At 70.5% G+C, this 115343-nt stretch carries 104 protein-coding genes, 1 tRNA gene, 3 rRNA genes, 3 pseudogenes and 1 riboswitch (2 of these 112 only partly in view); of the genes and pseudogenes, 26 read left to right on the top strand and 85 right to left on the bottom strand.

Annotated features, from left to right (window positions below):
* On the top strand, positions 1-855 hold the 3' portion of the coding sequence (locus tag MUB56_RS15600; protein WP_280637290.1) for an HAD-IC family P-type ATPase. It extends 627 nt beyond the left edge of the window; 855 of the gene's 1482 nt are visible here — the last part of the coding sequence; its start codon lies beyond the left edge, outside the window; its stop codon occupies positions 853-855.
* Positions 848-1348, top strand: a complete 501-nt coding sequence (locus MUB56_RS15595; protein ID WP_244927930.1) for a GNAT family N-acetyltransferase — start codon at positions 848-850, stop codon at positions 1346-1348. The genes MUB56_RS15600 and MUB56_RS15595 overlap by 8 nt, the downstream gene beginning before the upstream one ends.
* Positions 1349-1429: 81 nt before the next feature.
* Here the strand turns inward: MUB56_RS15595 and MUB56_RS15590 are convergent, their stop codons facing one another.
* On the bottom strand, positions 1430-1849 hold the full coding sequence (locus MUB56_RS15590) for a transcriptional repressor (RefSeq protein WP_348536691.1): 420 nt from the start codon (positions 1847-1849) through the stop codon (positions 1430-1432).
* Positions 1850-2089: 240 nt separating this feature from the next.
* Here MUB56_RS15590 and MUB56_RS15585 point away from each other — a divergent pair, with 240 nt between their 5' ends.
* The 4 genes from MUB56_RS15585 to MUB56_RS15570 all read left to right on the top strand — a co-directional run bounded on the left by MUB56_RS15585 (position 2090) and on the right by MUB56_RS15570 (position 5364).
* Positions 2090-2335 carry a type B 50S ribosomal protein L31 gene (locus MUB56_RS15585; RefSeq protein WP_244932421.1) on the top strand — a complete coding sequence of 82 codons (246 nt, stop codon included), beginning with the start codon at positions 2090-2092 and terminating at the stop codon, positions 2333-2335.
* Positions 2332-3402: a GTP-binding protein gene (locus tag MUB56_RS15580; protein WP_244927929.1), complete on the top strand. Its 1071-nt coding sequence runs from the start codon at positions 2332-2334 to the stop codon at positions 3400-3402. The genes MUB56_RS15585 and MUB56_RS15580 overlap by 4 nt, the downstream gene beginning before the upstream one ends.
* A 214-nt stretch (positions 3403-3616) precedes the next feature.
* Positions 3617-4663: a permease gene (locus MUB56_RS15575; protein WP_244927928.1), complete on the top strand. Its 1047-nt coding sequence runs from the start codon at positions 3617-3619 to the stop codon at positions 4661-4663.
* A complete protein-coding gene (locus MUB56_RS15570; RefSeq protein WP_244927927.1) occupies positions 4660-5364 on the top strand; it encodes a TIGR03943 family protein in 705 nt (234 codons plus the stop codon). Before MUB56_RS15575 ends, MUB56_RS15570 begins: the two co-directional genes overlap by 4 nt.
* A 263-nt stretch (positions 5365-5627) precedes the next feature.
* Here the strand turns inward: MUB56_RS15570 and MUB56_RS15565 are convergent.
* The 3 genes and pseudogenes from MUB56_RS15565 to MUB56_RS15555 form a co-directional block, all read right to left on the bottom strand.
* Positions 5628-6428: pseudogene (locus tag MUB56_RS15565) on the bottom strand (ISL3 family transposase); the annotation flags it as partial.
* 116 nt (positions 6429-6544) lie between these two features.
* Entirely contained in the window at positions 6545-7999 is a 1455-nt protein-coding gene (gene ltrA / locus MUB56_RS15560; RefSeq protein ID WP_244927926.1) for a group II intron reverse transcriptase/maturase, read from the bottom strand.
* 625 nt (positions 8000-8624) lie between these two features.
* Positions 8625-9167: pseudogene (locus tag MUB56_RS15555) on the bottom strand (ISL3 family transposase); the annotation flags it as partial.
* A gap of 235 nt (positions 9168-9402) precedes the next feature.
* Between MUB56_RS15555 and MUB56_RS15550 the strand changes: the two are divergent.
* Positions 9403-9630 (top strand): annotated as a pseudogene (locus MUB56_RS15550) (integrase core domain-containing protein); the annotation flags it as partial.
* A 423-nt stretch (positions 9631-10053) separates the two neighbouring features.
* Here the strand turns inward: MUB56_RS15550 and MUB56_RS15545 are convergent.
* Positions 10054-10701: a nucleotidyl transferase AbiEii/AbiGii toxin family protein gene (locus tag MUB56_RS15545; RefSeq protein ID WP_244927925.1), complete on the bottom strand. Its 648-nt coding sequence runs from the start codon at positions 10699-10701 to the stop codon at positions 10054-10056.
* Entirely contained in the window at positions 10701-11222 is a 522-nt protein-coding gene (locus tag MUB56_RS15540; RefSeq protein WP_244927924.1) for a helix-turn-helix domain-containing protein, read from the bottom strand. The genes MUB56_RS15545 and MUB56_RS15540 overlap by 1 nt, the downstream gene beginning before the upstream one ends.
* Before the next feature lie 318 nt (positions 11223-11540).
* On the opposite strand from MUB56_RS15540, the gene MUB56_RS15535 reads away from it, so the two are divergent.
* Positions 11541-15746: a DUF4365 domain-containing protein gene (locus tag MUB56_RS15535; RefSeq protein ID WP_244927923.1), complete on the top strand. Its 4206-nt coding sequence runs from the start codon at positions 11541-11543 to the stop codon at positions 15744-15746.
* A gap of 147 nt (positions 15747-15893) precedes the next feature.
* Here MUB56_RS15535 and MUB56_RS15530 read toward each other — a convergent pair whose 3' ends face one another.
* The 4 genes from MUB56_RS15530 to MUB56_RS15515 all read right to left on the bottom strand — a co-directional run bounded on the left by MUB56_RS15530 (position 15894) and on the right by MUB56_RS15515 (position 19843).
* Positions 15894-17837 carry a hypothetical protein gene (locus tag MUB56_RS15530; protein WP_244927922.1) on the bottom strand — a complete coding sequence of 648 codons (1944 nt, stop codon included), beginning with the start codon at positions 17835-17837 and terminating at the stop codon, positions 15894-15896.
* Positions 17834-18412: a hypothetical protein gene (locus MUB56_RS15525; RefSeq protein ID WP_244927921.1), complete on the bottom strand. Its 579-nt coding sequence runs from the start codon at positions 18410-18412 to the stop codon at positions 17834-17836. The genes MUB56_RS15530 and MUB56_RS15525 overlap by 4 nt, the downstream gene beginning before the upstream one ends.
* The gene (locus MUB56_RS15520; protein WP_244927920.1) at positions 18409-19470 is read right to left on the bottom strand and encodes a dsDNA nuclease domain-containing protein; all 1062 of its coding nucleotides are present in this window, start codon (positions 19468-19470) and stop codon (positions 18409-18411) included. Before MUB56_RS15520 ends, MUB56_RS15525 begins: the two co-directional genes overlap by 4 nt.
* A gap of 184 nt (positions 19471-19654) precedes the next feature.
* The gene (locus tag MUB56_RS15515) at positions 19655-19843 is read right to left on the bottom strand and encodes a hypothetical protein (protein WP_244927919.1); all 189 of its coding nucleotides are present in this window, start codon (positions 19841-19843) and stop codon (positions 19655-19657) included.
* A gap of 916 nt (positions 19844-20759) precedes the next feature.
* On the opposite strand from MUB56_RS15515, the gene MUB56_RS15510 reads away from it, so the two are divergent.
* A complete protein-coding gene (locus MUB56_RS15510; protein ID WP_244927918.1) occupies positions 20760-21338 on the top strand; it encodes a hypothetical protein in 579 nt (192 codons plus the stop codon).
* Positions 21339-21525: 187 nt separating this feature from the next.
* Here MUB56_RS15510 and MUB56_RS15505 read toward each other — a convergent pair whose 3' ends face one another.
* Both MUB56_RS15505 and MUB56_RS15500 read right to left on the bottom strand, forming a co-directional pair.
* On the bottom strand, positions 21526-21882 hold the full coding sequence (locus MUB56_RS15505) for a VOC family protein (RefSeq protein WP_244927917.1): 357 nt from the start codon (positions 21880-21882) through the stop codon (positions 21526-21528).
* A gap of 15 nt (positions 21883-21897) precedes the next feature.
* Complete coding sequence (locus tag MUB56_RS15500; RefSeq protein WP_244927916.1) at positions 21898-22941, bottom strand: aldo/keto reductase; 1044 nt, start codon at positions 22939-22941, stop codon at positions 21898-21900.
* 70 nt (positions 22942-23011) lie between these two features.
* Between MUB56_RS15500 and MUB56_RS15495 the strand changes: the two genes are divergently transcribed.
* Entirely contained in the window at positions 23012-23542 is a 531-nt protein-coding gene (locus MUB56_RS15495) for a TetR family transcriptional regulator (RefSeq protein ID WP_244927915.1), read from the top strand.
* Between the two features lie 234 nt (positions 23543-23776).
* Here the strand turns inward: MUB56_RS15495 and MUB56_RS15490 are convergent, their stop codons facing one another.
* From MUB56_RS15490 to MUB56_RS15385, 22 genes are all read right to left on the bottom strand, one after another.
* Positions 23777-24172 carry a hypothetical protein gene (locus MUB56_RS15490; RefSeq protein WP_244927914.1) on the bottom strand — a complete coding sequence of 132 codons (396 nt, stop codon included), beginning with the start codon at positions 24170-24172 and terminating at the stop codon, positions 23777-23779.
* A 469-nt stretch (positions 24173-24641) separates the two neighbouring features.
* On the bottom strand, positions 24642-25823 hold the full coding sequence (locus tag MUB56_RS15485) for a site-specific integrase (protein ID WP_244927913.1): 1182 nt from the start codon (positions 25821-25823) through the stop codon (positions 24642-24644).
* 6 nt (positions 25824-25829) lie between these two features.
* Positions 25830-26051 carry a helix-turn-helix domain-containing protein gene (locus MUB56_RS15480; protein ID WP_244927912.1) on the bottom strand — a complete coding sequence of 74 codons (222 nt, stop codon included), beginning with the start codon at positions 26049-26051 and terminating at the stop codon, positions 25830-25832.
* A gap of 218 nt (positions 26052-26269) precedes the next feature.
* Positions 26270-26343 (bottom strand) — tRNA-Pro (locus MUB56_RS15475).
* Between the two features lie 91 nt (positions 26344-26434).
* Positions 26435-26977 (bottom strand): DinB family protein, encoded by a 543-nt coding sequence (locus MUB56_RS15470; RefSeq protein WP_244927911.1) that lies wholly within the window; start codon positions 26975-26977, stop codon positions 26435-26437.
* 48 nt (positions 26978-27025) lie between these two features.
* On the bottom strand, positions 27026-28399 hold the full coding sequence (gene der / locus MUB56_RS15465; protein WP_244927910.1) for a ribosome biogenesis GTPase Der: 1374 nt from the start codon (positions 28397-28399) through the stop codon (positions 27026-27028).
* Positions 28396-29148, bottom strand: coding sequence for a lysophospholipid acyltransferase family protein (locus MUB56_RS15460; protein ID WP_244927909.1), 753 nt, complete (start codon positions 29146-29148; stop codon positions 28396-28398). Before MUB56_RS15460 ends, der begins: the two co-directional genes overlap by 4 nt.
* A complete protein-coding gene (gene cmk, locus MUB56_RS15455; protein WP_244927908.1) occupies positions 29145-29837 on the bottom strand; it encodes a (d)CMP kinase in 693 nt (230 codons plus the stop codon). Before cmk ends, MUB56_RS15460 begins: the two co-directional genes overlap by 4 nt.
* A gap of 11 nt (positions 29838-29848) precedes the next feature.
* Positions 29849-30910, bottom strand: coding sequence for a prephenate dehydrogenase (locus tag MUB56_RS15450; RefSeq protein WP_244927907.1), 1062 nt, complete (start codon positions 30908-30910; stop codon positions 29849-29851).
* Complete coding sequence (gene aroH, locus MUB56_RS15445) at positions 30903-31295, bottom strand: chorismate mutase (protein WP_244927906.1); 393 nt, start codon at positions 31293-31295, stop codon at positions 30903-30905. Before aroH ends, MUB56_RS15450 begins: the two co-directional genes overlap by 8 nt.
* 51 nt (positions 31296-31346) lie before the next feature.
* The gene (locus MUB56_RS15440) at positions 31347-31739 is read right to left on the bottom strand and encodes a VOC family protein (RefSeq protein ID WP_244927905.1); all 393 of its coding nucleotides are present in this window, start codon (positions 31737-31739) and stop codon (positions 31347-31349) included.
* A 4-nt stretch (positions 31740-31743) separates the two neighbouring features.
* Positions 31744-32547 (bottom strand): AraC family transcriptional regulator, encoded by an 804-nt coding sequence (locus MUB56_RS15435; protein ID WP_244927904.1) that lies wholly within the window; start codon positions 32545-32547, stop codon positions 31744-31746.
* A gap of 130 nt (positions 32548-32677) precedes the next feature.
* Positions 32678-33433 (bottom strand): pseudouridine synthase, encoded by a 756-nt coding sequence (locus tag MUB56_RS15430; RefSeq protein ID WP_244927903.1) that lies wholly within the window; start codon positions 33431-33433, stop codon positions 32678-32680.
* The gene (gene scpB / locus MUB56_RS15425; RefSeq protein ID WP_244927902.1) at positions 33430-34104 is read right to left on the bottom strand and encodes an SMC-Scp complex subunit ScpB; all 675 of its coding nucleotides are present in this window, start codon (positions 34102-34104) and stop codon (positions 33430-33432) included. Before scpB ends, MUB56_RS15430 begins: the two co-directional genes overlap by 4 nt.
* Positions 34101-34952 (bottom strand): segregation/condensation protein A, encoded by an 852-nt coding sequence (locus MUB56_RS15420; protein WP_244927901.1) that lies wholly within the window; start codon positions 34950-34952, stop codon positions 34101-34103. Before MUB56_RS15420 ends, scpB begins: the two co-directional genes overlap by 4 nt.
* Entirely contained in the window at positions 34949-35284 is a 336-nt protein-coding gene (locus MUB56_RS15415; protein ID WP_244927900.1) for a hypothetical protein, read from the bottom strand. Before MUB56_RS15415 ends, MUB56_RS15420 begins: the two co-directional genes overlap by 4 nt.
* On the bottom strand, positions 35269-36084 hold the full coding sequence (locus MUB56_RS15410) for a ParA family protein (protein WP_244932420.1): 816 nt from the start codon (positions 36082-36084) through the stop codon (positions 35269-35271). The genes MUB56_RS15415 and MUB56_RS15410 overlap by 16 nt, the downstream gene beginning before the upstream one ends.
* Positions 36085-36516: 432 nt before the next feature.
* Positions 36517-36804, bottom strand: coding sequence for a GNAT family N-acetyltransferase (locus MUB56_RS15405; protein WP_244927899.1), 288 nt, complete (start codon positions 36802-36804; stop codon positions 36517-36519).
* Between the two features lie 47 nt (positions 36805-36851).
* Complete coding sequence (locus tag MUB56_RS15400; protein WP_244927898.1) at positions 36852-39440, bottom strand: DEAD/DEAH box helicase; 2589 nt, start codon at positions 39438-39440, stop codon at positions 36852-36854.
* Positions 39441-39634: 194 nt separating this feature from the next.
* Positions 39635-40561 carry a site-specific tyrosine recombinase XerD gene (gene xerD / locus MUB56_RS15395; protein WP_244927897.1) on the bottom strand — a complete coding sequence of 309 codons (927 nt, stop codon included), beginning with the start codon at positions 40559-40561 and terminating at the stop codon, positions 39635-39637.
* A 13-nt stretch (positions 40562-40574) separates the two neighbouring features.
* Positions 40575-41702: an alanine dehydrogenase gene (ald, locus tag MUB56_RS15390; protein WP_244927896.1), complete on the bottom strand. Its 1128-nt coding sequence runs from the start codon at positions 41700-41702 to the stop codon at positions 40575-40577.
* Positions 41699-42325 carry an NUDIX hydrolase gene (locus MUB56_RS15385; protein ID WP_244927895.1) on the bottom strand — a complete coding sequence of 209 codons (627 nt, stop codon included), beginning with the start codon at positions 42323-42325 and terminating at the stop codon, positions 41699-41701. Before MUB56_RS15385 ends, ald begins: the two co-directional genes overlap by 4 nt.
* 24 nt (positions 42326-42349) lie before the next feature.
* On the opposite strand from MUB56_RS15385, the gene pepN reads away from it, so the two are divergent.
* Positions 42350-44785, top strand: a complete 2436-nt coding sequence (gene pepN, locus MUB56_RS15380) for an aminopeptidase N (RefSeq protein WP_244927894.1) — start codon at positions 42350-42352, stop codon at positions 44783-44785.
* Positions 44786-44792: 7 nt separating this feature from the next.
* On the opposite strand, the gene MUB56_RS15375 is transcribed toward pepN, so the two are convergent.
* The 8 genes from MUB56_RS15375 to MUB56_RS15340 form a co-directional block, all read right to left on the bottom strand.
* A complete protein-coding gene (locus MUB56_RS15375; protein WP_244927893.1) occupies positions 44793-46532 on the bottom strand; it encodes a CTP synthase in 1740 nt (579 codons plus the stop codon).
* A gap of 53 nt (positions 46533-46585) precedes the next feature.
* A complete protein-coding gene (locus MUB56_RS15370) occupies positions 46586-47473 on the bottom strand; it encodes a copper transporter (protein ID WP_244927892.1) in 888 nt (295 codons plus the stop codon).
* 11 nt (positions 47474-47484) lie between these two features.
* A complete protein-coding gene (gene steA, locus MUB56_RS15365) occupies positions 47485-48645 on the bottom strand; it encodes a putative cytokinetic ring protein SteA (protein ID WP_244927891.1) in 1161 nt (386 codons plus the stop codon).
* A gap of 93 nt (positions 48646-48738) precedes the next feature.
* Positions 48739-50493, bottom strand: a complete 1755-nt coding sequence (recN, locus tag MUB56_RS15360; RefSeq protein WP_244927890.1) for a DNA repair protein RecN — start codon at positions 50491-50493, stop codon at positions 48739-48741.
* Positions 50486-51439, bottom strand: coding sequence for an NAD kinase (locus MUB56_RS15355; protein WP_244927889.1), 954 nt, complete (start codon positions 51437-51439; stop codon positions 50486-50488). Before MUB56_RS15355 ends, recN begins: the two co-directional genes overlap by 8 nt.
* Positions 51436-52275 (bottom strand): TlyA family RNA methyltransferase, encoded by an 840-nt coding sequence (locus tag MUB56_RS15350; RefSeq protein ID WP_244927888.1) that lies wholly within the window; start codon positions 52273-52275, stop codon positions 51436-51438. Before MUB56_RS15350 ends, MUB56_RS15355 begins: the two co-directional genes overlap by 4 nt.
* 13 nt (positions 52276-52288) lie before the next feature.
* Complete coding sequence (locus MUB56_RS15345) at positions 52289-52492, bottom strand: hypothetical protein (RefSeq protein WP_244927887.1); 204 nt, start codon at positions 52490-52492, stop codon at positions 52289-52291.
* A gap of 10 nt (positions 52493-52502) precedes the next feature.
* Complete coding sequence (locus MUB56_RS15340; protein WP_244927886.1) at positions 52503-53522, bottom strand: HAD-IIA family hydrolase; 1020 nt, start codon at positions 53520-53522, stop codon at positions 52503-52505.
* Positions 53523-53569: 47 nt separating this feature from the next.
* Between MUB56_RS15340 and MUB56_RS15335 the strand changes: the two genes are divergently transcribed.
* Positions 53570-54694 carry a DUF1015 family protein gene (locus tag MUB56_RS15335; protein WP_244927885.1) on the top strand — a complete coding sequence of 375 codons (1125 nt, stop codon included), beginning with the start codon at positions 53570-53572 and terminating at the stop codon, positions 54692-54694.
* On the opposite strand, the gene MUB56_RS15330 is transcribed toward MUB56_RS15335, so the two are convergent.
* The 15 genes from MUB56_RS15330 to argC all read right to left on the bottom strand — a co-directional run bounded on the left by MUB56_RS15330 (position 54669) and on the right by argC (position 71195).
* Positions 54669-55022 carry a single-stranded DNA-binding protein gene (locus MUB56_RS15330; RefSeq protein ID WP_244927884.1) on the bottom strand — a complete coding sequence of 118 codons (354 nt, stop codon included), beginning with the start codon at positions 55020-55022 and terminating at the stop codon, positions 54669-54671. The two genes, MUB56_RS15335 and MUB56_RS15330, sit on opposite strands and share 26 nt — an antisense overlap.
* A 186-nt stretch (positions 55023-55208) precedes the next feature.
* A 5S ribosomal RNA gene (gene rrf / locus MUB56_RS15325) occupies positions 55209-55325 on the bottom strand.
* A gap of 142 nt (positions 55326-55467) precedes the next feature.
* Positions 55468-58587, bottom strand: a 23S ribosomal RNA gene (locus tag MUB56_RS15320).
* Between the two features lie 413 nt (positions 58588-59000).
* Positions 59001-60524, bottom strand: a 16S ribosomal RNA gene (locus MUB56_RS15315).
* The 16S, 23S and 5S rRNA genes sit together here, the layout of an rRNA operon.
* A 443-nt stretch (positions 60525-60967) precedes the next feature.
* Positions 60968-61552 (bottom strand): DNA-3-methyladenine glycosylase, encoded by a 585-nt coding sequence (locus MUB56_RS15310; RefSeq protein WP_244927883.1) that lies wholly within the window; start codon positions 61550-61552, stop codon positions 60968-60970.
* Entirely contained in the window at positions 61536-62972 is a 1437-nt protein-coding gene (argH, locus tag MUB56_RS15305; protein ID WP_244927882.1) for an argininosuccinate lyase, read from the bottom strand. The genes MUB56_RS15310 and argH overlap by 17 nt, the downstream gene beginning before the upstream one ends.
* Positions 62969-63439 (bottom strand): NUDIX domain-containing protein, encoded by a 471-nt coding sequence (locus MUB56_RS15300; protein WP_244927881.1) that lies wholly within the window; start codon positions 63437-63439, stop codon positions 62969-62971. The genes argH and MUB56_RS15300 overlap by 4 nt, the downstream gene beginning before the upstream one ends.
* Positions 63439-64872 (bottom strand): argininosuccinate synthase, encoded by a 1434-nt coding sequence (argG, locus tag MUB56_RS15295; RefSeq protein ID WP_244927880.1) that lies wholly within the window; start codon positions 64870-64872, stop codon positions 63439-63441. The genes MUB56_RS15300 and argG overlap by 1 nt, the downstream gene beginning before the upstream one ends.
* Positions 64869-65423: an arginine repressor gene (locus MUB56_RS15290; RefSeq protein ID WP_244927879.1), complete on the bottom strand. Its 555-nt coding sequence runs from the start codon at positions 65421-65423 to the stop codon at positions 64869-64871. Before MUB56_RS15290 ends, argG begins: the two co-directional genes overlap by 4 nt.
* Complete coding sequence (argF, locus tag MUB56_RS15285; protein WP_244927878.1) at positions 65420-66370, bottom strand: ornithine carbamoyltransferase; 951 nt, start codon at positions 66368-66370, stop codon at positions 65420-65422. Before argF ends, MUB56_RS15290 begins: the two co-directional genes overlap by 4 nt.
* On the bottom strand, positions 66370-67563 hold the full coding sequence (locus MUB56_RS15280) for an acetylornithine transaminase (protein ID WP_280637289.1): 1194 nt from the start codon (positions 67561-67563) through the stop codon (positions 66370-66372). The genes argF and MUB56_RS15280 overlap by 1 nt, the downstream gene beginning before the upstream one ends.
* Positions 67560-68498 (bottom strand): acetylglutamate kinase, encoded by a 939-nt coding sequence (gene argB, locus MUB56_RS15275; protein ID WP_244927877.1) that lies wholly within the window; start codon positions 68496-68498, stop codon positions 67560-67562. Before argB ends, MUB56_RS15280 begins: the two co-directional genes overlap by 4 nt.
* Entirely contained in the window at positions 68495-69646 is a 1152-nt protein-coding gene (gene argJ, locus MUB56_RS15270) for a bifunctional glutamate N-acetyltransferase/amino-acid acetyltransferase ArgJ (RefSeq protein WP_244927876.1), read from the bottom strand. The genes argB and argJ overlap by 4 nt, the downstream gene beginning before the upstream one ends.
* On the bottom strand, positions 69643-70161 hold the full coding sequence (locus MUB56_RS15265) for an ACT domain-containing protein (RefSeq protein WP_244927875.1): 519 nt from the start codon (positions 70159-70161) through the stop codon (positions 69643-69645). The genes argJ and MUB56_RS15265 overlap by 4 nt, the downstream gene beginning before the upstream one ends.
* Complete coding sequence (gene argC / locus MUB56_RS15260; protein ID WP_244927874.1) at positions 70158-71195, bottom strand: N-acetyl-gamma-glutamyl-phosphate reductase; 1038 nt, start codon at positions 71193-71195, stop codon at positions 70158-70160. Before argC ends, MUB56_RS15265 begins: the two co-directional genes overlap by 4 nt.
* 84 nt (positions 71196-71279) lie before the next feature.
* Between argC and MUB56_RS15255 the strand changes: the two genes are divergently transcribed.
* Positions 71280-72071 (top strand): maleylpyruvate isomerase family mycothiol-dependent enzyme, encoded by a 792-nt coding sequence (locus MUB56_RS15255; protein ID WP_244927873.1) that lies wholly within the window; start codon positions 71280-71282, stop codon positions 72069-72071.
* 36 nt (positions 72072-72107) lie between these two features.
* Here the strand turns inward: MUB56_RS15255 and MUB56_RS15250 are convergent, their stop codons facing one another.
* The gene (locus tag MUB56_RS15250; RefSeq protein WP_244927872.1) at positions 72108-74201 is read right to left on the bottom strand and encodes an acyltransferase family protein; all 2094 of its coding nucleotides are present in this window, start codon (positions 74199-74201) and stop codon (positions 72108-72110) included.
* A gap of 129 nt (positions 74202-74330) precedes the next feature.
* Here MUB56_RS15250 and MUB56_RS15245 point away from each other — a divergent pair, with 129 nt between their 5' ends.
* From MUB56_RS15245 to MUB56_RS15235, 3 genes are all read left to right on the top strand, one after another.
* A complete protein-coding gene (locus tag MUB56_RS15245; protein ID WP_244927871.1) occupies positions 74331-75698 on the top strand; it encodes a hypothetical protein in 1368 nt (455 codons plus the stop codon).
* Positions 75699-75769: 71 nt separating this feature from the next.
* Complete coding sequence (locus MUB56_RS15240; protein ID WP_244927870.1) at positions 75770-76747, top strand: ATP-binding cassette domain-containing protein; 978 nt, start codon at positions 75770-75772, stop codon at positions 76745-76747.
* Positions 76744-77577 (top strand): ABC transporter permease, encoded by an 834-nt coding sequence (locus MUB56_RS15235; protein ID WP_244927869.1) that lies wholly within the window; start codon positions 76744-76746, stop codon positions 77575-77577. The genes MUB56_RS15240 and MUB56_RS15235 overlap by 4 nt, the downstream gene beginning before the upstream one ends.
* Positions 77578-77580: 3 nt before the next feature.
* Here the strand turns inward: MUB56_RS15235 and MUB56_RS15230 are convergent, their stop codons facing one another.
* Genes MUB56_RS15230 through pheS form a run of 3 tightly spaced genes read right to left on the bottom strand, consistent with a single transcriptional unit; the run spans position 77581 to position 84284 of the window.
* Entirely contained in the window at positions 77581-80688 is a 3108-nt protein-coding gene (locus MUB56_RS15230) for a BTAD domain-containing putative transcriptional regulator (RefSeq protein WP_244927868.1), read from the bottom strand.
* A gap of 3 nt (positions 80689-80691) precedes the next feature.
* Positions 80692-83175, bottom strand: coding sequence for a phenylalanine--tRNA ligase subunit beta (gene pheT / locus MUB56_RS15225; protein ID WP_244927867.1), 2484 nt, complete (start codon positions 83173-83175; stop codon positions 80692-80694).
* A gap of 2 nt (positions 83176-83177) precedes the next feature.
* On the bottom strand, positions 83178-84284 hold the full coding sequence (pheS, locus tag MUB56_RS15220) for a phenylalanine--tRNA ligase subunit alpha (RefSeq protein ID WP_244927866.1): 1107 nt from the start codon (positions 84282-84284) through the stop codon (positions 83178-83180).
* A 31-nt stretch (positions 84285-84315) separates the two neighbouring features.
* Between pheS and MUB56_RS15215 the strand changes: the two genes are divergently transcribed.
* Positions 84316-85197, top strand: coding sequence for a DUF817 domain-containing protein (locus tag MUB56_RS15215; protein WP_244927865.1), 882 nt, complete (start codon positions 84316-84318; stop codon positions 85195-85197).
* On the opposite strand, the gene MUB56_RS15210 is transcribed toward MUB56_RS15215, so the two are convergent.
* The 6 genes from MUB56_RS15210 to MUB56_RS15185 form a co-directional block, all read right to left on the bottom strand.
* A complete protein-coding gene (locus MUB56_RS15210) occupies positions 85160-86218 on the bottom strand; it encodes an ATP-binding protein (RefSeq protein WP_244927864.1) in 1059 nt (352 codons plus the stop codon). The two genes, MUB56_RS15215 and MUB56_RS15210, sit on opposite strands and share 38 nt — an antisense overlap.
* Before the next feature lie 26 nt (positions 86219-86244).
* Positions 86245-87039 carry an RNA methyltransferase gene (locus tag MUB56_RS15205; RefSeq protein WP_244932418.1) on the bottom strand — a complete coding sequence of 265 codons (795 nt, stop codon included), beginning with the start codon at positions 87037-87039 and terminating at the stop codon, positions 86245-86247.
* A complete protein-coding gene (rplT, locus tag MUB56_RS15200) occupies positions 87036-87422 on the bottom strand; it encodes a 50S ribosomal protein L20 (protein WP_244927863.1) in 387 nt (128 codons plus the stop codon). The genes MUB56_RS15205 and rplT overlap by 4 nt, the downstream gene beginning before the upstream one ends.
* Before the next feature lie 96 nt (positions 87423-87518).
* Positions 87519-87713, bottom strand: a complete 195-nt coding sequence (rpmI, locus tag MUB56_RS15195; protein WP_056862815.1) for a 50S ribosomal protein L35 — start codon at positions 87711-87713, stop codon at positions 87519-87521.
* A 73-nt stretch (positions 87714-87786) separates the two neighbouring features.
* On the bottom strand, positions 87787-88452 hold the full coding sequence (gene infC / locus MUB56_RS15190) for a translation initiation factor IF-3 (RefSeq protein ID WP_348536729.1): 666 nt from the start codon (positions 88450-88452) through the stop codon (positions 87787-87789).
* Positions 88453-88803: 351 nt separating this feature from the next.
* A complete protein-coding gene (locus MUB56_RS15185; protein ID WP_244927862.1) occupies positions 88804-89328 on the bottom strand; it encodes an SseB family protein in 525 nt (174 codons plus the stop codon).
* Between the two features lie 68 nt (positions 89329-89396).
* Between MUB56_RS15185 and MUB56_RS15180 the strand changes: the two genes are divergently transcribed.
* The 4 genes from MUB56_RS15180 to MUB56_RS15165 all read left to right on the top strand — a co-directional run bounded on the left by MUB56_RS15180 (position 89397) and on the right by MUB56_RS15165 (position 92601).
* Entirely contained in the window at positions 89397-89828 is a 432-nt protein-coding gene (locus tag MUB56_RS15180; protein WP_244927861.1) for a hypothetical protein, read from the top strand.
* Entirely contained in the window at positions 89828-91048 is a 1221-nt protein-coding gene (locus MUB56_RS15175; protein WP_244927860.1) for an amino acid deaminase/aldolase, read from the top strand. The genes MUB56_RS15180 and MUB56_RS15175 overlap by 1 nt, the downstream gene beginning before the upstream one ends.
* Positions 91026-91565 carry a 4-amino-4-deoxy-L-arabinose transferase gene (locus tag MUB56_RS15170; RefSeq protein ID WP_244927859.1) on the top strand — a complete coding sequence of 180 codons (540 nt, stop codon included), beginning with the start codon at positions 91026-91028 and terminating at the stop codon, positions 91563-91565. Before MUB56_RS15175 ends, MUB56_RS15170 begins: the two co-directional genes overlap by 23 nt.
* 109 nt (positions 91566-91674) lie before the next feature.
* The gene (locus MUB56_RS15165; protein ID WP_244927858.1) at positions 91675-92601 is read left to right on the top strand and encodes an aldose 1-epimerase family protein; all 927 of its coding nucleotides are present in this window, start codon (positions 91675-91677) and stop codon (positions 92599-92601) included.
* 72 nt (positions 92602-92673) lie between these two features.
* Here MUB56_RS15165 and MUB56_RS15160 read toward each other — a convergent pair whose 3' ends face one another.
* The 3 genes from MUB56_RS15160 to MUB56_RS15150 are packed head-to-tail and all read right to left on the bottom strand — an operon-like array spanning position 92674 to position 94262.
* Entirely contained in the window at positions 92674-93144 is a 471-nt protein-coding gene (locus tag MUB56_RS15160) for a PH domain-containing protein (RefSeq protein WP_244927857.1), read from the bottom strand.
* A complete protein-coding gene (hisG, locus tag MUB56_RS15155) occupies positions 93128-93976 on the bottom strand; it encodes an ATP phosphoribosyltransferase (RefSeq protein WP_244927856.1) in 849 nt (282 codons plus the stop codon). Before hisG ends, MUB56_RS15160 begins: the two co-directional genes overlap by 17 nt.
* A 22-nt stretch (positions 93977-93998) precedes the next feature.
* Positions 93999-94262, bottom strand: coding sequence for a phosphoribosyl-ATP diphosphatase (locus tag MUB56_RS15150; RefSeq protein ID WP_244927855.1), 264 nt, complete (start codon positions 94260-94262; stop codon positions 93999-94001).
* Positions 94263-94416: 154 nt separating this feature from the next.
* On the opposite strand from MUB56_RS15150, the gene MUB56_RS15145 reads away from it, so the two are divergent.
* The 4 genes from MUB56_RS15145 to MUB56_RS15130 are packed head-to-tail and all read left to right on the top strand — an operon-like array spanning position 94417 to position 98673.
* Positions 94417-97212 carry an ATP-binding protein gene (locus MUB56_RS15145; RefSeq protein WP_244927854.1) on the top strand — a complete coding sequence of 932 codons (2796 nt, stop codon included), beginning with the start codon at positions 94417-94419 and terminating at the stop codon, positions 97210-97212.
* Positions 97209-97712, top strand: coding sequence for a pyruvoyl-dependent arginine decarboxylase (locus MUB56_RS15140; protein WP_244927853.1), 504 nt, complete (start codon positions 97209-97211; stop codon positions 97710-97712). Before MUB56_RS15145 ends, MUB56_RS15140 begins: the two co-directional genes overlap by 4 nt.
* On the top strand, positions 97697-98299 hold the full coding sequence (locus MUB56_RS15135) for a hypothetical protein (protein ID WP_244927852.1): 603 nt from the start codon (positions 97697-97699) through the stop codon (positions 98297-98299). Before MUB56_RS15140 ends, MUB56_RS15135 begins: the two co-directional genes overlap by 16 nt.
* Positions 98296-98673 carry a response regulator gene (locus MUB56_RS15130; RefSeq protein ID WP_244927851.1) on the top strand — a complete coding sequence of 126 codons (378 nt, stop codon included), beginning with the start codon at positions 98296-98298 and terminating at the stop codon, positions 98671-98673. Before MUB56_RS15135 ends, MUB56_RS15130 begins: the two co-directional genes overlap by 4 nt.
* A 7-nt stretch (positions 98674-98680) precedes the next feature.
* Here the strand turns inward: MUB56_RS15130 and ribH are convergent, their stop codons facing one another.
* The 8 genes from ribH to ligD all read right to left on the bottom strand — a co-directional run bounded on the left by ribH (position 98681) and on the right by ligD (position 107064).
* Positions 98681-99169: a 6,7-dimethyl-8-ribityllumazine synthase gene (gene ribH, locus MUB56_RS15125; protein WP_244927850.1), complete on the bottom strand. Its 489-nt coding sequence runs from the start codon at positions 99167-99169 to the stop codon at positions 98681-98683.
* Entirely contained in the window at positions 99166-100428 is a 1263-nt protein-coding gene (locus MUB56_RS15120) for a bifunctional 3,4-dihydroxy-2-butanone-4-phosphate synthase/GTP cyclohydrolase II (protein ID WP_244927849.1), read from the bottom strand. The genes ribH and MUB56_RS15120 overlap by 4 nt, the downstream gene beginning before the upstream one ends.
* Positions 100425-101054: a riboflavin synthase gene (locus MUB56_RS15115; RefSeq protein WP_244927848.1), complete on the bottom strand. Its 630-nt coding sequence runs from the start codon at positions 101052-101054 to the stop codon at positions 100425-100427. The genes MUB56_RS15120 and MUB56_RS15115 overlap by 4 nt, the downstream gene beginning before the upstream one ends.
* Position 101055: 1 nt before the next feature.
* On the bottom strand, positions 101056-102111 hold the full coding sequence (gene ribD, locus MUB56_RS15110) for a bifunctional diaminohydroxyphosphoribosylaminopyrimidine deaminase/5-amino-6-(5-phosphoribosylamino)uracil reductase RibD (protein WP_244927847.1): 1056 nt from the start codon (positions 102109-102111) through the stop codon (positions 101056-101058).
* 90 nt (positions 102112-102201) lie between these two features.
* Positions 102202-102359: riboswitch (FMN riboswitch) on the bottom strand.
* 166 nt (positions 102360-102525) lie between these two features.
* The gene (gene rpe / locus MUB56_RS15105) at positions 102526-103188 is read right to left on the bottom strand and encodes a ribulose-phosphate 3-epimerase (protein ID WP_244927846.1); all 663 of its coding nucleotides are present in this window, start codon (positions 103186-103188) and stop codon (positions 102526-102528) included.
* A gap of 97 nt (positions 103189-103285) precedes the next feature.
* On the bottom strand, positions 103286-105559 hold the full coding sequence (gene katG / locus MUB56_RS15100) for a catalase/peroxidase HPI (protein ID WP_244927845.1): 2274 nt from the start codon (positions 105557-105559) through the stop codon (positions 103286-103288).
* Between the two features lie 49 nt (positions 105560-105608).
* Entirely contained in the window at positions 105609-106049 is a 441-nt protein-coding gene (locus MUB56_RS15095; RefSeq protein WP_244927844.1) for a Fur family transcriptional regulator, read from the bottom strand.
* Positions 106050-106086: 37 nt separating this feature from the next.
* Positions 106087-107064 carry a non-homologous end-joining DNA ligase gene (gene ligD, locus MUB56_RS15090; RefSeq protein ID WP_244927843.1) on the bottom strand — a complete coding sequence of 326 codons (978 nt, stop codon included), beginning with the start codon at positions 107062-107064 and terminating at the stop codon, positions 106087-106089.
* A 39-nt stretch (positions 107065-107103) separates the two neighbouring features.
* Here ligD and MUB56_RS15085 point away from each other — a divergent pair, with 39 nt between their 5' ends.
* Positions 107104-107820, top strand: coding sequence for an AAA family ATPase (locus tag MUB56_RS15085; protein WP_244927842.1), 717 nt, complete (start codon positions 107104-107106; stop codon positions 107818-107820).
* Positions 107821-107969: 149 nt separating this feature from the next.
* On the opposite strand, the gene MUB56_RS15080 is transcribed toward MUB56_RS15085, so the two are convergent.
* From MUB56_RS15080 to coaBC, 7 genes are all read right to left on the bottom strand, one after another.
* Complete coding sequence (locus MUB56_RS15080) at positions 107970-109367, bottom strand: transcription antitermination factor NusB (RefSeq protein ID WP_244927841.1); 1398 nt, start codon at positions 109365-109367, stop codon at positions 107970-107972.
* A complete protein-coding gene (locus MUB56_RS15075; RefSeq protein ID WP_244927840.1) occupies positions 109360-109764 on the bottom strand; it encodes an MmcQ/YjbR family DNA-binding protein in 405 nt (134 codons plus the stop codon). Before MUB56_RS15075 ends, MUB56_RS15080 begins: the two co-directional genes overlap by 8 nt.
* Entirely contained in the window at positions 109757-110695 is a 939-nt protein-coding gene (gene fmt, locus MUB56_RS15070; RefSeq protein WP_244927839.1) for a methionyl-tRNA formyltransferase, read from the bottom strand. The genes MUB56_RS15075 and fmt overlap by 8 nt, the downstream gene beginning before the upstream one ends.
* A 13-nt stretch (positions 110696-110708) precedes the next feature.
* Positions 110709-111254 carry a peptide deformylase gene (gene def, locus MUB56_RS15065; protein WP_244927838.1) on the bottom strand — a complete coding sequence of 182 codons (546 nt, stop codon included), beginning with the start codon at positions 111252-111254 and terminating at the stop codon, positions 110709-110711.
* 77 nt (positions 111255-111331) lie between these two features.
* On the bottom strand, positions 111332-113371 hold the full coding sequence (locus MUB56_RS15060) for a primosomal protein N' (RefSeq protein WP_244927837.1): 2040 nt from the start codon (positions 113369-113371) through the stop codon (positions 111332-111334).
* Between the two features lie 135 nt (positions 113372-113506).
* A complete protein-coding gene (metK, locus tag MUB56_RS15055; protein ID WP_244927836.1) occupies positions 113507-114697 on the bottom strand; it encodes a methionine adenosyltransferase in 1191 nt (396 codons plus the stop codon).
* Between the two features lie 96 nt (positions 114698-114793).
* Positions 114794-115343 carry the final stretch of a bifunctional phosphopantothenoylcysteine decarboxylase/phosphopantothenate--cysteine ligase CoaBC gene (gene coaBC, locus MUB56_RS15050; protein WP_244927835.1) on the bottom strand. 683 nt of this gene lie beyond the right edge of the window, so only the last 550 of its 1233 coding nucleotides appear in the window; its start codon lies off the right edge, out of view; its stop codon occupies positions 114794-114796.

Raw genomic sequence — 115343 nt, 5'->3', positions numbered from 1 at the left:
CCCGTCGTGACCAACGTCGTCTCGTTCTCCGACGACTGGACACCGGAGCAGGTCCTGACCTACGCCGCCAGCTCCGAGATCCACTCCCGGCACCCCCTCGCCCAGGCCGTGATCCGGTCAACCGAGGACCGACATATCGCGATCCCCGCGCACGAGGAGTGCGAGGTACTCCTCGGCCTGGGCATGCGCACCTTCACCGACGGCCGGGTGCTCCTGCTCGGCAACCTCGACCTACTCGACCAGGAGAAGGTCTCCGTCCCCGACGACGCCACCGCCCGGGTCACCCGCCTCCAGCGCGATACCGAGACTCCCCTACTGCTCGCGGTCGACGGGACCCTGACCGGCCTGATCAGCCTCCGCGACACCGTCCGACCCGAATCTCGCGCGGTCGTCGCGGCTCTCCGCGCCGACGGTGTGCGACGAGTCGTCATGCTCACCGGCGACCACCCCCACGTGGCCCGGGCGGTCGCCGACGAGCTCGGGATCGACGAGTGGCACGCCCAGGTGCTGCCCGAGGGCAAGCAGGACGTCGTCCGGACCCTGCAGGCCGAGGGGCACGTGGTCGCCATGGTCGGCGACGACCTGTGTCGTCTCCTCGACCTGTCCCGCGAAGCGGTCCGCGTCATCCGCCAGAACTACGGCATGTCCATAGCGGTGAACGCGATCGGCCTCGGGGTCGGCGCCACCGGCGCACTCTCCCCCGTCGTCGCCGCACTGCTCCACAACGCCTCCTCCATCGCGGTCGTCGGCAACAGCGCGCGCATCACCCGCTACCGCGTCGAGCAGGACCCGCCCCCCGGCATGGTTCCGGCGGGGCAAGTCAGACCCGAGGACGGCGCAAGCACCGGTGGGTGACGTCGTCGTACGATCCGCGGTCGCCGACGACGTCGTGGCCCTCAGTGCGATCCGGCGCCACTACACGCTGCGCACCCACGCGGTCTTCTCGACCGAGCCCCTCACCGACGCCGAGGTCGCCGTCTGGGTCCGATCGTTCGACGAGAACTCGCCGCACCAGCTCGTGGTCGCCGAGGAAGCGGGCGTGGTCACGGGGTACGCCTCCACCACGCGTTACCGCCCGTCGCCCGCGTTCGACAGATCCTGCGAGCTCTCCATCTACCTCTCGCCCGAGCGTCTGGGTTCGGGCACCGGCACCAGGCTCTACGCGGGACTCCTCCCCCGGGCCGTCGAGCACGGAGCCCGGACGTTCCTCGCGGGCGTCGCCCTTCCCAACGAGGCCTCGGTCGCCTTCCACCTGCGCCAGGGGTTCAGGGAGGTCGGCACCTTCCGGGACTACGCCGAGAAGCGGGGAACGCTCATCAGCTCCACCTGGTTCCAACGCACGTTCTGAGCGATGGCGTTCACTCAGCGCGCGTTCGAGGCGGACTTCCTGCTCGGTCGGAGATGACCGGCCCAGCGGACCCGGAGCCGGCTATGACCGGCCCGTCTGACAGTCGGAGCAGGTGCCGAACAGCTCCACGGTGTGGCTGACCTCGGTGTATCCGTGCTTGTCGGCGACCGAGGCCGCCCAACGCTCCACGGTCGGCCCGGTCACCTCGACCGTCCGACCGCACTGTCGGCACACGAGGTGATGGTGGTGCTGGCGGCTGCAGACCCGGTAGACCGCCTCGCCCGCGTCACCCTTGACCAGGTCGACGTCGCCTGCGTCGACGAGGGACTGCAGCGAGCGGTAGACGGTCGCGAGACCGACCATCTCGCCCTGCTGACGCAGTGACGCGTGGATGTCCTGGGCACTGCGGAAGCTGTCCGAGGCCTCCAACTCCGCCATCAACGCCCGGCGCTGCCGGGTGCTGCGAGGCGGGGCAGCGGCGTCGGTGGGGCGTCGGGTCACCAGACGATCGTACCGGTCGACCAGATCGACTTGGGTGGTCGGCCGAGGAGGCGTACGGCCGCTGCCCGCTCCGGGTTGTCGGAGCAACCGAACAGGCGGGCGTCCTCGTCGGCACAGCGGACGGCGTGCGAGGTGGCGACCGCAGCCGGGCTCTCGGCCGGTCATCTGAGGCTTGTGACAGGAAATCTCCATCTGCGCTATGATGAGAACGATTCTCATTCCCGCATGAAAGGACCTTCGATGCGTCAGGGCATCCACCCCAGCTACGAACCGGTGGTCTTCCGCGACCGCTCGACGGGCGAGCTGCTGCTCACCCGATCAACGCGCACCAGCGACCGGAGGGTCGAACTGGCCGGGACGACGTACCCGGTCGTCGACGTCGACGTCTCCAGCTCAAGCCACCCGTTCTGGACCGGTCGAACCCGTACTCTCGACAACGAGGGCCGAGTCGAGCGCTTCGAGCGTCGCTACGGACGCGACTCGTGAGGACCCCCGTGGTGCTGCTCACCGGCGTGGACGCGGAGGCGCTTGCGATGGCGATGGTCGGACTCCAGTTCGACCTCCCCGGCGCGGTCGCCGTCCGACACCGCATCGACGTCGAGCGCGGCGTGCTGCGCCGCGTCGTCAGCGATGTGACAGGGGTCGTCGAGGAGGCCGAGCGGGACCTGGAGCACGCCTGCGTCAGCTGCGCGCTGCGCGAGGACGTGCTGCCCACACTGGAGCGGGTGGCCCGGTCCGGACGCTGGACCACGATCATCAGCCATCTCCCGGTCGGAGCCCAGGCCGACCAGGTCTGCGCCGTCCTGGCCCAGGACACCCGGCTCGCCCGACACCTGCGGGTCTCTGCTGTCATTTCCGTCGTCGACGGTGGCCGAGTCCTCGACGACCTCCTGGGCGAGGATCTGCTCGCCGAGCGCGGTGCCCACGCGGCCCACGACGACCGTCGAGGCGTCGCCGAGGTGGCCTGCGCGATGGTGGAGCTTGCCGACGTCACCGTGACGGTCGGGGCCGCCGACGAGACGTCGGTCGCGCTGCTGCGCTCGCTCGCCCGTCCGGGAAGCGTCGTCGTGGCCGGCACCGAGCACCTGGACAGCTCGACACTCGCCGGTCAGCTGCACCACCACGCGTCGACCCTGACCTGGACCCACCCTGCCTTCGAGCAGGCCCTGCCGAGGGTGACCGACGAGGGCGTCTGGCGCCTCGACCTGCGCTCACCGCACCCCTTGCACCCCGCACGACTCCTCGATGGCCTCGAGCAGCTCGGAGGTGGTCGCCACCGGTCCCGCGGCAGCTTCTGGCTCCCCACCCGTCCCGGCCGGCTGCTCGTGTGGGACGGGGCGGGTGGCCAGCTCAGCGTCGGCGACGCCGACCACTGGGGCGCGCGCACGCCTCGCACGCGGATCGTGATCGTCGGCGTCGGCGCACCTCCGCCTGGGCTGCGCGAGGCGTTCGAGTCCTTCGTGCTTGAGCCCGACGAGGCCTCCGGGACACCCTGGCGGGTCAGCCACGACGGCTTCGAGCCCTGGCTGGGCGAGATCCGCGGGGTCGCCTGACATGGCCCGCGCCCCTTCCTCCCACGTCGCGTAGCAACACCTCCGACCGCCGGTCCCCCGCGACGGCGAGGACCCGGACCTGGTCACCGTCGCCCCCGGACAGCAGCACTACCGCAGCACCCAGGTCCCAGGTCGTGCGACGGCACGGGCGCACCTTCGTCCGGACGCGAAACCCCGCGTGCCGGCCGGCCAGCCGACACGTCGACGCCACGCTGTGCAGATCCCCGCGCGCGCACCAGAGGAGAGTGATAATCAGTCCCATGACGTCCCGGACACCAGGAGCACGATGAGCACGTCGATCGCAGACCGTCCTCGTTCCTCCGTAGGTCAATCGCAATTGGTGGCCGGGGGCATCTTGGCCATCCTGCTCGGACAGCGGTGGATCGTTCCGCTGTTGGATGCGGAGTCGATCAGCACGTGGAGCACGATCTTCGTCGCGATCGTCATCCAGTCCACCCCCTTCCTCCTAGGCGGGGTGCTGCTCTCGGCGGTCATCTCCAGCCTGCTCTCGGAGCGCGCGCTGAGCCGACTCGTTCCGAGCAACCCGGTGCTCGGTGTGCCGGCCGCCGGCCTGGCGGGCATGGGTCTGCCCGGATGCGAGTGCGCCGCCGTGCCGATCGCCGACAGCCTGATGCGCCGGGGAGTGGTCCCGGCCGTCGCGTTGACGTTCCTGCTCGCCGCCCCGGCGGTGAACCCCGCGGTGCTGGTGTCGACCGCGGTCGCCTTCCCCGGGCAGCCCGCCATGGTCATCGCTCGCTTCGTCGCCTCGCTCGCCACCGCCGTCCTGGTCGGGTGGTGGTGCCTCTCGCGGGGTGACCGGCTGAAGATCCGCAACCGAGTCCGTGCGGATACCGGGCACTCCGGGCGCGAGCGGTTCGTGGCCACGGTCCGCCATGACTTCCTGCACGCCGGAGGCTTCCTGGTTCTCGGCGCGATGCTCGCCGCCGCGGTCAACACCTTCGTGCCCCGTTCGATCGTCGACACGGTGGCCGGTCAGGCCGTGCTGGGGGTGCTGAGCCTCGCGCTCTTCGCCTTCGTCGTCGCACTCTGCTCGGAGTCCGATGCGTTCGTGGCTGCCAGCTTCACCGCCTTCTCCGATACCGCCAAACTGGTCTTCCTCGTCGTCGGGCCGGCGATGGACATCAAGCTGGCGGCGATGGAGTCCGGGCAGTTCGGCGCCGCCTTCGCCAGCCGGTTCATCCCGGTGGTCGTCGTCACGGCCGTGCTGTCGGCAGTGGTGACCGGCTGGTGGCTGCTGTGAGGACCACGACGCAAGGGCTGGTGCTGGCGTTCCTGGGTGTCGTGCTCATCCGACTTGCAGCCGGCGGCAACTACCTCAGCTTCGTCACGTCATGGATGCAGTGGCCCATCATCATCAGCGGCGTTCTGCTGATCATCGTGGGCGCCGGACCAGCTCTCGGCTTCCCCGAGCCCAGGCACGAGGCTCACGGCACGACCGAGGAGAGGACCGAGCACGGCGTCCCGGCCGTGACCTGGCTGCTCCTGCTCCCCGGCCTGATCGTCTTCACGGTGAGCCCGCCCGCACTGGGCGCCTACCTCGCCGAGCGCCGTGTCGACGACACGCCGGCCGCATCACCGACATCGACCTTCTCGGCTCTCCCGGCCGGAGATCCGGTCGAGTTGGAGCTTGAGGAGTTCATCTGGCGCGCGCAGGTCGATGACGGCATCACTCTGGTCGGACGATCGGTACGAGTATCCGGATTCGTCACCCACGACAAGGACGACAACTGGTACGTCACCCGCATGTCGATCGGCTGCTGCGCCGCGGATGCCGTCGTCATCCGCGTCCGCGTCGACAATCCCGTATCCCCCAAGCGGGACTCCTGGGTGCAGGTGACTGGCACGTGGGCCGACGGTAGCGGAACGGACCGACGCGAAGTCCCACACATCCTCGCCAGCGACGTCGTTGCCGTCAGCGCACCGCGGCAGACCTACCAGTGAAGAGCAGCCGCCGGACGCCCCTCACTCACTAGTGGCGCGGATCTGAAGGTGTTAAGCGGTTGGCAGTCGCGAGGATCTGGTTTGCGGTCTTGGTCCAGTGAATCGCCCCGGGGCGATTCACAGGCTCTCGCGCGCTGGCCACCGCGAAGCCAACGCAGCCCTATATCGCGCCGTGATCGTACGGATGAGATTCCACCAGCCGACCATCGACTACGTCGCTCGACGCACAGCCGAGGGCCTGTCCAAACGCGACATCATCCGGCTCATCCGAATGCAGGGTGTAGTCGTGGCCTGAACCCTCCGGTCTCGAGCAGGCTCCTAGCGATGTAGTTGGTGAGGTTGCGGAACCCGAGCGCGGAGCCGCGGAGGTGTTCGAGTCGTCCATTGATCGCCTCCGTCGGACCGTTGCTGGTGCCGGGTCGGTCGAAGTAGGCCAGCACGTCATCAGCACGCTTCTTCAGCGTCCGCCCGAGCGTGACGACCTCGACCAGGGCCGCGGGGACTGCACGGCAGACTGAATCGATCAGCGCGCTCATCAGCTCTCGGCCACGGCGACGGTCCTCGTGGCGGTAGGCAGCGATCATCCGCTGGTAGATGCCCCAGGTCGCTTCAACCTCGACGTGCTCATCGACAGCGAACAGCGCCCGTAGGCGGCTGGTCTGCTTCTCAGTGAGCAGCTCGGCGCCGGTGTGCAGGGTCCGCCGGGCGGAGTAGAGCGGGTCGCCCTTCATGCCGCGGTGGCCGTGGATCGTCTGTTGGACCCGGCGTCGGCACCTGTCGAGTGCGTCGCCGGCCAGGCGCACAACGTGGAAAGGGTCCATCACTGCGACCGCGTCCGGGAGTTCCTCGGTGGTGGCGGTCTTGAAGCCGCTGAACCCGTCCATCGCGACGACCTCGACCCCCTCACGCCAGGCGTCGCTGCGGGCGGCGAGCCAGGTCTTGAATGCCTGCTTCGAGCGCCCCTCGACCATGTCCAGCAGCCGCGCCGGCCCGGTGCCATCGCGGATCGGGGTGAGGTCGATGATCACGGTCACGTACTTCTCACCCCTCCTGGTGTGGCGCCAGTTGGGTCGGCCCGGGGCGCGGTGCCCGGATTGCTCCGGGTCCGTTTTCCCGGGCCGCCCGCCGAACCCGGCGTGCGATTCTCACCGCACCGGGCTCTCCACGAGGTGGCTGCTGTTCAGGCGGCTACACCTGTCGGTGTCCACGGCGTCGGGATCCGGTAGCCGCGGTAGCGGTACCGGACCACGGGGACGCTGGCAGCGCCCTTGAACCTGACGCCGTCGACGGCGAGCCTCCAGGTCCCGGGCAGGCAGAACCTGCGCCGGAGTTCTGGCCACCCGATCCGGTGCTTCTTCCGCAGCCACGCCGTGATCCGCTCCCACGCGTAGGAGTCGATCCCAGCAAAGACGGCCTTGGACACACCGTGTCGGAAGTAGTTGGCCCACCCCCGCAGCACCCGGCCGAGGTACTCGATGAGATACCCGGGCTCGCGGTGCAGGGTCGATCTGTAGGTCATCGCCTTCACCCGCCCCTTGACCGAGGCGATCGCCTTGGCCGAGGGCTTGGTGTACACGAACCACTTGTTACTGCCCCGTCTCCGCATCCGTCGGATGTGGAAGCCGAGGAAGTCGAACCCGTGGTCGATGTGGACCACACGGGTCTTCTCCGGTGCCAGCCGCAACCCCATCGGGGCGATCACGTCTGCCACCTCCTCGCGCAACTGCTCGGCGTGCTCGCGTTCACCGGTCACGACGATGACGAAGTCATCGGCGTACCGGATCAGGCGGTAGTTCGCCTCACCGCGCCTGCGACGCCGCTGTCGGTGGACCACGGTCGCCATCTGCTGGTTCCACTTCGCCATGAAGTGCTCATCCAGCGCCGACAACGCGATGTTCGCCAACAGCGGGGACAAGATCCCGCCCTGCGGGGTGCCGGTGTGCGTTGCCTCGCGGGTGCCGATGGTGGTCATCACCCCGGCTTTGAGGAACGCCTTGACCAGCCCCAGCACGCGCTTGTCGCCGATCCTGTGCCGGACCCGGTCCATCAACGCGACGTGGTCGATCATGTCGAAACACGCCTCGATGTCGGCCTCCAGCACCCACTTGTACGACTTGGTCGTGAAGTGGTGGATCTCAGCGACCGCGTCCTGCGCGCGCCGGTTCGGCCGGAACCCGTACGAGCACGGCTCGAAGTCCGCCTCGAAGATGGGCTCCAGCACCAGTTTCAACGCGGCCTGGACGACCCGATCGGTCACGGTCGGGATGCCCAGGCTGCGCAGCTTGCCGCTGGCCTTCGGGATCATCACCTGCCGCACTTCGACCGGGCAGAAAGTCCGCGCCTTCAACTGCTCGCGGACCTCTCCCAAGAACGCCTCCACCCCGTACCGGTGGCGGATCTGGGCCACTGTGGCCCGGTCCACCCCGGGCGTCCGCGACCCCTTGTTCCCGGCGACGCGTTGCCACGCCACCATCAAGAACGCCGGGTCATAGACCAGGTTGTACAGATCATCAAACCGGCGGCCAGAGCCCTTGTCGGACTCCCCGACCGCCCAGCAGTGCAACTTGGTCTGCATCCTCCGTACCGCCCACCACGCCTGATCTTCATCAGGCCAGCAGACGGCGCCGGTGTTCACCGACGCGTCTTCAGACATCACAGTCCCTCCTTGCTCATCAGTTGCTTCCTCTCGCTGCCGCCCTTCCCCATGTGACCGGCTCTCCCGGCCTCGGAGTACTACGACGGCTCCGCCCCACCCACGCCCTTCGGTAGGCAACGCACCTATCCCGCTGGGCCCCAGGGCCCCTCGGGAACGGAAGCGGGCGGTTCCCACGTTCGCTGTTGTTCGGTCGACGGGCGAGGTGCCCGGCTTTACCCCTGCGGCGTCGTCGTGGCTACGCCGTAGACCTTCACCACGACCTGCCAGGCCCGACACATACCACCGTCCTGGACAGTTCCCCGGCCCGACCAGATGCCTGGCTGACACCCACGCCGACCGGTTACGCACCGCTCACCAGCCCACATCCACCGGATTAGAGCTGGGCGACGATCAAGAGGCTTCACGACACCGGTTCCTCGCGTACACCTTCCCGTCTCGCTCACCAGGCACGGCCCGTCCGGCAGTACCGAACCGCCCTGACTTTGTCGCGGCTGCTCCCACCCTCACCGGCGTTCCCCGGGTCAGGCTGCCGCCAGCTTCACCCAGCCGCTACGACGACCAAGCGATGTAGGTCTCTCACCTCCATCCGAAACAACAGCGCCTCGTGGCGCACGACGTGCTCGTCGACGCCAACGACCGCTACGCCGTCGAACCGTGCCGGGTCCTCGATCAGGACCCGTCTGCCCTCGGCCAGGACGGCGTCGTTCGCGGTGTCCCATGCGACCCCGAGGCCCTCGGCGACCCGGGCGACGGTGAGGTGGCCGACCACGATCGCCTCGAGCGCCCACCGCAGCCCACGACGCGACAGCTTCGACCGCGGCTCGGCAGCCCGGGAGGTGTCTTGGCGCCACACGTGCCCGCAGCCGGTGCATCGGTAGCGGCGGATCGTGACCAGCAGCGTCGTGGGTCGCCAGCCGAGCGGCTCGTGCGCAAGCTGCCTGGTCACGGTGTCGCGTGGGCTGCCCTCAGACCCGCATCGGCGGCACCAGCCATCGGCGCTGTCGTCGGGTTCCACGACTCGACAAGCGAGCACCGCCCGCTCTGGTTCGAGGCGTTGGCCGGTGACCACGAGGCCGAGTTCGTCGAGTCGGCAGAACGTGGTCAGGTCGGGGGAGGCGAAGCCCGCCCGGACGGTAGCGTCGGGCATGTCGAGGTCTTCCGGATGGTGAGCGTGAGAACTTCCATCCTCGGGAGACCTCGACGTCTATCCCAGGACCGCCACGCCAGCGCTCGCTACACCCTCATCTGGGAAGAGCCCATCATCCGCTGCCTCAAGCGCTACCTCGCCCGGGAGGTCTACCAAGCAGTCATGACCGATCACCGCGCCCGGCAAGCCGTACCGACATCAGCCAGCCAGGGAACTCTTGACCTATAGGGGCGTCAACGCTCTGATGGAGACGATCAACGGCCTCTACAAGGCCGAGTGCATCCGCACGACCGTGTTCCACGACGGGCCGTACAAGACCATCGCCGACGTCGAGTACGCCACCGCCGGCTGGGTCGATTGGTACAACAACCGGCGCCTGCACTCGACGCTGGGAAACGTTCCACCCGTCGAGTACGAGCACGACTACTACGCTGCCCTCAACCGAGAGCCGCACCCCGTATAGGACCGGCAGAGAACCTGGGGCGCTTCAGTTGGCTGTTCATGCTCCCTAGGTGGGGAGCAGGCGCCGAACCGACCGAGTTGGTCGTGAGCGACCCGCCGGAACCGGTGCCAGCCGCACGAGGATCTCGTCGGTGCCGCGCAGGAGGCGGCAAAGTGGAGGGTTTTCGGAGGGTGGATCAAGTCTCTCACGCTTTCAGGCCCGGAAATCCGCGGATTTCCGGGCCTGAATCGTCGGGCTGACAGGATTTGAACCTGCGACCCCTTGGAGGAATTTTGGGGGTTCTCAGCGACTACCGACAAGCACGGTGAAGGACGGATCTTCCTTATTTAGAGCGGGTCTGACGTTCACCCGCTCTGCGAGTGTATCCGACCGGATCCGAGAAATCACGATCGTTTGTGGACACTAAATGGACGCGTTCTGGAGCTACGGCTGCCGCTGGCGGAGCTCGTTGGCCCACTCGGCGAAGAACGTCCTCGCGAGCGGCCGCCGGTGTTGGTCGAGCGGGATCTCGTCGTCGTCGAACCTGTCGAGCGTGCCGATCATCTGGGCGAGCACCTCCAGGTCGAACCCGGCATCCAGGGTCTGCGCTTCCTCGATGAGTGCCTGCGTGCCGAAGCGGTCGGCCAGGACGTAGACATCGGCGAAGTCGCGCGCCTCGGCGCGGCCGAAGAGCGCCAGCAGCTTGCGCCCCGCCAGTTCGAGTGGCGCCATCGTGGGTCCGAGCACCGTCATTGTCGGTCGTTCGTGGGGTGGCGAGTCCACGGCCAGGTCCACCAACGTCTCCTCCCCCGCCCGGGAGACGACCAGCCGACAGAACGTCGGCGCCTCCTGGACGACGAGCACCTCGTGGCTCTGCTCCCCCAGCGCGGCTTGCAGTGCCCGCGAAGCAGCCGAGACCGATGTCGTCGGTGCCGCGGCGAACAAGTCGATGTCCTCGGTCGGCCGCGCGATCAGTTCCGAGGCCACGAGAGCGGCGCCGCCCGCCACGAGGAAGCCGGCTGCCTCGTCGAGCCCGAAGAAAATCTCCGCCACCGCGACCTGCAGCTCCGACAGCCCTCCTGAGCGCTCCATCAGGCCACCCGCGGCTCGGACGCCCCGGTGACCACGCCCTGCCAGGCTGAGCGGATCGCCTGCGGGAGCACGAGCTCGTCCCACAGGTCCACCAGCAACACTCCATCGATGTACGACGCAACGTCGTCCGGTCCACCCTCGCGCAGCACGATCTCGTACACCCGCGCCCGCTGCCGACGATCGCGCAGGTCGAACCGGCGACCGCGATCAGACCAGTTCAGGTGCAGCGGCAGCTCGACGACCGCGAGCGCACGGTCCACCGGCAACCTCGGCAACACCGTCGGCACGAGGATCGGACGTCCGCGGTCCACCGCCACCTCACGAAACTCGACCCGAGGTGTGATGGTCAGGTCGAAGCCCGCAGCTGCCACGATCCGCGCCGCCGTCTGCAGCGTCGGCGACTTACGCCCGTGCTCGTACGCCGACAACGTCGGACGCGACGTCCCGGCGGCCGCCGCTAGCGCGGCCTGCGACAAGCCCGCAACCCCACGGGCCTGCTGGAGAATCGTCGCGGCATCCATCCCACCAAGGTATTCGATCAGATACTTACCGGCCAACCCGCCGCTCCACCGCTCCCTCTGCAGCGACGTGGTACCTCAATCTGCGTCGAACCGCCCAGAGTGATGCGCCTCGAACAAACGACGCACCTCAGCGCGGACAGACCGAGTCATCTCGCCTGGCGCGGGCGAAGAGGCGTTTCGCCCGTGGGATCGCTGCACGGACGGTCCGCGGCAACCGGGGACTCACGGCCTGGGAGCCAGGTGGGGCGCGATGCGCGGACCGTAGGCTTCAGGAGTCCTGGAGTGCGTGGGGTCGTAGAGAAAGACTAGGGGCGCTGGGTGAGCGAGAAGAAGAACCGTCGAGCCGTCAACATCATTGAGCGGTTGGCGCTGCAGCTCAACTGGTTCTTTCGCCCCCAAGACATCAGCGACTTCGGTGTCGACGCGCTCGTCGAGAAGTTCAGCACGACCCAGGGCCGCGGAGACAACGAGACCGAGGACGCGTCCGGGCGACTGCTCGCCTTGCAGATCAAGGGTGGGTCGTCCTACTTCAAGAAGCAGACGCCCAATGGGTGGTGGTTCCAGTTCGGGAGTAAGAAGCATCGGTACTGGCTGAACCATGCACTACCGGTGATCGTCGTGCTGGTCGACCTCGACACAGAGACTGCCTACTGGCAGGAGGTGTCGCCTCGCACGGTGAAGGCTGCGGGCAAGGGATTCAAGGTCGAGGTTCCGCGCACGCAGCAGGTGAGCGACGCCGACCCGGCGTGGAGCGAACTTGCGAGCGGTCTGGAGCGAGCCGCCGAGAACCGATTCGACTACTCGCTGTCGGTGTTGCCGCCCGGTGTGAGGAGACTGCTCGAGGCACGCCCGACAATGGAGCACGCAGACGCCGCGTTGCTTGCGATGCACCTGGCCCAGGGGCGCTTGAACGCGCACGGCACCGTCACGTCCCTCCGTGCCGCAAATCCGGCATGGCTTAAGAGGGCTGGGGAGTGGGGATGGTCGGCGATCGGGAACTTCGCCAGCTCTCATGAACTGGAGCACGAGGCCGGCCTCGCCTACGTCAACGCAGCGGAAATGAGCGAGCCGGGTCGCCGCGGCGCGAAGCTGGCAGCAGCTGCAACTCACCTGCGCCGTTTCGAACCCGACCGGGCTCGCGAGTTGATGACGCAAGCCGATGAAGAAGTAGCGCTGGGGTTGTCGGCCGCGAACCTGACTCCCACCTCGGAAGCCATGATCCGAGCAGCAGCGCGCACGATCCTTACCGAGCCCAACCGGCGTCGGTCGCCTTCCAAGACTGTGGGCCCACTCGAGGTCAGACCGTCGGCCGTGCCGTGGTCCAGCCGTGACGAGCAGTGGAGCCTCGATCCGCTCCTGGCTTCCGGGGGCCCGGACGTCGACTCTTCCTCCGCGGCTCAGCGAGTGCTCGCGCTGCACGCCGAGGCCCTCGACAACTGCGACGTGGCCATACGTCACGCACAGGCCGCGGTGCGGCTGGACCCGCAGTCGTCGTCGGCGAAGCTGCTCGCTGCCCGCATGTACCTGAACCGGTCCACCGAGCCGAGCGGCCTGACCTCCGACATCCGCAACGCAGTCGAGCTGTATGAGTCGGCGATCTCGGACCGGCTCCGCTGGTCGGGTCCTACCCGAGCTGCCCGCTCAGAGCTCGCCCAGGCGTTTATGGCCGCCGGTCGTCTCGAAGAGGTCATCAGGCTCACGCTGCCTGTCCCTTTCGGCACGGCGGACGAGGCTGAGCTCGACCCTGTGTGCGTCCGGATGGGCGTGCGAGCGGCTGCGGTACGCGGCCGACGCGACATCGTTGACGAAGCCTCCCGGTTCTTGGGCGACACGCCCGCAGATCAACTTCTGAAGGTGGCTCTCGGCGAACTTGAACTGCAGCAGTCGGACGTCAACGCTCTGCGCGTACGCGTCTTGGACGAGGCCATGGCCGGCAAGCAGTGGGAGGAGGCGCTGAGCGCAGCCCTGACATTGCTGCGCGACGGAGTCGACGTCCAGGACAGGCTCGACCAGCTGACAAGGGAGGGGATCGTGGACGAGGTCGTGGCCGACCTCGGTAAGGCTTTGTGGATCGCGCATAGCGATTTGGATGCGGCCATCCCGCGCCTTCGCGAGCTCGCAAAGATCTGGAACCCCGCCGGCTCCAACTTTTTGCTGGCCCTGAAAGCAGCCGAACGGTTCAGCGAAGCAGCATCGGCTGCCCAGCAGCTTCATCAGCTATCGGGTTCTGAGCAGTACCTGCTCGAACGAGCAGATGCCCTCGTCGACTTGTGCTTGAGCCTTGAGCGAGCGAACAAGAACAACGAGCCCGTCGAGCCCGACGAGCAGTCAGAAGGCGAAGTCGAGGACCGCGGAGCTGACCCCGATACCGGCGACGGCTTCGCCGTCGCGGCTGTGACCGATGACAGCGACAGGGAGTCCGACAATGCCTTTGAGGATGCCGTGGCCGAGGCAACCGAGGCGTGTCGCGATGCTCTCGCAGTGACTTGGCTTCACCCCCACGACCGCGGCCGCCTGCTGACATTCCTTGGCAGCCGCGCCGCAAGCGCGGGTGACTGGGTTGGTGCCGAGCGGCACACAGCCGCAGTCCTCGACCTTTTCGAGGTCCCGGGCGATGGCAACGTGTGGCGCAACGTCTCCTGCCTCATCAACGTCGGCCGGCTGCGAGATGCCGTTCGGGTCATCGCGGACTACCGACCGAAGGTGCGCTCGCTCGAAGACGCCGGTCTGTGGCTGCACGCTCACTCGACGTCGGGGTGGAGCCATCCGGTAGCTGTGGAGGCGTGGACGATGGCCGAGGAGCTGGAGGACCCGAAGTTGTGGGCGGCCGTCTCCGCCCACATCGTGACCAACACCAGAGGCACGGGCGTCGACTCGACGACTGCAGCCGACGACAGTGAGGGCACCGAGCCGGATCAGGACACGAAACAGGATGCGGCGAGCGATCCGGTCGATCGAGACCGCGCAGCCGCCCATAACGTCCCACAACCGGAGAGCGCAGACTTAGAAGGAGAAGACGCAGAAGAAGACGCTCAACTGGCGCGTCGCCGAGAGCTCGCGCAAGAGCTGGTGCCCGGCGAACTGCATCGTCGCGCATTCGAGATGCTCGCTCGGGTCGCTGACGAGCATCCCGAGGCGACCGGCATACAAGTCATTCGTGGGGACTCAACGGATGACGCTGTGCAGGCTCTGGTGGAGCAGCTACAGCGACACGCGGAGTTCGACGCAGCGGTGGAGGATCTGGCACGCCGTGCGCTCGTAGGACAGATGCCGATCGGCATGCTGGCTGGAATCCTGGGACGAAGCTACGCGGCCCTGATCATCCAGCGGGGCCTTGGTGTGCTCCCGGCGGCGTCGCCTGACGACACCGAGCACTACACCGAGGTCGAGACCGCCGCTGCGGCCTTCGACCGGACGGTGGTGGTGGACTCGGCCGCAGTAGTCACCCTTGCGGGGCTTGTGGACCGAACGGCCCTGACGGGGCGCTTCGCTTCGCTGGCCGCAACGCCGGCCACGATGCACGACCTGAACGGCTCCTACTTCGACATCCGGGGGTTGGCGGGTAGCCCGGGCAGCATCCGCTGGGACTCCGTGCGTCGCAACGTCGCGACGGCCGAACTCGGGGAGGCCGAGTACGTCCGGATCTTTCAACGGGCCGAGCAGGTCCAAGTGCTTGCAGATCGTCTCAGCGTCATTTCGGTGCCGCAGCCGAGGTTGCTGCTGTCGCAACTGGCTCGCGACGAACGCGCGTCCGTGTGGGTCGATGCCATCGAATCGGCTCATCACCACGACGTAGCGCTCTACTCCGACGACTTGAGCCTTCGGCGCCTGGCCCGTTCACTCGGAGTGCCGGCGTTCGGCACGCCAGCACTCATCGACGCCATCAGGGATACCGCACTCGCGTCAGTGCCGGCCGCAGATGACGATCGCCTCGGTGCGGTGCTGGAGCAGCACGCACAGGGCAACCTGGGGCTTGTGCGCGATCACCTTGTCGACGTCGTTGTCACTGAAGAGGAGCTCATCGAGCTCGCAGAACAAGAGGACTGGGGCGCGGGTGCTGCGTCGAGCGTCATCTCCCGTCCCAAGTGGTGGGTTGAGAACCCTCAAGGCATCAGGACCGTTTACCAGGTCCTCAACCAAGCTGCAACGATAGAGTCTGGAAATGCGGCTGCTTGGCAGTGGGCGGCCATGCACGGCGTGGCCAGCGCAACGGAGCCTCACACGGCCGCAAGGCTGCTGGCACTGCTCGCGTTCTATGGGTTCAGCCAAGAACCCACCGACGAAGAGAGGGCACTCGGGTTGCTTCGCGCGCGCGACGTGGCAAGCATCGTCGGGGTTCCGGATCCCACCAGCGTCATCGCCGACGTTGTCACCGAAGAACTCGAAGACTTGGATCTAGCCGCGCCTGTCAGCGCGCTCGTGGACCGAGTGATCGCGCTCGCGGACAGCATCTCCTCTCCATCCCGCGAACCGTCGGACCCCGACGGCGCTCCAGAACCAGGCGGTGACGCAGGTTTGGAATGACACCTTAGACGCAGCGTCGAACCGCCCACTATGACGCGCTAATAGGACCGCGAAGCTGGGGAGATCGGCGAGGTGGCAGCGCCGGCACCTCGGCGCGCTTGTTGGTCGGGGCCGGTATTCCATACCCCCCTCGAGCGCCTGAGACCCTCAACCGCGCGGCGAGGGATCAGCGGCATAGATGCGCGGCATGCGCACCACGCTATGCGGGGCCGTGATCGATTCACTGTGGCCGACTTGCGTGACGATTACCTGGGCGCCAAGCCTGACCGCCTCGTTCCCGATGCGACTAATGGCGTCGGCGACGATTGCGGGACCCAGTCCATGCTGATGGGGGTTGTCGAGGATCACCAAGCCCGGCACGCAGAATGACGGATCATTGGCCCCGCTCAATCTCACGAGGCCGTAGCTGTACGCGAGGAAGAAAAGTACCTTGGCCTCAGCTCCCAAACTCTCATCCCACGGCCTGGTGCCAACATAAAAAGTGAGGTCGTCTGCAGCGATCGTCACTTGCTGCCCGATCCACCCGCGGCCGTTAAACGCAACAAGAAATTCATTCATCCGATCCGCAAGCGCGCTGCAGTTTCGCTGAGCATCCGACCGTGCCGTCGTTTCCTGTGTTGCCAACTCCTCGAGCCGAGTTACCTCAGCGAGCGCGTCGTCCACAGCATTCGATGCGTTCTCCTCACGCAGAAGAATTGCCTCAAGGGCTGGTAGCGCCGCGAGCTGCTGCTGAAGGCGTCCGATCTGGCTCGACGTGTCTTGCAGTGGGCCGACGAACGGTGCGAGAAGCACAAACCGCTCGTCGTGCAGCTCGGCCGCAAGGTCTTCCCGCAGCGCTTTGGCCTCTCGCTCGGCGGCGCGCGCCTGCTCTAGGTCGACCGCGGTGCGCTCGATTGCGTGGCTGAGGTCCTCAATCTCCGTCTCGAGGGCGCGGATCTCACGGGCGGCGCGGCGTTGCCGACGATCATCGGTCACTGGCTGGTGGCACAAATAACAGTCATCAGAAGCGTGCTGGTGCCGGGTGTCGATCTTCTGTTCGCAGGCGGGGCACAACCGCACGGGTAGGTCACCGAATACATCGACCGAGTCCGAGAGCCGCTGTAGGCGCTCTATTTCACCCCGAGCAGAGCGGAGAGAGACTCCGAATTCCTCGAGGAGTACGGCGAGCTGGGATGTTCGGGAGGTCGTCTGATCGACTTGCTGTGAAGCCGCGGCGAGGCGCGCCGGAAGTTCGCGATCCAAGCCCGGCGCACCGTCGCCATCCACGGCTCGTCGGGCGAGCTCGCTGATGCCGTCGCGCTGACCCTCCGTCTGCCTAAGGGTCGCAGCGAGTTGGTCCCGTACGCGATCGATGGATGCCGCATTCAGAATCGGCGGTAGCCCTAGCTGCTTGCTGAGGTCCGCCACCACGGTGTGAGTGGACTCCGCCACGTTGCGATGGACCGCGTGCGCCGCCGCGAGTGCACGTTGTGCCTCGCCGAGCTCGAACTCGGCAGTCTCGTATCGGTTAGGCGCAAAGCCCAGAAACAAGCTGATGACCGCGCTCCGAAGGTACTGCCGCTCCTTCGTCGCGAACTCCGTCCACGAGTCTTCGCGCCGGTACATGTGACGTAACGGCGAGCGAAAGGTCAGGGGTACCTTCTGGGTTGCCGTCAAAGGGTTCCTCCCGAGCGGGACCTCAAGAAGCGGCCACCCGAGTTTGCCCATCAGCCAAGGACTTAGGTCGCTCGCGTCAATGGGAAAATGGTCATCAATAGTCACCTTCGACTTGAGACCCTGCGCGAACTCGCGAGCGAGACGGTGCTTGTCGCCGTTGATGGCGATGGTGATCGCTACCGCCGAGTACTTCTCCTCGATGGCTGACCCCAAAGCAGCTGCTGGGCTCTTTTCCTGCCCGAGGCAATAGTCGATGACCCTTAGGGTCGTTGTCTTCGAACTGTTCGGTTCTCCAGCGATAACCGTCATAGGCGTCTTTGAGAAGTCGTAGGACTCAACGACCCCTGTGTTTTCGATGAGTTCGACCTCAAGGATGCGCAGTCCGCGGTCAAGGCGCAGCGGGGCCAGAACAGCCGGATGCTGAGGGTCGGTCATGTTCGGATTTCCGTCCAGTAGGGCAGGTCGCCAACCTCGTTCGGGAACAGGGCGTAGACGAGGTCCTTCAGTTCAGTGCCTGTCATCGTGCTCAGGTCGGGGGCCATGGCCGCGCAGCGGTCGAGCAGCGGCTGGAAAGACGCTCGGCCGCTGAGATCGTCCGCTGCCCGACGACCTGCGGCTGTCAACTGGACTCTTTCCGGCTTCGCCGTAGTGATTGTGATCAGCTTCCTTGCGAGCAGGAATGCGAGGAACTGTCGGTACCTGGGGTCCCAAGGTCCGTAGCGGTACCGAATCATCGGCGCCTCAATCTCCGCGCCGGATGCCGTCCACTCCGTAGTACTGGCACCGACGTCACGCAGGTGGTCGAGGGCTCGCTCGAGAAAAGCCGGGTAGCGCAGCAGGAAGTCGAGTTTGGCCAGCTTCGTTCGCCCGTCGATGCCGGGCTTTGCCCCGGTTCCACACCCGCGCAGCAGCACCAGGAGCCGCGCGGCGTGGAAGTCCATGCTGTCGTCCGGATCCCACGGCTCGTGAAGCGGCGGTACGACGTCGAGGCCGATGCCCGCTGACATCACGCGTACCGATTCTGACAGCGGTAGGTCACGTCAGAGAGCGTTGCCATTCTGTCGGCGCTGGTCCCTAACGTGCCGTTAATGTCAGTGTCGAGGGCATCGACTACGGCGCTGTACGCTGCTGGCCCTGGCTGGACCTTCCCGGCGCGACGATGGGCTGCGACGCGCTGGCAGATCGCGAACACCTCGCGGTTCAGTTCCTTGTATCGGACCTTCTCTGCCCCGACCGCCGATCGGATCATTCGCCTGAGTGACTCCAATTCCTGGAACGAACGCCTTATCTCCTCGTCATCAAGGCCCGCCGCATCCAGTTTTTCTGCCAGCGGGACGAGCGGCAGGGTGCCGTTGGCAGCCTCTCCGGTCGCCTCTGTCACGACGTCCGCGAACATGTGCCAGAACTCGTCTGCCGTCCAGGAACGAGCAACGCGTCGGCGCGCTTCACGCGCGACCTTGCTCAGGAGCAGCTCAGCGATCTTGGCGAGTTCATCGAGGAGTGGCTTCTGGCCGATCTGCTTAGTGACAGGGTCCTCCAGACGACCGATGATGTCCTTCTCGAGGTCATCCGCAGTACGCGGAAGGACCTGCACTTCGAGGCGGTCGACAAGGAAGTCGATGTCTGGCGCCCAGTCGGGCAAGTGCATGGCGATGAGCTTGGTTGCTACGTCTTGGCGAGACTTTTCATCGGCTGGTGCCGTCCCGCACGGTCCCTCGTGCTTGAACCCCCAAAGGGTCTGAGTGGGCGGTTCGTTCAGCACGACGCAGAAGGTGACCTCGCCTATTGGCTCGTCTTTACCGCTGAATAGTCGTCCCAGAATGCTGGTCTCGACCTTGCCCTTAACTTCGGGTCGGCATACGCGTGCGGCGCTGTGTGCCTCGGCGTTCTCGCGTGTCTTCACCTGGCGATAGATGATGCGGTCGTGTTGCGTGCAGACGATGTCGTCTTCGGCTTCGAAACCAACCGAGGTGTAGAGGGTCCCGAGGTTCAGGCACTCCATGAGCGTGACCGCGTCCTGATACGCGAATCCCCGCCGGCTACGCCTGCCGCCGTCCTCGATACTCACCTTGCCCCCGTCTCAACGCATCAGCGAACACATCTCACACCATGTGCGGCATGTCTTTCTGCGTTTCACCGGGATCGGGTCAATCGCCCTGAGGTTGGGGTAGGCCATCGCGGTAGCCGCATGCTGCTCCGGTGTCGTACCGGCCCCGGTGTTCAGGAATGGTGCACCGCCATCTCGACGACCTTCACCGGTTCCAGGCCGGGCGGCGAAGGTCTGCGTCTTCACCACCGTCGCCTCGATCAGCCTGCACGCCGACGAGACCCTCGCCGACGACCGCGAGGCGAGCACCGAGCCGCGGGTCGGCGTCTTCCACCAGGCCCGATTCTCGGGCATCGCCGCCCTGCAGGTGACCGGTCCCGCCCACCGCGATCACCAGGTCTCGCCGTGGCACATCGCGTACGCCGAGGGCACGGTCGAGGAGCAGGTCGGCAAGGTGATGGTGGAGCGGATCACCGCGGCCTCCGACACGGTCGGAAGCGATACCACCGGCCTCGCCCAGCTCCTCGGGGCCGACTGGCTGCCGCCCACGACCCTGACCGAGGACGGCGCCCGACCGGATCGACGTAGCGTGCCCGCATGGTCTCGTTCATCAGGTCGGTCACCTTCGACTGCCGGGAGCCGCTCCGTGTGGCCGAGTTCTAGGCCGCAGCCCTGGGGACGAACGTCGACGAGGACAGCATCCCGACCGCGCCTGGGTGGAGGCTGCTGGTTGGGGTGGCCCCTCACATTGGTTCGTGCGCGTGCCCGAGGGCAATGCGGCGAAGAACCGTCAGCACTTCGACCTGCGTCTCGAGCCACGCCCAGGAGGTACGACGACTCGTCTCGCTCGGAGCAGACCTGACCCGCGACGACGGCGACCTCTCCGTCATGACCCGATCCTGATGGCAACATGTCAAAAGTACATGTGAAGAAGCCCGACCGAATTGTCATCGCCGATCCAGAGGAGTACGACTCATAGGAGGGCTCAGAACATTGGCCGCGTAAGTCGCGAGCCCCGCGCTCGCCTGCGCGAGTACGTCTAAGGCGCTAAAAAGTGCGTTCTGCGACGTACCGAGCACGTGCTGTGTAGGTTCCCTGGGACACACACGAAGCACCCACGCCAAGGTTCGGGTGCTTCTCGGACACGGGGAATGCACATGAGTAATACAACGCCGCCAGGCTGGTACCCGGATTCTCAGAATCCCGGTCAGCAGCGTTACTGGGATGGGGCGCAGTGGACAGAACACACCGCGCCGACCGCCCCAGCCGGACCGTCTCCTGCCACACCCCTCGGCGCGACCGCAAGTCCTGTGGGGTCCACCGAGAAGAAGAACTGGTTCCTGCGCCACAAGATTCTGACCGGTGTGCTTGCCTTCGTTTTGATCATCATGATCGCGAGTGCCGCTGGCAGTGGCGGCGACGACGGCGACGTCGACACTGCATCCGACGACTCCACGCCGTCAGCGGAGTCGGAGCCCACCAAGGAGCCGGAGCCCACCAAGGCGGAGCCCACCAAGGAGCCGGAGCCCACCAAGGCGGAGCCCACCAAGGAGCCGGAAGCGGAGAAGGTCATCAAAGTCACCGCCGCCAAGATTCTCCAGGAGTTCGAAGATAACGAGGCGGCGGCCGATCTCAAGTACGGCGACCACCAGTTGCTCGAGGTCACAGGCTTCGTAAGCAAGGTCGACACCGAACTCCTCCACGACGACCGGTACGTCATCCAAGTCTCCGGGCCGGACTACGAGTACGCGTTCACGACCATCAACTGCGACGGCCAGTCGGCAGAGGACGTGGCCAAGCTCAAGGTCGGCCAGAAGGTCACAGTCGGCGGCGACTTTCAGGACGGTGGCGACCTAGGCATCGAACTCGGCGGCTGCCACGTTGTCTAGCCCGCAGCGCGTGTAGCCTCCAGCGGGACCGTTGCACGGAAAAGTGACAAGCCAACCTTCAGCAATCTCGCTGGCCTCTCACTGACCACGACCCGAAGCGGGTGTGCGTCCTTCCCCCGCCTGTCGGCGCGGGGTCGAAGAGCACTCTTCTGCGGCCGATGACCCTCCCGGCTACCCGGATCTCGGGCTAAGCCCGCAGGCAGAACGGGTGGCCGGCTGGATCGCGGAGGACCCGGGACCGGTCCGGGCTCGGCTGCTCGATCTCCTTGGTCGCGCCGAGCCGTAGCGCTTCCTCCTCAGCGTCGTCGAGGCTCGCGACGGCGAGATCGAGGTGGAGCTGCTGCGATCGTTCGGCGGACGGCCAGGTGGGCGGCCGGTAGTCCTCGACGCGGACGGCGCCCAGGTAGAACGAGTCGACCCTGAGGGCGCAGAAGTCGGGTGTCTCGACCACGACCTCGCCGCCCAGGAGGGAGGCCCAGAAGGCGGCCAGGACGGCGGGGTCGGAGCACTCGAGGTTGATCGAGGCGATGCGGGCGACGGGCATGGTTCTCCTGGTGTCTCAGATGGCGAGGGCGTGGGTGTCGAGCAGGCTGCGGTCGCCGTCGAAGCCGTGGCTGAGGGCGGCCGCGACGTCCTCGTGCGGGGTGCCGAGGCGGACCGCGCTGACCTGGTCGAGGCGCTGGTAGTGCTCCTCGCCGAGCTCGAGGTCGAGGGCCCGGAGGTAGGTCTCGAGGTGCGCCGGGGTCCGGGGGCCGACGATCGGGATCATCGAGGTGGACGTCAGGGAGGCGCGGCGGCGCAGCCAGGCCAGGGATACCTGGACCGGGCTGGTCCCGAGGTCGTCGGCGACGGCCAGTACGGCGTCGAGCACCAGGGTCCGCTGGGCGTCGCCCTCAAGGCCGGGGCCGCGGGCGCTGAGCCGGCCCGGCTCGCCGTGGCGGTACTTGCCGGTCAGCAGCCCGCCTGCGAGCGGTGAGTAGAGAACGGCCCCCAGGCCGTGGGCCTGGGCCATCGGCAGCAGCTCCCGTTCGGCGGACCGCTCGGCCAGGCTGTATTCGGTCTGGATGCCGATCAGCGGTGCGAGGCCGCGCAGGTCGGCCCGGGTGGCGGCGCTCGCCACGCGCCAGGCCGGGAAGTTCGACAGTCCGCCGTGCAGGATCTTGCCGGCGCGGATCAGGTCGTCGAAGCCGGCCAGGATCTCCGCGACGGGGGTGGTGCCGTCGGGGAAGTGGGGCATGAAGACGTCGACGTAGTCGGTGCCGAGTCGGCGCAGGCTCTGCTCCAGGGACCGGACCATGGTCTTGCGGCTGTTGCCGGTCGTGCCCGGCCGGGGCTGGGCGTCCCGGGTCCCGCTGTACTTGGTGATGACCACGAAGTCGTCGCGCTGCTGGTCGAGCAGTCCGCCGAGGACGGTCTCGGCCTCGCCGCCCTGGTAGATGTTCGAGACGTCGAACGTGGTGCCGCCGGCCGCGACGTACGCCTCGAAGATCTGGCGGGATCCCTCCAGTCCGGCGCTGGTGTCTGCGGAGCCGAAGTTGGCGGTGCCGAGGACGTACTCGGAGACCCGGAGGCCAGTACGTGCTCCGAAGGTCTGGTAGCGCATGGGAGCTCCTGGCTGTTGGCGACGGGTAGAGTCACGAACATACATTTAAAACGAAGGGTCGTTCTATTTTATGCCGAAGGTCACCCAGGCGCACCTCGACGCCCGACGACAGCAGATCGTGGACGCCGCCCGCGCCCGCTTCGCCAGCCACGGCTTCGCCCGGACGTCCATGGCCGACCTGGTCGCCGCGTCCGGGCTCTCGACCGGGGCGATCTACCGGTACTTCTCGAGCAAGGACGAGATCGTCACCGCCATCTGCGAGCAGTCGTCCAACGATGGGTTCCCGACCGAACTCACCGCCGAAGCCATCCACGGCATGCTGGAGCGGGTCCGGACCAGGGCCCGCGAGCACGACCACGCCAGGCTGGTCGCCCAGATCTACGCCGAGGCGGCACTCTCCCCACCGCTCGCGGCCATCGTCGACCAGCAGCTCGCCGGCCTGCGGTCCGCCGTCGCCAGGCTGCTGGGCGACCGAACCGACGATGATGCCGCGAGGATTGCCGAGGCCTTCGTCGCGGTCTGTGTCGGCTACAGCCAGCAGCTCGCCGTTCGAGGCGACCTCGACCCCTCACCTTTCACCACGGCCCTCCTGGAGCAGTAGGTCGACCCGTCGCACGCAACTCCTTGTTCCAGCGCGTCCAAAGACCCGATCTACCCCGAATCGTCCGCAACTGAGCCGCGTCTTTCCCCCGCTACTGGGTCGCGCCTCCCCGACGCTGCGGCCCGCTCGGCAGCCAGTTGTGCCTGCCTGCTTCGGTCAGCCGCACATCTTGCGTGGCGCGATCGCCCACCGCTACTGCCGTTGGCCGTTCGACGACAATGCGGTTTCGACCGCTCAGCTGACGATGGGCAGTTGGAAGGAGCCGTTGCCCATGCGCCCGATCATGAAGAACGTGACGCCGAGCTGGTTCACCGCGTGCTGGTAGTCGGGATTCTCGAGGATGTGGTCGACCGCGATGCGGCACAGGAGGTCGTCCATGAAGCGACCCAGGAGGTGCGGGTCCTGAACGATCTCGTCGAACGACGCGCCCTCGGCGGCCCAGCGGTCGAGGAGGCTGCCGGGGACTGCCAGGGGCGGTTCGGCCGGGTGTCGCTCGTAGCGTTCCTCGATGTGCTCGGCGTAGGCCAGGTTGCGGCAGCTGTCGCTGCAGTAGATCCGTGGCCGGCCCCTGCCCTTCCTGGGCGGGAGCGGGTTCCCGCACAGCTTGCAGGTCGCGGTCGAGTCGTCCATGTCGAAGAGGTGCGCGCGCACCCCCGCTGGCCCACGCAGCGGCCCTCGAGGTGCAAACCGTGTGACGAAATTGGAAGTGGGGGAACGCGACGGACGGATGAGGGCGCGACGGCGACAGGTGGAGGGCTGGATCGGGGCGTGGCCTTGTGGTGGGAAGGCGGGTTGGTGCCGGAGGGGTACCTGGGAGATGAGGCGGGTGACAGGGATTGAGCACTAGCCAAGTTCGACGATCCGGCGCATCCTGGAATCGGGCGACCGCGACGCCGTAGGGCGTCGCCGCCTCGCTCCAACATCACGCGCGCCTCGGGACCACACCATGACGATCAGACTCGGGCCGAACTCTCATCGGCGGAGCACGCGGCTGTGCGCCGGGCGCACAGCCGGCGGCTACGGATCCGCACCCGGTGCGGGACCGGTGCCAGGCTGAGGGTGACTACGGTGCCGGACATTGTCCGGCACCGGTGACCACTCACTCGTCTGCCTGAGGCGCCAGGGACTCCAGCAGGTCCGCGGTGGCGGGGTCCACGAGGTCGTCGACCTCGATGTAGTGGGCCTTGGTGATCTCGACCGAGGAGTGCCCCAGCATCTCGGCCGCGAGCTCGGTGGAGCCGTCGCGGCTGAGCACGGTCGCCACCGTTCGGCGGAACGCGTGCGGGGTGACCCCGTCGACCTGGCCGTCGGCCAGGGCCGCTCGCAGACGGCGACGAACGTTGTTGGTGGTCAGCGGGGTGCCGTTGCGGCTCGCGAAGATCAGCGCGTCCTCGGGCTCGCCCGCGACCGCGACCAGCCGGTGGCGCAGTGCCTCGGCGGCGAAGCTGGGCACTGCGACCGTGCGCACCGAGGAGGACGTCTTGGGGTGGGCCTGGCGATAGGTCGCGACGCCCTTCGGGGAGACGATCGTGCCGCAGATCCGTACCCGGGCCGGCGTACGGGTGACGTCGACGTCGCACTTGCGCAGCGCGAGGACCTCGCCGATGCGGGCCGAGCTGCCCAGCATGACCTCGACGATCTGCTCCAGCTGCCCGTCCGGTCGCGGGCCGGGCAGGCCGTCGTCGCGGCGCCAGGCGCGGACCGCCGCGCGTACGGCGGCGATGTCGGCCACCGACAGCGCCTTCACCTTCGTCGGCGGTTTGCGGAGCCGCTTGGTCTCGCGGACCGGGTTCCGGGCCAGCGCGTCGTAGCGGACCGCGAGGCCCAGAGCCAGGCTCAGCACCGTGCGGGCGTGCTTGGCCATCGCATAGCTGCGGTTGGCCGCCATGTGGCGCAGGAACCGGTCCACCCGGCTGACCGTGATCTCGCGGAGCAGGAGGTGTTCGAAGGCGGGCAGCACGATGGTGCGCATGTCGCGCTCGTACAGGTCTCGGGTGCTGCGCGCCAGCTCGCCGTCCAGGTCGAGGTCCTCCAGCCAGACCTTCACCAGGGTGGTGAACGAGCTGTCCGGGGAGAGTTCGCCATAGCTGCGCCTGCTCTCCCGCTGTGCGAGGGCGGCCTTCAGCCGGCGTACAGCGTCGGCCTCGGTGGCGCCGGACGCCTGGACCCGGCGGATCCGGCCGTCGTCGTCGCGGTAGCGGGTTCGGGCGCGGACCTTCCGGCCGGCCCGGGAGAACGAGATCTGGCCGAAGGTCCCGATCGGCGTGCGCGGCCTACCCATGGCCGATCACTCCGGCTCCCCCGGTGGCTCCTCGCGCTGGGCCTCGACCCAGGCACGCACGTCGCAGACCAGGTACCGCAGCGCACGCCCGACGTGCACGGCGCGTGGCCCGCGTCCCGTCAGCCGCCAGTCGTAGAGCGTCCGCACCGGGACGTCGAGGTACGCGCTGAGCTCGTCGATGCTCAGCATCGGCTCCAGGCCGGGTACGGCGCGCAGTGAGGTCTCCATGGACCTCAGGTGTGCGGGCGACTCCGTGGCCCCCGGGACCAGCCGTCATCGGCCCGCAGCCGGCGGGCGGATTTGATCGCCGAGACCCCGTTCGGAGGGGTAAGTGGTGAGTTTGTGGACACCGGTTCAAATCCCAGAGACCTCTCAGGCCCGGAGATCCGTGGATCTCCGGGCCTGAATCCGCAGGTCAGCGGCCATCTCTGGCCTCCTGCGTTCGGTCGGGCTGACAGGATTTGAACCTGCGACCCCTTGACCCCCAGTCAAGTGCGCTACCAAGCTGCGCTACAGCCCGAACGGCCGTGGCAACCTGCACCACAAGCCGCGTGAACACTACCGCAGGGCCGCCCGGGAGATGGAATCGACCCGCGGTTTCGGACGACGGGTCAGCCCATCGACTTCTGGCCGTCGATCGTCTCGCGCAGGATGTCGGCGTGGCCGGCCTGCTGGGCGGTCTCGGCGACGAGGTGGACGAACACCCGGCGGGCCGACCAGGTGGCGCCGGGCAGGTTCCACGGCGCCTCGGGAAGCGGCTGACGGGCGTCGAGGTCGACGTGCGCGAGCAGGGTGTCGGTGTCCACGGCGGCCTCGTCGTACGACGCCAGCAGGTCGGCGAGCGTCTCGCCCTCGACCATCCGGAAGCCGTTCTGGTAGGCGATCACCTCCGCCGGAGGGTTGCTCCAGTCGATGTTCGCCCAGTCGACGTCGGGCTGGTCGACCGGACCGTCGGTGATGAAGTCGCACCACTGGCGCTCCGTGGCGGTGACGTGCTTGACCAGCCCACCGAGGCAGAGTTCGCTGACCGTCGGGCGGGAGGCGGCCAGGTCGTCGCCGAGGTCCTGGACGGTGAAGCGGAACAGCTCGCGGTGCTTGTGCAGGGCGTCGAGGAGGTCGGCGCGCTCGGAGGTCAGGATCTGGTCGGGGGTCATGAGAACAGGCTACGAAGCCAACCGGTCAGGTCCTGACCTCAATTCAGATCAGCGCTTGCGCTTCTCCCGCGGCCGCTGCTGCAGCACGATCGGCGTGCCGACGAAGCCGAACTCCTCGCGCAGCCGGCGCTCGATGAACCGCTCGTACGACGCGTCCAGCCGGCCGCTGGTGAACAGGATGAACATCGGCGGCGCCGTCGACGCCTGGGTGCCGAAGAGCACCTTGGGCTGCTTGCCGCTGCGCACCGGGTGCGGGTGCTCGGCGACCAGGCGGCCCAGGAAGTTGTTGAGCGTTCCGGTGCTGACCCGGGTCTCCCAGCCGGCCAGCGCCTTGTCCAGCGCCGGGACCAGCCGGTCGACGTGCCAGCCGGTGCGGGCGGTGATGTTGATGCGCGGGGCCCACTGCACCTGCACCAGGTCGCGCTCGACCTCGCGCTCGAGGTAGTAGCGACGCTCCTCGTCGACCAGGTCCCACTTGTTGAACGCGATGACCAGCGCCCGGCCCGCGTCGCGGACGGTCTGGATGATCCGCATGTCCTGCTCGGACAGCGACTCGCCGCCGTCGACGACCAGGACGGCGACCTCGGCCCGATCGATGGCGGTCGCGGTGCGCAGCGAGGCGTAGTACTCGTGGCCGGAGGCGGTCTTGACCCGTTTGCGGATGCCGGCGGTGTCGATGAACCGCCAGGTCTTGCCGCCCAGCTCGATCAGCTCGTCGACCGGGTCGACGGTGGTGCCGGCGGCGTCGTCGACCACCACCCGGTTCTCCCCCGCCAGCCGGTTGAGCAGCGAGGACTTGCCGACGTTGGGCCGCCCGACGATCGCGATCCGGCGCGGGCCGCCGACCTGCTCGCCGATGGTCTCCGGCGGCGTCTCCGGCAGCGCGGCCAGGATGGCGTCGAGCATGTCGCCCGATCCGCGGCCGTGCAGCGCGGAGACGGCGTACGGCTCGCCGAGCCCGAGGTTCCACAGCCCGTAGGCCTCGGCCTCGGTGCGCTGGTCGTCGACCTTGTTCGCGGCCAGCACGACCGGCTTGCCCGACTTGCGCAGGATCCGGACGACGGCCGCGTCGTTGTCGGTGATGCCGACCGTCGCGTCGACCACGAACAGCACGGCGTCGGCCAGCGACACCGCGAGCTCGGCCTGCGTCGAGATCATGTGCGCCAGGCCGCGGGCGTCGGGGTCCCAGCCGCCGGTGTCGACGACCGTGAAGGCGCGGCCGTTCCAGTTGGCGTCGTACGAGACCCGGTCGCGGGTCACGCCCGGGACGTCCTCGACGACGGCCTCGCGGCGACCGATGATCCGGTTGACCAGCGTCGACTTGCCGACGTTGGGGCGTCCCACGACAGCGAGGACGGGCACCGGCCCCAGCGGCTCGTCCGCGGACGAGTCGTCGATGGGCAGGTCGGGTCCGGCGGTCATGGTGCTCCTTGGTCGGTGACCCCGGTATCGGGGTCGGGGTCGAGATCGCCGAGCGGCAGCTCGCCCGGCAGTTCACGGCCGGTCAGCGCCTTGGCATGGTCGAGGTGCACCAACAGGTGCTCCCTCAGCAACATCGAGGTGTGCTCGACTTGTTCCTTCGTCCGCGGCCACTGCACCACGGGGACGGTGTACGGCGCGCCGAAGACGATATCGATGGTCGCACCCTTGAGGGGCAATGAGCCACTCCTGCCGCCCGGCTCCCTGGTGCCGAACATCACCACGGGTACGACGGACGCCCCGGTCGCGAGCGCGAAGTACGCCGTACCGCGGTGGAAGCGGTCCAGTTCGCCGTTGCCTCGGGCCCCCTCGGGGAAGATGCCGCCGGCCGCGCCGTCGCGCAGCACCCGCATCATCTGACGCACGGCGCGCATGTCGGTGCGGAACCGGTCGAGAGGGATCTGACCCGAGAGGACCAGGAAGCGGCCGAGCGCCCCGCGGAACATCTCGTCCTTGGTGAACACGTGCACCGGGCGAGGCGCGAAGACCGCCAGCAGTGGGCCGTCCAGGATCCCCACGTGGTTGGCTGCGAACAGCACCGGGCCCTCGGCCGGGGCGAGCTCGGTGCCCTGGACGCGGACGACGTACCGCCGGCGCAGCAGCCAGGAGGACACCGGACGCAGCCCGTGCAGCAGGAAGCGCCAGGGGAAGCGGGTGCGGTCGCTTCGCGGCAGCGCCGTGTGCTCGCTCACGCGACCCTGTCCACGAGCGCAGCGACCTGGTCGATCACCTCGTCGAGCGTGTGGTGCGTCGTGTCCAGATGAGCTGCGCCGTCGGCCATCACGAGGGGTGCGGTCGCCCGACCGGAGTCGATCGCGTCGCGGGCGAGCAGGGACTGCTCGGTCGCGGATACGTCCGAGCCGCCCTCCTCGGCCGCTCGCCGCCGGGCCCGGGCAGCCGGGTCGGCGGTGAGGTAGACCTTGACCTGGGCGTCGGGGGCGACGACCGAGCCGATGTCGCGCCCCTCGACCACGATCCCGCCCAGCGCGGCCTCCTCGGCGATCACCGCGCGCTGCAGGTCGAGCAGCCAGGCCCGGACCTCCGGCACCGCGCTGACCGGCGAGACCGCCGCGTTGACCGCCTCGGAGCGGATGGCGACCGCGACGTCCTCACCGGCGACCTCGATCGTGGGGGCGAGGGGGTCGGTGCCGGACTTGAGCGCGAGCTCCGGGACCCGGGCCGCGACCGCCGCCGGGTCGTGGACGTCGACGCCCGCCCGGAGCATCCACCAGGTGACGGCCCGGAACATGGCCCCGGTGTCGAGGTAGCGCAGCCCCAGCCGGGCCGCGACGCCGCGCGAGGTGCTGGACTTGCCCGAGCCCGACGGACCGTCGATCGCGATGACCAGGCCGGTGCGGGGAGGTCCGGAGGGGGTGCTCACGGGCCCGCAGCCTACCGGTGCGTGACCCACCCACGGGACTCGAGGGACGAGAGCAGGTGCTCGGCACGCCGCTCCTCCACCACCAGCTCCACCAGGCCGACCGGGCGACCCGGGTCGTGGTCGATGCGGATGTCCTCGATGTTGACCTCGCTGGCGACCGAGTCGGCCAGCAACCGGGCCAGCTCGCCCGGGTGGTCGGGGACCGAGACCCAGACCGAGCGCATCGGCCGGGTCGGACCGCCGTGCTTGCCCGGGATGGCCCGCGTGCCGGCGACCGCCTGCTCCAGGAAGCCCTGCAGTGCCCCCCGGTCGCCCCGCCCCACGGCGTCGATGACCTGGTCGAGCTCGGCACGGACCTCGCCCAGCAGGGTCAGGACGGCGGCGGCGTTCGCGCTGACGATCTGGCCGTAGAGCCGCGGGTCGCCGGCCGCCACCCGGGTGACATCGCGCACCCCCTGGCCGGACAGCGCCAGGTGGTTCTCGGGGCCGTCGGCCAGCCGCGCCGCCGCCAGGCTCGCGAGCAGGTGCGGCACGTGGGAGGTGCGCGCCACCGCCCGGTCGTGCTCCTCGGGCGTCAGCCAGACCGGCACCGCACCGCAGAGCCGGACGAGCTCCTCGACCAGCTCGACCGCGTCGGGGTCGGAGCCGGCGTGCGGCGTGATCGCCCACGGCCGGCCGTCGAAGAGCGAGGCGGAGCCGGCCAGCGGGCCGGACCGCTCGCTGCCCGCCATCGGGTGGCTGCCGACGTACCGGTGGGCGCGCGGCTCCCCCGCGACCGCGGCAGCCGGGCCGGACTTCACCGAGCCCACGTCGGTCACGACCGCGTCGCTCGCCCTCAGGGAGGCGGTGATCACGGTGCCGAGGTGGTCCGGGGGTACGGCGACCACGACGAGCTGCGGCCGGTCCCCGTCCCGGACGGGACGGCCGGCGCCCAGGCCGGACGCGGTCCGGACGTGTTCGGGAGAGGCGTCGGTGAGGAGCACCTCCAGGCCGGCGCGTCGGCAGGCCAGGCCGATCGAGGTCCCGAGCAGGCCGGTCCCGATGATCTCGACGGGGCCCCGGAGCTCACTCACCGGACTGGTCGGGGACCGACCGGGTCCGGGTCAGGTCGGAGCGCAGCGCAGCCGCGCCGTGCAGGTAGACGTGCGTGATGTCGGCCCGCGGGAGGTCGGTCTCCACGTGCGCCATCATCCGGACCACGCGCGGCATGGAGCCGGCGATCTCGAGCTCGCGGGCGCAGATCAGCGGCACCTCGCCGAAGCCGAGCTGGCGGGCGGCGTACGCCGGGAACTCCGAGTGCAGGTCCGAGGTCGCCGTGAAGACCACCGAGATGAAGTCGTCGATCTCGAGCCCGTTGGACGTCATCACGTCGGTGACCATCTCCGCGACCCGGTCGAGCAGGTGGTCGCGCACGTCCTCGTCGAGCTGGGTCGCTCCCCGGATCGCCCGCACCGCCACGTCAGTTCCTCCTGGTCCGCCTCCGGCACCGCGCCGGAGGACGGTGGGAGACTACCCGGGCTGGTAGTCGCCGAACGACCAGTGGTTACCCTCGGGGTCGGCGACGCTGCCGCCGCGACCGCCGTACGACTGGTCGACCATCGCGCGCAGCACCGTCGCGCCGGCGGCGACGGCCCGGCCGAAGACGGCGTCCGGGTCGTCGGTGACGAGGTACGCCGCGGAGCCGCCGACGTTGTCGACCGCCGCGTCGGGGCGCCGCGAACCGAACATGATCCCGCCGCCACCCGGCCACAGCCACTCGGCGTGCACGACGACGCCGGGGTCGGACTCGTCGCGGTACGTCGCGTGCTCGGTGAACCCGATCGCCGCGAGCCAGGCGATCATCGCGTCGGCGTCGCGGAAGGACATGGTGTGCCAGAGACGGACCTCTGCTGCTGTGCTCATGGGCTCAGCGTGGTGGATCGGCCGGGTCGAGGTCTTGAAGGAACGGGAACTCCTCGCGCAGCCAGGTCGTCGGCGGGCACCCCGCGAGCGCGGTCCACTCGCGGGTGAGGTGGGCCTGGTCGGCGTACCCGCACCGGGTCGCGACCTCGGCGAGCGGACGACGGCCCACCAGCCCGCGGGAGCGCTCGAACCGGGCCACCCGCTGCAGCGCCTTCGGCGTGAGCCCGCACTCCGCCCGCACCAGGGTCGCCAGGTGGCGACGGCTGTAGCCGACCTCCTCGGCCACCTCCTGGACCCGGGCACCGCGGGTCAGTCGGGCCAGCGCCCGGCCGACCGCGGCCGGCGGGTGCGGCTCCCCGTTGCGGACGACTGCCCGCAGCAGCTCGCGCTCGACGAGAGCCGCCCAGCGGGACCGGTCCGGCTCCCCCGCCAGCCGTTCCGGGAGGTGCCGCAGGCCCGGTGACAGGTCAGCCAGCTCACCCAGCTCGAGCAGCTCTCCCGCGAGCGCGGCCGCGGGCAGGCCGAGCAGGGCCCGAGCCCCGGCGGGGGTGAGTGCCAGCTGTACGCCGCGCTGGGTGCCGTCGTGGTGGATCTGCGCCGGCGCCGCGTGCAGCCCGGACACGCTCGACCAGCCCGTCGTGCGGCTGGCCGGACGGCCCGCCCAGGACACCTCCAGCGGCGCGTCGACCGGCAGCACGAAGGTCAGCGAGGTCGAGGGCAGTCCCCGGTGCACCCCGGGCCCGCCCAGGTCGACGTCGTACGCCACCAGGGAGGAGACGTACGGCGCGAGCGCTGCGGGCACGGCCATGCCGCCACGCTAGCGCTGCGGGGCCGGGTCCGGGTGGGCTGCCGGACCTGCCGTTTGGTCACCAACCGCATCGCTGCGGACTCAGAGCTGCGGTTGGTGACCAAACGGCAGCAAAATCGCGCGACAGCGCCTACAGCTTCGCGCTGTCCAGCAACTCCCCGAGCTCGTCCAGCGTCAGCTCGCGCACCTCACCCGACAACAGCCCCTTCAGCACGACGGGACCGATCTGGGTGCGAGTGAGCCGGCGCACGGGGAACCCGAGGTGCTCCATCAGCCGGCGCACGATCCGGTTGCGGCCCTCGTGGATGACCAGCTCGACGATCGACTTCTCCTTGCCGGCCTCGATCATCCGGACCCGGCTCACCGTCACCGGGCCGTCGTCGAGCGTCACGCCCTCGAGCAGCTGCTTGAGCGTTCGGCGGTACACCTCGCCCTCGACCTCGGCGACGTACGTCTTGTCGACCTCGTACGACGGGTGCGCCAGCCGCTGGGCGAAGTCGCCGTCGTTGGTGAGGATGATCAGGCCCGCCGTGTCGGTGTCGAGCCGGCCGACGTGGAAGAGCCGCTCGGGCCGATCCTCGACCAGGTCCTGGAGCGTCCGGCGCCCCTCGGGGTCCGACATCGTCGAGACCACGCCCCGGGGCTTGTTGACCGCCAGGTAGACCTTCTCCGAGACCGGGGGCAGCCGCTTGCCGGAGACCCGGATCACCGCGGTGCGCGGGTCGACCTTGGTCCCGAGCCGGGTGATGATCTCGCCGTCGACCTCGACCTGTCCCTCCAGCATCAGCTCCTCGCACTTGCGGCGCGAGGCGACGTTGGACATCGCCAGCAGCTTCTGCAGGCGGATCAGGCCGTCGTCGTCGGTCTCGACGCTGCCGCTGCTCATGAAATTTCCGTTCCGCCGTCGGGCTCGGTGCCCTGGCCGCTGTGGGGTGAGGGGTGGTGCTCTTCGACCGGCTCCGGGGACGCGGCCAGCTCGGCCAGCTCGTCCTCGAGGTCGTCCATGTCGGGCAGGTACGGCGCCAGCTCGGGCAGCTCATCGATCGAGGTGACGCCGATCCGCTCGAGGAAGTAGCGGGTGGTGCGGTAGAGGTTCGCGCCGGTCTCGGCGTCCTGGCCGGCCTCCTCGACCAGGCCCCGGGTCAGCAGCGTACGCATCACGCCGTCGACGTTCACGCCGCGGATCGCCGAGACCCGCGCCCGCGAGATCGGCTGCTTGTAGGCGACCACGGCGAGCGTCTCCAGCGCGGCCTGGGTGAGCCGCGCCTGCTGACCCTCCAGGACGAAGCCCTCGACGACGACGGCGTACTCCTCGCGGGTGTAGTAGCGCCAGCCCCCGGCCACGTTGCGCAGCTCGAAGCCGCGGCCCTGCTCGTCGTACTCGCTCGCCAGCGCCAGCAGCGCCTCCATGACCGCATCGACGGGGTAGCCGACGGCGGTCGCGAGGCTGGCCACGTCGAGTGGCTGGTCGGCGACCATCAGCACCGCCTCCAGCGACGGGCGCAGCTGGGTCACCGGTACGGCGAGCCGCTCGTCGTTCTCGGTCGGGTCGGTCACGGTGCCTCCTCCTGTGGAGCATCGGGTACGGCGGCCTCGGGCGGTGCGCCCTCGAACTCGTCGGTCACCAGGTCCTCGGCCTCGACGTCGTCGGAGCCGGTCCAGCGCACGGTCAGCTCGCCGAGCGGGGTGACCTGGTCGAAGGAGACCACGCCCTCGCGGAACAGCTCGAGCAGCGAGAGGAACCGGGCCACGGTCGTGAGGGTGTCGGGCGAGTCGCCGCACAGGGCCCGGAACGTCATGGTGCCGGTGCGGCGCAGCCGGTCGACGATGATGCCGGCCTGCTCGCGGACGCTGACCTTGGCGGCGTGGATGTGGTGCAGGCTCACCTCGAGGACCGGCTTGGGCTCCAGCGCCTTGGCCGCGATCGCCGCGAACTGCTCCAGCCCGATGCCGATCAGCACCTCGGGGAGCAGCGTGGCGAACCGGTCCTCCAGCCCGACGGCACGCGGGTGTCGCCGCGACTCCCCCGCGAGCCGGGTCGCGAGGACGCCGGCCACCAGCTTGAACGCCTTGTACTGCATCAGACGTGCGAACAGCAGGTCCCGCGCCTCCAGCAGCGCGAGGTCCTCCTCGTCCTCGACGTCGCCCTGCGGCAGCAGCCGGGCGGCCTTCAGGTCGAGCAGGGTGGACGCGACCAGCAGGAACGACGTGGTCTGCTCCAGGTCCCAGACGCTCCCGCCGGCCTTGACGTGGGCGATGAACTCGTCGGTGACCTTCGAGAGCGCGACCTCGGTGATGTCCAGCTTGTGCTTGGAGATCAGGCTCAGCAGCAGGTCGAAGGGACCCTCGAAGTTCTCGAGGTGCAGCTCGAAGCCGGGAGTCGGCTCCGTCGCTTCGGCACTCATCCGTCGGTCAGCCGCCGCACCAGCGCACTGTCGTCGCCGTTCTCCTCGTAGTCGGCGAGCACCAGCGAGATCGCCTCACGCACCAGCCGGCCGCGGTCGACCGCCAGGCCCTGGCCGCTGCGCAGCGCCAGCCGGGCGTGCTCGATCACGAGCAGCTCGTCGGAGGTGACGTAGACGGTCATCTTCTCGTCGTGGCGGACCCGGCCGCTCGGCTTGCGGCGATCCGCCGGCTCGGGTTCGTCGGGCACCGCGCGCACCGACTTGGGCTGCTCGACCTCGGCGGTGGGGCGGAACAGGTCGTCAGCGGTCGGGAGACTCACGCGTCGGGGCACCGCGCGAGCACCTCCTTGGCCAGCTGGCGGTACGACTCGGCCCCGCCCGAGGTCGAGGCGTACGACGTGATCGGCTCGCCCGCGACGGTCGAGTCGGAGAACTTCACGGTGCGTCGGATCACGGTGTGGAAGACGGTGTCGCCCCACGCCTGGACGAGGCGGTCCATCACCTCGCGGCTGTGCAGGGTGCGCCCGTCGAACATGGTGCCGAGGACGCCGTCGATCTCCAGGCGCGGGTTGAGCCGCTCGCGGACCTTGTCGATGGTGGTCTTCAGCAGCGCGACGCCGCGCAGCGCGAAGTACTCGCACTCCAGGGGCACGATCACGCCGTCGGAGGCAGTGAGCGCGTTGACGGTCAGCAGCCCGAGCGAGGGCTGGCAGTCGATGAGGATGATGTCGTACTCGGCGATCGCGGGGGCGAGCACCCGCTGCAGGGTCTGCTCGCGGGCGACCTCGTGGACCAGCTGCACCTCGGCGGCCGAGAGGTCGATGTTGGACGGCAGCAGGTCCATGCCGGCCACGCCCGTCGGCACGATGACGTCGTGGACGTCGACGTCGCGCTCCATGAGCAGGTTGTAGATCGAGAGGTCCATCTCGTGCGGGTTCAGGCCCAGGCCGACCGACAGCGAGCCCTGCGGGTCGAAGTCGACCAGCAGCACCTTGCGGCCCAGCTCGGCCAGCGCGGCGCCCAGGTTGATCGTCGTGGTGGTCTTGCCGACGCCGCCCTTCTGGTTGCACATCGACATCACCCGAGCGTTGCCGTGCTCGGTGAGCCGGCGCGGCTCGGGGAGCACCGGCATCGGGCGTCCCGTCGGGCCGAGCTTCACGTCAGCCGCCTCGGGGCGCTCAAACGGCAGGGGGTCGGTCAAGGTGGGCTCATCTCCGATGTGGCGGGTGGGTGGTGCGGGCGAACGCACCAGTGGCGGCATCTGCGCGGCTTCGCTGCCGGACGCTCCGGAGAACATCTGCCTGTCTCCCATGCGACCCGCTCCCTCGCTCGTCGGACCACCGCCGTGGTGAGCCCAGTCTGCCTCGCCGGCACCCCGGGGAATTGTCGACACGACGACACGGGGGCGGCTTCCGCGCGAGCCTAGGACCGGGGTCCGACGGCTCACAACCCGGGTGCCTCCACTGGCTGCGAGTGCACCGGCCGGACGGGCTGCCTGTGCACTTTTCCCCGGTCAGGTGCACAGGCAGTGGGGTGCCTGTGGATCAATCTGTGGAGAACGTTGTCACGCCCGGACCAGGTCGGCGTACTCCGGGTGCTTGTCGATCCAGCGCCGGATGAACGGGCAGCGCGGCACCACCGCCCGCGTGCCGTCTCGTCGTACGTCGTCGAGCGCGAAGCGCGCGAGTGCCGACCCGACGCCCTGGCCCTCGAACCGGTCGTCGACCTCGGTGTGGGTGAACACGATGGCGTCGTCGTCGAGGACGTACTCCGCGAACCCCGCCAGCTCCCCGTCCAGGTGTGCCTCGTAGCGCGACTCCCCCGGGTTGTGCGTCGTCTCCACCTGGCTCATGGACCGACCCTATCCACCCGGCCCGACAGTCGGATCTGCACCCGGACCTACAGCCGGTGGAACGCGGTCGTGGCCAGCACCAGCTCGCCGGCCTCGTCGGTGGCGTCCAGGTCGGCGATCGCGTCGATCACCCAGTCGTGGTGGCCCTCGGGGTCGTGCAGGGTCTGCCGCAGCCGCCACAGGCGTACGGCGAGCGGCCCGTCGGCGTCGTCCGGATCGTCCACGCCGGCCGGCGTGCCGGTCGCCGGCTCGACCTGCAGCAGCTTGGGTCCCCGGGCGTCACCGTCGGTGAGGACCTGGTCGTGCTCGGCGTAGTACTCCTCGATCGCCGCGTCCCAGGCCGAGCGGGTCATCACGACCGCCCGCGGCGGGTCGGTGCGGTCGGCGGCGGCGCGCTCGAGCGCCATCAGCCCGGTCAGGTCGTCGCGGGCGACCAGCTCGACGCGCCGCCACATCGCGTTGCGCACCATCACCTTGAAGGGACGCTCCTGCTTCGACAGCGGCCGCGGCGGCGGCGGTGGCTCGTGGTGGGCGAGCTCGCCACCGCGTCGGGCCAGCGCGGCCGCCGGGTCGGTGAGCGCCTCCCACTCGTCGAGCAGCGAGGAGTCTGTCTGACGGATCGTCTCGCCCAGCCACTCCCCCAGCTCCTCCAGCGCGGGGGTGCGGTGCGCCTCGGGGACGGTCTGGCGCAGGGTGCGGTAGGCGTCGGTGAGATAGCGCAGCACCAGCCCCTCGGAGCGCGCGAGCTGGTAGCGCGAGACGAAGTCGGTGAACGACATCCCCTGCTCGTACATCTCCCGCACGACCGACTTCGGCGACAGCGCGTTCTCCGGCAGCCACGGGTGCCGGGTGCGGTAGATCTCGTAGGTCGCGCCCAGCAGCTCGGCGAGCGGCTGCGGCCAGGTGATCTGCTCCAGCAGCGCCATCCGCTCGTCGTACTCGACGCCGTCGGCCTTCAGCTCGTTGACGGCCTCACCGCGTGCGGCCCACTGCTGGGCCATCAGAATCTGCCGCGGCGCCTCGAGGACCGCCTCGATCACGGAGACGATGTCGAGGGTGTGCTCCTCCGCCTCGGGGTCGAGTACGTCGAGCGCGGCGAGCGCGAAGTGCGCCAGCGGCTGGTTGAGCGCGAAGTCGACGGGCAGGTCGACGGTCAGCACGTAGCGCCGGCCGAACTCGTCGGGCTCCGCCAGCCGGGTCAGCACCCCCGAGTGCACCAGCGAGCGGGCCAGCCGCAGGGCCCGTCGCGAGAGCCGGAGCTGCTCACGGCGCTCGGAGTGGTTGTCGTTGAGCAACCGGCGCAGCACCGGGAACGCATCCTCCTCGCGGGCCACGACGTTGAGCAGCATCGAGTTGTCGACCCGCATCCGCGAGACCAGCGGCTCGGGGGCACCGGCGACCAGCTTGTCGAAGGTCTGCTCGGTCCATACGACCGTGCCCTCGGGTGCCTTCCTCAGCTGGGCCTTGCTCTTGCGCTTGGCCTGCTTCTCGACGCTCATGGCGGCGTTCTTGGCGTCGGCCTTCGCCTTGGCCTTCTCGTTCTCGATGATGTGCTCGGGCGCCTGGACGACGACGTACCCGGCGGTGTCGAAGCCGGCCCGACCGGCCCGGCCGGCGATCTGCAGGAACTCCCGCGAGCGCAGCACCCGCTGCCGGTTGCCGTCGAACTTCGCCAGCCCGGTGAACAGCACCGTGCGGATCGGCACGTTGATGCCGACCCCGAGGGTGTCGGTGCCGCAGATGACCGAGAGCAGCCCCTGCTGCGCGAGCTGCTCCACCAGCCGTCGGTAGCGCGGCAGCATCCCCGCGTGGTGGACGCCGATCCCCTTCCGCAGCAGCTTCGACAGCGTCTTGCCGAAGCCGGCGCCGAAGCGGACCTCGTCGAGCCGGTCGCCGAGGTCGGGCTTCTTGATCCACTTCACCGTGGCCAGGCCGGTCGCGTGCTCGACGGCCGCGGCCTGGGTGAAGTGCACGACGTACACCGGCGCCTGACCGGTGGTCACCAGCTCCTCCAGCCGGTCGGGCAGCGGCTCCAGCGACCAGGTGAACGAGAGCGGCACCGGCCGCTCGGCCTGGTCGACCACCGTGGTCTCGCGGCCGTTGCGGACGGTCAGGTCGGCGGCCAGGTCGGTGACGTCGCCGAGGGTGGCGGACATCAGCAGGAACTGGGCCTGCGGCAGCTCCAGCAGCGGCACCTGCCAGGCCCAGCCGCGGTCGGGCTCCGCGTAGAAGTGGAACTCGTCCATCACGACCAGGCCCACGTCGGCGCGCACCCCCTCGCGCAGCGCGATGTTGGCGAGCACCTCCGCGGTGCAGCAGATGATCGGGGCGTCCGGGTTCACGGCACCGTCGCCGGTCAGCATCCCGACGTCGGCGGCGCCGAAGATCTCGCAGAGCGCGAAGAACTTCTCGCTCACCAGCGCCTTGATCGGCGCGGTGTAGAACGACACCCGGTCGTCGGCCAGCGCGGCCCGGTGCGCGGCCTCGGCCACCAGCGACTTGCCGGAGCCGGTCGGCGTCGCGAGGACGACGTTCTCCCCCGACAGCAGCGCCAGCACCGCCTCCTCCTGGTGGGGGTAGAGCTCCAGGCCGCGGTCGGCAGCAGCCGCGTAGATCTCGTCGAGGAGGTCGGTCACGTGCTCATCCTCCCCCGGCCATCGTTGGTCGAGTAGCCCGGCCCGGCTGAGGAACGAAGCCGGGCCGGGCGTATCGAGACCACCTCGTCGTGGGTCTCGATACGCCGGTCGCGAGCTCCTTCGTCGCTCGCGCGGCTACTCGACCTGACGCCCGTGCTTCGCCCGAGCTCGTGCCACGCTCGTGCGAAGGGCGTTCATCCTCGCGCACGCGGGTGCGCGGTCGCGAAGACCTCGCGCAGGCTGTCGACCGTGACCAGCGTGTAGACCTGCGTGGTGGTGACCGAGGCGTGCCCGAGCAGCTCCTGGACGACGCGTACGTCGGCGCCGCCGTCGAGCAGGTGCGTGGCGAAGGAGTGCCGCAGGGTGTGCGGCGAGACGTCACGGGTCACGCCGGCCCGGTCGGCGGCCCGCTGCAGCACCGCCCAGGCGGACTGGCGCGAGAGCCGGCCGCCCCGGGCGTTCAGGAAGAGCGCGCCACCGGTGGTCGCGCCCGTCGAGGCCGCGACCAGCTCGGGCCGCCCGCGGACCAGGTAGGCGTCGACGGCCTCCCGCGCGTACGAGCCGACCGGCACGATCCGCTCCTTGCTGCCCTTGCCGCGCAGCAGCACGGTGCCGACGTCGGCGTCGGTGCGGCCCACGTCCAGGTCGTCGACGTCCAGCCCCACCGCCTCCGAGATCCGGGCGCCGGTGCCGTACAGCATCTCCAGCAGCGCGCGGTCCCGCAGCGCCAACGTCGTACCGGGCGAGCCCGCGGCCTCCAGGATCGCCTCGACGTCGGAGAGCGGCAGCGCCTTCGGCAGCCGCTTGGCCGGGGTCGGCGGCTTCACCGCGCCGGCCGGGTCGACCTCGGCGAGCCCGTCGGCGACCGCGAACTTGTGGAACCCGCGCACCGCCACCACCGTCCGGGCGGCCGAGGTCGAGCTCAGCGGCGGATGGTCGGCGTCGCCCTCCCGCAACCGGACCAGGAACGAGGACACGGTCGCCTCGGAGATCGCCGAGAGCTCCTCGATGCCGACCTGGTCGAGGTACTCCAGGTAGCGCCGCAGGTCGCGCCGGTACGACGAGAGCGTGTTGGCCGCCAGCCCCCGCTCGACCGTGAGGTGGTCGAGGTAGGTGCGCACGGCTCTCGCCACGTCAGGCAAGGGCCCCCGCCACGACCGAGTCGAGATCGGTGGCGTGGATGCCGACCGCCTCGCCGACCGGGTCGTTGGTCAGCTGCCCGGCGTGCGTGTTCAGCCCCAGCGCGAGAGCACCGTCGGCGGCGCACGCCGCGGCCCAGCCCTGGTCGGCCAGCGCGACGGCGTACGGCAGCGTCGCGTTGGTCAGGGCGTACGTCGAGGTGTTCGGCACCGCCCCGGGCATGTTGGCCACGCAGTAGAACGTCGAGTCGTGCACCTGGTACGTCGGCTCCGCGTGCGTCGTGGGATGCGTGTCCTCGAAGCAGCCGCCCTGGTCGACGGCGATGTCGACCAGCACCGAGCCCGGCTTCATCGCCGCGACCAGGTCGTTGGAGACCAGCTTCGGCGCCGCCGCACCCGGGATCAGCACCGCACCGATCACCATGTCGGCCTCGGTCACGTGCTGCTCGATCGCCAGCCGCGACGAGGCCAGGCCGTGGACCTGGTTGTTGTAGCGCCAGAACGACATCCGCAGCTTGTCCAGATCGGTGTCGAGCAGGGTCACGTCGGCGCCCATCCCGAGCGCGATGTTCGCGGCGTTCTGACCGGACACCCCGGCGCCGATGATCACGACCTTGGCGTTCGCGACCCCACCGACCCCGCCCATCAGCACACCCCGACCGCCCTGGGCCTTCAGCATCGAGTACGCCCCGACCTGGGGGGCGAGGCAGCCGGCGACCTCCGACATCGGGTACAGCAGCGGCAGCCCGCCCGAGGGCAGCTGCACCGTCTCGTAGGCGATGGCGGTGACCTTCTTGGCCAGCAGCTCCTCGGTCAAGGGCTTGTCGGCGGCCAGGTGCAGGTAGGTGAAGAGCAGCAGCCCCTCGCGCAGCCGGTGGTACTCCTCGGCGACCGGCTCCTTGACCTTCAGCACCAGGTCCGCGGCGCCCCAGGTCTCGTCGGCGTCGCCGATGATCGTCGCGCCGGCCGCGACGTACTCCTCGTCGCCGATGGAGGAGCCGACACCGGCACCGGCCTGGACGAACACCTCATGGCCGTGCGCCACCAGCTCGTGCACCCCGATGGGCGTGATCGCGACCCGGTACTCGTGGTTCTTGACTTCCCTCGGGATGCCGATCTTCATCGCGCGTCTCCTCTGTTCGTCGAACGACCGGCGCCTGCGAGCCCGCGCGCCTGCGCGATCAGTATCGCCGTCACGAGCGGGGCGTCGGCGACCCGACCCGCCAGGACGGCCTCGACCAGTTCCTCGAACGGCACCCAGCCGGTGTCCATGTCGGCCTCCTCGTGCCGGAGCACGAACTCGCCGCGGTCCACTGCCCGCAGTCCGCGGGCCAGGAACAGGTGCTGGACCTCCTGCAGGATCCCCGGGGAGGGCCACACCGAGGTGAGGTGCACCCAGTCGTCGGCCTCCAGCAGTGCCTCCTCGCGCAGCTCGCGGCGGGCCACCCCGAGCGGCTCCTCGTCGGCGTGCCCGTCCAGCAGCCCGGCGGGCAGCTCCACGAAACGGCGCCCGGCGGGGTGGCGGTACTGCCACAGGCAGAAGACCCGCTCCTGCTCGTCGAGCGCCAGCACGATGGCCGCGCCCGGGTGCTCGAGGACCAGCCGGGTGAACGGCTCCTCCTCCGGCGTACGACGGACCGAGTCCGCGCGCAGCGCCATCACCCAACCGTCGCGGTGCAGGTCGGTGCTCTCGACCACCGGCCAGGTCACGGGTACGTCGCGCAGCTCGGGGCGCTCCTCAGCCATGTTCTGGACGCTACCGTGGCGCGCGTGACCGAGCGCAGCCTGACCCGCACCGAGGCCGAGGAGCGTGCCGCGCTCCTGACCGTCGACCGCTACGACCTCGAGGTGGACCTACGGGGCCTGCTCGACGGGGAGCGGTGCTCCTCGGTCTCCACGATCACCTTCGAGTGCCACGGGCCCGGCGCGAGCACCTTCGTCGACGCCGTCGGCGAGGTCCGCAGCGCCACCCTGAACGGGGTCGCGCTCGACCCGGCCACGATCGCCGAGGGCCGGATCCCGCTGACCGACCTGGCGGCGCAGAACGTGCTGGTCGTCGCGATGGACCAGCCCGACACGGCCAGCGGGCAGGGCATCCTGCGCACCGTCGACACCGACGGCCTCGTCTACGTGTGGACCTCCTTCGAGCCCGACGAGGCGCGGCGCCTGTGGGCCTGCTTCGACCAGCCCGACCTCAAGGCGCCGCACGCCTTCACCGTCCACGCGCCGGAGTCCTGGACGGTCACCAGCTGCAGCGCACCCGACTCGGTCGTCGGCACCGACGACGGCGCCCGCACCTGGCGGTTCGCCGACACGCCGCCGCTGTCGACGTACGTCGTGGTCGTGGACGCCGGGCCGTTCCACGAGATCCGGGAGCAGCGCGACGGCTACGACCTCGGCCTCTACTGCCGGCAGTCGATCCGGCCGGTGCTGGAGCGCGACGCGGCGGACCTGTTCACCATCACCGCCCAGGGGCTCGCGTTCTTCGGCGACCGGTTCGGCTCGCCGTTCCCCCAGGCCCGCTACGACCAGGTCTTCGTGCCCAACCTCGGCGGCGCGATGGAGAACTGGGGCTGCGTCACCTACGGCGACGGCATCCTCCCGCGCTCGGAGCCGACTCCCGACGACCGCTACTGGGTCGCGGCGTTCGTGCTGCACGAGATGGCCCACATGTGGTTCGGCGACCTGGTCACGATGCGCTGGTGGGACGACCTGTGGCTCAACGAGGCCTTCGCGTCGTTCGCCTCGACCTGGGCGATGGCGGACGCGACGGAGTTCTCCGACGCCTGGGCGACGTTCCTGGTCTCGGAGAAGCTGGTCGCCTACGACGAGGACATGACCCCGGCGACGCATGCCATCCGAAGCGAGGTGCCGGACGTCGCCCACGCGATGGCGAACTTCGACGGCATCACCTACTACAAGGGCCAGGCGGTGCTCCGCCAGCTTGTGGAGTACGTCGGCGAGCCGGCCTTCACCCGGGGCCTGCAGTCCTACTTCGACCGGCACGCCTGGGGCAACACCCGGCTCGCCGATCTCGTCGCCGCGGTGGCCGAGGCCTCGGGGCGTGACCTGGACGCCTGGACCGTCGACTGGCTGGACCGCGCCGGTGCCGACACCCTCACCCTGGTCGACGGCGCGCTGGTGGGCACCGCGCCCGACGGCGGCCGGCCGCGGCCGCACCGGGTCGACGTCGGGTGCTTCCGCTGGGCCGGCGACCGGCTCGAGCGGTTCGCCACGGTCCCCGTGGAGCTCACCGGCGAGCGGGTGCCGGTCGAGGTGCCCGCCGCCGACCTGCTGCTGCTCAACGACGGCGACCTGACCTATGCGGCGACGCGCACCGACCCGGCCTCCACCCGGAACCTGCTCGCGTCGGCCGGGGCGCTTCCGGACGCGCTCGCCCGGGCCGTGGCCGTCGGTGCCGCGTGGGACCTGCTCGTCCAGGGCGAGGCACCCGCTCGCGAGGTCGCCGGCTGCCTGCTCGACGTCCTCGAGCGCGAGGACTCGCCCTCGGTCGTCGAGCCGTTCCTCGACCGCACCTTCGCCCTGGTCGAGCGCTGGCTCCCGCCCGCCGACCAGCCGGCGCAGCAGGCGCGGCTCGCCGACGTGGCGGCCCGGATCGCCGAGCGGCCAGGCCTCCGCGTCTCCGCTCTGCGGACGCTGGCGGGCAGTGCCGCGGGTCCGGCGTACCGCGACCTGCTGGACGCCGCCGCGGCCGACGACACCGACCTCGCCTGGCGGCTGCTCGCCCGGCGGGCGGAGCTGGGTGAGCCGGTCGACGACGATGTCGCGGCGCTGCTGGAGCGCGACCCGGACCCGGAGGCCCGCTTCCGGGCGCTCGCGGTCCGGGCCTCCCAGCCGGTCGGGGCCGCGAAGGTCGAGGCCTGGACCGCGCTGCTGGACGAGCGCAGCGTCCCCGCGGGCGGCCCGGTCCGCGAGGTGGCCGGCAGGTTGTGGCGACCGGGTCAGGCCGAGCTGCTGCTGCCCTGGGCGCACCGTTGGTTCGACCAGGTCGCCGAGCTGCCGCCCGGTGGCCTGCTCGCGACCATGTCGCTGGTCCGGATGACCTACCCGCCGGTGGGCGACGACGCCGTCCTCGCGCGGGCCCGCGCGGCAGCCGCAGCCGACGACGTGCCGGCCCCGGTCCGCTCGATGCTGCTGATGGGGGCCGACCGGCTCGCGCGGATGCTGCGAGCCCGATCGGCCTGACCGGGTCTCAGTCCTCGGGGTCCGGCTCGCGCCGCAGGCCGCTCTCGTCGATCGGGAACCGCAGCTCGCGCTGCCGCTCGATCGCCGCCTTGACCAGGCCGGCGAAGAGCGGGTGCGGACGGGTCGGGCGCGAGCGCAGCTCCGGGTGCGCCTGCGTCGAGACGTAGTAGGGGTGCACCTCGCGCGGCAGCTCGACGAACTCGACCAGGTTGTTGTCGGGCGAGGTTCCGGAGAAGACCAGGCCGGCCTTCTCGAGCTGCTCGCGGTAGGCGTTGTTGACCTCGTAGCGGTGCCGGTGCCTCTCCTCGATGCGCGCGGCGCCGTACGTCGCCCGCACGATCGAGCCCTCCTTGAGGACGGCCGGGTAGAGCCCCAGCCGCATCGTGCCGCCGAGGTCGCCGGCCCCGTCGACGATGGCGACCTGCTCGGCCATCGTGGCGATGACCGGCTCCGGGGTCTCCGGGTCGAACTCGGTGGAGCCGGCCTGGGTCAGGCCGAGCTCGCTGCGGGCGTACTCGATCACCATCGACTGCAGCCCCAGGCACAGGCCCAGCGTCGGGATCTTGTTGTGGCGGGCGTAGGTCAGCGCGCCGAGCTTGCCCTCCAGGCCGCGGATGCCGAAGCCACCGGGCACGCAGACCGCGTCGACGTCGTGCAGGTTGCGGTGCGCACCCTCGTGGGTGGCGCAGTCGTCGGAGGGGATCCACCGGATGTTGACCTTGGCCTCGTTGGCGAAGCCGCCGGCACGCAGCGCCTCACCGACCGAGAGGTAGGCGTCGGGCAGGTCGATGTACTTGCCGACCAGCGCGACCGTGACCTCCTCCTTGGGGTGGTGGACGCGCCGCAGCAGGTCGTCCCACAGCGTCCAGTCGACGTCGCGGAACGGCAGGTCGAGGCGGCGTACGACGTAGGCGTCCAGGCCCTCGCGGTGCAGCACCTTCGGGATGTCGTAGATCGACGGCGCGTCCGCGCAGGTGATCACGGCCTCGGTGTCGACGTCGCACATCAGCGCGATCTTGCTCTTGATGCTGTCCGGCAGCTCCCGGTCGGCGCGGCACACGATCGCGTCGGGCTGGATGCCGACCTGCCGCAGCGCGGCCACCGAGTGCTGGGTGGGCTTGGTCTTCAGCTCGCCCGAGGGGCCGATGTAGGGCACCAGCGAGACGTGGATGAAGAAGCAGTTGTCGCGACCGACGTCGTGGCGGACCTGGCGCGCGGCCTCGAGGAACGGCAGCGACTCGATGTCGCCGACCGTGCCGCCGACCTCGGTGATCACGACGTCCACGCGCTCGTCGCCGTCGCCGGCCATCGCGCGGACCCGCTCCTTGATCTCGTTGGTGATGTGCGGGATCACCTGCACCGTGTCACCGAGGTAGTCGCCGCGGCGCTCCTTGGCGATCACGCTGGAGTAGACCTGCCCCGTGGTGACGTTGGCGATCTGGTTGAGGTCGGTGTCCAGGAACCGCTCGTAGTGACCGATGTCGAGATCGGTCTCGGCCCCGTCGTTGGTCACGAAGACCTCGCCGTGCTGGAACGGGTTCATCGTCCCGGGATCGACGTTCAGATAGGGGTCTAGCTTCTGCATGGTCACCCTCAGACCACGCGAGCGCAGCAGGCGGCCCAGGCTGGACGCCGTGAGCCCCTTGCCGAGAGAGGAGGCAACGCCTCCGGTGACGAAGATGTGCTTGGTGGGGGCGCCTGGCTTCACGGAACTCCATGCTATCCGAGAGGACGGCACCTGCCGCATCCGACGCTCCGAGAGCGATCCTGGCGCCCCGCCGATCCGCGAGACCGACCCGGTCAGGCCAGGGGTACGGCGCCCTCCGCGCCCGACGCCCCGAAGGCTCCTCCGGTGCCGGCCAGCTGCCGGATCAGGGCGAGCACGACGGTCGCCTGGCCGAGGGCCGTGTCGGCCCCGTCCACGCTGGCGAGCTCCTCGCCGACGGGCTCGGAGCGCAGCAGGGCGAGGCTCCCGCCCGGCCGGCCGGTGTCGCCGTCGCCCGCGACGACCACACCCGCGGACGTCTTGACCAGGCCGGACAGCAGCCCGGACAGGATGTCGGGGTCGACCTCGTCGCCGAGCACCACCAGCACCAGCGGCGCCTTGGCGGCACCGTCGTCCACGGTGGTGAGCAGCTCCCCGGCCGCGAGGCTCTCGCGCACCGCCGTCGTGTCGGCATCCGCGGGGGCACCCGCCTCGGCCGTCGTGGCCGCGGCGACGCCCAGCAGCTGGCCGGCCCGGACGTACGTCGGCGCCTCGAGGTCGATCGAGCCCTTCGGCAGCTGCGTCATCAGCTGGCTGCCCAGCGAGTCGACCAGGCTGCGCTCCCCGGGGTCGAGCAGGGACTCGCGGACGTCGTACCTCCCGGCCACGGTGCCGCCGGCCGCCGCGACCTGGGCGGTCAGTGCCGCCACGTCGTCCTCGTCGACGCCGGGCATCGTCAGCACCGCCGTCGGGTGGTCGCGCAACCGGCCGGCGTAGAGGGTCGCCGCGCTCTTGGCTGCGAAGTCGTCGCCGAACGCCGCTGCCCGGGAGGCCGCGGCCAGCTCCTGCTCGGACGCGGGCGCCGTCGCACCGGCCTCCTCCCGACCGAGCTCGCTGAGCGGACCGCCCCCGAGCACCACCCCGACGGCGAGGGCGAGGAAGACAGCGACGAGAGAGGCGATGTGGTGGCGGTAGGTGATCACAGAGCTGAGTCCTAAAGGAGTGGCAAGAGGTCGGCCAGCTGGTCGAACCAGTCCTGACCGACGGGGGTGACGGACACGGACGCGGCCAGGGCGACGAACCCGGCCAGCATCACGAGGAGCAGGTGGTGCGGGCGCACTCGCCCGGAGTACAGCCGGGGTACGGCGGCCGCGTCGACGAGCCGCGATCCGAGACGCAGCCGGGTGAGGTAGGTGCTCGCGAGGCCGCCGCGCTGGCGGTCGAGGAACTCCTCGAGACTGGCGTGCAGGCCGACGCCGATCACCACCTTGGCGTCGCCGGCGTCGGCGACCAGCAGCGCGGCGTCCTCGGCGGTCGCCGTGGTCTCGAAGACCAGCGGGCGAACACCCATCCGCTCCAGCCCCTCCGCCCCCGACGGACGGCCTGGGCTGCACCGGACGACGACGTCACGGGCGGCCTTGAGAGCGGCCGCGCTCGGGCGGTCGGTCTCGTCGTCGGCATCCAGGACCACGACGTCGGGCCGGTAGCCGCGTGCGCGCAGCTCGTCGGCGACCCGGCCGACGGCCACCAGGACCGGCTCCTGCTCCTTGAGGTACGGCCGGATCGCCTTCAGCTCGGCCTCGTGCTCCGGACCGCCGACGACCACGACCGCCGAGCGGTCGGCGAACCGGGTGACCGTCTGCGGCAGTCCCTTGCCGTGCAGCAGCAGGTCCTGCTCGCGGCGGAGGAACTCGGTGCTGGTCCGGGTCAACGACTCCAGCTGGGTGACGAGCCCGGTCCGCGCGGCCTCCAGCTCGGCCTCGATCGTGGCGAGGTCGACCTCGCGACCGGACGCGAGCTCGACCTCCTCGACGAGGACGCGTCCCTCGTGCACGCGGACCTCTCGGCCGTCGGAGATGGCCGCGAACGCGTCGGCGCCGATCCCGTCGATCATCGTGACCTCGGCTCGTGCGAGCACCTCCGGACCGAGGTTGGGGAACCGGCCGGAGATCATCGGCTGCGCGTTGACGACCATCGTCGCCCCGGCATCGATCAGGGCCCGGGCGCTGACCCGGTCGAGGTCGGTGTGGTCGACGACGGCGATGTCACCGGGGCGCAGCCGGGTGGCGAGGGTGTCGGCTCGGCGGCCGACGCGGACCGTCCCGACCACCCCGGGCAGGTCGGTCGGGTGGCGTTGACGGGAGGTGAGTCTCATGGCCCGACCAGTGTCACAAACCGGCCGGGCCCCTCGGAGCACCCCGCCCAGCCGGGCGCGTCGGCGTGGGCCAGGTCACGCCGGCGGACCCGGTCAGCCGAGGGCGCGTGCCGGGCCTGCGACCTCGAGCAGCTCGCGGGCGTGCGCCAGAGCGGTGTCGGAGTCGGCCAGGCCCGCCATCATCCGGGACAGCTCGCTGACCCGCTGGGCGTCGTCGAGCACGGTGAGGCCAGAGCTGGTGACCGAGCCGTCGCTGGACTTCTCGACGACCACGTGGCGGTCGGCGTACGCCGCGACCTGGGGCAGGTGGGTGACCACGAGCACCTGCGCGGTCCGGGCCAGCTGGGCCAGCCGGCGCCCGATCTCCACCGCGGCCGCGCCGCCGACCCCCGCGTCGACCTCGTCGAACACGAACGTCGGCACCGGGCTGGTCCCGGCCAGGGCCACCTCCAGCGCGAGCATGACCCGCGAGAGCTCGCCCCCGGACGCGCCCTTGTGCAGCGGACGCGGCTCGGAGCCGGTGTTGGCGGCCAGCAGCAGCTCCACCTCGTCGATGCCGGACGCCACGAAACGCAGCCAGCGCTTGCCGATCCGCAGTGGCGCTCCGCGGGTGACGCCGTCGGGGGCGGGCACCTCGTGCTGGCGGACGTCGATCGTCAGTCGGGCGTGCGGCATGGCCAGCAGGGCGAGCTCGGTCGTCACCGCGTCGGCGAGCCGGCCCGCGGCCTCGGTGCGCGCCGTCGACAGGGCCGCGGCGGCCTCGGCCAGCTCGTCGCGCAGCGCCTGCTGCTGGGCCTGGAGCTCGAGGATCCGATCGTCGGTCCCGTCGAGCTCGAGCAGCCGCAGGGACGACTGCTTCGCCCACGCGAGCACCTCGTCGATGGTGTCGCCGTACTTCCGGGTCAGCGCGGTCAGCGCGGCCCGGCGCTCCGAGACGGTGGCAAGCCGGGCGGGATCGGTGTCGACCCGGGAGGCGTACGACGCGACGTCGGCGGCGACGTCGGAGAGCAGATAGGTGACCTCGGCCAGCCGGTCCGCCAGTTCCCCCGCCTCGGGGTCATGCTCGCGCACGCCGTCGAGCAGCCCGCGGGCGGCCGACGTGGTCGCGAGCGCGTCCGGGGACCCCTGCTCGCTGGAGAGCGCCTCGCGAGCCTGCTCGGCGGCGTTGCGCAGGGTGTCGGCGAAGCCCAGGCGGGCCTCCTCGGTGGCCAGGGTGGCGTCCTCCCCCGGCTCGGGGTCGACGGCCTCGATCTCCCCGAGACCGAACCGCAGCAGGTCGGCCTCCCGGGCCCGGTCGCGCGCGGACGCGACCACGTCCTCGAGCTCGCGCTCGGTGGCGTCGAGACGCGCGTGCAGGTCGGCGTAGGTGGTGGTCAGGGCCGCCAGCGCCCCGCCGCCGAAGCGGTCCAGCGCCTCGCGCTGGGCCCGGGCCTGGAGCAGCCGGTGCTGGTCGGACTGCCCGTGCACGGCCACCAGCGGCTCGGCGATGCTGGAGAGCGTCGAGACCGGCACCGTCGCACCACCGACGAAGGCGCGCGAACGGCCCTCGGCGGACACGTTGCGGGCCAGCACGACCCGGTCGTCCTCGATCTCGCCGCCGGCGTCCTCGACGGCGGCCGCGAACGTCGGTAGCGACGCCGCGTGCACGACACCCTCGACCCGTGCGGTCCTGGCCCCGGACCGCACGGCACCCGAATCGGCGCGTCCACCGAGGAGCAGGCCCAGGGCGGTCACGATCATGGTCTTGCCGGCACCGGTCTCACCGGTGATGACCGTCAGACCCGGTCCGAGCTCCAGCGTCGAGGCCTCGATGACGCCGAGCGATCCGATCCGGATCTCCTCAAGCATCGGGGGCCTCGCGCGGGTCCGGGCGACGCCGGCGCTCGGCCGAGCCGCGCCACCCCTGGACCGGCAGGCCGAACTTGGCCACCAGCCGATCGGTGAACGGAGCCTCGTGCAGGCGCACCAGGCGGACCGGGATCTCGCCCCGTCGGACCTCGATCCGGGCACCCGGGGGCAGGTCGACGGCGCGCCGGCCGTCGCACCACAGCACCCCGGCGCCGTCGGTGCGCGGGAGGAGCTCGACGGCGAGCACCGAGGTGGGCGCCACGACCATCGGGCGCGCGAAGAGCGCGTGGGCGCTGATCGGCACCATCAGCAGCGCCTCCACCTCGGGCCAGACGATCGGGCCCCCGGCACTGAAGTTGTACGCCGTCGAGCCGGTCGGCGTAGCACAGACCACGCCGTCGCAGCCCCAGCGCGACAACGGGCGGCCGTCGACCTCGACGACCACTTCGAGCATCCGCTCGCGGGCGGCCTTCTCGACGCTGGCCTCGTTGACGGCGAAGGTCTGGAAGACCCGCTCGCCGTCGCGGAACACCTGGACGTCGAGGGTCATCCGGTCCTCGGCGGTGTAACGACGCTGCACGATCGCGTCGATCGTGGACTCGACGTGGTCGTACTCCGCCTCCGCCAGGAAGCCCACGTGCCCGAGGTTGACGCCCAGCACCGGGGTCCCGGCGGCGTGGGTGATCTCCGCCGCTCGCAGGATGGTGCCGTCGCCGCCGATCACCAGCGCCAGCTCGCACCCCTCGCTGGCACCGGCCTCGGCCGCGGTGAGCTCGATCGTCGGGTCGTACGCCGACGGGTCCAGGCCCAGGTCACGCGCCTCCGACTCGATCAGCCGGACCACGATCCCGTGGCCGGTGAGTGCCTTGCAGAAGGCCAGGGCGACGTCGCGAGCCTCGTCGCGACCCGTGTGGGTCAGCATCAGCACGCGTCTTTGGCCGGTCATGGGTCCACCTTCTCACCCGCCACCCCCAGGGACGCCGCAGCCCGCACCGTGCTGTGGATGTCGTCCGCGGTCACCGTCGCCGGACCGCGACGCAGCCACAGGAAGAACTCCACGTTGCCCGATGGTCCCGGAAGGGGGCTCACCGTGACGGCTCGCGCGCCCCAGCCGCGACGTCCGGCGGCGTCGGCCACCGTGATGACCGCCTCCGCGCGCAGCCCGGAGTCGCGGACGACGCCGCCCTTGCCGACGCGCTCCTTGCCCACCTCGAACTGGGGCTTGACCATCAGCACGAGGTCGCCGTCGTCGGCCGTGACGCCCACCAGCGCCTCGAGGACGAGCTGCAGCGAGATGAAGGAGAGGTCGCCGACGACGAGGTCGACGGGGCCTCCGACCCGGTCGGGGGTCAGCTCCCGGACGTTCACCCGGTCGTGCACGTCGACCCGCTCGTCCTGCTGGAGCCGCCAGGCGAGCTGGCCGTACCCGACGTCGACCGCCACCACCTGCGTCGCGCCGTGCCGCAGCAGCACGTCGGTGAAGCCCCCGGTCGAGGCTCCGGCGTCCAGGCTGCGCCGACCCTCCACCACCAGGCCGAGCGGGACGAACGCGGCCAGCGCGCCGGCCAGCTTGTGGCCGCCTCTCGAGACGTAGTCGGGGCGGTCGGGGTCCTCGGCGACCACGATCGCGACGTCCGTCGTGACCCCGGTGGCGGGCTTGGTGGCCATCGCGCCCTGCACCTTGACCCGCTTGGCCGCGATCAGCTCGCTGGCGTGCTCGCGCGACCGGGCCAGTCCTCGGCGGACCAGCTCGGCGTCGAGTCGGAGGCGACGTGGTGGCATGGCAGTCCCGCCCTCAGGCGGATTCGGCGGAGTCGGCGTCCGGCTGGGCCTCGAGCGCCCGCCGCAGCTCCTCGTGCGCGGTCTCGAACACCCCGACGTGCTCCTCGATCGGACGCTCCTCGAGCTGCTCGACCGCCTCGATCACGGCGTCGACCCGCGCGACGCCGGTGCGCACCGGCTCGGAGGTCTCGGGTCCGAAGTCGGCGTCCTCGCTCATGGGGCCGAGGCTACCCGGCAGGAGCCGGGTCCGAGGTCTCGGGCGGCACCAGGTCGGCGGTGTCGACCGGCGCTCCGACGTCGTCGAGGTGTGCCCAGCTCGCCACCGCGACCACCCGCCACCAGTCCGCCGTACTCCCCTGCCCGACGACGGTCGGCCGACCGCCGTCGATCCGAGCTGCCCAACCGGCGAGCCGCACCTCACCGTCGACGATCTCGGGGGCGCCGCAGGCCTCGGCCAGGCCGCCGAGGTCCGGAGCGACGTACGTCGGCCGCTCCTCGGGCCGGGCCGCCACCAGCTCGGCGAGACCGGTCACTCCGGTCAGCACCAGCAGCGAGTCGACGCCGACGCGCCGGGCGCCTTCGATGTCGGTGTCGAGGCGGTCGCCCACCATCAGCGGCCGCCGGCCACCGACCCGACGGATCGTCTCGTCGAGCAGCGGACGCTCCGGCTTGCCTGCGGTCGTGGGGGTGACGCCACTGAAGCGCTCCAGGGTCTCCACCAGGACGCCGTGGCCGGGCGCGACGCCGTACGCCGTCGGGATCGTGTAGTCGCGATTGCTCGCGACCCACGCCAAGCCGTCTCGGATCCGGACCGCGACCCGCATGATGTCGCGCCACAGGACGTCTGGGCCGTACCCGGTCGCCACCGCCACCGCCTCGTCGTCGACACCGACGGGCACCAGGCCCTCGGCGGAGAGCGCGGCACGAAGTCCAGCAGATCCGAGCAGCACCACCCGGGCGCCGACGCCATGGCGTTCGACGAGGACGCGCGCCGCCGCCTGGGCCGAGGTCACCACGTCGTGCGTGGCCGCCTCGACCCCCAGCTCGACCAGGTGCGCGGCCACCAGCTCCGGAGCTCGGGCGGCGTTGTTGGTGATGAAGGCCAGCCGCATCCCGGCGCCCCGTGCCACCTCGAGGTGCTCGGGGGCGCCCGGCACCGCGTCGCCGCTGACGTAGACCACTCCGTCGAGGTCCAGCATCGCCAGGTCGTAGTGCTCCGCGAGTGGGACGTCCGACGACCCGAGCATGCAGCCTCCTTGGCGATGGTGTTGAGGCCGCAGCCTACGATGCGACGATGGACTCGAGCGCCGTGGTCACGCCTCCCTACGTGGCGGGACCGCTGCGGATGACGCCGTTCCGCGCCCTGATGCTCGCTCCGTCCCGGATCGGCGACCCGGCCTCGGCACGTGCTTTCGCACGCCCCTATGCCTCGGTGGCATCCCGGCTCTCGCGCTGGCAGGCCCGGGGCCAGATGCACCACGACAGCCAGCCGGCGCTCTACCTGCACGAGTACACGGCCGGTGGTCTGACCGTCCGCGGCCTCGTCGGGTTGCTGGACATCTCGCACCGAGCGACGCGGATCGAGGACGCCGTGGTGCTTCCGCACGAGGGCATCCACCCGGCCCAGGCCGACGACCTCGCGGACCGGATGGCCGAGATGGCCCTGAACCCGGCGCCGATCCTGCTCGTCCACCGGGCTGCACCGGCAGCCAGGGCAGTGCTCGACCGGCTGCGCAGCGGCCCGCCCGACCATGCCTTCACCGACCGCGCCGACCAACGACACCGGGTCTGGGCGCTCCGTGACCCGGCGGAGACGGCGGCGATCCAGGAGGCGGTCGCCGGCACCCGGACCCTGATCGCCGACGGTCATCACCGCTATGCCGCCTATCTCCGACTCCAGCAACGACGTCCCGGGGGCGCAGCCGACCACGGGCTGGCGATGATCGTCGACCACGACGACACTCCTCTCTTCCTCGGCGCGATCCACCGGGTCCTCACGGGCGTGCGCCTGGAGGACCTGGAACGCGCGGCCGCGCTCGTCGGCGCACGCTTCGCACCCGCACCACCCGAACAGGCGGTCGCCGCGCTGCGTCGGAACACCATGGTGGCCACGGACGGCGCCAGTTGGGCCACCCTCACCCTCGACGTCGCCACCGACCGGACCGCGGTCGAGTCGCTCCACGACATCATCGTCCCGGCCCTGCCTCGTGGTCCCCGCAGCATCAGCCACCACCACGCGGCGGAGGAGACTCTCGGCCTCGCCAGTCCCGACACCGACCTGGCGATCCTCCTTCCCGCGCCCGACGTCGACCAGGTCCTGCGGATCGTCGCCAACGGACGGCTGCTTCCCGAGAAGGCCACCTCGTTCCAGCCGAAACCGAGCCTCGGGGTGCTCATCCGCTCGCTGCGCGACGGATGAGCCGGCCACTGGTCACCTCCACCTCGACCCGCGACGCCGATCCGGCCGCACCGCGGAAGAAGCGGCGCCGCACGGAGCCACCCAGCTCGACGACGTCACCCGAGCTCCAGCCCGCGACCGAGCGTTGCACCCGACCGCCCCACACCGCGCAGTCGAGCACGTCCACGGTCTGACGCGACGCGGCACGCTCCCCCGTCCGGCCCACCACCAGGCGGAAGGTCCAGAGGGTGTCACCGCTCGGCAGCTCACGTTGCTCAGGATCACGGGAGATCCGGCCCACCAACCTGACCTGGTTGATCGGCTCTTCCGGCGTCGTCTGCGCGACCATCGCACATCACCTCCGACGGCAACGCTCCCGCGCACGACCGACAGCCCTCGTCCACCCGGGCGATGCCTGTGGAAACCGGGGTCGGGGCAACCGATGTGGACGACACCTGGCCGCAACCGGCGCGACGAACCAGGGGAAATGCAATCAGGGCCATTCCAGAAGGAATGGCCCTGATTGTTAAAGGTTGTCCGGCGGCGTCCTACTCTCCCACAGCCTCTCGGTTGCAGTACCATCGGCGCTGAAAGGCTTAACTTCCGGGTTCGGGATGGGACCGGGTGTTTCCCTTTCGCTATGGCCGCCGTAACTCTAGCGACACCATCTCGACCACACGTGGTGGGAGATGGAGCCAAGCTCGTTGTAGTCGTCCACCAACACGGATGTTGGTGGTAACTGGATTCGTGGACGCGAACATGCGCGGATCGTTGTAGGTCTAGCAAAGTGATTGTAAGACAAGCCCTCGGCCTATTAGTACCGGTCGGCTAGGCATTACTGCTGTACACCTCCGGCCTATCAACCCAGTGTTCTGCTGGGGGCCTTACCCCGTCTAGCGGGTGGGAAACCTCATCTTGAAACATGCTTCCCGCTTAGATGCATTCAGCGGTTATCACTTCCGAACGTAGCTAACCAGCCGTGCCCCTGGCGGGACAACTGGCACACCAGAGGTTCGTCCATCCCGGTCCTCTCGTACTAGGGACAGCCTTTCTCAAGTTTCCTGCGCGCGCGGCGGATAGGGACCGAACTGTCTCACGACGTTCTAAACCCAGCTCGCGTGCCGCTTTAATGGGCGAACAGCCCAACCCTTGGGACCTACTCCAGCCCCAGGATGCGACGAGCCGACATCGAGGTGCCAAACCATCCCGTCGATATGGACTCTTGGGGAAGATCAGCCTGTTATCCCCGGGGTACCTTTTATCCGTTGAGCGACGTCGCTTCCACATGCCGACGCCGGATCACTAGTTCCGACTTTCGTCCCTGCTCGACATGTCTGTCTCACAGTCAAGCTCCCTTGTGCACTTACACTCAACACCTGATTGCCAACCAGGCTGAGGGAACCTTTGAGCGCCTCCGTTACATTTTAGGAGGCAACCGCCCCAGTTAAACTACCCATCAGGCACTGTCCCTGATCCGGATTACGGACCTAGGTTAGACATCTAGTACGACCAGAGTGGTATTTCAACGTTGACTCCACACCAACTGGCGTCGATGCTTCAAAGTCTCCCACCTATCCTACACAAGCCGAACCAAACACCAATACCAAACTATAGTAAAGGTCCCGGGGTCTTTCCGTCCTGCCGCGCGTAACGAGCATCTTTACTCGTAGTGCAATTTCGCCGAGTCCATGGTTGAGACAGCGCCCAAGTCGTTACTCCATTCGTGCAGGTCGGAACTTACCCGACAAGGAATTTCGCTACCTTAGGATGGTTATAGTTACCACCGCCGTTTACTGGGGCTTAAATTCTCCGCTTCGGTATTGCTACCTAACAGGTCCTCTTAACCTTCCAGCACCGGGCAGGAGTCAGTCCGTATACATCGTCTTACAACTTCGCACGGACCTGTGTTTTTAGTAAACAGTCGCTTGGGCCTGGTCTCTGCGGCCATCACCGCGTCCCCGCGCAAGGCGGTTCACGGATCCGGCCCCCCTTCTCCCGAAGTTACGGGGGCATTTTGCCGAGTTCCTTAACCATGGTTCGCTCGATCGCCTTAGTATTCTCTACCTGATCACCTGAGTCGGTTTGGGGTACGGGCGGCGCATAGCTCGCTAGAGGTTTTTCTCGACAGCATAGGATCACCCACTTCGCCAAACGGCTCCGTATCGTGTCTCAGGTACGACATCAAAGTCAGCCATCCGGATTTACCTAGATGACACCCTACGCACTTACCCACAGACAACCATCGCTGTGGCTGGGCTACCTTCCTGCGTCACCCCATCGCTTGACTACTACCAGCTCGGGTCCCGCGCTCCCCCACAAGCTCTCACCCCGAAGGGATCGATACTCATGGCTTCGGGCGGTTAGCATCACCAGGTTCGTCATGGGCGCTACTTTGCCGGTACGGGAATATCAACCCGTTGTCCATCGACTACGCCTGTCGGCCTCGCCTTAGGTCCCGACTTACCCAGGGCAGATTAGCTTGACCCTGGAACCCTTGATCATTCGGCGCAAGTGTTTCTCACACTTGATTCGCTACTCATGCCTGCATTCTCACTCGTGTCGCGTCCACCACTGGATCACTCCGCAGCTTCACTCGCGACACGACGCTCCCCTACCCATCCACACCCCTGAACCACGAAGGCTAGAGTTAATATGTGAATGCCATAGCTTCGGCGGATGACTTGAGCCCCGCTACATTGTCGGCGCGGAATCACTTGACCAGTGAGCTATTACGCACTCTTTCAAGGGTGGCTGCTTCCAAGCCAACCTCCTGGTTGTCACTGCGACTCCACATCCTTTTCCACTTAGTCACCGCTTAGGGGCCTTAGCTGATGGTCTGGGCTGTTTCCCTCTCGACTACGGAGCTTATCCCCCGCAGTCTCACTGCCGCGCTCTCACTTACCGGCATTCGGAGTTTGGCTAACGTCAGTAACCTTGTAGGGCCCATTAGCTATCCAGTGCTCTACCTCCGGCAAGAAACACGCGACGCTGCACCTAAATGCATTTCGGGGAGAACCAGCTATCACGAAGTTTGATTGGCCTTTCACCCCTATCCACAGGTCATCCCCTCAGTTTTCAACCTAAGTGGGTTCGGTCCTCCACGCGGTCTTACCCGCGCTTCAACCTGCCCATGGATAGATCACTTCGCTTCGGGTCTAGATCGTGCTACTGCGTCGCCCTATTCAGACTCGCTTTCGCTACGGCTACCCCACACGGGTTAACCTCGCAACACAACGCTAACTCGCAGGCTCATTCTTCAAAAGGCACGCCGTCACAACCCACAAGGGATCGCTCCGACGGATTGTAGGCACATGGTTTCAGGTACTATTTCACTCCCCGCCAGGGGTACTTTTCACCTTTCCCTCACGGTACTTGTCCGCTATCGGTCATCAAGGAGTATTTAGGCTTAACAGGTGGTCCTGCCAGATTCACACGGAATTTCAGGAGTTCCGTGTTACTTGGGATCCCGCTCGACAGACCATCGCTTACACATACGGGGCTATCACCCTCTACGGCGCGGCTTTCCAACCGACTTCCACTTCACGATAGTTTTCTTACTGTCCGAAACGTCGGCAGACGAATCAGAGCGGTCCCACAACCCCACACACGCAACCCCTGCCGGGTATCACACGTGCATGGTTTAGCCTCATCCGATTTCGCTCGCCACTACTCTCGGAATCACTTTTGTTTTCTCTTCCTGTGGGTACTGAGATGTTTCACTTCCCCACGTTCCCTCCACACACCCTATATATTCAGGCGCGGGTAACTGGACATGACTCCAGCTGGGTTCCCCCATTCGGACACCCCCGGATCACAGCTCGGTTGCCAACTCCCCAGGGCTTATCGCAGGCTCCTACGTCCTTCATCGGCTCTTGATGCCAAGGCATCCACCATGTGCCCTTCATAGCTTGTCTCACAAACACTCAACAAGAACTACAAAGATCAGAAACAACCCCACCTCAACACACAAGGCAGAGTCGTCATATCTGCGACGATGCAATCAACACCGCCGCAAGATGCTCGCGTCCACTATCCAATTAACAAACACACACGCTCACCAACCCCCACCCACACCCAACCGGGCGTGACCAGAGAAAGGAAGCCAAGAGGTTCAGTTGCCTGATTCCTCAAAGCTCAACAGTGTGTCAGGGCCGTGCTGGTGTCTCGGACTCCAGGTTCCACACCCCCCCCACGATCACTCGTAAAGGGGGTTGTACTGAGGAGCACCGAAGCTACCGGCACGGTCTTTCATCGACGATTCCACTAGTGAGTAGCACCATCGCTGTACCCGTGATTGGGGACAGACTCATGGCCACTGACTCCTTAGAAAGGAGGTGATCCAGCCGCACCTTCCGGTACGGCTACCTTGTTACGACTTCGTCCCAATCGCCAGCCCCACCTTCGACGGCTCCCTCCCACAAGGGGTTAGGCCACCGGCTTCGGGTGTTGCCGACTTTCGTGACGTGACGGGCGGTGTGTACAAGGCCCGGGAACGTATTCACCGCAGCGTTGCTGATCTGCGATTACTAGCGACTCCGACTTCATGGGGTCGAGTTGCAGACCCCAATCCGAACTGAGACCGGCTTTTTGGGATTCGCTCCCCCTCACGGGATCGCAGCCCTTTGTACCGGCCATTGTAGCATGCGTGAAGCCCTGGACATAAGGGGCATGATGACTTGACGTCATCCCCACCTTCCTCCGAGTTGACCCCGGCAGTCTCCTATGAGTCCCCAACACCCGAAGGCTTGCTGGCAACATAGGACGAGGGTTGCGCTCGTTGCGGGACTTAACCCAACATCTCACGACACGAGCTGACGACAGCCATGCACCACCTGTACACCGACTAAAAGGGGCACTATCTCTAGCGCTTTCCGGTGTATGTCAAACCCAGGTAAGGTTCTTCGCGTTGCATCGAATTAATCCGCATGCTCCGCCGCTTGTGCGGGCCCCCGTCAATTCCTTTGAGTTTTAGCCTTGCGGCCGTACTCCCCAGGCGGGGCGCTTAATGCGTTAGCTGCGGCACGGAATCCGTGGAATGGACCCCACACCTAGCGCCCAACGTTTACGGTGTGGACTACCAGGGTATCTAATCCTGTTCGCTCCCCACACTTTCGCTCCTCAGCGTCAGGATATTCCCAGAGAACCGCCTTCGCCACCGGTGTTCCTCCTGATATCTGCGCATTTCACCGCTACACCAGGAATTCCGTTCTCCCCTGAATACCTCTAGTCTGCCCGTATCGAAAGCAAGCACCGAGTTAAGCCCGGTGTTTTCACTCCCGACGTGACAAACCGCCTACGAGCCCTTTACGCCCAATAATTCCGGACAACGCTCGCACCCTACGTATTACCGCGGCTGCTGGCACGTAGTTGGCCGGTGCTTCTTCTGCGGGTACCGTCACTTTCGCTTCGTCCCCGCTGAAAGAGGTTTACAACCCGAAGGCCGTCATCCCTCACGCGGCGTTGCTGGATCAGGCTTCCGCCCATTGTCCAATATTCCCCACTGCTGCCTCCCGTAGGAGTCTGGGCCGTGTCTCAGTCCCAGTGTGGCCGGTCACCCTCTCAGGCCGGCTACCCGTCGAAGCCTTGGTAGGCCATTACCCCACCAACAAGCTGATAGGCCGCGAGCACATCCCCCACCGAAAAACTTTCCACCACCATCGGATGCCCGAAGTGGTCGTATTCGGTATTAGACCCCGTTTCCGAGGCTTATCCCAAAGTGAGGGGCAGATTACTCACGTGTTACTCACCCGTTCGCCGCTCGTGTACCCCCGAAGGGGCCTTACCGCTCGACTTGCATGTGTTAAGCACGCCGCCAGCGTTCGTCCTGAGCCAGGATCAAACTCTCCGTTGAAAACAACACCCACCTACACGTTGCCGCATGAGATGGGAAAAAGAGATGCCTGACAAGACGAAACTGACATAATTGCCAGAATCATTGTCTTACCAAAGAAACCATCAACCGAAACCGTCACCCCCAAAAGGGCTCAGATCCCAGTCGACGGGGCATAACAAACTAATTCGTCGACTATGACACACTGTTGAGTTCTCAAGAATCAGACGCACCCGGGATTCACTCTTTCGAGCCGCCCCGGGGCAGCCTGCAGAAACTTACCGGTTTGCGCCGGCCTCGTCAACTTGGTGTCTGACGCGGTTCAAGTCTCTAGCCTGGGCATGCAAGACCCACTTCGTTTGGCCTCTCGGCCCGAGTGAGAACCGCTTGCCGCGGCGAGATGGAACATTACACCTGGGTTGCAGGCATGCAAAATCGGGGTGCTCGACGGGCGACTGCGGGGCTCAGCGTGGCTTGGCCGGGCGGTACGCCGACACGCTCCGCTCCCCCGTGAGCCAGTACCGCCAGGGGCGGTCCGGGGCCCCGCGCAGACCCACGCGCGGGCCCGTCGACACCTGGGTCAGCGGGTCCCGGAGGCGCAACCGCACCGGTCCCGCGGCCAGGTCCGTCCCGTCGTGCGACAGGTCGATCGCCAGCGCCCGGCACAGCCGCGCCGGGCCGCGCGCCAGGTCCCGGTCGGACGAGCCGGGGCGGCGGGCCCGCGCCGTCTCGACGCCGGCCACCACCTCGCCCGCTCGCAGCAGCACGGCGCTCGCCTCGCCCTCGGGCCCGGTCACCACGTTGCAGCACACGTGCATCCCGTAGGTGAAGTAGCAGTAGAGACGACCGGCCGGGCCGAACATCACCGCGTTGCGGCGGGTCTGGCCGCGGAAGGCGTGCGAGCCGGGGTCGGACCCGCCGGCGTACGCCTCGACCTCCGTGAGCCGGACGACGACGCCGGCGTGCTCGACGTGTGCGCCCAGCAGTCGCGGGGCGACCGTCTCGGCCGGCCCCGCGAGCAGGGTGGCGAGGTCAGCCGAGGCGGCCACGGTGCTGCGCCGCCGTGGCGACGACCTCGTCGAGCTGCTCGCGCACCCGCACCGGTGCGGTGCCGCCCCGGCCGGAGCGGGAGGCGACCGAGCCCTCGACCGTGAGGACCTCACGGACCGCGGGGGTCAGCTGCTCGTCGATCGCGGCGAACTGCTCGTCACTCAGGTCGGCGAGCTCGATGCCGAGCTCCTCGCAGCGACGGACGCACGCACCGGCGAGCTCGTGGGCGATGCGGAACGGGACGTTCTGGCGGACCAGCCACTCGGCGACGTCCGTGGCCAGCGAGAACCCCTGCGGGGCCAGCTCGGCGAGGCGCTCGCGGTCGAAGACCAGCGTCGCGACCATGCCGGAGAACGCCGGGAGCAGGACCTCGAGGGTGTCGACGGAGTCGAAGACCGGCTCCTTGTCCTCCTGCAGGTCGCGGTTGTAGGCCAGCGGCAGCGCCTTGAGGGTGGCCAGCAGCCCGGAGAGGTTGCCGATCACCCGGCCGGCCTTGCCCCGGGCCAGCTCGGCGATGTCGGGGTTCTTCTTCTGCGGCATGATGCTCGACCCCGTCGACCAGGAGTCGTGGAGCGTCACGAACCCGAACTCGCGGGTCGACCAGAGGATGACCTCCTCGGCGAGCCGGCTGATGTCGACGCCGATCTGGGCCGCGACGAACGCGAACTCCGCGACGAAGTCGCGCGCGGCCGTGCCGTCGATGGAGTTCGCGCTCGAGCCGGTGAAGCCGAGCTCGGCGGCCACCCCCTCCGGGGCCAGGCCCAGGCTCTGGCCGGCCAGCGCGCCGGAGCCGTACGGCGAGTCCGCCGCCACCCGGGCGTCCCAGTCGAGGAGGCGGTCGACGTCGCGCAGCAGCGGCCAGGCGTGGGCGAGCAGGTGGTGGGCCAGCAGCACCGGTTGCGCGTGCTGCAGGTGGGTGCGACCGGGCATCACGGTCGGCACCGGGTCCAGGTGGTCGCGGGCCTGGGCGACGAGCACGTCGACCAGGTCGAGGGCGAGCCCGCCGACGACCCGGGCGTGGTCGCGCAGGAACACCTTGAAGAGCGTGGCGATCTGGTCGTTGCGGCTGCGGCCGGCTCGCAGGCGGCCGCCCACGTCGGCGCCGACCTCCTCCAGGAGCAGCCGCTCGAGCGCACCGTGGACGTCCTCGTCGGACGGGTCGGGGGCCAGCGAGCCGTCGGCGTACCGCTCCCCCAGCACCTCGAGTCCGCGCAGCAGCTCGGCGTGGTCGGCGTCCGCGAGGAGCCCGGCCCGGTGCAGCGCGTTGGCGTGCGCGCGCGAGCCGGCCAGGTCGTACGGCGTGAGCCGCCAGTCGAAGTGCGTCGAGCGCGACAGGGCGTCGAGCTCCGGCGACGGGCCGCCGGCGAACCGGCCGCCCCACAGCTTGCCCGTGTTCGTGCCGTGATTGGTGCTGCTCACGTCTCTCCTCGTACCGCGGCGATCGCGGCGTCCATGATGTCGGGCAGGTCAGGGGTGGCCGCGGTGCCGTCGGCGCGGAGCGCGTCGGGAGTCCACCAGCCGGCGGCCAGGACGTTACCGACCTCGGCCACCTCTAGTCCCTCGAAGGTCACCGGGGTGGTGCTGTCGAGCGGCAGCGCGAAGAGCGTCGTGTCGCTCAGGTAGTCCACGCCGGCCCACGAGAAGGGGTACTCCCCGCGGTGCAGCGGGCCGGTGAGAACGTCGGCGGACGCGACGACCCCGGTCTCCTCGACCAGCTCGCGCAGCACCGCGTCCTCGAGCGACTCCCCCGGGTCGACCGCGCCGCCGACGCTGATCCAGTGCAGGTCGCCCGGCCGGGCCGGGTCCTGACACTGGAGCAACAGCACCTCGCCGGTGGCACTCACCGGGAGGACGCGCGCCGCGACGCGGTGGACGGGGCCGGCCATCAGTCGGTGCCGAACTCCATCGCGGCGGCGTCCAGCGCCTCGTCGTGCAACTCACCCTCGGCGGACGGGTTGCTGGCGATCCGGTCGGCGCCACCGGCGGGCAGCTCGCCGAACAGGGTGCCGTGCTCGACGAGCACCTGACCCTGCTCGACCGGCTGGTCGGCGTACATCTCCAGCTTCCAGCGCGAGTCGGCGATGTCGAGGTTGCGCATCGTCAGCTGGCCGATCCGGTCCACCGGGCCGAACGCGGCGTTGTCGGTGCGCTCCATCGAGAGCTTGTCGGGGTGGTAGGAGAAGGCCGGGCCGTCGGTGCGCAGCACGGTGTAGTCCTCGCCCCGACGCAGCCGCAGCGTCACCTCGCCGGTCACCAGCGAGGCGATCCAGCGCTGGATCGACTCGCGGATCATCAGCGCCTGCGGGTCCAGCCAGCGGCCCTCGTAGAGCAGCCGGCCGAGCTGGCGACCCTGGGCCGTGTAGTTGGCGATCGTGTCCTCGTTGTGGATCGCGTTGAGGAGCCGCTCGTACGCCGTCCACAGCAGCGCCATGCCCGGGGCCTCGTAGATGCCGCGGGACTTGGCCTCGATGATGCGGTTCTCGATCTGGTCGGACATGCCGAGCCCGTGCCGGCCGCCGATGGCGTTGGCCTCCATCACCAGCGAGACCGCGTCGGCGTAGGTCGTGCCGTTGATGGCGACCGGCCGGCCCTGCTCGAAGCGGATCGTGACGTCCTCGGTCTCGATGTGCACGCTGGGGTCCCAGAACTTCACTCCCATGATCGGCTCGACGATCTCCAGGGACACATCGAGGTGCTCGAGGGTCTTCGCCTCGTGGGTGGCGCCCCAGATGTTGGCGTCGGTGGAGTACGCCTTCTCCTGGGAGTCGCGGTACGGCAGGTCGTGGTCGACGAGCCACTGGCTCATCTCCGACCGGCCACCGAGCTCGTGCACGAACTCGGCGTCCAGCCACGGCTTGTAGATCAACAGCTGCGGGTTCGCGAGCAGGCCGTAGCGGTAGAACCGCTCGATGTCGTTGCCCTTGAACGTCGAGCCGTCCCCCCAGATGTCGACGCCGTCCTCGTGCATCGCACGAACCAGCAGGGTGCCGGTGACGGCGCGGCCCAGCGGGGTCGTGTTGAAGTAGGTGCGGCCCCCGGAGCGGATGTGGAAGGCGCCGCAGGCCATCGCGGCCAGGCCCTCCTCCACCAGCTGGGAGCGGCAGTCGACGGCGCGGGCGATCTCGGCGCCGTACTGCCGGGCCCGGTCGGGGACGCCGGAGATGTCGGGCTCGTCGTACTGGCCGATGTCGGCGGTGTAGGTGCAGGGGATCGCACCCTTGTCGCGCATCCAGGCCACCGCGACCGAGGTGTCCAACCCTCCTGAGAACGCGATGCCGACCCGCTGGCCGACCGGGAGGGACGTCAGGACCTTGCTCACGAATGGACTTCCTTCTGCTTGTCGTTGTGCTGCTTGTCGAGGTGGTGGTCGGCGAGGGACAGGAACCGTCGGGCGAGGTCGTCCCCGCCCACGGGGTCCCGGCCGATGACCAGGACCGTGTCGTCGCCGGCGATGGTGCCGAGGATCTCGGGGAACTCCGCCTTGTCGAAGGCGGAGGCCAGGAACTGCGCGGCCCCCGGTGGGGTGCGCAGGATGACCAGGTTGGCGCTCGCGTCGGCGCTGACCAGCAGCTCGCCGCAGAGCCGGGCGAGCCGGGCCGAGGCGGCCGCGGTCTCGACGGGTGCCGCCGGCCGGCGGTCGCCACCCTCGGCGGGGACGGCGTAGACCAATGCCCCCGAGGCCGAGCGGACCTTGATCGCGTCGAGCTCGACCAGGTCCCGCGAGAGCGTGGCCTGGGTGACCCGGACGCCGCCCTCGGCGAGCAGGTCGGCCAGCTCGGTCTGCGAGCGGACCTCCTGGTGGGTGACCAGCTCGACGATGTGCTGGTGCCGGGCCTGCTTGGTCGCCGGACGGAGCGCGGACTCGCTCACGACTCCCCCGCCGACCACTCGAGCAGGAACGTCAGCACCGCCTTCTGGGCGTGCCGCCGGTTCTCGGCCTCGTCCCACACGACGCTCTGCGGACCGTCGATCACCTCCGCGGCGATCTCCTTGCCGCGGTACGCCGGCAGGCAGTGCAGCACGATCGCCTCCGGCTCAGCGTGGGCGAGCAGCTCGGAGGTCAGCGACCAGGGGCCGAAGACGACCTCGCGGGCGGCTGACTCCTCCTCCTTGCCCATCGACACCCAGGTGTCGGTCACGACGACGTCGGCGCCGGTGACCGCCTCGACCGGGTCGGCGACGGCGATCGCCGAGCCGCCGGTGCTCGCCCCGATGGCGTTGGCCCGGTCGAACATGGCGTCGGACGGCACGTAGCCCCGGGGCGCGCTCACCCGGATGTGCATCCCGGCGGTCGCGCCGGCGAGCAGCCAGGAGTTGCCCATGTTGCAGGCGCCGTCGCCGACGAAGGCCACGGTGAGCCCGGACAGGGCGCCCTTGCGCTCACGCACGGTCAGCAGGTCGGCGACCAGCTGGCAGGGGTGGAACTCGTCGGTCAGCGCGTTCACGACCGGGACGCCGGCGTGCTGGGCCATCAGCTCCAGGTCGGTCTGGGCGAAGGTCCGCCACACGACGGCCGACACCTGGCGGCCGAGCACGCGGGCGACGTCCTCGACGGATTCGCGGACGCCGATGCCGGCGAGCCGGCCCTCGACCAGCATCGGGTTGCCGCCGAGCTCGGCGATGCCGGCGCCGAAGGAGACCTGGGTCCGCAGCGTCGGCTTGTCGAAGACCATGGCCACCGACTGCGGACCGGCCAACGGGCGGGCGTCGTACGGCGCCGCCTTGAGCTTGGCCGCCAGGTCGAGGACCCGGGTCTGCTCGGCCGGGGTGAAGTCGTCGTCGGCCAGGAAGTGCCGGACCGTGGGGTGCCCGGTCATCACGCACCTGCCTTCGCGTACGCCGCGTCGAGGATCCCCGGCCAGGCCGCGAGCAGCGCGTCGGCGTCGTCGACCGTGAGCACCAGCGGCGGCGCGAGCCGGACCCGGCGCGGGGTCGGGTTGTTGAGGATGAAGCCCCGGTCCAACGCGGCCGCGAACACCTCGGCCGAGACCTCGGCGCTCAGGTCGAGGCCGATCAGCAGCCCCTCGCCCCGGACCTCGGTGACCCGCGGGTCGGCCGCGAGGCCCCCACGGAGCTTCCGGCCGAGCACGGTGACGTGCTCGAGCAGGCCGTCGTCCTCGATGGTGCGGATCACCGCGAGCGCGGCGGCGCAGGCGACCGGGTTGCCGCCGAAGGTGGTGCCGTGGTTGCCGGGCTGGAGCAGCTCGCCGGCCGCGCCGAGCCCGATGCAGGCACCGATCGGGAAGCCGCCGGCCAGGCCCTTGGCGAGGGTGATGACGTCGGGGGTGACCCCCTCGCTCGCCAGCCAGCGCCCGGTGCGGCCCATGCCGGTCTGCACCTCGTCGAGCCAGAGCAGCGCGCCGTTCTCGTCGGCGATCGCGCGGGCGGCGGCGAGGTAGCCCTCGGGGGGTACGACGACGCCCGCCTCCCCCTGCATCGGCTCGAGGAGGATGGCCGCCGTCCGGTCGGTCACCGCGGCGGCGAGCGCGTCGGTGTCGCCGTACGGGACGAACGTGACGTCGCCCGGAAGCGGCTCGAACGGCGTGCGGTAGGCCTCCTTGGAGGTCAGCGCGAGCGCACCCATGGTGCGGCCGTGGAAGCCGCCCTCGGCCGCGACGACGTGGGTGCGGCCGGTGCGCCGGGTGAGCTTGAACGCGGCCTCGTTGGCCTCGGTCCCGGAGTTGGTGAAGAAGACGTGCCCGCCACCGGGGCCCGCGCCGACCAGCTCGAGGAGCTTCTCGGCCAGCTCGACCTGCGGGCCGGTGGTGAAGAAGTTCGAGACGTGCCCGAGGGTCTGCAGCTGGGCGGTGACCGCCTCGACGAGCGCCGGGTGGGCGTGGCCGAGCGCGTTGACCGCGATGCCGCCGAGGTAGTCGAGATACCCGTTGCCGTCGGCGTCCCAGACGCGCGCGCCCGCGCCGCGGACGAGCTCCAGCTTGGGCGGACCGAAGGTGTTCATCAGGGAGGCGGCGTACCGCTCCTGGCTCTGCTTGATCGTCGGGCCGGTCACGGGGTGTCCCTCACCTTCCGGGTCTTGGTCTCGACGCCGGGCAGCACCTGGGTGCCGACGCCCTCGTTGGTGAACAGCTCCAGGATCACGGCGTGCGGCTCGCGGCCGTCGACGACGGTGGCGCGCGGGACGCCCTCCTGGACCGCCTTCAGGCAGGCGCCCATCTTGGGGACCATCCCGCTCGCGAGGGTCGGCATGATCTCCGCCAGCGACTCGGGGCTGATCTCGCCCACGACGTCGGTGGGGTCCGGCCAGTCGAGGTAGAGCCCCTCGACGTCGGTGAGGACGAGCAGCTTCTCGGCCTTCAGTGCGACGGCCAGGGCCGCGGCGGCGGTGTCGGCGTTGACGTTGTGGACGACGCCGTGCACGTCGGGCGCGATGCTGGAGACGACCGGGATCCGGCCGGCCTCGATCAGGTCGAGGACCGACTCGGGGCGCACCCGGCTGACCTCGCCGACCAGGCCCAGGTCGACCTCCTCGCCGTCGACGACGGTGTTGGTCGGCTCGGCGGTGAACAGGCCGGCGTCCTCGCCCGAGCAGCCGACCGCGAGCGGCCCGTGCTCGTTGATCAGCCCGACCAGCTCACGCTGCACCTGACCGACCAGGACCATCCGGACCACGTCCATGGCCTCGGGCGTGGTGACCCGCAGGCCCCCGCGGAACTCCGACTCGATGCCGAGCCGGTCGAGCATCTGGGAGATCTGCGGACCGCCGCCGTGCACCACCACGGGCTTGAAGCCGGCGAAGCGCAGGAAGGCGATGTCCTCGGCGAACGCACGCTTGAGCGCGTCGTCGGTCATGGCGTTGCCGCCGTACTTCACCACGACGATCTTGCCGTGGTACTGCTTCAGCCACGGCAGGGCGCCCGCGAGGGTGCGGGCCTTGGCCTGGTCCGGCTTGCTGGTGTCGAACTGGCCGGTCGTGGAGTCGTTCATGAGGAGTACGCGCTGTTCTCGTGGACGTAGGCGTGGGTCAGGTCGCTGGTCCAGACGGTCGCCCTCTCGGAGCCGGACTTCAGGTCGATGGTCACGCTCACCTCGCGCTCCGTCAGGTCGACCTCGGCGGGGTCGGCGTGCGGGGTGGAGGCCTGGCAGACCCACACCCCGTTCATCGCGACGTCGAGGTCGGCGGGGTCGAACTGCGCGCTGGTCGTGCCGATGCTCGCGAGCACCCGGCCCCAGTTCGGGTCGTTGCCGAACACCGCCGCCTTGAAGAGGTTGCTGCGCGCCACGCTGCGGCCGACCTCGACCGCCTCGTCCTCGGTGGCGGCGTTGAGCACGGTGATGGCGATCTCGTGGTCGGCGCCCTCGGCGTCCTTCAGCAGCTGCATCGCGAGGTCGGTGCAGGCCTGGGTCAGGGCGTCGGTGAAGTCCGGCAGCGACGGAGTGATGCCGCTGGCCCCGCTCGCCATCACGGTCACGGTGTCGTTGGTCGACATGCAGCCGTCGGAGTCGAGCCGGTCGAAGGAGACCCGGGTGGCGGCGCGCAGCGCGGTGTCGAGGTCGGCCGCCGGGACGACGGCGTCGGTGGTGAGCACGACCAGCATCGTGGCCAGCTGGGGCGCGAGCATGCCGGCGCCCTTGGCCATCCCGCCGATGCTCCAGCCCGCGCCCTCGACGACGACCTGCTTGCTCACCGAGTCGGTCGTCATGATCGCCTCGGCCGCCTGCGGGCCGCCGTCGGCCGCGAGGGCGTCGTACGCCGCGTCGACGCCGGCGAGCAACTGCTCACGGGGGTTGGCGAGGCCGATCAGGCCGGTCGAGCAGACGACCACGTCGATCGCGCCGATGCCGAGGTGGCCGGCGACCCGCTCCGCCACCGCGTGCGTGGTCTGGAAGCCCTCGGGGCCGGTGTAGCAGTTGGCCCCGCCGGAGTTGAGGACGACCGCGCGCACGACGCCGTCCTTGACGACCTCCTGGCTCCACAGGACCGGGTTGGCCTTGCAGCGGTTGGCCGTGAACACGGTGGCCGAGTCGAAGGTCGGGCCGGCGTTGACGACCAGGGCGAGGTCCTTGGCGCCGGTCGACTTCAGGCCGGCGGGTACGCCGGCGGCGGTGAACCCGGCGGGGGTGGTGACGGTCATTTCTTCGGCTTCTGCTTCCTGGGCTGGGCCTTGCTGGGCTTGACGGGGACGGCGAGGGCGACGGTGTGCCCCCGTCGTCGCCAGGCCTCGGCCGCCTTCTCGGCGTCTCCGATCGGGACCAGGATCCAGTCCGTGTCGTAGGTGGAGATGGTGAAGACGGGGACGCCCGCCTCCGCCAGCGGGACCAGCAGGCTCGCCAGGACGCCGACCAGGGAGAGGTCGAGGGGACCCTGCACCGCGAAGGCGGTCAGGCCCTTCTGCGCGACCTGCTTGGTCGGCACGTTGCGGCCCGCGCAGATCAGGGAGGTCTCGGTCGCGGTGGCGGTGATGGAGAACAGCGACGACGACTCGGCCCAGGTGGGGATCTCCGAGCCCGGGGGCAGCCGGACGACGGCGAGCTTCTCGGGGAACTGCTGCAGCGTGAACGTCGGCTGCTCGACCGCCTCGGCAGGCTCGGCCGAGGTCTCGGTCGGCTCGGCGGAGGTCTCGGTCGGGGTCTGGGTCTCTTCTGTCATGGCGCGATTCCGATCGTGGTGAGGCCGAGACCCTCGTCGAGGCCCAGGGCGAGGTTCATGCACTGCACGGCGGCGCCGGCGGTGCCCTTGGCGAGGTTGTCGACGACCCCGACCGCGACCATCCGGCCCGCCTCCTCGTCCGCCGTCACCTGGAGGTGTACGGCGTTCGAGCCGATCACGGACTTGGTCTGCGGCCACTGGCCGTCGGGGAGCAGGTGGACGAAGCGCTCGTCGGCGTACGCCTCGGTGTAGGCGCTGCGCAGGTCACCGGCGGTGACGCCGTCGCGCAGGACGGCCGAGCAGGTCGCGAGGATGCCGCGAGACATCGGGACGAGCAGCGGAGTGAAGCTCACGGTGACGGTGCCGTCGACCAGCGCGGAGAGGTTCTGGGTGATCTCGGGGGTGTGGCGGTGGCTGCCGCCGACGCCGTACGCGCTCGCGTTGCCCATGATCTCGCTCCCGAGCAGGTGCGACCTGGCTGCCTTGCCGGCACCGCTGGTGCCGGACGCCGCGACGACCACCACCTCGGGCTCGACGAGTCCGGCCGCGACGGCCGGGGCCAGGGTCAGCGTGGAGATCGTGGGGTAGCAGCCCGGGACCGCGACCCGGGTGGCACCGCGCAGCAGGTCGCGCTGCCCCGGGAGCTCGGGCAGGCCGTAGGGCCAGGTGCCGGCGTGGTCGCCGCCGTAGAACCTCTCCCACTCGGAGCTGTCGGAGAGGCGGAAGTCGGCACCGCAGTCGACGACCACGGTCTCCTCCCCCAGCTCGGCGGCGATCGCTCCGGACTGACCATGGGGCAGGGCGAGGAAGACCACGTCGTGACCGGCGAGGGTCTGCAGCGAGGTCTCTTCGAGCACCCTGTCCGCGAGGGGCAGCAGGTGCGGCTGCAGGCCACCCAGGGGCTGCCCGGCGTTGGACGCCCCGGTGAGCGCTCCGATCACCACCTCCGGGTGACCGAGGAGGAGGCGCAGCAGCTCACCTCCGGCGTACCCACTGGCTCCGGCGACCGCGACTCGCTTCCCACTCATGTGCATGACTATACATCATGATGCATGGTCATTTCATCCCGGGGACAAAACTCACTGCGCGTGTCGGCGCCGGTGCCTACGGTGCTGCTCATGGCCAGACTGCGCTTCGAAATCTACCTCCAGCACCTCCAGCGTGAGTCCGCCCGGTTCCGAGACGTCCTGGCCGGCTGCGACCCGGCCGCCGCGGTTCCGAGCTGCCCGGACTGGGACGCGGCCGACCTGTTGTGGCACCTGGGCACCGTGCAGCACTTCTGGGCCACGATCCTGGACCGGCGCCCCCAGGGTCCGGACGACTACGCGGAGCCACCCCGGCCGGGTCGGCACGGCGAGGTGCTGGAGTTCTTCGACTCCGGCTCCGCCCGGCTGGTCGCGGCGATGACCGGTGCCGATCCGGTCGAGGAGGCCTGGACCTGGTCGACGGACCACACCGTCGGCTTCATCGTCCGTCGCCAGGCGCACGAGGCACTGATCCACCGGCTCGACGCCGAGCTCGCCGCGGGCCGGGTCACCCCCCTCGACGCCGTGCTCGCCGCCGACGGCGTCGAGGAGGCCCTGGACGTGATGTTCGGTGGGCAGCCACCGTGGGGCGAGTTCACCCCTCAGGAGCGCTACGTCCGGGTCGAGTGCACCGACACCGGCGACGCCACCTGGGTGCAGCTCGGGCACTTCCGCGGCACCGGACCGGACGGCACCGTCCACGACGGTGCCGACCTCCGGGTCGTGCCGGCCCGCTCCGCGCCGGCACTGGCGACCGTCAGCGGGCCGGCGGCCGCCCTGGACGCCTGGCTGTGGCACCGCGGCGACGACGGCGAGATCGGGGTCGAGGGTGACCGGTCGGCGTACGCGGACTTCCGAGCGTGCGTGGACGTCCCGATCGAGTGACGCCCGGGCGTCAGGCCAAGACGTCAGGCCAAGACGTCAGGCCGAGCCGAGCAGGCCGTCGGTCGCCTCGGCGAGCCGGACCGCCAGCGCGGACGTGGACGTGGCCGCGAAGGTGTCGCTGATGTGGCTCCCCCCGCGGTAGACGAGGACGTTCCCGATCACCGGCGGACAGTGCACGTCGTCGGGGCACAGGACCGGCGACATGTCGACCACCTTCACCTCGGGCACCCGCTTCGCCGCCTCGAGCTGCCGCATGGCCCCGGACTTCGGGGTGCCGTTCTCCTTGAGGGCCACGCACCGGGTCAGGTCCTCGAGGTTCTCCTGGACGCAGTCGGGCACCGTCGCGCTCACCGGCAGCGGCGTGTCGAGGATCGTGACCACCTCGATGCCGGCCGAAACCAGGCGCTCCCAGTACTCCACCAAGCCGTCGACCATCGCCGCCGGCTCGTAGTCGTCCTCCGAACTCCCGCCCGGGGGCAGCGACCTGCTGTGGCGGGTGACCGTCAGGACGAGGTCCGGCTTCATCTTCTCGATGGTGCTCAACGCCTTCGGCTGCCACTCGTCGCAGGACGGGTTGCGGTGGTTGTCCACCAGCAGGGTCGAGGCGGCGAAGGGACAGCCGTTCTTCGCGATCACGACCAGTCGCCAGCCCTCCTGCTCCGCGATGTTGCGGACCGGGGTGAACCACTGCGCGGCCTTGGAGTCGCCGACCAGCACGACGGTGCGGGCGGCGTCCGGGTCGCCGTACTCGCACGTCTCGAAGCGAGCGGTGTCCCGCTTGACGACGCAGCCGTTGGTGTTGATCCCGGGATAGTCGGTGTAGGCCTCCAGCGGCGAGGGTCGGAGCACGTCGACGGACTTCAGCGCGGCCCAGTCGGTGTCGGCGTACCGGGGGTCCTGCAGCGCGAGCGCGCCGGGCGACTCGTCCGCCGAGGCCTCGTCGACCGTGTCGACCAGGGAGAAGGAGGCCACCAGGGCGAAGCCGGCGACCATCGAGACGACCATCGCCCCGGCCCCGGCCAGCAGCGCGGGGCGCGGCAGGGCGAAGCGGGGCGAACGCCGGAACGGGGTCTCCACGAAGCGGTACGACAGCCACGCCGGCACGACCGACACCAGGACGACCAGCAGGTCCTGACGGACCCGCAGGTCCCCCCAGATGCCCTCGGCCGCGATCAGGAACGGCCAGTGCCACAGGTAGAGCGAGTACGACAGTCCGCCGATCCACACCGCCGGCCTGATGCCCAGCAGCCGGCCCACACCCCACCGGGCGGCGACGCCGCCACCCGCCAGGATCGCCGCCGCGGTGCCGAGGACCGGCAACAGGGTCGCCGTGCCGGGCCACACCGTCGTGGCGTCCAGCTCGAGAACGCTGTAGGCCACGAGCGCGAGCCCGACCCAGCCCAGGACTCCACGCAGCGCTGCCGGCAGGCGTACCAGCGTCGGGAACCCGATCGCCAGCAGCGCGCCGACCCCGAGCTCCCAGATCCGGGTCGTGGAGACGAAGAAGGCCAGGCCGGGCTGGTCGACGGAGTACGACAGGGTGAAGACGAAGGAGGCCACCGAGACCGCCGCGATCCCGACCAGCAGGGCCGGTCGCCAGCGCGCCCGGAACACCGCGACCAGGGCGGCGATCAGCAGCGGCCAGACGACGTAGAACTGCTCCTCGACGGCCAGCGACCAGTAGTGCTGCACCGGGGAGGCGCCGACGTTCTCGGCCAGGTAGTCGACCTCGCGCGCCCCGAGGCGCCAGTTCACGACGTAGAGGGCCGCCGAGACGATGTCACCGCCGAAGTCCTTGCGGCTGTTGACCGGCAGGCAGACCAGCGCGACCACGGCGCTGAACACCAGCACCACGGCGCTCGCCGGCAGCAGCCGCCGCGCACGCCGGGCCCAGAAGTCGGCCAGGCCGAGTCGTCCCTGCCGCTCGACCTCGCGCACCATCAGCGAGGTGATCAGGAACCCGGAGATCACGAAGAAGACGTCGACCCCGACGTAGCCACCCGGCACCCAGGCCAGTCCTGCGTGGTAGATCAGCACCGACAGCACGGCCACCGCGCGCAGGCCCTCGATGTCGGGCCGGAATCCCCGAGAGGGACCGTGGGTCGGCTGGCGGTCGGTCACGGCACTCACTGCCCCAACACTAATCGCGCCCGCTCGTCCTCGCGAAACCGCTGCGCCATTCCTGCCGCGACCTAGGATGGGGCGTTGTGCCGCCGATGAGCGAGGCACCGACCAACCGACCTCCATCGGAGCCTCCTCATGACCGCACCCTCACGCACCCGGCCCGTCGCGTCCCTCATCGCAGGCACCGTCCTTGCCCTCGGCGCCACCCTGCTGGCCACACCCGCCGACGCCCACCAGGCACCCGCCGAGCGGCGCAACGCCAACCCCACCGGCACCGCCTCCGGCAGCGCGCGCAACGGCACCGGCAACCTCAAGGTCCACCTGGCCGCCACCAACGACGGGCGGATCAAGGTGACCTGGGAGCGCTCCCGGCGCGTCGCCGGGTTCAAGCGGGTCGCGGTGCAGGTCAGCCCGAGCCGCAAGATGAACGTGAAGGTGAAGTCCTACCGGGTCAGCCGCAAGCGCCGCACTCTCGTCGTACGGCATGCGTTCGGGGCCGTGCCGGCCTCCGGCAACTACTCCTTCGTGAAGGTCGTCGGCTACCGCCGCGACGGCTCGAAGACGGCGAGCCCGGCGAAGTGGATCCAGGCCCCGATCACCGCTCCGTGCACCGCCGCCGCCCAGGACCAGGTCACCGTCGCGGCCTTCAACGTGCGCAGCTGGGCCGCCGACCGGCACCTCGGCCCGACGCTGAACTGGACGCTCCGCGGCGACAACGCGGTCTCCGAGATCCTCCGCAGCGGCGCGCACGCCCTGGCCATCCAGGAGGCCAGCGGCTCCGAGCGCCTCGAGTTCGGGTCCCGGCCCCAGCGGCGCTGGATCCTGGACCGGCTCAACGAGGTGGACCCCGATCCCGCGGCCACCTGGGTCGACGCCCTCGATGACGAGGCCTACCGCCCGCCCAAGGGCCGCCGGCCCGGCCTGGTCGGCACCCGGGTGTTCTACGACGCGAGCAAGTTCCGCAAGCTCGACTCGGGTCTCGAGCGGATCGTCGACCCCGCGTTCAACAAGGACTCGCTGATCGCGTGGGCCCGGCTGCAGTCCGTCAGCGGCGACCAGGCGCCGTTCGTCCTCACCTCCAATCACCTCCGGGTGGGCGTCGTCGGCAGCCGGAAGGAGTGGGAGATCCGGGCCCGCCAGGTGAACCAGACGATCGCCATCCTGCGCAGCCTGCAGAGCCGCTTCGGCAACCAGGTGATCCTGGGCGGCGACCTGAACTCGACCGCCAACACGCTGCCCTACAACAACGTCCACCAGGCCCTGATGAACGCCGGCTTCTACGACGCCTACGCCACCACGAGCATCGTGGGCGGGCAGTACCCCACCACCCAGGACTCGAAGTTCCCGGTGTACCGCACCCCTCTGCGGCGCGACTACCTCCTGAGCCTGGGCCAGGCGAAGGGCTCCTGCGGCTATCGCAACCAGACCTACCACAGCCGCGCGCAGATCGCCTCGGACCACTTCCTGCAGGTCGCGACCCTTCCGCTGCCGCCCCTCGGCTGAGCGGGAGCACCACCCGGGGGGTGAAGGCGGCGTGAAGGCGCCGTGAAACCGGGCCGCCCCACCCTGGTGGCATGACCTCACTCCCCACCGACCTGGCGGTCCACGCGACCGGCCTGGTCAAGACCTTCGGCACCCAGCGCGCCGTCGACGGCATCGATCTCGAGGTACGCCGCGGCGAGGTGTTCGGCGTCCTCGGGCCCAACGGCGCCGGCAAGACCACGATGATCCGGATGCTGGCGACCCTGCTGCCGATCGACGGCGGCTCGGCCTCGATCTTCGGCGTCGACGTCCGCGAGCACCCGCACATGATCCGCCAGCTCGTCGGCGTCACCGGGCAGTACGCGTCGGTCGACGAGGACCTGACCGCCCGGGAGAACCTCTGGCTCTTCGGTCGGCTCCAGGGCCTGTCCTCCAAGCCGTCGCGGAGCACCGCCGACGACCTGCTCGGCAGGTTCGGTCTCGAGGATGCGGCCGACCGCCCCATCAAGCACTTCTCCGGCGGCATGCGCCGACGGCTCGACCTGGCGGCGTCCCTGATCACCCGGCCGCCGCTGATCTTCCTCGACGAGCCGACCACCGGCCTCGACCCGCGCACCCGCGGTCAGATGTGGGACACCATCCGCGCCCTGGTCGCGGAGGGCTGCACGGTGCTGCTCACCACCCAGTACCTCGACGAGGCCGACCAGCTCGCCGACCGGATCGCGGTCATCGACCACGGCCGCAAGGTCGCCGAGGGCACCCCCGACGAGCTCAAGAGCCAGGTCGGCTCCTCCACGCTGCAGCTGCGGCTGGCCGACCCCGCGGGGACGGACGCCGCCGGCGCCGTCGTCCGACGGGTCGTGGGTGAGCACGCCGTACCGACTCCGGAGGCGGGCGGCCTGAACGTCCCGCTGGCCGATGCGAACCTGGCCGCCGACGTGCTCATCGGGCTGCGCGAGGCGGGCCTGTCGATCCTGGCCGCGACCGTCCAGAAGCCGACCCTCGACGAGGTCTTCCTGGCCCTGACCGGCTCCCCCACCCACGACGACCAGCTGGAGACCGCGCGATGACCACCCTGCTCCCCGCCCCGACCGCCGCGTCGTACGACCTCCGCGAGCGCGAGCTCGCGACCCGGGTCTCCGTGCCCGACACCATCCGGCAGACCCGGGCGATGGCCTGGCGCTCGTGGACGAAGATGCTGCGCAATCCCGAGCAGTTCTTCGACGTCATCATCCAGCCGCTGCTCTTCACGGCGATGTTCGCCTACGTCTTCGGTGGAGCCATCTCCGGCGACGTGGCGAGCTACCTGCCGCTGCTGATCCCCGGCATCCTGGCCCAGACGACCCTCACCGTCTGCATGGCCACGGGCGTCCAGCTGCGCGAGGACATGGACAAGGGCGTCTTCGACCGGTTCAAGTCGCTGCCGATGGCCCGGATCGCCCCGCTGGCCGGCCCGATGGTCGCGGACCTGTCGCGGTACACGATCGCGACCGGACTGACCATCCTCACCGGCCTGGTGATGGGCTACCGCCCCGGAGGCGGAGTCGTCGGGGTGCTCGCCGGCGCGCTGCTGACCATCGTCGCCGGCTGGTCGCTGGCCTGGATCTTCACCTGGCTCGGCACCATCGCCAAGACCGCTCGCAGCGTGCAGGCCATCTCGATGATGATCATGTTCCCGCTGACGTTCCTGTCGAACGCGTTCGTCCCGGCCGAGACGCTGCCGAGCGGGCTGCGGGCGTTCGTGAACGTCAACCCGGTCTCGCACGTGGTGACCGCGGTCCGCGACCTGCTCAACGACGGCCAGGTCACCGCGGAGGTCGGCTGGGCCCTGCTCGGATGCGCGATCGTGGTCGCGGTGTTCGCCCCGCTCGCGGTGCGGAGCTACTCGCGGAAGATGTGAGCCTCAGCCGAGCTGCGCGACGAGGCGTCGTACGTCGTCGCGCAGCTCGTGGGGCCGACGCTCGCCGAGCGCCGCCCGCGCCGCCGCCAGCGCGCCGGGGACCAGGTCCTCGGCGCACTGTGCGGCGTACGCCCAGTCCAGGCTCGGCAGCATCCGGTTGTAGGCGAACCGGTCCGCCGCGACCAGCAGCTCGACCGCGTGCGGCCCGACGCCTTCCGGGCGGGTGAGGTCCCACAGCCCGAGCGCGTAGACCACCGAGCCGATGACCGGGTAGTCGAGGTGCGGCGCCCCGGCGTCCAGGGTGGCCAGGCACCGCTCGCGCAGGTCGTGCTGCAGGGCGACCGCGTGGTCGCGCTGCCCGTGCCGGAGGTGCGCACACAGCGCCGCCGCGCTCGGGAAGAGCACCCACGGCGAGACCGAGGCGGGCACCGACCCGGGGACAGGACGGTGGGCGAGCTCCGCGATACCGGTGCGGTACGACGCCAGCCCGTCGGCCACCCGCCCCCGGGCGAGGGCGATCTCCGCCCGCCCGCACAGCACCACGAGTGAGCCGCCCATCAGCGACTCCGCACCGCCGTCCGCGGCGATCTCCTCGATGATCTGCTCGGCCTCATCGGTCCGTCCCTCGCGCAGCGCCGCCACGGCGAAGACCGCCCGGGCCTGCCCGGCGTCCTCCCGGGCCCCCAGCGCGACCAGATCCGGCAGCGCCTCGGCGGCCAGGCGAGACGCCTCGGTGAGGTCACCGGCGGCCAGGGCCAGGCCCGACAGCTGCGCCGTGGTCAGGGCCCGGCCCCAGGGACCGTCCGCGGCGTCCCACATCCGCAGGGCCCGCTCGCCGCGCTCGCGGGCCAGCCGGATCTCCCCGGCGTTCTCGTAGATCTGGCAGGCCCACTGCAACGCGATCCGGGCGACGTAGGGGTCGGGGTCGTCGCACAGCGTCTCGAGGACCTCCTGGTCGTCCTCGGCCCCGCCGCTCAGCAGCAGGGCGCGGACCAGGCCGGCGACCTGGGGCTGGGTGCCGGGACCGAGCTCGGCCAGCCGGTCCATCGCGAGCGCGGAGACCTCGGCGGCGAAGATCATCGAGTTCACGACGACAGCGGACAGGACCGCCCGCAGGATGTCGTGCCGGTCCTCGGGCAGCGCGGCGCCGTGGAGCAGCTCCTCGACGGCCGGGGCCATCGCGACGACCTTCAGGTGGGCGCCCTCGACCGACCAGAACCCCATCAGCGCGGCGGCCAGCTGCACCACCGCCTCGGCGTCGCGATCGGCGAGCGAGCGGCGCAGGACGTCGACGAGGTTGCCCTCCTCGGCGCGGAGGGCCGCCATCATCGCGACCTGGCCGCGCGTGAACAGCCGGGGCGCGAGCTCCTCGGCGAAACCGGCCGCCCAGCCCCGCAGCCTCGCCTCCACCGCAGCCTGCTCCCCCGACTCGACGAGCCGCAGCCGGCCGAACTCCCGCACCGTCTCGAGCAGGCGGTAGCGGAGCTCCTCGCCCTCGTGCACGGTGACCAGCGACTGCTCGACCAGACGGGCGACCAGGTCGAGTGCCTCGACCGACCCGACCACGGCGGTCGCGCCGTCGATGCCGAAGCCGTCGCGGAAGACCGACAGCCGGCGCAGCGCCGCCCGCTCGGCCTCGGGGAGCAGGGCCCAGGACCAGTCGATGACCGCCAGCAGGGTTTGGTGCCGCTCGGGCGCGTCCCGGCTGCCTCCGCGCAGCAGCGCGAACCGGTCGTCGAGCCGGCGGGTGATCTCTGCGACCGACATCGCCCGGACCCGCGCCGCGGCGAGCTCGACGGCCAGCGGCAGCCCGTCGAGGCGCTCCACGAGGGCACGAACCTCCACGTCGTCGAGGCGTACGCCGGGGCGCGCGGCCGTGGCCCGCTCGCGGAACAGCTCGATCGCGTCGTCAGCGCCGAGCTGGGGCAGCAGGTAGACCCGCTCCGCGGCCAGCCCCAGCGGCGCCCGGGTCGTCGTGACCACGCTCAGGTGCGGGGTCCGGGCCAGCAGCAGCGCGACCAGGTCGGCCACCGCGTCGACGACGTGCTCGCAGTTGTCGAGGACCAGCAGCGACGGCGTGGTCCCGATGCGGTCGACGATGCGCCCGAGCAGGTCGGTGCGCCGGGCCGACTCGTGGGCGCGGACGACGTAGGAGTCGCGCACGCCCAGGGTGTCGCCGATCTCGGCGGCGACCCCGTCCGGCGAGGTGACGCCGACCAGCTCGACGAAGTGCACGGTCGGCTGATCGGCCAGCCGCCCGAGCAGGTGGGCGAGCCGGGTCTTGCCCAGACCGCCGGGCCCGACGATCGAGACCAGCCGCGAGGACCGGGTCATCCCGACCAGGGCGGCGACATCGTCGTCACGGCCGATCAGCCGCGAGGCGTCGTACCGGAGTCCCTCGCGGACGGGGTGGTCGCGGACCAGCAGCTCGGCGTGCAGGCTCTGCAGATCGGGGCCGGGGTCGGTGCCGAGCCGGTCGCGCAGGGCCGCGCGGTGCCGCTCGTAGCGGTCCAGGGCTGCTGCCGCGCCCCGCACCGCCGCCTCGCTGCGCAGCAGCGCCACCAGCAGCGCCTCGTCGCCGGGGGCCTCGGCCACGGCCGCGGTCAGCCCGGGCAGCGCCTCGTCGTGGCGTCCGAGGTCCGAGAGCGCCCGGCCCCGCAGTGCCCGGGCCTCGGCCATCGACGCCCGGGCGCGCTCACGCACGGCTCCCAGCGCGCCGGCGCCGTCAGCCGCCACCGGGACGAGCGCGGCGGCCGCCTCCCGCTCGGCGAGCGCCGGCTGCGCCGCGGCGTACGCCGAGCGGGCGGCCGCGAGGTGCTGCTGCACCGCGAGCGCGTCGACCGCGGCCCCGGGCAGCCCGAGCCGGTAGCCGTGCCCGGCGCGGACCACGACCTCGGGGGCCGATTGGTTGCGGGCCCGGGAGACGACGACCTGGAGCGCCTTGGTCGGGTGCGCAGGCTCGTCGTCGGTGCCCCAGATCTCTGCGACCAGGCTGGTGTCGGAGAGCACCCGTCCCTCGGCGAGCGCCAGCGCCGCGAGCAGCACCTGGGCGCGCTCGCCCGCCACCGGCGACCCGCGCCAGCTCACCGCATCGAGCAGGCGCAGGTCCACCGGTCAGGCCCGCTGGGCGGCGCCGGTCCGTGCCGTGGCCAGCGCGACCGCGGCGTCGCGAGCGGCGGCGACCTCCTCGTCGGTGAGGGTGCGGTCGGCCGCCCGGAAGCGGAGCGCGAAGGCCAGGGACTTGTGCCCCTCGCCGACCTGCTCGCCGGTGTAGACGTCGAAGAGCCGCAGTGACTCCAGCAGCTCGCCGGCGCCCTCGCGCAGCGCTGCCTCCACCGCGGCCGCCGTCGTGGCGTCCGAGACGACCAGGGCGACGTCCTCCTTGGCGACCGGGTAGCCCGAGACCTCGGGTCCGGCCGTCACGTCGACGGCATGGCGCATCAGCAGGTCCAGGTCGATCTCGAGGGCGGCGGACCGGGCCGGCAGCCCGAACGCCTTCGCGACCTTCGGGTGCAGCTCGCCGGCGTGCCCGAGGGGCCGGCCGTCGACCAGCAGCCGCGCGCAGCGACCGGGGTGCCAGGGCATCCGCACGGCCGCCTCGACGACCAGCTCGACCCCGACCTCGCGGGCGAGTCGCCGGGCCAGGCCGATCGCGTCGGCCCAGCCGGACTCCCGACCCTCGCCCCACCAGCCGGCGCGCTCACGCTCGCCGGCCAGCACGGCCGACAGGTGCAGCGGCTGATCGGGCAGGGCGGCGAAGAGCCTGGCCAGCTCGTCGTCGCTGGGACGCGACTCGACGCCGTAGATCGGCGCCGGGCCGTTGTCGACCGGGAAGGCGACCGTGCCGGTCTCGAAGAGCGCCACGCCCGGGGCACCGCGACCGAGGTTGCGGGCCGCCGCCTTCAGCAGTCCGGGCAGCAGGGTCGTGGTGTACGCCGGCTCCTCCGCCGAGAGCGGGTTCGCCAGGCCGACGGTGTGCCGCAGCGGGTCGTCGGCGGTCAGGCCGAGCGCGTCGAAGGTGGCCTCGCCGACGAACGGGAAGCTGACGACCTCCACGCAGCCGGCGCCGGCGAGGGTGCGACCGACGCGGCGGCGCAGCCGCTGCTCGCGGGTCAGCCCGCGACCGGCGGTGGGCGTGGGGACGACCGAGGGCACGGCGTCGTACCCGACGACGCGGGCGACCTCCTCGACCAGGTCGAAGGGGTCGGTCAGGTCGGGGCGCCACGGCGGCGCGGTCGCGGTCAGCCGGTCGCCGTCGACGACGACCGTGCAGCCCACCGCCTCCAGGTCGGCGACCGTCGTCGCGGCGGCGACGTCGATGCCGGTGACCCGCGCGGGCAGGTCCGTCGCCATCTCGATGGTCGTCGGGGCGGGCGGGGTGCCGACCACGGTGACGCCGGGGTGGACGGTGCCGCCACCGTGGGCGACGAGCAGCTCGACGACGCGGTCGGCGGCGGCCTCGCAGATCGTCGGGTCGACGCCCCGCTCGTTGCGCTTGCCGGCCTCGGAGCTGATCTTGTGACGCTTGCCGGTGCGGAACATGGCGGTGGCGTCCCAGTGGGCCGCCTCGACCAGCACCGAGGTGGTGGTCGAGGACATCTCGGTGGTCTCGCCGCCCATCACGCCGCCGAGGCCGATCAGGCCGGAGTCGTCGGTGACGACGAGGTCCTCGGGCGAGAGCTCCCGCTCGGTGCCGTCCAGGGTGGTCAGCCGCTCCCCCGCGCGCGCCCGGCGTACCCGGATCGTGCCCTGCACCTTGTCGGCGTCGTAGCCGTGGATCGGCCGGCCGGTCTCGAGCATGACGTAGTTGGTGACGTCGACGGCCAGCGAGATCGGCCGCATGCCGGCGTGCTGGATCCGCTCGGCCAGCCAGGCGGGCGTGGGCGCGCTCGGGTCGAAGCCGGTCACCTGGCGGGCCACGAAGACCGGGCAACCGACGGCGTCCTCGACCTCCACCGGCCAACCGTCCGCGTTGGCGGCGGGCGTCTCGCGCAGCGCCGGGTCGCGGTACGGCGCGTCGAAGGCCAGCGCGGCGTCGCGGGCGATCCCGCGCAGCGACAGGCCGTAGGCCCGGTCGGGGTTGACCTCGAGCTCGATGACCTCCTCGTCGAGCCCCAGCACGCCGAAGGCGTCCTGGCCGGGCTCACCGGCCCCCTCGGGCAGCACGATGATCCCGTCGTGGTCCTCGCCCAGGCCCAGCTCGCGGGCCGAGCAGATCATGCCGGCGGACAGGTGGCCGTAGGTCTTGCGCGCGGAGATCGAGAAGTCGCCGGGCAGCACGGCGCCCGGCAGCACCACGACGACGAGGTCGCCGGGCGCGAAGTTGTGGGCCCCGCACACGATGCCCTGCGGCTCGCCGGTGCCGTTGGCGTCGGCCACGTCGACGGTGCACCAGTTGATGGTCTTGCCGTTCTTCTGCGGCTCGGGCTCCATCGTCAGGACCCGGCCGACGACCAGCGGGCCGGTGATCGCGTCACCGGCGCGGTCGATCGCCTCCAGCTTGAGGCCGACGTCGGTCAACCGGTCGGTCAGCCGCTCGGTGGTGACGCCGTCCGGCAGGTCGACGTACTCCTCGATCCAGGATCGGGATGCCTTCATGCTCAGATTTCCGTTCCGAAAGCCGTGGTGAAGCGGACGTCGCCCTCGAAGAGCGCGCGCAGGTCGCCGATGCCGTGGCGCACCATCAGGGTGCGGTCGATGCCCATGCCGAAGGCGAAGCCGGTGTAGCGCTCCGGGTCGACGCCGCAGGCGGTCAGCACCCGCGGGTTCACGACGCCGCAGCCGCCCCACTCGATCCACGCCTCGCCGCGGCAGGTGCGGCAGGTGGCGCCGTCGAGGGCACCGGTGCCGCGGCAGACGAAGCAGACCAGGTCGACCTCGGCGGACGGCTCGGTGAAGGGGAAGTACGACGGCCGGAACCGGGTGCTGATGCCCTCGCCGAACATGGTCCGCGCGAACTGGTCGAGGGTGCCCTTCAGGTGGGCCATCGTGATGCCCTCGTCGATGGCCAGCCCCTCGACCTGGTGGAACATCGGGCTGTGGGTGGCGTCGTACTCGTCGGTGCGGAAGACCCGCCCGGGGCAGACGACGTAGATCGGGGGCTGACGGGTCAGCATCGTGCGGGCCTGGACCGGGGAGGTCTGGGTGCGCAGCACGATGCCGCTGTCGGCCGGCTCGGTCCAGAAGGTGTCCTGCATGGTGCGCGCCGGGTGGTCGGGTCCGAGGTTGAGGGCGTCGAAGTTGAGCCACTCGGCCTCGATGACCGGGCCCTCGGCGACCTCCCAGCCCATCGCCACGAAGATGTCGGCGATCCGCTCGGCGCCCGTGGTCAGCGGGTGTCGGGCGCCCGCGGGCACCCGGTCGGTCGGCAGCGTGACGTCGACGGTCTCCTCGACCAGCATCCGCTCCTCGTGCTCGACCTCGAGCACGGCCTGCCGCTCGCCGAGCGCCTTGTTGACCGCCCCGCGCGCCTGGCCGATCCGCTGGCCGGCCTCCTTGCGGGCCTGCGGCGGCAGCGCGCCGATCTCGCGGTTGGCCAGCGCCAGCGGCGACCGGTCACCGGTGTGGTCGATGCGCACCTGCTTGAGCTCGACGAGGTCGGCGGCTCCGGCGATCGCGGCGAGAGCGGCGTCCCGGGCGGCCTCCACCTCCTCGGGCTTCAAGGGAGTGACCTCCACGGGGTCGTAGTCGGTGTTCGGGCCGGACAACTCGGGCCTCTTCTCGTGCGTCAATGTCTGTGTGAATGCCGAGGCGAACCTCACCCGGGAGTGTAGGGAGCCGTCCACCGGACGCGCGAACCGGTTCCCGGCGTACCCACTCGTCCAGCTGGTGCGGTTCGGCTGGCTGGAGCTGCAGTCGTGCGTCTTCGCCGCTGCGGTCTTCGCCGGCCTGCTGGTCTGCTTCGTGGTGCCGCTGCCGCTCGCGTCGTACGACGCGATGCTGGTGTGGTGCGTGGCCGTGACCCTGGGGCTGTGGTGGCTCGGCCTGGAGAGCTGGCGCGAGGTGCTCGTCATCTGCGCCTTCCACCTGCTGGGGCTGGGCCTGGAGCTGTTCAAGGTGCACGTCGGCTCGTGGTCCTACCCGGGCGACGCGCTGACGAAGGTGGCCGGCGTACCGCTCTTCTCGGGCTTCATGTACGCCGCGGTGGGCTCCTACATCTGCCAGGCGTGGCGCCGGCTCCAGCTGCGGGTGAGCCACTACCCCGCCGTGCCGGTGACCCTGGTCGCCGTCGCGATCTACGCGAACTTCTTCACCCACCACTGGGTCGTCGATGCGCGGCTGCCGCTCGCGGTGGTCGGGCTGCTGGTGCTGCGCCGGACCTGGGTGCACTTCACCGTCGGGGGTGCGCGCCACCGGATGCCGTTGGCCCTGGCGTTCCTGCTCATCGGGCTGTTCCTGTGGATCGCGGAGAACCTCGCGACCCTGCTCGACGCCTGGGCCTATCCGGGCCAGGAGCAGGTCTGGCACGTCGTGCACGCCTCGAAGATCGGGGCCTGGGCGCTGCTGGTGACGATGAGCTTCGTGCTGGTGGCGACCGTCAAGAGGTACGAGGGCGTGCTGCACCACGTGAGCGAGGTGCCGGTCAGTCCTGGCGACGGTCCTGCGCCGGCCAGCCGGTGACGATCCGGGCGCCGCCACCGGGGGCGTCGGTGATCAGCACCGTGCCGCCGTGGGCGCGGACCAGGCCGTGCACGATGTAGAGGCCGAGCCCCGAGCCGCCGCGCACCCCGCCCTTCCAGAACTTGGTGAACACCCGGCGGCGCAGCTCGGCCGGGATCCCCTCCCCCTGGTCGTCGACGGTGACCTCGACCCCGGCCCACTCCGCGTCGTCGGGCAGCGCCCGGAGCGCGACGCGGACCGTCCCCTCGCCGTGCCGGACCCCGTTCTCGACCAGGTTGGTGACGACCTGGGTGAACTTGTCGGGGTCGGCGGTGATCTCGGGCAGGCCCGGGCCGACCTCGAGCTCGACGGGGGTGGCGGTGCCGGCCGACACGGACTCCACGATCCGGCGCACCAGCGCCTCCGCGTCGGCGGGCCGCGGGTAGAGCTGCAGCCGGCCGGTGTCGATGCGGGCGACGTCCAGGAGCTCGGCGATCAGCCGACTCAGCCGCTCGGAGTCGGCGTACACGGTGGTGAGCATCAGCTTCTTCTGCTCGTCGTTGAGCTTGTCCCACCGGTTCAGCAGGGCCTGCACGAACCCCTTCACCCCGGTGAGCGGCGAGCGGAGCTCGTGGGCGACGGTCGCGACCAGGTCGGAGCGCTCCCGGTCCAGCCGCGCGCGCCCGCGGCCCGAGCGCATGCTCACCACCACCCCGGAGACCGGCTGGTCCAGCGCCGGGCGGTGGATGCGGGCGGTGACCAGCACCTCGGTGCCGTCCGGCAGCACCCACGACTGCTCGGGCACCCCGGTGCGGGTCGCGAGCCCGTCGTACGGCCGGTTCCAGTCGTACCAGCTGTGGCCGTCGGTGTCCTGAAGGGCCAGCACCTCGCTCAGCTGGCGTCCGGTGGCCGCGTCGGCACGGGTGCCGAGCATGATGGCGGCGGGGACGGAGACCAGGGTGAGCACGCCGTCGGCTCCGGCGACCAGCACCGCGTCCGGGAGCAGATCGGCCAGGGCCTGGGCATCGGTCGGGGGGCGCACGCCGGTCACCCTACGGGCGCCGCGGGTCAGCGGCGCTGGGCGCGGGCGGACGCGTAGAGGCAGAGCGCGGCCGCCGTGGAGAGGTTGAGGCTCTCGGCCCGGCCGTGGATCGGGATCCGGACCCGGTGGTCGGCGAGCGCGGCCAGCTCCTCGGGCAGGCCCCACGCCTCGTTGCCGAACAGCCAGGCGGTCGGGCGGGCGAGCAGCTCGTCGGACTCGAAGAGATCGACCTCGCCCGCACCGTCGGCGGCCAGCACGGTGAGCCCGGCGGCCCGGGCAGCCCGGACCGCGGCGGCGGCGTCCGGCTCGACGGCGACCGGGACGTGGAACAGGCTGCCGACGCTGGCGCGCACGGTCTTGGGGTTGTAGGCGTCCACCGAGCTGCCGGCGAGCACGACCGCGTCGGCACCGGCGGCGTCCGCGCACCGCACGACAGTGCCGGCGTTGCCGGGGTCGCGTACGTCGGCGCAGAGCGCGACCAGGCGGCGCGGGGTCTCCAGGAGGTCGGCCAGCGGCCGGTCCAGGTGGCGGCAGAGCGCCACGACACCGGCGGGCGAGACGCTGTCGCTGAGCGAGGCCAGCGCCCGGTCGTCGACCAGCGTCCACGGCAGGTCACCGGCGACGGCGGCCAGGTCGGCGTACTGCTCGGTGGCGGCGGGGGTCGCGAAGATCTCGACCACGCACCCAGGAACCGACAGGGCGCCCTCGACGGCCTTCGGGCCGTCGGCAAGGAACAGCCGCCGCTCGGTGCGTACCGAACGGCGGCTGAGCTTGCGTGTGTCCTTGAGGCGGGAGTTGCCCGCCGTCAGAGGAGTGCTCAGGCCGAGACCTTGGGCGCGTTGACGTCCTCGGGCAGCGCGGCCTTGGCGACCTCGACGAGCGCGTTGAACGCGGCGACGTCGTTGACGGCCAGCTCGGCGAGGATCTTGCGGTCGACCTCGACACCGGCGAGGCCGAGGCCCTGGATGAACCGGTTGTAGGTCATGCCCTGGGCGCGAGCCGCCGCGTTGATCCGCTGGATCCACAGCTTGCGGAAGTTGCCCTTGTTCTTGCGCCGGTCGTTGTAGCTGTAGACCAGGGAGTGGGTGACCTGCTCCTTGGCCTTGCGGTACAGCCGCGAGCGCTGGCCGCGGTAGCCCGCTGCGCGCTCGAGGGTAGTCCGGCGCTTCTTCTGGGCATTCACTGCCCGCTTGACGCGTGCCACTGTCTTACTCCTTGGTGCTCAAAGTTCAGTTCGGGAGAGCCCCGGTACGGGGGCGAAGCCCCAGCGGGGGCCACGGGGGCGGAGCCCCCTGTGCGTTTAGAGACCCAGCATCTTCTTCGCGCGGGGGACGTCGGCCTTGGCGACCTCGACGGTCCCGGTCAGGCGACGCGTCACCTTCGAGGCCTTCTTCTCGAGGTTGTGGCGCTTGCCGGCCTTCTCGCGAAGGATCTTGCCGGACCCGGTCACGCGGAAACGCTTCCCGGCACCGGAGTGGCTCTTGTTCTTCGGCATCTCTATCTCTCTCTCGTCGTCCTGCCGGCGGCACGGTGGTGCGCCGATGGGATGTCTGGGGGGGTGGAGCGGCTCAGGCCTCGATCTCGGGATCGAGATTCTCGGAGCGACCGCGCTCCTTCTTCTGCGCGACCGGACCTGCGGCGTGCGCGGCGTCGCGCTCGGCCTGCTCCTCGGCCTGGACCGCGGCACGCTCGGCGGCGCGCGACTCCTTGGCGGCCTGGGCGTCGACCTTGGCGTCGGCCTTCTTCTTGTGCGGGCCGAGCACCATGATCATGTTGCGGCCGTCCTGCTTGGGCGAGGACTCCACGAAGCCCAGCTCGGCGACGTCCTCGGACAGCTTCTGCAGCAGCCGGAAGCCGAGCTCGGGGCGGTGCTGCTCGCGGCCACGGAACATGATCGTGATCTTGACCTTGTCGCCGGCCTTGAGGAAGCGCACGACGTGACCCTTCTTGGTCTCGTAGTCGTGCGCGTCGATCTTCGGACGAAGCTTCATCTCCTTGATGATGACGTTCGTCTGGTTCCGACGGGCCTCGCGAGCCTTCTGGGCGTTCTCGTACTTGAACTTCCCGTAGTCCATGAGCTTGCAGACCGGCGGGCGGGCCATGGGCGCGATCTCGACGAGGTCGAGGTCGGCTTCCTGGGCAAGGCGCAGCGCATCGGCCGTCGGCACGATGCCGACGGTCTCGCCGCTGGGTCCAACGAGGCGGACCTCGGAAACCCGGATCCGGTCGTTGATACGAAGCTCGGTGCTGATGTGTCCTCCAGTGGTCAGGTGGCCGGGTGTCTCGCCGTCTCGGGTTGAGGCCCGAAATCAACGAAGGCTTCCGCTGTCACAAGCGGAAGCCAGTCGCGACACGCCACCGCGAGGTGATCGCACCACCGAGGACCGCCACCGGATGACGAGCACCTGGTGGAAACCTTCGGGACCGGACCCGACGACCTGTGCCCCGATGAAGCGTGAGGCGGCGGTCGATGCGGGTGGGAGACGATGTTGCCTGTCCTCCGCTTGATGATCGGCTCCCCACGCCTTGCGGCACGAGGAACTGATCGGTCAACACCCAAGGTTAACCGAACATTCCGGGGGCGGCTAATCGGAGGGGCGCACCCACGCGGGTCGGTCCCCGACCTGGGCCAGCACCCACCCGGCGGCCAGGCCGCGCAGGTCCTCGCCCTCGACCACGAAGCGCACCGGACCGGCCAGGTCGACCACCAGCGCGGCCGCGCCCTCCTGGATGGCCGACTGCGCTGCCAGCTGGCTCAGCACCGGCACCGGCCGGGCGGCCGGGTCCCAGGCGGCCATCGGCTCGACGCCGGTGAAGGCGAGCAGGGCCAGCCTCCCGTCCGCGCCCGTGATCAGCACCGCGGCCATGTCACTCGACTTGTCCCGGGCCAGCCCGTTCTCGTCGACCTCGACCTCGCCGAGCACCGCCACGACCGGAACCAGCAGCCGGCTGCGCTGCAGCGCGGCGATCACCTCGGCGTACGCCCTCGCGTCGCCCGGCGCCGCGTCGTACGCCGCCAGCGCGGCCGCCACCTCGTCGGGCACCGCGCCGGTGTCGTCGGGGTACGCCGGACCCAGCAGCTCCCGACCGGCGCCCTCTGCCTGCTCCATGGGCCCATCCTCTCGCGTGCGTCACCGTGCACAAAACAGGGCCGGGCGCCTTGTGGGAGGCTGGCGGTGTGGACGACGCGAGCTGGGCCGCACTGACCCTGAGCCTGACCGTGCTGGGCGCGATCTGGACCTGGTACGCCTTCCGGCGCCGAGGTGTCGCCTCCGGGATCCGGGGCATCGGGGTGACCCTGCTGCCGCTGGCGGCGTACCTCACGAACACCCTTCGGATGTTCACCCGGATCGTCGACGCGATCGGCGACTGGGTCGGCTCGATGGCGCTGAGCCCGAAGGTCTGGCTCGGCATCGTCGTCGCCGGCGTCGCGGTGGTCGCGTTCGTCGTCGCGCGTGCGATCGACGCCCGCACTGGGGGCCGGCCCGCCGTGCGCAAGGGACGTCGTACGCCGAAGGCCGTGAGCCCGGCGGACCGCGGCGCGCCCGCGGTCCAGGACGACGACCTCGCCGACATCGAGGCACTGCTGCGCAAGCGGGGCATCTCCTGATGCCTGGCGACTCGGCGATCGAGCGCAACCGGCTCTGGGCGCGACTCGACGGCGCCGTCGCCCGGTACGGCGCGCCGCTGCCCACCCCGTTGGCGGTCGTCGACCTCGACGCCTTCGACGCGAACGCCGACGACCTGCTCCGGCGCGCGGCGGGCAAACCGGTCCGGGTCGCCTCGAAGTCCGTCCGGGTGCCCGACCTGCTGCGCCGGGTGCTGGCGCGCGACGGGTTCGAGGGAATCCTCGCCTTCACCGTCCGCGAGGCGCTGTGGCTGGAGGAGCAGGAGGTCACCGACGACCTGGTGGTGGCCTATCCCTCCGTCGACCGCGGGGCCCTCGCCGAGCTGGTCGCGTCGCCCCGGGCCGCCGCCCACATCACGCTCATGGTCGACGACGTCGCCCATCTCGACGTGGTCGACTCCGTGCGCTCCTCCACCGCGGTGCCGATCCGGGTCGCGATCGACGTCGACGCCGGGCTCCGGCTCCGGGGCCGGCACGTCGGGCCCAAGCGATCCCCGCTGCACGACACTCCCCCGGTGCTGGAGCTCGCCCGCACGATCGCGGCCCGGCCGGGCTTCCGGCTCGTCGGGGTGATGACCTACGAAGGTCAGGTCGCCGGACTGCAGGACGTCGTCCCCACCGCGCGGGCGCGCTCGCTGATCGTGCGCGGGCTGAAGACCGCCTCGGTCGCGCAGCTGACCCGCCGACGTCGCGAGGTCGCCGACGCGCTCGCCGAGATCACCGACCTGGAGTTCTGGAACGCCGGCGGCTCGGGGTCGGTGGAGTCCTCGGGCGCCGACCCGGTCGTCACCGAGATCGCCGCCGGCTCCGGGCTGCTGGTGCCGACCCTCTTCGACCACTACCGCTCCTTCGCACCCCGGCCCGCGGCCTTCTTCGGGCTCCCGGTCACCCGGCGGCCCACCGCGGAGATCGCGACCGTGCACGGCGGCGGGCTGGTCGCCTCCGGTCCGGCCGGCCCGGACCGGCTGCCGACGCCCTGGGCGCCGGCCGGACTGGCGCTCACGACGCTCGAGGGCGCCGGCGAGGTGCAGACCCCGCTGGTCGGCAGCACCGCGGGGATGCTGCAGGTCGGCGACCTGGTGTGGTTCCGCCACGCCAAGGCCGGCGAGCTCTTCGAGCACACCACGACCGCACACCTGCTCACCGGCGACGACCTGACCGGTACGGCGACCACCTACCGTGGCCACGGTCTCGCCTTCTGAGGCCGCGCTCCGGCTCGCCCGCGACCGCGCGCCGAGCCTCGGGGCCGGGCGACTGATCTGCGTGGACGGCCCCGCCGGCTCCGGCAAGACCACCCTGGCCGCCGGCATCGCCGCGCTGGCCCCGGGCGCGGTCGTCGTCAACACCGACGAGCTGCTCGACGGCTGGGGCGGACTGCCGACCCTCCCCCCGCGACTCGCGGCGCTCATCGAACCGCTCTCCCGCGGCGCGGACTCGTCGTACCTCCGCTTCGACTGGCACGCCGGGCGGTACGCCGACCGGGTCGAGGTGCCGTGCTCCCCGCTGCTGGTGCTCGAAGGGGTCGGCGCCGGCACCCGGCTGCTGGCGCCGTACCGCACGGTGCTGGTCTGGGTCAGCGCCCCGGACGACCAGCGGCTCCGGCGCGTCGTGGAGCGCGACGGCGCCGGCGTCGAGCCGTACCTGGCCGCCTGGGTCGCCGACGAGACCGAGCACTTCGCAGCGGAGGGCACCCGGCTGGCCGCCGACCTGCACGTCTAGGCCGTGTCTCCAAAGTCCGCGCAGCAGGAAATCCGACTTTGGAGACACGGCCTGGGCCAGGCGGCGGACCTACGGCGGGCGTCGAGGCGCCGAACCATAGGGTGTCCCAATGCTTCCTCCGAGCGGTGACCAGTTCGAGATCGCCGCGGGCGGCTACCGCGCGGTCGTCACCGAGAGCGGCGCCGCGCTGCGGCTGCTGACGTACGGCGGCCGCGCGCTCGTCGACGGCTTCGAGGAGCACGAGACGTCGTACGGCGGTCGCGGCCAGCTGCTGGCGCCGTGGCCCAACCGGGTGCGGGACGGGCGGTACTCCTTCGGCGGTGCCGAGCACCAGCTCGCCCTGACCGAGCCGAAGCGGCACAACGCCTCGCACGGCCTGGCCCGCTGGGTCGCCTGGACCGTCCAGGAGCACACCGCGCACTCGGTCGCCCTCTCCTACCGGCTGATGGCGCAGACCGGCTATCCGTGGACGCTCGACCTGAGCGTGGTCTACGACCTCTCCGCGGACGGGCTGACCGTCACCCAGACGGCCACCAACACCACCGATGCACCCGCGCCGTACGCCAGCGGCGCGCATCCCTACCTCGCCCTCGGCGCCGGCCCGGTCGACGTGCTGGAGCTGACGATGCCGGCCGCCACCCGGCTGCTCACGGACCCCGAGCGGCTGCTCCCGACCGGGCGGGAGGCCGTCGACGGCACGGCGTACGACTTCCGGGTGGCCCGGCCGCTGCGCGCGGTGGCCCTCAACGACACGTTCACCGATCTGGAGCGCGACGACCGCGGGGTGGCGACGACCGTGCTGCGCGACCCGTCCTCCGGGCTCGGTGTCGTGCTGTGGGTCGACGAGCACCACCCGTGGCTGCTGCTCTACACCGCCGACGACGTGCCGGCCACGGCGCGCCGCTCGATCGCGGTGGAGCCGATGACGGCGCCGCCCGACGCGCTGCGCTCCGGTGAGGACCTGGTCATCCTGGGCCCGGCCGGCAGCCCCGACGACGAGCTGTCGGCGACCTGGGGTGTTCGCGACGCTGGTTGACGGTGCCGTGTCAGAAGCTGCGGTGAGAGCTGTCGCTTAGCGCTGCGGCGGTCGCGACATCGTCGGGGTGGGTCAGCGGTTCGGGGGCTGGTCGACCAGGGCCCGGAGCTGGCGTACGGCGCGGCGGGCGCGGTCGCCGTCGGAGCCCTGGATGCCCATCGCCGCCAGCGTGTCGCCGTCGGCGAGGTCGAGCGTGACCCACGGCGCGCCCGGGGGCAGCCGGACCGCGACCACCTCGGCCCAGTCCAGCTCGCGGCGCCGGTAGCCGTTGACGACGACCAGTCGTTCCCGCTCGGCCACCACGCGGGAGCGCACCAGGGCGTTCATCGCAGCGGCGCCGGCCAGCCACAGGAGGACCAGGGTGCCGATCTGGAACACCGTGAAGCGCGCCCGGGTCTCGTCGTCGAAGGCGAACCACGCGGCCAGGAAGAGCGCGAGCAGCAGCGACCCACCGGCGGCGCCGGCGATCCGGGGACCCAGCGGCCGCCAGGTGTGCGGCAGGGACACGGCGACCTCGGGCGCCGGGTCAGAGTCGGCAGGCATCGATCTTGGTCGTCAGAATGCCGCGGGCGCCGATCTCGAACAGCTCGTCCATCAGCCGCTGCGAGCCGTCTCGCGGGACCATCGCGCGGACCGCGACCCAGCCCTCACGGCGCAGCGGCGAGATTGTCGGACCCTCGATCCCCGGCGTCAGCTGCACGGCCGCCGCGACCCGGGACTCCTCGATGTCGTAGTCCATCATCACGAAGCCACGGGCGACGAGCACGCCCTCGAGGCGCCGCTTGAAGACGTCGAATCCGGACGGCACGGATCCGCTGCGGGTCACGAGCACCGCCTCGGACTCCAAGATCGTCTCGCCGAAGACCTCCAGGCCGGCCTGGCGCAGGGTGCTGCCAGTCTCGACGACGTCGGCGATCGCGTCGGCGACCCCGAGCTGGATGCTGGTCTCGACCGCGCCGTCCAGGCGGACCACGCTGGCCTCGATGCCGCGCTCCTCCAAGAAGGCGCGCACGACCCCGACGTACGACGTCGCGATCCGGGCGCCGGACAGCTGGGCGAGGTCGGTGAAGGCACCCTTCGGCCCGGCGAACCGGAACCGGCTGCGCCCGAACCCGAGGCTCAGCGCCTCCTCGGCCTTGGCGCCGGAGTCGAGGAGCAGGTCGCGTCCGGTGACCCCGATGTCGAGGGTGCCCTCGCCGACGTACAGCGCGATGTCGCGCGGGCGCAGGTAGAAGAACTCGACACCGTTCTCGGTGTCGGTCAACGTCAGCTGCTTGGGGTCCTCGCGCTGGCGGTAGCCGGACTCCCGGAGCATCTCGGAGGCGGCCTGGGACAGCGAGCCCTTGTTGGGGATCGCGATGCGGAGCAGGGACATGTCAGGTCTCTCAGAGAGGTGCTCAGAGGTGGGCGTAGACGTCGTCGAGCTCGATGCCGGTCGCGAGCATCAGCACCTGTGCGTGGTAGAGCAGCTGGCTGATCTCCTCGGCCGCCCGCTCGGCGCCCTCGTGCTCGGCCGCCATCCAGGACTCGGCGGCCTCCTCGACCAGCTTCTTGCCGATCGCATGGACGCCGGCCTCGAGCTGCCGCACCGTCCCCGACCCCTCGGGCCTGGTCCGGGCCTTCTCGCTCAGCTCGGCCCACAACTCGTCGAACGTCTTCACAGACGGGAACTCTAGGCCGTCCCACCGACGTCTAGTCGCGCGGGACCGCCGAGTGAGGCGCGGCTCCCGCGCTGATACGGTCACGCCCATGGGCCCCGCGCGCTTGGACGAGGCCTCACGCCGACAGTTCACCATCGCAGCTTCCATCGCCGGCGTGGCCATCTTGATGTTCTGTCTCCTGCTGCAACCCGGCCTCCCAGCGTCGTTCCGGTCGGCGACCACCGCCGCCGGGCTCCTCTTCGCGGGACTGGCCGCCGCGGCCAGCTGCGGGGTGGCGGCCCGACGCAGTACGGGCCGCCGCCGACGGGCCTGGCAGCTGCTCACCGGAGCCGCCGTCGTGGCCGTCGCCGGCAACATCGTCGTCGCCGCCCTGGCCCTCGCCCCGTCCAACACGGTCAGCGACGTCTCGATCGGCCTGGCCCTGCTGCTCTCGATCGCCGGACTGCTGAACTTCCCGACCACGCGCCGCCGGGGGCTCGACCTGCTGGTGATGGCGCTCGACGGCGTGGTGATGGGCTCCGCCGTACTCATCATCGCCTTCGTCCTCGTCTACGACGACCTGTGGGACAGCGCCGACGCCCCGGGCCAGGGCCTGCTCACCCTGCTCATCCCGGTGCTCGACGTCGTCCTGGTGGCGGTCGGGCTGCTGCTGGTGCAGCGGATCCGCGGAGCGGCCCGGCCCGCCCTGGTGCTGCTGGCCGGCGGCTTCCTGATGTACGCCGTCTCCGACCTGTCCTACGCCGCACTGGTGGCCCAGGACGAGTTCGAGTTCGGCAGTCTGCTCGACCTGGGCTGGATCGCCGGCTACCTCGTCATCGCGGTGTCCGCGTGGTACCCCACCCCCGAGACCGACATCGTCGAGAACGACACCGGCGCGGAGACGCTCGACACGGTGATCGTCTTCGCGATGCTGATCGCCGCCGCGGTCGTCCAGACGGTGTTCGAGGAGCAGGGCCAGTCCCCCTTCATCCAGCTCGCGATCTGGATCGTCCTGGTGCTGGCCGCCGGACTCCGGCAGACCCTCCTGACCGTCGACAACGCACGGCTGCGGCGAGGCCTGGAGCAGCGGGTGCGCGAGCAGACCTCCGACCTGCGCCGGCTGGCCCGCCAGAACGAGATCCTGCTGACGTCGGTGGGCGACGGTATCTACGGCGTCGACGCCGACGGCCGGATCACCTTCGTCAATCCCTTGGGTGCCCAGGTCCTCGGGTACGACCCCGAGGAGCTGCGCGGTCGGCACGCGCACGACACCTTCCACGCCGCCGCCGCTGATGGCACGGCCTTCCCGTGGGAGGGGTGCTACGTCTTCGAGGCGATCCGGGCGGGCCGCGTGACCAGCGCCGAGGAGGACGTCTACCGGCGCTCCGACGGCGTCGAGTTCCCGGTCGAGATCACGGCGAGCCCGCTGCTCGACGAGGACGTCGTGCGCGGCGCGGTCGTGGTCTTCCGCGACGTCACCCAGCGCCAGGAGGTCGACCGGATGAAGAACGAGTTCCTCTCCGTGGTGAGCCACGAGCTGCGCACCCCGCTGACGTCGATCCGCGGCTCCCTGGGTCTGCTGGCCAGCGGCAGCGTGGGTGCCCTCGAGCCGCGCGCCCAGTCGCTGACCGCGATCGCCCTGGAGAGCAGCGAGCGGTTGACCCGGCTGATCAACGACATCCTCGATCTGGAGCGCATCGAGTCCGGCACCCGACCGATGGACCTGACGACCCTCGAGGCAGCCGACCTCCTCGCGGCCTCGGCGACCGAACTCGCCGGTCTCGCGCGGACCAGCGGCGTCCGGGTCGCGCTCGGCCGGGTCGAGGGTCGGGTCGTCGCCGACCGGGACCGGGTGGTCCAGACGCTGACGAACCTGCTGGGCAACGCGCTGAAGTTCTCCGAACGCGACAGCATCGTGACCCTGGAGGCGCACGAGGACGGCCGTTTCGTCGTCTTCGCCGTGCACGACAACGGCCGCGGCATCCCCGAGGACAAGCTCGAGACGGTCTTCGAGCGGTTCGAGCAGGTCGATTCCTCCGACGCCCGGCAGAAGGGCGGCACGGGCCTGGGCCTGGCGATCAGCCGCGGGATCGTCGAGCGGCACGGGGGCCGGATCTGGGCCGAGAGCACGGTCAACTCCGGCACCACGGTGCGCTTCTCGCTCCCGACGGCCCACCGGTCGGCGCCCGGGCACGGCCCGAGCGACGCACCCCTGGTGCTGGTGTGTGACGACGACGCCGAGACGGTCGACACGCTCTCCGCCATGCTGGTCCAGCACGGGTTCCGCTCCATCGGCGTCAGCGACGGACGCACGGCTGTGAGCCGGGCCGTCGCCGAGCGTCCCGCGCTCATCCTGCTCGACGTCCGGATGCCCGGCACGACCGGTGCCGACGTCGTGGCCGAGCTGCGCGAGCACCCCCGCACCCGGGCGATCCCCGTGGTGGTGGTCTCGGGCCTCGGACCGGACGACGACCCCGGCCTGCGGACGTGGGCCAAGGACTGGCTGATCAAGCCGGTCACGGAGGAGCGGCTGCTCGGCGCGATCGGGGCCGCCCTGGCGGGTCGGCTCGCCGACGCCACGGTCCTGCTCGTCGAGGACGACGACGACCTGGCCAGCATCGTCACCGCCCTGCTCGCGCCCCACGGCCTCCGCGTCGTCCACGCCCGCACGGCGAGCGAGGCCATCCGCCTCGGCGCCGAGGTGGTGCCCCAGGTGCTCGTGCTCGACCTGCAGCTGCCCGACGGGCACGGCTCGCAGGTCGTCGCGGAGTTCCGCCGCAGCTCCCTGCTCGCCGACGTCGCGCTGGTGGTCTACAGCGCCGCCGACGTCGAACAGCACCAGCGGGGCGATCTCAAGCTCGGAAAGACCGTATTTCTGACGAAGGGCCGATCGGGCCCGGAGGCTCTAGAAGACCGGGTCCTCGACCTGGTCAATGCCCTCACCGGGCGAGAAAGTGAAGGTGACTCATGACCGTCTCCCCTCCCGCCGACGTCTCCGTCGACATCACCGTGCGACGGGGCACCGGCTCGGGTCGTACCCCGCTGGCCGCGTTCGACAGCGCCCTCCTGGAGGCCGGGGTGGCCAACCTGAACCTGATCACGCTCTCGTCCGTGATCCCGCCCGGGAGCCGGATCACGCACACCAACGACGTGCTCGAAGCCGCCCACGGGGACCGGCTGTACTGCGTCCTCTCGGTCGGGCACGCCGATCGCCCGGGCAAGATCGTCTGGGCGGGTATCGGCTGGGTCATCGACGAGGAGACCGGCAAGGGCCTCTTCGTCGAGCACCACGCCGGCAGTGAGGAGTCGCTGCACGAGCAGATCACGTTGAGCCTGGCCGACATGACCGAGAGCAGGGGCGGTGGGTACGGCCCCGTGCAGTTCGCCACCGCGACCGCCCACTGCACCGACAAGCCCGTCTGCGCGCTGGTCGTGGCGGCGTACACCGTCGCCGGATGGGACGAGCGGTGACCGGCCAGGTGGCGCAGGGCGCCCTCACCATCACGGTCGCGACCGCCGTCGACGAGCAGACGGCGACCCGGTACTACCAGCTCTACCGCAGGACGTTCAGCGAGCTGGCGACCCGCGCGGTCGCCCGCCAGCTCCTCCACGAGGAGGAGTTCATGGACGAGATGTACGACGAGCGGGTGATGAAGTACCTCGCCTGGAGCCCCGAGGGCGAGCTGATCGGCATGTCGACGCTCACCCGGGACCTGTCCACGGTGCCGTGGATCAGCCCGGAGTACTACGCGCACCACTACCCCGACCACACCGCCCGCAACGCGGTGTTCTATCTGGGCTTCACCCTGGTCGACCAGCAGCGTCGGCAGGCGCAGGTGTTCCAGGCGATGATCTCCACCATCGTCGAGCTCCTCGTCGAGGAGCGGGCGGTCTGCGGCTACGACCTGTGCGCCTTCAACGACCGCGTGGTCGGGCTCGGCCCGAGCATCGAGCGGCTGCTGCACCGCAACGCGGGGCTGACCCTGACCGAGGTCGACCTGCAGACCTACTACGCGGCCGTCTTCGACGGCACGGTCCCGTCGAAGGAGTCGCAGTGAGCGTCACGAGGGCCCTGGTCGTCGACGACGACGACTCGATCCGGGAGATCACCCAGATCGCGCTGGAGGCGGTCGGCGGCTGGCAGGTCATCCCCGCCGACGGTGGAGTGGCGGCGCTCGCGCTGGCGCGCGAGCACCACCCCGACGTCGTCCTGCTCGACGTGATGATGCCCGACATGGACGGGCCCACGACGTTCCGGCACCTGCAGGAGGACCCCGCGACCCGCGACATCCCGGTCGTGCTGCTGACCGCGAAGGTGCAGGTCGGCGACAAGCAGGTGTGGAACGAGATCGCCGTCGCCGGGGTCATCTCGAAGCCGTTCGACCCGATGACCCTGCACACACAGGTCGCGGAGATGCTCGGCTGGACCTGAGCCCGGCTCAGGCCCCGTCGCCGCGCTTGACCCGCTTGAGGGTCTGCGCGGTGAGCAGCGCGGCGGAGGTGGCCTCGTACCCCTTGTCCTCCTTCGAACCCTCCAGGCCGGCGCGGTCCAGCGCCTGCTGGTCGTCGTCGCAGGTGAGGACGCCGAAGCCGACCGCCACGGTGTGGTCGAGCGCGACCCGGGTCAGCCCGTCGGTGGCCGCGTTGCAGACATAGTCGAAGTGCGGTGTCCCGCCGCGGACGACCACGCCCAGGGCGACGACGGCGTCGTACCCCTGCGCGGCCAGCGCGGAGGCCACCACGGGCAGCTCGAAGGTGCCCGGCACCCGGACGACGACGGGCGCCTCGACCTTGAAGTCGGCGAACGCCCGCGCCGCTCCGGCCAGCAGGCCGTCCATCACCTGGTCGTGCCAGCTCGCGGCCACGACCGCGACCCGCAGGTCGTGGCAGTCGACGGGCTGGTGGGTGGGGATTCCGGCTCCGCTCATCGGATGGCTCCGCTCTCGGTGGTCCCGCTCCCGGTGGTCACCGTCAGGTCAGGCAGCACGTGGCCCATCCGGTCGCGCTTGGTCAGCAGGTAGGCGATGTTGTGATCGTTCGGGTGCGGCGTCAGCGGCACCCGCTCGGCGACGGAGATGCCGTAGTCCTCGAGGTTGCTCACCTTGTCGGGGTTGTTGGTCATCAGCCGCACGCTGTCGATCTTGAGGTCCTTCAGCACCTGGGTGGCCGCGCCGTAGTGGCGGGCGTCCGCCGGCAGCCCCAGGTCGAGGTTGGCGTCCACGGTGTCGCGGCCGCCGTCCTGGAGCTGGTAGGCCTGCAGCTTCGCGACCAGCCCGATCCCCCGACCCTCGTGGCCGCGCAGGTAGACCACGACACCGCGGCCCTCGGCGACGATCCGCTCCAGGGCCTCGTCGAGCTGCGGGCCGCAGTCGCAGCGGCTGCTGCCGAACACGTCGCCGGTCAGGCACTCGGAGTGCACGCGGGTCAGCACCGGGTCCGGGCCGCTGACGTCGCCGTACACGAGGGCGATGTGCTCGGAGTCGTCGGTGGTGATCCGGTAACCGAACGCCGTGAAGTCGCCGTGCCGGGTGGGCAGCCGGGTCTCGGCCTCGCGGACGACCAGCACCTCGTGGCGGCGGCGGTACTTGACCAGGTCCTCGATGGAGATCATCGCCAGGCCGTGCTCGTCGGCGAACTCGCGCAGCTCACCGGCACGCTTCATGGTGCCGTCGTCGTTGACGACCTCGACCAGCACGCCCGCCGGGGTCAGGCCGGCGAGCTTCGCCAGGTCGACGGCCGCCTCGGTGTGGCCGCGGCGGGCCAGCACGCCGCCCTCGCGGTAGCGCAGCGGGAAGACGTGACCCGGGCGGGTGATCTCCCACGGCTCGGTGGCGGAGTCGGCCAGGACCCGCGCGGTGTGGGCGCGGTCGGCGGCCGAGATGCCGGTGGAGACGCCGTCGCGGGCGTCGACCGAGATCGTGTACGCCGTGCGCAGCTTGTCCTTGTTGTGCGGCGTCATCAGCGGGATCTCGAGCCGGTCGAGCATGTGGCCGGGCATCGGCACGCAGATCACGCCGCTGGAGTGCCGGATGGTGAAGGCCATCAGCTCCGGCGTCGCCTTGCTCGCCGCGAAGATGATGTCGCCCTCGTTCTCGCGGTCCTCGTCGTCGACGACCACGACGGCCTTGCCTGCGGCGATGTCGGCGATGGCGCGCTCGACGCTGTCGAGTCGGACCCGGTGGCTCATGAGTTGTTCTCCTGCTTCTGCGGGGTGTGCGCGGCGAGCAGCTTCTCGACGTGCTTGGCGAGGATGTCGGCCTCGAGGTTGACCCGGTCGCCCGGGCCGCGGAAGCCCAGGGTGGTGCGGGCCAGGGTCTCCGGGATCAGGCTGATGGTGAACGACTCCGGGCCGGCCTCGACGACGGTCAGGCTGACGCCGTCGACGGTGATCGAGCCCTTGTCGACGAGGTAGCGGCCCAGGCCCCCCTTCACGTCGGCGGGCAGCGAGACCTCGACGACCTCCCAGTGCTCGCTGGGGGTGCGACGTACGACGTGTCCGACGCCGTCGACGTGGCCCTGGACGATGTGGCCGCCCAGGCGCTTCTCGGCGGTGACCGCGCGCTCGAGGTTGACCCGGTCGCCGGGGTGGACCTTGTCCATGGAGGTCTTCTCGAGCGTCTCCTTCATGACGTCGGCCGTCCAGGTGCCGTCGTCGATCGAGACCACGGTCAGGCAGCAGCCGTTGACCGAGATGGAGTCACCCAGGCCGGTCCCCTCCAGCACGGTGGTCGCGCGGATGGTGAGGCGGATCGCGTCGATCTGGTCCTCGACCGCCTCGACGGTGCCGAGCTCCTCGACGATTCCGGTGAACATGTCAGGTCTCCGTTCGCGGCGTCATCGAGAGACGCACGTTGGGTTGCTCGCCGTCGATCCCGTCGAGCACGGTCACGTCAGTGACCACGGGACGGAACGCATCGGCGATCGTGGTGATTCCGAGGTCGGCGACGGCGTTGGGACCGGAGCCGAGGAACATCGGGGCGACGTAGGCGACGATCTCGTCGACCAGGCCGGCCTGGACGAAGGCGGCGGCGAGGGTCGGGCCGCCCTCCAGTAAGACGTGCTGGCGGTCGAGGGCGAACAGGTCCGCGAGCGCGGCGTGCGGGTCGCGGGTGCGCAGGTGCAGCGTCTCGGCGCCACCCGACAGCTGAGGGTCGAACACCCGCTTGGCCGGGTCGAGGTCGCGCTCCCCCATCACCACCCGCAGCGGTTGGTGCGGCAGCACGACGCCGTGCTCGTCGCGGACGGTCAGCAGCGGGTCGTCGACGGCGATCGTGTTGGTGCCGACGAGCATCGTGTCGCACCGCGAGCGCAGCCGGTGGGTGTCGAGGCGCGCCGCCTGCGAGCTGACCCACCGGCTGGTGCCGTCGGCAGCGGCACTGCGACCGTCCAGGGTGGTCGCGAACTTCCAGGTCACGAACGGGCGGGCGTGCACCATCGCGAACGACCACACCCGATTGACCGCCCGGGACTCGTCCTCGAGCAGGCCGCGCTCGACCTCGATGCCGGCAGCCGCGAGGGTCGCCGCTCCCCCGCGGGCCACCGGGTTGGGGTCGGACTGGGCGAACACGACGCGTCGTACCCCTGCGGCGACCAGGGCCTGCGCGCACGGACCGGTGCGGCCGGTGTGGTTGCACGGCTCGAGGGTCACGACCGCGGTCGTGCCGCGGGCGGCATCACCGGCCCGCGCGAGCGCATCGGCCTCGGCGTGGGGCGTACCGGCCCCGCGGTGGTAGCCCTCGGCGAGGGTGCTGCCGTCGTCGGCGAGCAGCACGCAGCCGACCCGTGGGTTCGGTCCGAGCGGTACGCCGGGCGTCGCCGCGAGCACCAGGGCGCGCGCCATCGCGCTGCGCTCGGCATCCGTGAAGCCCATTCGCCCTCCGTCCGGTCTGCTCACGGACTCCGGGGCTGACGTGACACCGCGACGCGCTCGTCGTGGAAGACGGGGCGTCGCCGTGTCACCTTGCGTGCGCTTCCCATCCGGACTTTCACCGTCGGTCCAGGATTCTCACCTGGTCAGCCGATCGCTGGCTGCGATCGGGTCGCGGACTTCCGAGCGAGCCACGAAGGACTCGATCAGTCACCGCCGGCTCGGAATTACACCGACCCCAGAGCACGCGAGCTGTACACAACTCGTCGGAGCCGAGTCTGCCACATCACGTCTGCCGCTCGGCTGTGGCACTCACCACGTGGAATTCGCTGCTCGGGCCGGGGTGGGCCTGGGCGGCGCCTGTGGAGGAGCGTTCGCGCCGCCCGAGCAGATCCTGCCCTCAGCCGTGCAGCAGGCTCAGCGGGCGGCCTCGGCTGCCGAGCGCAGGGCGCCGACCATCGCGTCCGGGTCGTCGGCGGAGTAGACGGCCGAGCCGGCCACGAAGACGTCGGCGCCGGCCTCGGCGCAGCGTTCGATCGTCTCCAGCGAGACGCCGCCGTCGACCTGCAGCCAGGTCTCGACGCCGTGCTTGGCCATCAGTGCGCGGGCGCGCCGGATCTTGGGCAGCACCAGGTCGAGGAACTTCTGACCGCCGAAGCCGGGCTCGACTGTCATCAGCAGGAGCATGTCGAGCTCGGGCAGCAGGTCCTCGTACGGCTCGACGGGCGTCGCCGGCCGCAGCGCCATGCTCGCCCGCGCCCCTGCGGCACGGATCTCGCGGGCCAGCCGCACCGGAGCCGCCGCGGCCTCCACATGGAAGGTGACCGAGCCGCAGCCCGCCTCGGCGTACGTCGGAGCGTGCCGGTCGGGATCGTTGATCATCAGGTGCGCGTCGAGCGGTACGTCGGTGCTGCGCGCGAGCGCCTCGACCATCGTCGGGCCGAAGGTCAGGTTGGGGACGAAGTGGTTGTCCATCACGTCGACGTGCACCCAGTCGGCACTGGGAATGCGCGCCACCTCCGAGCCCAGGGCGGCGAAGTCGGCGTTCAGGATGCTCGGGGTGATCTGGATGTGGCCCACGGGCGGCGATTCTAGGTGCCGGTCCGGACGCCGGAGAGCCCGGCCGGTCCTCGACGGACCGACCGGGCTCTCGCGGGTCGTGCGGTGGAGCGGTGACTCAGGCCAGGTCGAAGCGGTCGAGCTCCATGACCTTGGTCCAGGCGGCGACGAAGTCGGCCACGAACTTCTCGCGGGCGTCCTCGCTGGCGTAGACCTCGGCGAGGGCCCGCAGCTGCGAGTTGGAGCCGAAGATCAGGTCGACGGCGGTGGCCGTCCACTTCAGCTCGTCGGTCGCGGCGTCGCGGATCTCGTAGACGTTCTCCTCCGACTCCGAGGCCTTCCACCGGGCGCCGGGCGCGAGGAGGTTGGCGAAGAAGTCGTTGGTGAGGGCGCCGGGTCGGTCGGTGAGCACGCCGTGCTGGGCCCCGCCGACGTTGCCGCCGAGGGCGCGGAGGCCACCGACGAGCACGGTCATCTCCGGTGCGGTGAGGTTGAGCAGGTAGGCGCGCTCGACCAGCAGCTTCTCCGGCTGGAGCTTCTCGCCGGCCCGCAGGTAGTTGCGGAAGCCGTCGGCCCGCGGCTCGAGGACGCGGAAGGAGTCGGCGTCGGTCAGCTCCTGCGTGGCGTCACCGCGGCCCGCATGGAACGGCACGGCGATCTCCACACCGGCGTCCTTCGCGGCCTTCTCGACGGCCGCGTTGCCGGCCAGCACGATCAGGTCGGCCAGGGAGACCTGGGCGCCGCCGGCCGCGTTGAACTCGGCCTGGATGCCCTCGAGCTTCTCGAGCACGGTCGCCAGCTGCTCGGGCTCGTTGACCGCCCAGTTGCGCTGCGGCTCCAGGCGGATCCGCGCGCCGTTGGCTCCGCCGCGCTTGTCGGTGGAGCGGAACGTCGCCGCCGATGCCCAGGCGGTGCCGATCAGCTCGGAGACCGAGAGGCCGGACTCCAGGACCTTCGCCTTCAGCGACGCGATGTCTGCGTCGCCGACGAGCTCGCCCGCAACCGCCGGGACCGGGTCCTGCCACAGCTGCGGCTCCGGAACCCAGGGACCGAGGTAGCGGTCGACCGGACCCATGTCGCGGTGCAGCAGCTTGTACCAGGCCTTGCCGAAGGCCAGCGCGAACTCGTTGGGGTTCTCCAGGAACCGGCGCGAGATCTTCTCGTACTCCGGGTCGAAGCGGAGCGCCAGGTCGCTGGTCAGCATGGTCGGCTTGCGCTTCGGGGAGTCCGAGGCCGGGCCGGGGACGATGTCCTCGGCGTCCTTGGCCACCCACTGGAAGGCGCCGGCGGGGCTCTTGGTGAGCTCCCACTCGTACTTGAAGAGGAACTTGAAGAAGTCGTTGCTCCACCGCGTCGGGGTCGAGGTCCAGGTGACCTCGAGGCCCGAGGTGATGGCGTCCGCACCCTTGCCGGTGCCGAACTCGCTCTTCCAGCCCAGGCCCTGCTCCTCCAGCGGCGCGGCCTCCGGCTCCGGGCCGACCAGGTCGGCGTCGCCGGCACCGTGGGTCTTGCCGAAGGTGTGGCCGCCGGCGATGAGGGCGACGGTCTCCTCGTCGTTCATCGCCATCCGGGCGAAGGTGTCGCGGATGTCGCGAGCCGAGGCCAGCGGGTCGGGGTTGCCGTTGGGGCCCTCGGGGTTGACGTAGATCAGGCCCATCTGGACGGCGCCCAGGGTCTCCTCGAGCTCGCGCTCGCCGGCGTAGCGCTCGTCGCCCAGCCAGGTGTCCTCGGGGCCCCAGATGATCTCCTCGGGCTCCCAGATGTCCTCGCGACCGAAGCCGAAGCCGAAGGTCGAGAAGCCCATGTCCTCGAGCGCCACGGTGCCGGCGTAGACGAGCAGGTCGGCCCACGAGATCCTCTGGCCGTGCTTCTGCTTGACGGGCCACAGCAGACGACGGGCCTTGTCGAGGTTGGCGTTGTCGGGCCAGCTGTTCAGCGGGGCGAACCGCTGGCTTCCCTCACCGGCGCCTCCGCGGCCGTCGTAGATCCGGTAGGTGCCGGCAGCGTGCCAGCTCAGCCGGATGAACAGGCCGCCGTAGTGCCCGAAGTCGGCCGGCCACCAGTCCTGCGAGGTGTTGAGCACGTCGACGAGGTCGCGCCGCAGCTCGGCGAGGTCGAGCTTCTTGAACTCCTCGGAGTAGGTGAAGTCGGGACCGAGCGGGTTGCCCTTCGACGAGTGCGCGTGCAGCACCGACAGGTCGAGGCTGTTGGGCCACCAGTCCTGGTTGGTGTGCGGGCGCCCGGCCTTGGGCTGCGGCGAGTCGATCGCCGGGTTCTCGCTCTCGCTGCCGTGGGCGGCAGCGGAGCCGTGCATCACCGGGCACCCGCCCTCTGCCTTCCGGTCCACCCCCTGGGGGCTCTCGGGGGTGGCGTTGTCCTGGCTGTCGCTCATCTGGATCCTTCCGAACGGGTCGATCTGGCGGTCACTGAGGGCTGTGATGTCACGCAGTGCTGTCTTCGAGGGAGGCGGCCGCGCAGTCGGGGCAGGTGCCCCAGTACACGACCTCCGCCTCGTCGACCACGAAGCCGTGGTCGTCGGAGGCGGTGAGACACGGGGTGTGGCCGACGGCGCAGTCCACGTCGGCGATGGCGCCGCAGGAGCGGCAGACCACGTGGTGGTGGTTGTCGCCGACGCGCGCCTCGTAGCGCGCGGTCGCACCGGCCGGTTGGATCCGCCGGACCAGGCCGGCGTCGGTGAGCGCGCGCAGCACGTCGTACACCGCCTGGTGGGAGACCGCGCCGAGGTCCTCGCGGACCCGACCGATCAGCGCGTCGGTGTCGGTGTGCGGGTGCTCGTGCACCGCGGTGAGCACGGCCAGCCGGGGGCGGGTCACCCGGAGCGAGGCACCGCGCAGCTGGGCCTCGAAGTCCGGCAGCGTCATAGGGAGAGCATGCCGACTTTTCTGGAACTAGTCAAGATTAGTCGTCCGGCGTGTCGGGGATCTCGGCACCGTCTCGCTCGTCCCGGTCCGCCCACTCCAACAGCGCGGCGATGTCGAAGGGATGCCCGTCGATCGCCTCGTGCAGGTCACCGAGCTCGGCGAAGCGTTCCGGCACCGTGAGGATCGTGCAGTCGCGGGGGTCGACGTCGTCGATCTCGTCCCAGCGGATCGGGGTGGAGACGCGGGCGTCGGGGACACCGCGCACGGAGTACGCCGCGGCGATGGTGTGGTCACGGGCGTTCTGGTTGTAGTCGACGAAGAGGTGGTGCGGGTCGCGGTCCTTGCGCCACCAGGCCGTGGTCACGTCGTCGGGGGCGCGCCGCTCGACCTCACGGGCGAAGGCCAGCGCGGCCCGGCGTACGTCGGAGAATCCGTGCTCGGGCGGGATCCGCACGTAGACGTGCAGCCCGGAGCCGCCGCTCGTCTTCGGGAACCCGACGGCGCCCAGCTCGTCGAGGATCTCGTGGGCGACGTGGGCGACCCGGCGCACCGTGTCGAAGTCGCACAGCGGCCCGGGGTCGAGGTCGATACGCCACTCGTCGGGGCTCTCGGTGTCCGCACGTCGGCTGTTCCACGGGTGGAACTCGACCGTGGACATCTGCACCGCCCAGATCACGCTGGCGAGCTCGGTCACGCACAGCTCGTCGGCGGTGCGGTTCCACCGGGGGAAGTGCAGCCGGACGGTCTCGACCCACGGCGGCGCACCGGCCGGGACCCGCTTCTGGTGCACCTTCTCGCCGGCCAGCCCCTTCGGAAACCGGTGCAGCATGCAGGGCCGCTCGAAGAGCGCGTTGACGATGCCGGGCCCGACGGCCAGGTAGTACTCGACCAGGTCGAGCTTGGTCGCCCCGCTCTGCCCCTCTCTCGTCGGAGGGAAGTAGACCCGGTCGGGGTTGCTCACCCGCACCACCTTGTCGTCGACCTCGATCTCGACGGCGGGTGACTTGCTCGGCATGTCAGCAATCTAGAGGGTGTCGCCGACTACGGTGCGGACGTGGACTTCGACCAGCCGCCGGTGGTGCGGATCTCGGTGGACCCCGAGCAGCGACCCGCGACGCGCGCCTGGCCGATGACGGTGCCGGCCGTGGCCCAGCTGGTCCGCGACGGGCTGGACCTGCCCCCGGGCGTGATCTTCCTGGTCGGCGAGAACGGCTCGGGCAAGTCGACGATCGTCGAGGCGGTCGCGATGGCCTACGGACTCTCGCCCGAGGGCGGGTCGAACCAGGGCCGGCACTCGACTCGAGCGACCGAGTCGTCCCTCGGGTCGGCCCTCACGCTGCGGCGCGGTCTCGGCTCCAACCGTTGGGGCTTCTTCCTCCGTGCGGAGACGATGCACGGCTGGTACACCTTCAGCGAGTCGACCGGCGGCGGGCCGCGCTATCACGAGATGAGCCACGGCGAGTCGTTCCTGGAGGTGCTCCGGACCCGCTTCGACTCCCCTGGCTTCTACTGCCTCGACGAGCCGGAGGCGGCCCTCTCGTTCTCGTCCAGCCTGGGCCTGATCTCGGTGCTGCATCGGGTGGTCGAGTCGGGCGGGCAGGTCCTCTGCGCGACCCACTCCCCCGTGCTCGCCGCCATGCCCGGCGCGACCATCCTCGAGGTCGGCGAGTGGGGACTGCGTCGTACCACCTGGGACGAGCTGGAGCTGGTCCAGCACTGGAAGGCCTACCTCGACGCCCCCGGGCGCTACCTGCGCCACCTCCTGGACTGACCCACGCCTCGCCGACCCGTCACTTTCTCGGCGGAAATCGCGGCGTGTCGTCGTACGTCTGACGGGTCGATATCCGGCGTACGGCGTTCGCTGATCGACCCGTCAGCTCCTCGACGACACGCCGCGAAAAACGCCGAGAAAGTGACAGGTCAGCCTGCGCGACGCAGGAGGGCCAGGAACATGGCGTCGGTACCGTGCCGGTGCGGCCAGAGCTGGACGGTGCCGGGGAGCGGGCCGGTGCAGTCGGGCACCTGCGGGAGCAGCCCACCGGCGTCCTCGAGGAGTACGTCGGTGCGCCCCGCGAGCACGGCTTGCACCACCCCGGCGGTCTCGGCGAGGACCGGGGAGCAGGTCGCGTAGAGGACCACGCCGCCCGGGCGGACCAGGGTCAGCGCGGAGCGGACCAGCTCGGCCTGCAGAACCACCAGCTCGGCGAGGTCCTCGGGGCGGCGGCGCCAGCGGGACTCCGGCCGGCGCCGGAGCGCGCCGAGTCCGGTGCAGGGGGCGTCGACGAGGACGCGGTCGAAGCTGTCGGGCCGGTACGGCGGGGCGGTGCCGTCGCCGGTGACCACCCCGAGCAGGCCGGGGCTGCCGGAGGTCGCGCGGGCGACCAGACGCGCCCGGTGCTGCTGGCTCTCGTTGGCGACCAGGCTCGCGCCCCGCTCGGCGGCGATCGCGGCCAGCAGCGCGGCCTTGCCGCCCGGACCGGCACACAGGTCCAGCCAGGTCGCGTCCGAGCCGGTCAGCGGAGCGGCGGCGAGCGCCACCGCGACCAGCTGCGACCCCTCGTCCTGCACCCCGGCCCGGCCCTCGGCGACGGCCGGCACCGCACCCGGGTCGCCACCCTCCAGCACCACGCCGTACGGCGAGTACGGCGTCGGCGTGCCCGGCAGCTCCTCACGGGTCGCCCATCCGGGCCGGGCAACGAGAGTCACCCGCGGCGGCTCGTTGTCGGCGGCCAGCAGGGCATGGAGCTGGTCGGGCCCGACGGCGTCGCGCAGCTCCTCGACGATCCACGCGGGGTGGCTGAAGGCGACCGCGGCGTGGCCGGTCGGGTCGGTCGCCGTGTCGGGCGCGACCCGAGCGACCCAGGTCTCCAGGTCGTGCTCGGAGACCTTGCGCAGCACCGCGTTGGCGAACGAGGCCGCACCCGGGCCGACCCGGGAGCGGACCAGGGCGACCGTGGTGTTGAGCGCCGCGTGCGGCGGCACCCGCATCGCGAGCAGCTGGTGGGTGCCGAGCCGCAGCGCGTCGAGCACCTTGGCCTCGACCTTGGCCAACGACCGGTCGACGCAGGCGGCGAGGACCGCGTCGTACGTCCCCTGCCCGCGCAGCGTCCCCGAGACCAGCTCGGTCGCGAACGCAGCGTCGCGGCCGTGCAGGTCGAGGTCGCGGAGCGCGGCGGGTAGGGCCAGGTTGGCGTAGGCGTCGTCGACCCGGACCACCTGCAGGACCCGCAGCGCCGCGAGCCGGGCGGCGTCGGCGGGCTGACCGGTCGGCTTGCGCGGGGCCGGGCGGCGTCCGCCCCGTCGGAAGCGCTCAGCCATCGAGGTGCTCCCGAACCAGCTTCTTCGGCGCCCGGGCCGCCCAGGCCTCGGTGATGATCTCGGCCAGCTCGTCGCGACCCAGCTCGCCGAGGCGCGACTGCTGCACGAGCACCGCGTTGGTACGGCGGAAGTGGTCGATGGTGAAGAACGGCAGCCGCTCGTCGTCGACGAGCGCCTGCTTCTCGACCTCGGTGGGCGTGACGATGACCAGCAGGTCGTCGTACTCCTCCCCGGTCTCGGGGTCGATCGCCGAGTGGTGCGGCTTGCGGAACAGCACGAAGCCGCGGCCGCGGACGAGGTACGTCGGCACGTCGCCCCACGACGTGCCCAGCTCGACCTCCGGCAGGGACCGGCAGATCGCGTCGACGTCGTCGGGGGTGGCGGGGCGCTCAGTCACGCGGTTCCGCCCCGAAGACCGCACCGGTCTCGACCCGGGTGCCGCGCGCCCAGTCGGCGGCGGGCATCTGCTTCTTGCCGAACGCCTTCACCTCGCCGAGCCGGACCGCGTGGGTGCCGGTGCCGACGAGGACGGCGTTCTTGCGCACCTCGAGGGTGCCGGGCGCGAGGGTCACCTCGGGCTCGGCGCGCACCGGGCCGAGCTTGATCCGCTCGCCGTCGTACGTCGACCAGGCGCCGGGCGCGGGCGTGCACGCGCGGATCCGACGGTCGACGGCCGGCGCGGCCTCGGTCCAGTCGACGCGGGCGTCCTCGACGGTGATCTTGGGGGCCATGCTCACCCCGTCGGTGGGCTGGGGACGGGCCTCGATGTCGCCGTTCTCGAGGTGGTCGAGGGTCGTGACGAGCAGGCCCGCGCCGCCCTCGGCGAGCCGTCCGAGCAGGTCACCGGCGGTGTCGGTGGGCCGGATCCGCTCGGTCATCACGCCGAACGTCGGGCCGGCGTCCATCTCCTTGACGATCCGGAACGTCGTGGCGCCGGTGACCTCGTCCCCGCCCCAGATCGAGTGCTGCACGGGTGCCGCCCCGCGCCAGTTCGGCAGGCAGGAGAAGTGCAGGTTGACCCAGCCGAGCGACGGGATGTCGAGCGCCGACTGGGGCAGCAGGGCGCCGTACGCCACCACCGGGCAGCAGTCGGGCGCGAGCTCGCGCAGCGCGGCCTGGAAGTCGGGGTCACGGGGGTGGTCCGGCTTCAGCACGGGTACGCCGAGCTCCGCGGCCCGCTGCGCGACCGGGCTCGCGACCAGCTTCCGCCCGCGCCCGGCCGGGGCGTCGGGGCGGGTGATCACACCGACCAGCTCGTGGCGAGACGCGGCGATCGCGTCGAGGGCGGGGACGGCGACCTCGGGGGTACCGGCGAAGACGAGTCTCATCAGCAGTTCTCCTTCACAGGCCAAGCCCTCCGGTGCGGTGCGGGCTGACCTTGACCGTCGGCCGCTCCAGGCCGAACCACTCCGACTCGCGGATCGCCTTCATCGCAGCCTTGCGCGTCTCGCCGTCGAGCCGATCGACGAAGAGCACGCCGTCGAGGTGGTCGGTCTCGTGCTGGAGCGCCCGAGCGAGGTAGTCGGTCCCCTCGATGGTCACCGGCTCGCCGTGCATGTCGAAACCGCGCGCCACGACCCGCAGCGCGCGCTTGCAGTCGAAGCTGAGGTCCGGGATGGACAGGCAGCCCTCGGGGCCGTCCTGCTGTTCCTCGGAGAGGTCGAGGACCGGGTTCACCAGGTGGCCCACCTCGCCCTCCACCGCCCAGGTGAAGACCCGGAGACCGACGCCGATCTGCGGCGCCGCCAGGCCCGCGCCCGGCGCCGAGAGCATCGTGTCCGTCAGGTCGGCGACGAGCCGGTGCAGCTCCCTGTCGAAGTCGACGACCTCGATCGCAGGCTTGCGGAGGACCGGGTCGCCGAAGAGGCGGATGGGTTGGATGGGCACCCCGGCAGTCTAGGGATCCCCCCGCGCCCACCCCTCGCCGAGTCAGCACCAGTAGTGCTGACTCGGCGGTTCAGGGGTCAGAGGGAGTACGGATCGACCTGGATCCGGACAGGGTCCAGCTTGCGGCTCGAGCGCACCCGCTGCAGCTGCCCGAGCGCGCGGGCCAGGTCGACGCCGCGGGCGCGGGGCACGCGGACGACGACCCGCGAGCCCTCGTCGGTCTCCACCGGACCCAGCACCTCGGCGGTCTCCGGCAGCTCGAGCAGGGTCACGGCGTCGTCGACGGCGCCGGGGTCGCCGCTGATCGTGGCCAGCCGCGACGCCGGCGGCAGGTGGGCGGCCCGCCGCTCGGTCGACTCGCGCTCGGCGAAGCCGGCGTGGTCCCACCGCACCAGCGCCTGGATCGCCGGATGGCCGGGGTCGCCGACGACGAGGACGCGGCCGCCCGGCCGGACCAGGCCGACCGCATTGCTCCAGCGCCGCAGCGCCTCCTCGTCGGTGCGCAGGTCCGCGCGGCCGAGCGCCAGCCAGGCGTCGAGCAGTACGACGGCGGCGTAGCCGCCCGCAGCCACCGGCTCCCCGCCCGGGGTCGCGACCACCACCGCGGGACGCCCGTCGACCTCGGCGAGCACCCGGTCGCCCGAGGAGGTCAGCACCCGGACCCCGGGGAAGGACCGGCCCAGCTCCTCGGCCGTACGCGAGTCGCCCACGACCGGTGCCCGCAGCCCGTGGTGCCCGCACTCCGCGCAGGCCCAGGCCTCGGCCTCGGTGCCGCACCACCGGCAGGCCGGCGGACGGGTCGGGCCGGAGAGCGCGAGCGGACCCGAGCAGGTCTCGCACCGGGCCGGGGTGCGGCACCGCTCGCAGGCCAGGCTCGGGACGTAGCCCGACCGCGGGGTCTGCACCAGCACCGGCCCGGTCGTCAGGGCGTCGCGCACCAGGTCGCGCACCTGCAGCGGCATCCGGGCCGCGCGGGCGTGCGCGTCGCGGTGGACGTCGAAGTCGCTCGCGCCGGCGACGGTGACCGTGAGGGCCGAGCGGACGATCTCGCGGGAGGGCATCAGCGGCCGGGCCCAGCCGGTGCGCAGGAGGTAGTCGGCCTCGACCGTGCGCGCGAAGCCGCCGACCAGGGCCGCCGCGCCCTCCCGCTCGGCGCGCAGCAGCAGCACCTCGCGGGCGTGGGGGTACGGCGCACGCGGCTCGGCGTGCAGGTCGTCGCCGTCGTCCCAGATCGCGACCAGGCCGAGGTCGGCCACCGGCGCGAAGGCCGCCGCGCGGGTGCCGACGACGACCCGGCGGACCCCCCGGCTGACGGCGAGGAAGTCGCGGTAGCGCCGGGCCGGACCCGAGTCGGCGGTCAGCGCGACGTGGTGGCCCTCCCCCAGCACCGCGCCCAGGGCCTGGTCGACCCGGACGACGTCACGCTTGTCGGGAACGACGAGCAACGCGCCCCGGCCACCGGCGAGGGCCGTCGCCGCCGCCTGCGCGAGCAGCATCGGCCAGTCGGCGCCGGGCGGCGCCGACCACACCGCCCGGGGCGATCCGCCGGTCCTCAGGTGGGCGAGGAACGCCTCGGCGTGCTCGAGATCGGCCCACGCGGCGCGACCGGCCTCGGCGGTGTCGGGCACCGGGCCGGGCGGGGCCGGCGACGGCTCCTTCTCGGTGGTGGCGTGCCGCGCGGGAACCGCGAGCCGGAGCACGTCGGCGCGGCTGCCGGCGTACCGCTCGGCGACGTCGGCGGTCAGCGCGGCCACCGCCGGCGACAGCACCGGCTCGGGGCTGACCACGCGGCGCAGCGGGGCGAGCCGGCCCGGGTGCTCGGAGTGCTCGGCGCGCTCGACGAGGTAGCCGTCGACGTCCTGGCCGGCGAAGCGCACCTTGACCCGGACGCCGGGCCGCGCCGCCTCGGCCATCGTCACCGGGACGGCATAGTCGAAGGGCCGGTCCAGGTGCGCGAGCGGCACGTCGACCAGCACCCGCGCCACCGGCAGCACGTCGGTGATCTCGGCCTCGGCGACCTTGCGCTCCCGGGTCGCCCGGGCCTTGGCCTGCGACGCCTTCGCGGTCGCCCGGACCATGCCCGGCAGCAGCTCGGGCTGCTCGGGCGCGGGGGTCATGACGGTATCTCTAGCAGGGAGCGGGGACAGCGGGAGAGTTTCATCGGCTAGCCGATGAAGCTGGTGCTGGGACGACGAAGCTTTGCCGTCCCAGCGGGAGCTTCATCGGCTAACCGATGAAACTCCCGGGCAGCCTCAGCCCCGGACGGCAGCCTTGAGCGCCTCGGCGCGGTCGGTGCGCTCCCAGGTGAACTCGGGCAGCTCGCGGCCGAAGTGGCCGTACGCCGCGGTCTTGGCGTAGATCGGCCGCAGCAGGTCGAGGTCGCGGATGATCGCGGCGGGGCGCAGGTCGAAGACCTCGAGCACGGCCTCCTGGATCGCTTCGTCGGAGACCGTGCCGGTGCCGAACGTCTCGATGAAGACGCCGACCGGCTGGGCCTTGCCGATCGCGTAGGCGACCTGCGCCTCGCAGCGCTTGGCCAGGCCGGCGGCCACGACGTTCTTGGCGACCCAGCGCATGGCGTAGGCGGCGGAGCGGTCGACCTTCGACGGGTCCTTGCCCGAGAAGGCGCCGCCGCCGTGGCGGGCCATGCCGCCGTAGGTGTCGACGATGATCTTGCGGCCGGTCAGGCCGGCGTCGCCCATCGGGCCGCCGACGACGAAGCGCCCGGTCGGGTTGACGAGCAGGCGGTAGCCCTCGGAGGGGATGTCGAAGCCAGCGAGGACCACGTCGACGACGTGCTTCTTGACGTCGGCCTCGAGGGTGTCGAGCTCGGTGTCCTCGGAGTGCTGGCTGGAGAGCACCACGGTGTCGATGCGCACCGGACGGTTGTCGGCGTCGTACTCGATGGTGACCTGGGTCTTCCCGTCGGGACGCAGGTAGGGCAGCGTGCCGTCCTTGCGGACCGCGGTGAGCCGCTCGGCGAGGCGCTGGGCGATCACGATCGGCAGCGGCATCAGCACATCGGTGTCGTCGCAGGCGTAGCCGAACATCAGGCCCTGGTCGCCCGCGCCCTGCTTGTCCATCGCGTCCACGGAGCCGGTGCGGCTCTCGTGGCCGGTGTCGACGCCCTGAGCGATGTCGCCGGACTGGCCGCCGATGGCCACCATCACGCCGCACGAGTTGCCGTCGAAGCCCTTCTCGGAGGAGTCGTAGCCGATCGAGAGGATCCGCTCGCGGACCTTCTGCTTGACGTCGACGTAGCCGGTCGTGGTGACCTCGCCCGCCACGACGACCAGGCCGGTGGTCAGCAGCGTCTCGACCGCGACCCGGCTGTGCGGGTCCTGCTCCAGCATCGCGTCGAGGACCGAGTCGCTGATCTGGTCGGCGATCTTGTCCGGGTGACCCTCGGTCACCGACTCCGACGTGAAGAGACGTCCAGCCACAGTCTTACTCGCTCCCGTTCGATGGTGCAGTTGATTGATGCAGATTCGCACTGCGGGCACACCCTAGCCGCCGCCCGGGCGAGGAGCCCGGCAGTCTCAGCCGAGGCGCGCCGCCACCTGGTCCCAGATGACGTGGGCCAGGGCGCCCTTGCTGCCCCTCGGTACGTCGATCGTCGCGCCGTCGGCGCCGAGGATCACCCCTTCGTTCTCGGGGCTGCCGAATACGGCTCCCCCGCTCACGTCGTTGACGACCAGCAGGTCGCAGCCCTTGCGGGCCAGCTTGGCCCGCGCCAGCTCCAGGACCGAGCCGGTCTCGTCGCCGGTCTCGGCCGCGAACCCGACGATCACGCTGCCCGTGCGGGCGCGCTCGGTGCTGATCTCGTGCAGGATGTCGGGGTTCTGCACGAGCTCGATGCTGGGCGAGGAGCCGTCGGCGGCCTTCTTGATCTTCGCGTCGCTGACGTTGGTCGGACGGAAGTCCGCCGGGGCGGCCGCCATCACGACGACGTCGGCGGAACCGGCCGCGGTGACGACCTCCGCCCGGAGCTGGTCGGTCGTCTCGACCCGCACGACCTTCACGCCGGCCGGGTCGGGCAGCGAGACGTTGGCCGCGACCAGGGTCACCTCGGCGCCCCGGGCGGCCGCC

The sequence above is a fragment of the Nocardioides sp. W7 genome, from assembly GCF_022919075.1.
In the GTDB taxonomy this organism is placed as follows: domain Bacteria; phylum Actinomycetota; class Actinomycetes; order Propionibacteriales; family Nocardioidaceae; genus Nocardioides.
This window is presented reverse-complemented; position numbering and strand designations above follow the sequence as displayed.

Bases quoted from the DNA above. Each gene is read 5' to 3' on its own strand.
- MUB56_RS15585 (WP_244932421.1), top strand. From the start codon at position 2,090: ATGCGTCAGGGCATCCACCCCAGCTACGAACCGGTGGTCTTCCGCGAC.
- MUB56_RS15545 (WP_244927925.1), bottom strand. From the start codon at position 10,701: ATGGAGCGCTCAGGAGGGCTGTCGGAGCTGCAGGTCGCGGTGGCGGAG.
- MUB56_RS15540 (WP_244927924.1), bottom strand. From the start codon at position 11,222: ATGGATGCCGCGACGATTCTCCAGCAGGCCCGTGGGGTTGCGGGCTTG.
- MUB56_RS15530 (WP_244927922.1), bottom strand. From the start codon at position 17,837: ATGACCGACCCTCAGCATCCGGCTGTTCTGGCCCCGCTGCGCCTTGAC.
- MUB56_RS15505 (WP_244927917.1), bottom strand. From the start codon at position 21,882: ATGCCCGTCGCCCGCATCGCCTCGATCAACCTCGAGTGCTCCGACCCC.
- MUB56_RS15500 (WP_244927916.1), bottom strand. From the start codon at position 22,941: ATGCGCTACCAGACCTTCGGAGCACGTACTGGCCTCCGGGTCTCCGAG.
- MUB56_RS15495 (WP_244927915.1), top strand. From the start codon at position 23,012: ATGCCGAAGGTCACCCAGGCGCACCTCGACGCCCGACGACAGCAGATC.
- MUB56_RS15490 (WP_244927914.1), bottom strand. From the start codon at position 24,172: ATGGACGACTCGACCGCGACCTGCAAGCTGTGCGGGAACCCGCTCCCG.
- MUB56_RS15485 (WP_244927913.1), bottom strand. From the start codon at position 25,823: ATGGGTAGGCCGCGCACGCCGATCGGGACCTTCGGCCAGATCTCGTTC.
- MUB56_RS15480 (WP_244927912.1), bottom strand. From the start codon at position 26,051: ATGGAGACCTCACTGCGCGCCGTACCCGGCCTGGAGCCGATGCTGAGC.
- MUB56_RS15470 (WP_244927911.1), bottom strand. From the start codon at position 26,977: ATGACCCCCGACCAGATCCTGACCTCCGAGCGCGCCGACCTCCTCGAC.
- der (WP_244927910.1), bottom strand. From the start codon at position 28,399: ATGACCGCCGGACCCGACCTGCCCATCGACGACTCGTCCGCGGACGAG.
- MUB56_RS15440 (WP_244927905.1), bottom strand. From the start codon at position 31,739: ATGAGCACAGCAGCAGAGGTCCGTCTCTGGCACACCATGTCCTTCCGC.
- MUB56_RS15435 (WP_244927904.1), bottom strand. From the start codon at position 32,547: ATGGCCGTGCCCGCAGCGCTCGCGCCGTACGTCTCCTCCCTGGTGGCG.
- MUB56_RS15430 (WP_244927903.1), bottom strand. From the start codon at position 33,433: ATGAGCAGCGGCAGCGTCGAGACCGACGACGACGGCCTGATCCGCCTG.
- MUB56_RS15420 (WP_244927901.1), bottom strand. From the start codon at position 34,952: ATGAGTGCCGAAGCGACGGAGCCGACTCCCGGCTTCGAGCTGCACCTC.
- MUB56_RS15410 (WP_244932420.1), bottom strand. From the start codon at position 36,084: ATGCCGGTGCTCCCCGAGCCGCGCCGGCTCACCGAGCACGGCAACGCT.
- MUB56_RS15405 (WP_244927899.1), bottom strand. From the start codon at position 36,804: ATGAGCCAGGTGGAGACGACGCACAACCCGGGGGAGTCGCGCTACGAG.
- ald (WP_244927896.1), bottom strand. From the start codon at position 41,702: ATGAAGATCGGCATCCCGAGGGAAGTCAAGAACCACGAGTACCGGGTC.
- MUB56_RS15385 (WP_244927895.1), bottom strand. From the start codon at position 42,325: ATGGCTGAGGAGCGCCCCGAGCTGCGCGACGTACCCGTGACCTGGCCG.
- MUB56_RS15375 (WP_244927893.1), bottom strand. From the start codon at position 46,532: ATGCGGCAGGTGCCGTCCTCTCGGATAGCATGGAGTTCCGTGAAGCCA.
- steA (WP_244927891.1), bottom strand. From the start codon at position 48,645: ATGAGACTCACCTCCCGTCAACGCCACCCGACCGACCTGCCCGGGGTG.
- recN (WP_244927890.1), bottom strand. From the start codon at position 50,493: ATGCTTGAGGAGATCCGGATCGGATCGCTCGGCGTCATCGAGGCCTCG.
- MUB56_RS15355 (WP_244927889.1), bottom strand. From the start codon at position 51,439: ATGACCGGCCAAAGACGCGTGCTGATGCTGACCCACACGGGTCGCGAC.
- MUB56_RS15350 (WP_244927888.1), bottom strand. From the start codon at position 52,275: ATGCCACCACGTCGCCTCCGACTCGACGCCGAGCTGGTCCGCCGAGGA.
- MUB56_RS15345 (WP_244927887.1), bottom strand. From the start codon at position 52,492: ATGAGCGAGGACGCCGACTTCGGACCCGAGACCTCCGAGCCGGTGCGC.
- MUB56_RS15340 (WP_244927886.1), bottom strand. From the start codon at position 53,522: ATGCTCGGGTCGTCGGACGTCCCACTCGCGGAGCACTACGACCTGGCG.
- MUB56_RS15335 (WP_244927885.1), top strand. From the start codon at position 53,570: ATGGACTCGAGCGCCGTGGTCACGCCTCCCTACGTGGCGGGACCGCTG.
- MUB56_RS15330 (WP_244927884.1), bottom strand. From the start codon at position 55,022: ATGGTCGCGCAGACGACGCCGGAAGAGCCGATCAACCAGGTCAGGTTG.
- MUB56_RS15300 (WP_244927881.1), bottom strand. From the start codon at position 63,439: ATGGCCGGCCCCGTCCACCGCGTCGCGGCGCGCGTCCTCCCGGTGAGT.
- argF (WP_244927878.1), bottom strand. From the start codon at position 66,370: ATGACCGGGCACCCCACGGTCCGGCACTTCCTGGCCGACGACGACTTC.
- argB (WP_244927877.1), bottom strand. From the start codon at position 68,498: ATGAACGACTCCACGACCGGCCAGTTCGACACCAGCAAGCCGGACCAG.
- argJ (WP_244927876.1), bottom strand. From the start codon at position 69,646: ATGACCGTCACCACCCCCGCCGGGTTCACCGCCGCCGGCGTACCCGCC.
- MUB56_RS15265 (WP_244927875.1), bottom strand. From the start codon at position 70,161: ATGACAGAAGAGACCCAGACCCCGACCGAGACCTCCGCCGAGCCGACC.
- argC (WP_244927874.1), bottom strand. From the start codon at position 71,195: ATGCACATGAGTGGGAAGCGAGTCGCGGTCGCCGGAGCCAGTGGGTAC.
- MUB56_RS15255 (WP_244927873.1), top strand. From the start codon at position 71,280: ATGGCCAGACTGCGCTTCGAAATCTACCTCCAGCACCTCCAGCGTGAG.
- MUB56_RS15245 (WP_244927871.1), top strand. From the start codon at position 74,331: ATGACCGCACCCTCACGCACCCGGCCCGTCGCGTCCCTCATCGCAGGC.
- MUB56_RS15240 (WP_244927870.1), top strand. From the start codon at position 75,770: ATGACCTCACTCCCCACCGACCTGGCGGTCCACGCGACCGGCCTGGTC.
- MUB56_RS15235 (WP_244927869.1), top strand. From the start codon at position 76,744: ATGACCACCCTGCTCCCCGCCCCGACCGCCGCGTCGTACGACCTCCGC.
- pheT (WP_244927867.1), bottom strand. From the start codon at position 83,175: ATGAAGGCATCCCGATCCTGGATCGAGGAGTACGTCGACCTGCCGGAC.
- rpmI (WP_056862815.1), bottom strand. From the start codon at position 87,713: ATGCCGAAGAACAAGAGCCACTCCGGTGCCGGGAAGCGTTTCCGCGTG.
- MUB56_RS15185 (WP_244927862.1), bottom strand. From the start codon at position 89,328: ATGGAGCAGGCAGAGGGCGCCGGTCGGGAGCTGCTGGGTCCGGCGTAC.
- MUB56_RS15175 (WP_244927860.1), top strand. From the start codon at position 89,828: ATGCCTGGCGACTCGGCGATCGAGCGCAACCGGCTCTGGGCGCGACTC.
- MUB56_RS15165 (WP_244927858.1), top strand. From the start codon at position 91,675: ATGCTTCCTCCGAGCGGTGACCAGTTCGAGATCGCCGCGGGCGGCTAC.
- MUB56_RS15160 (WP_244927857.1), bottom strand. From the start codon at position 93,144: ATGCCTGCCGACTCTGACCCGGCGCCCGAGGTCGCCGTGTCCCTGCCG.
- hisG (WP_244927856.1), bottom strand. From the start codon at position 93,976: ATGTCCCTGCTCCGCATCGCGATCCCCAACAAGGGCTCGCTGTCCCAG.
- MUB56_RS15140 (WP_244927853.1), top strand. From the start codon at position 97,209: ATGACCGTCTCCCCTCCCGCCGACGTCTCCGTCGACATCACCGTGCGA.
- MUB56_RS15135 (WP_244927852.1), top strand. From the start codon at position 97,697: ATGGGACGAGCGGTGACCGGCCAGGTGGCGCAGGGCGCCCTCACCATC.
- ribH (WP_244927850.1), bottom strand. From the start codon at position 99,169: ATGAGCGGAGCCGGAATCCCCACCCACCAGCCCGTCGACTGCCACGAC.
- MUB56_RS15120 (WP_244927849.1), bottom strand. From the start codon at position 100,428: ATGAGCCACCGGGTCCGACTCGACAGCGTCGAGCGCGCCATCGCCGAC.
- MUB56_RS15115 (WP_244927848.1), bottom strand. From the start codon at position 101,054: ATGTTCACCGGAATCGTCGAGGAGCTCGGCACCGTCGAGGCGGTCGAG.
- ribD (WP_244927847.1), bottom strand. From the start codon at position 102,111: ATGGGCTTCACGGATGCCGAGCGCAGCGCGATGGCGCGCGCCCTGGTG.
- katG (WP_244927845.1), bottom strand. From the start codon at position 105,559: ATGAGCGACAGCCAGGACAACGCCACCCCCGAGAGCCCCCAGGGGGTG.
- MUB56_RS15095 (WP_244927844.1), bottom strand. From the start codon at position 106,049: ATGACGCTGCCGGACTTCGAGGCCCAGCTGCGCGGTGCCTCGCTCCGG.
- ligD (WP_244927843.1), bottom strand. From the start codon at position 107,064: ATGCCGAGCAAGTCACCCGCCGTCGAGATCGAGGTCGACGACAAGGTG.
- MUB56_RS15080 (WP_244927841.1), bottom strand. From the start codon at position 109,367: ATGGCTGAGCGCTTCCGACGGGGCGGACGCCGCCCGGCCCCGCGCAAG.
- fmt (WP_244927839.1), bottom strand. From the start codon at position 110,695: ATGAGACTCGTCTTCGCCGGTACCCCCGAGGTCGCCGTCCCCGCCCTC.
- MUB56_RS15060 (WP_244927837.1), bottom strand. From the start codon at position 113,371: ATGACCCCCGCGCCCGAGCAGCCCGAGCTGCTGCCGGGCATGGTCCGG.